Origin of the sequence: Nocardia sp. NPDC056100 (assembly GCF_042266325.1) — a bacterium.
Lineage (GTDB): Bacteria > Actinomycetota > Actinomycetes > Mycobacteriales > Mycobacteriaceae > Nocardia.
Window position 1 is genome coordinate 794,201 of the sequence record NZ_JBHJVY010000004.1, and the last position, 114,824, is coordinate 909,024.

At 67.2% G+C, this 114,824-nt stretch carries 105 protein-coding genes, 1 tRNA gene and 1 riboswitch (2 of these 107 running past the window's edge); of the genes, 66 read left to right on the forward strand and 40 right to left on the reverse strand.

What is annotated here, in order from left to right; genetic code table 11:
- Both ACFC0O_RS34075 and ACFC0O_RS34080 read left to right on the forward strand, forming a co-directional pair.
- On the forward strand, positions 1–663 hold the 3' portion of the coding sequence (locus ACFC0O_RS34075) for an MlaD family protein (RefSeq protein WP_375965345.1). 309 nt of this gene lie to the left of the window's left edge; only the last 663 of its 972 coding nucleotides appear in the window; its start codon lies off the left edge, out of view; it ends in the stop codon at positions 661–663.
- Between the two features lie 25 nt (positions 664–688).
- Entirely contained in the window at positions 689–1,291 is a 603-nt protein-coding gene (locus ACFC0O_RS34080) for a hypothetical protein (RefSeq protein ID WP_375965348.1), read from the forward strand.
- A gap of 6 nt (positions 1,292–1,297) precedes the next feature.
- On the opposite strand, the gene ACFC0O_RS34085 is transcribed toward ACFC0O_RS34080, so the two are convergent.
- The gene (locus ACFC0O_RS34085; RefSeq protein WP_375965350.1) at positions 1,298–2,047 is read right to left on the reverse strand and encodes an enoyl-CoA hydratase-related protein; all 750 of its coding nucleotides are present in this window, start codon (positions 2,045–2,047) and stop codon (positions 1,298–1,300) included.
- A 112-nt stretch (positions 2,048–2,159) separates the two neighbouring features.
- Between ACFC0O_RS34085 and ACFC0O_RS34090 the strand changes: the two genes are divergently transcribed.
- Together ACFC0O_RS34090 and ACFC0O_RS34095 are read left to right on the forward strand one after the other, a co-directional pair.
- On the forward strand, positions 2,160–3,707 hold the full coding sequence (locus tag ACFC0O_RS34090; protein ID WP_375965353.1) for a flavin-containing monooxygenase: 1,548 nt from the start codon (positions 2,160–2,162) through the stop codon (positions 3,705–3,707).
- A 13-nt stretch (positions 3,708–3,720) separates the two neighbouring features.
- Complete coding sequence (locus ACFC0O_RS34095; protein ID WP_375965355.1) at positions 3,721–4,740, forward strand: nitroreductase family deazaflavin-dependent oxidoreductase; 1,020 nt, start codon at positions 3,721–3,723, stop codon at positions 4,738–4,740.
- Between the two features lie 17 nt (positions 4,741–4,757).
- Here ACFC0O_RS34095 and ACFC0O_RS34100 read toward each other — a convergent pair whose 3' ends face one another.
- The gene (locus ACFC0O_RS34100) at positions 4,758–6,143 is read right to left on the reverse strand and encodes a family 1 glycosylhydrolase (RefSeq protein ID WP_375965358.1); all 1,386 of its coding nucleotides are present in this window, start codon (positions 6,141–6,143) and stop codon (positions 4,758–4,760) included.
- Between the two features lie 190 nt (positions 6,144–6,333).
- Here ACFC0O_RS34100 and ACFC0O_RS34105 point away from each other — a divergent pair, with 190 nt between their 5' ends.
- Positions 6,334–7,512 (forward strand): tRNA-dihydrouridine synthase, encoded by a 1,179-nt coding sequence (locus ACFC0O_RS34105; protein ID WP_375965361.1) that lies wholly within the window; start codon positions 6,334–6,336, stop codon positions 7,510–7,512.
- Here the strand turns inward: ACFC0O_RS34105 and ACFC0O_RS34110 are convergent.
- Positions 7,452–7,910, reverse strand: a complete 459-nt coding sequence (locus tag ACFC0O_RS34110) for a winged helix-turn-helix transcriptional regulator (protein ID WP_375965364.1) — start codon at positions 7,908–7,910, stop codon at positions 7,452–7,454. The genes ACFC0O_RS34105 and ACFC0O_RS34110 overlap by 61 nt on opposite strands.
- Positions 7,911–7,997: 87 nt before the next feature.
- Between ACFC0O_RS34110 and ACFC0O_RS34115 the strand changes: the two genes are divergently transcribed.
- Both ACFC0O_RS34115 and ACFC0O_RS34120 read left to right on the forward strand, forming a co-directional pair.
- Positions 7,998–9,419 (forward strand): MFS transporter, encoded by a 1,422-nt coding sequence (locus ACFC0O_RS34115; RefSeq protein ID WP_375965366.1) that lies wholly within the window; start codon positions 7,998–8,000, stop codon positions 9,417–9,419.
- A gap of 21 nt (positions 9,420–9,440) precedes the next feature.
- Complete coding sequence (locus ACFC0O_RS34120; protein WP_375965369.1) at positions 9,441–9,935, forward strand: pyridoxamine 5'-phosphate oxidase family protein; 495 nt, start codon at positions 9,441–9,443, stop codon at positions 9,933–9,935.
- Here the strand turns inward: ACFC0O_RS34120 and ACFC0O_RS34125 are convergent.
- Positions 9,928–11,127, reverse strand: a complete 1,200-nt coding sequence (locus ACFC0O_RS34125; protein WP_375965372.1) for an MFS transporter — start codon at positions 11,125–11,127, stop codon at positions 9,928–9,930. The genes ACFC0O_RS34120 and ACFC0O_RS34125 overlap by 8 nt on opposite strands.
- Before the next feature lie 91 nt (positions 11,128–11,218).
- Here ACFC0O_RS34125 and ACFC0O_RS34130 point away from each other — a divergent pair, with 91 nt between their 5' ends.
- Positions 11,219–11,857, forward strand: coding sequence for a helix-turn-helix domain-containing protein (locus tag ACFC0O_RS34130; protein WP_375965374.1), 639 nt, complete (start codon positions 11,219–11,221; stop codon positions 11,855–11,857).
- Between the two features lies 1 nt (position 11,858).
- On the opposite strand, the gene ACFC0O_RS34135 is transcribed toward ACFC0O_RS34130, so the two are convergent.
- Together ACFC0O_RS34135 and ACFC0O_RS34140 are read right to left on the reverse strand one after the other, a co-directional pair.
- Positions 11,859–12,707: an acyl-CoA thioesterase gene (locus ACFC0O_RS34135; protein WP_375965377.1), complete on the reverse strand. Its 849-nt coding sequence runs from the start codon at positions 12,705–12,707 to the stop codon at positions 11,859–11,861.
- 71 nt (positions 12,708–12,778) lie between these two features.
- The gene (locus ACFC0O_RS34140) at positions 12,779–13,087 is read right to left on the reverse strand and encodes a hypothetical protein (RefSeq protein WP_375965378.1); all 309 of its coding nucleotides are present in this window, start codon (positions 13,085–13,087) and stop codon (positions 12,779–12,781) included.
- A gap of 60 nt (positions 13,088–13,147) precedes the next feature.
- Between ACFC0O_RS34140 and ACFC0O_RS34145 the strand changes: the two genes are divergently transcribed.
- The 3 genes from ACFC0O_RS34145 (at position 13,148) to ACFC0O_RS34155 (ending at position 16,478) form a co-directional block, all read left to right on the forward strand.
- Positions 13,148–13,609, forward strand: coding sequence for a phage tail protein (locus ACFC0O_RS34145; protein ID WP_375965380.1), 462 nt, complete (start codon positions 13,148–13,150; stop codon positions 13,607–13,609).
- A gap of 147 nt (positions 13,610–13,756) precedes the next feature.
- Positions 13,757–14,941, forward strand: a complete 1,185-nt coding sequence (locus ACFC0O_RS34150) for a family 2 encapsulin nanocompartment cargo protein terpene cyclase (protein WP_364640283.1) — start codon at positions 13,757–13,759, stop codon at positions 14,939–14,941.
- A gap of 76 nt (positions 14,942–15,017) precedes the next feature.
- Positions 15,018–16,478, forward strand: a complete 1,461-nt coding sequence (locus ACFC0O_RS34155) for a hypothetical protein (RefSeq protein ID WP_375965383.1) — start codon at positions 15,018–15,020, stop codon at positions 16,476–16,478.
- A gap of 23 nt (positions 16,479–16,501) precedes the next feature.
- On the opposite strand, the gene ACFC0O_RS34160 is transcribed toward ACFC0O_RS34155, so the two are convergent.
- Complete coding sequence (locus tag ACFC0O_RS34160) at positions 16,502–16,930, reverse strand: ester cyclase (RefSeq protein WP_375965385.1); 429 nt, start codon at positions 16,928–16,930, stop codon at positions 16,502–16,504.
- An 86-nt stretch (positions 16,931–17,016) separates the two neighbouring features.
- Here ACFC0O_RS34160 and ACFC0O_RS34165 point away from each other — a divergent pair, with 86 nt between their 5' ends.
- From ACFC0O_RS34165 to ACFC0O_RS34190, 6 genes are all read left to right on the forward strand, one after another.
- Entirely contained in the window at positions 17,017–18,096 is a 1,080-nt protein-coding gene (locus ACFC0O_RS34165) for a LuxR C-terminal-related transcriptional regulator (RefSeq protein WP_375965387.1), read from the forward strand.
- Between the two features lie 72 nt (positions 18,097–18,168).
- Positions 18,169–19,260, forward strand: a complete 1,092-nt coding sequence (locus tag ACFC0O_RS34170; protein ID WP_375965390.1) for a hypothetical protein — start codon at positions 18,169–18,171, stop codon at positions 19,258–19,260.
- A 145-nt stretch (positions 19,261–19,405) separates the two neighbouring features.
- The gene (locus ACFC0O_RS34175) at positions 19,406–20,218 is read left to right on the forward strand and encodes an SAM-dependent methyltransferase (RefSeq protein ID WP_375965393.1); all 813 of its coding nucleotides are present in this window, start codon (positions 19,406–19,408) and stop codon (positions 20,216–20,218) included.
- 33 nt (positions 20,219–20,251) lie between these two features.
- Positions 20,252–20,737, forward strand: coding sequence for a hypothetical protein (locus ACFC0O_RS34180; RefSeq protein WP_375965395.1), 486 nt, complete (start codon positions 20,252–20,254; stop codon positions 20,735–20,737).
- A 15-nt stretch (positions 20,738–20,752) separates the two neighbouring features.
- Entirely contained in the window at positions 20,753–21,490 is a 738-nt protein-coding gene (locus ACFC0O_RS34185; protein ID WP_375965397.1) for an ABC transporter ATP-binding protein, read from the forward strand.
- Positions 21,487–22,323, forward strand: coding sequence for an ABC transporter permease (locus ACFC0O_RS34190; protein ID WP_375965400.1), 837 nt, complete (start codon positions 21,487–21,489; stop codon positions 22,321–22,323). The genes ACFC0O_RS34185 and ACFC0O_RS34190 overlap by 4 nt, the downstream gene beginning before the upstream one ends.
- Here ACFC0O_RS34190 and ACFC0O_RS34195 read toward each other — a convergent pair.
- A complete protein-coding gene (locus tag ACFC0O_RS34195; RefSeq protein ID WP_375965403.1) occupies positions 22,313–23,698 on the reverse strand; it encodes a cytochrome P450 in 1,386 nt (461 codons plus the stop codon). The genes ACFC0O_RS34190 and ACFC0O_RS34195 overlap by 11 nt on opposite strands.
- Positions 23,699–23,936: 238 nt before the next feature.
- On the opposite strand from ACFC0O_RS34195, the gene ACFC0O_RS34200 reads away from it, so the two are divergent.
- Complete coding sequence (locus tag ACFC0O_RS34200; RefSeq protein WP_375965405.1) at positions 23,937–26,033, forward strand: thioredoxin domain-containing protein; 2,097 nt, start codon at positions 23,937–23,939, stop codon at positions 26,031–26,033.
- 129 nt (positions 26,034–26,162) lie between these two features.
- On the opposite strand, the gene ACFC0O_RS34205 is transcribed toward ACFC0O_RS34200, so the two are convergent.
- From ACFC0O_RS34205 to ACFC0O_RS34215, 3 genes are all read right to left on the reverse strand, one after another.
- Positions 26,163–26,630 (reverse strand): hypothetical protein, encoded by a 468-nt coding sequence (locus tag ACFC0O_RS34205; protein ID WP_375965407.1) that lies wholly within the window; start codon positions 26,628–26,630, stop codon positions 26,163–26,165.
- 426 nt (positions 26,631–27,056) lie between these two features.
- Entirely contained in the window at positions 27,057–28,646 is a 1,590-nt protein-coding gene (locus tag ACFC0O_RS34210; protein WP_364640252.1) for an adenylate/guanylate cyclase domain-containing protein, read from the reverse strand.
- A gap of 169 nt (positions 28,647–28,815) precedes the next feature.
- A complete protein-coding gene (locus ACFC0O_RS34215; protein WP_375966410.1) occupies positions 28,816–29,496 on the reverse strand; it encodes a hemolysin III family protein in 681 nt (226 codons plus the stop codon).
- A gap of 227 nt (positions 29,497–29,723) precedes the next feature.
- Between ACFC0O_RS34215 and ACFC0O_RS34220 the strand changes: the two genes are divergently transcribed.
- On the forward strand, positions 29,724–30,503 hold the full coding sequence (locus ACFC0O_RS34220; protein WP_364640250.1) for an isoprenyl transferase: 780 nt from the start codon (positions 29,724–29,726) through the stop codon (positions 30,501–30,503).
- A 117-nt stretch (positions 30,504–30,620) separates the two neighbouring features.
- Entirely contained in the window at positions 30,621–31,214 is a 594-nt protein-coding gene (locus ACFC0O_RS34225; protein WP_375965410.1) for a hypothetical protein, read from the forward strand.
- Positions 31,215–31,217: 3 nt separating this feature from the next.
- Here ACFC0O_RS34225 and coaA read toward each other — a convergent pair whose 3' ends face one another.
- A complete protein-coding gene (coaA, locus tag ACFC0O_RS34230) occupies positions 31,218–32,150 on the reverse strand; it encodes a type I pantothenate kinase (RefSeq protein WP_364640244.1) in 933 nt (310 codons plus the stop codon).
- Between the two features lie 223 nt (positions 32,151–32,373).
- Between coaA and ACFC0O_RS34235 the strand changes: the two genes are divergently transcribed.
- Entirely contained in the window at positions 32,374–33,570 is a 1,197-nt protein-coding gene (locus ACFC0O_RS34235) for a DUF885 domain-containing protein (RefSeq protein ID WP_375965413.1), read from the forward strand.
- A 46-nt stretch (positions 33,571–33,616) separates the two neighbouring features.
- Positions 33,617–33,702, forward strand: a riboswitch (ZMP/ZTP riboswitch).
- 117 nt (positions 33,703–33,819) lie between these two features.
- The gene (gene glyA / locus ACFC0O_RS34240) at positions 33,820–35,115 is read left to right on the forward strand and encodes a serine hydroxymethyltransferase (RefSeq protein ID WP_375965415.1); all 1,296 of its coding nucleotides are present in this window, start codon (positions 33,820–33,822) and stop codon (positions 35,113–35,115) included.
- 69 nt (positions 35,116–35,184) lie between these two features.
- On the opposite strand, the gene ACFC0O_RS34245 is transcribed toward glyA, so the two are convergent.
- Both ACFC0O_RS34245 and ACFC0O_RS34250 read right to left on the reverse strand, forming a co-directional pair.
- Positions 35,185–35,535 carry a glutaredoxin family protein gene (locus tag ACFC0O_RS34245; protein WP_375965417.1) on the reverse strand — a complete coding sequence of 117 codons (351 nt, stop codon included), beginning with the start codon at positions 35,533–35,535 and terminating at the stop codon, positions 35,185–35,187.
- A 79-nt stretch (positions 35,536–35,614) separates the two neighbouring features.
- Positions 35,615–35,887, reverse strand: a complete 273-nt coding sequence (locus ACFC0O_RS34250; protein WP_364640232.1) for a hypothetical protein — start codon at positions 35,885–35,887, stop codon at positions 35,615–35,617.
- Between the two features lie 21 nt (positions 35,888–35,908).
- On the opposite strand from ACFC0O_RS34250, the gene ACFC0O_RS34255 reads away from it, so the two are divergent.
- The 4 genes from ACFC0O_RS34255 to ACFC0O_RS34270 all read left to right on the forward strand — a co-directional run bounded on the left by ACFC0O_RS34255 (position 35,909) and on the right by ACFC0O_RS34270 (position 39,674).
- Positions 35,909–36,295: a DUF488 domain-containing protein gene (locus ACFC0O_RS34255; protein ID WP_375965420.1), complete on the forward strand. Its 387-nt coding sequence runs from the start codon at positions 35,909–35,911 to the stop codon at positions 36,293–36,295.
- Between the two features lie 337 nt (positions 36,296–36,632).
- Positions 36,633–37,925, forward strand: coding sequence for a PhoH family protein (locus ACFC0O_RS34260; protein ID WP_364640524.1), 1,293 nt, complete (start codon positions 36,633–36,635; stop codon positions 37,923–37,925).
- Between the two features lie 208 nt (positions 37,926–38,133).
- The gene (locus ACFC0O_RS34265; protein WP_375965423.1) at positions 38,134–38,655 is read left to right on the forward strand and encodes an LGFP repeat-containing protein; all 522 of its coding nucleotides are present in this window, start codon (positions 38,134–38,136) and stop codon (positions 38,653–38,655) included.
- Positions 38,656–38,816: 161 nt separating this feature from the next.
- A complete protein-coding gene (locus ACFC0O_RS34270) occupies positions 38,817–39,674 on the forward strand; it encodes an acyl-ACP desaturase (RefSeq protein WP_375965425.1) in 858 nt (285 codons plus the stop codon).
- 70 nt (positions 39,675–39,744) lie between these two features.
- On the opposite strand, the gene ACFC0O_RS34275 is transcribed toward ACFC0O_RS34270, so the two are convergent.
- Entirely contained in the window at positions 39,745–40,167 is a 423-nt protein-coding gene (locus tag ACFC0O_RS34275; protein WP_364640220.1) for a limonene-1,2-epoxide hydrolase family protein, read from the reverse strand.
- 116 nt (positions 40,168–40,283) lie between these two features.
- Positions 40,284–41,015, reverse strand: coding sequence for a TetR/AcrR family transcriptional regulator (locus ACFC0O_RS34280; RefSeq protein ID WP_375965428.1), 732 nt, complete (start codon positions 41,013–41,015; stop codon positions 40,284–40,286).
- A gap of 103 nt (positions 41,016–41,118) precedes the next feature.
- Here ACFC0O_RS34280 and ACFC0O_RS34285 point away from each other — a divergent pair, with 103 nt between their 5' ends.
- Entirely contained in the window at positions 41,119–42,303 is a 1,185-nt protein-coding gene (locus ACFC0O_RS34285; RefSeq protein ID WP_375965430.1) for an FAD-dependent monooxygenase, read from the forward strand.
- A gap of 78 nt (positions 42,304–42,381) precedes the next feature.
- On the opposite strand, the gene ACFC0O_RS34290 is transcribed toward ACFC0O_RS34285, so the two are convergent.
- Together ACFC0O_RS34290 and glpX are read right to left on the reverse strand one after the other, a co-directional pair.
- Positions 42,382–43,788 carry a class II fumarate hydratase gene (locus ACFC0O_RS34290; RefSeq protein ID WP_375965431.1) on the reverse strand — a complete coding sequence of 469 codons (1,407 nt, stop codon included), beginning with the start codon at positions 43,786–43,788 and terminating at the stop codon, positions 42,382–42,384.
- Between the two features lie 189 nt (positions 43,789–43,977).
- On the reverse strand, positions 43,978–45,021 hold the full coding sequence (gene glpX / locus ACFC0O_RS34295) for a class II fructose-bisphosphatase (protein ID WP_364640208.1): 1,044 nt from the start codon (positions 45,019–45,021) through the stop codon (positions 43,978–43,980).
- A gap of 195 nt (positions 45,022–45,216) precedes the next feature.
- Between glpX and ACFC0O_RS34300 the strand changes: the two genes are divergently transcribed.
- Complete coding sequence (locus ACFC0O_RS34300; protein WP_364640206.1) at positions 45,217–45,765, forward strand: DUF4245 domain-containing protein; 549 nt, start codon at positions 45,217–45,219, stop codon at positions 45,763–45,765.
- A 5-nt stretch (positions 45,766–45,770) separates the two neighbouring features.
- Here ACFC0O_RS34300 and ACFC0O_RS34305 read toward each other — a convergent pair whose 3' ends face one another.
- From ACFC0O_RS34305 to ACFC0O_RS34315, 3 genes are all read right to left on the reverse strand, one after another.
- Positions 45,771–45,995 carry an exodeoxyribonuclease VII small subunit gene (locus tag ACFC0O_RS34305; protein WP_364640203.1) on the reverse strand — a complete coding sequence of 75 codons (225 nt, stop codon included), beginning with the start codon at positions 45,993–45,995 and terminating at the stop codon, positions 45,771–45,773.
- A complete protein-coding gene (gene xseA, locus ACFC0O_RS34310) occupies positions 45,992–47,218 on the reverse strand; it encodes an exodeoxyribonuclease VII large subunit (protein ID WP_375966414.1) in 1,227 nt (408 codons plus the stop codon). Before xseA ends, ACFC0O_RS34305 begins: the two co-directional genes overlap by 4 nt.
- Before the next feature lie 248 nt (positions 47,219–47,466).
- Complete coding sequence (locus ACFC0O_RS34315; RefSeq protein ID WP_375965434.1) at positions 47,467–48,201, reverse strand: lipid droplet-associated protein; 735 nt, start codon at positions 48,199–48,201, stop codon at positions 47,467–47,469.
- A 173-nt stretch (positions 48,202–48,374) separates the two neighbouring features.
- Between ACFC0O_RS34315 and ACFC0O_RS34320 the strand changes: the two genes are divergently transcribed.
- The gene (locus ACFC0O_RS34320) at positions 48,375–49,376 is read left to right on the forward strand and encodes a 4-hydroxy-3-methylbut-2-enyl diphosphate reductase (RefSeq protein ID WP_375965437.1); all 1,002 of its coding nucleotides are present in this window, start codon (positions 48,375–48,377) and stop codon (positions 49,374–49,376) included.
- Between the two features lie 80 nt (positions 49,377–49,456).
- On the opposite strand, the gene ACFC0O_RS34325 is transcribed toward ACFC0O_RS34320, so the two are convergent.
- Together ACFC0O_RS34325 and ACFC0O_RS34330 are read right to left on the reverse strand one after the other, a co-directional pair.
- On the reverse strand, positions 49,457–50,434 hold the full coding sequence (locus ACFC0O_RS34325; RefSeq protein WP_375965439.1) for a DUF6542 domain-containing protein: 978 nt from the start codon (positions 50,432–50,434) through the stop codon (positions 49,457–49,459).
- A 77-nt stretch (positions 50,435–50,511) separates the two neighbouring features.
- Complete coding sequence (locus ACFC0O_RS34330; protein ID WP_375965442.1) at positions 50,512–51,660, reverse strand: DNA recombination protein RmuC; 1,149 nt, start codon at positions 51,658–51,660, stop codon at positions 50,512–50,514.
- Between the two features lie 234 nt (positions 51,661–51,894).
- On the opposite strand from ACFC0O_RS34330, the gene ACFC0O_RS34335 reads away from it, so the two are divergent.
- Together ACFC0O_RS34335 and ACFC0O_RS34340 are read left to right on the forward strand one after the other, a co-directional pair.
- Positions 51,895–53,193, forward strand: a complete 1,299-nt coding sequence (locus ACFC0O_RS34335) for an exonuclease SbcCD subunit D (RefSeq protein WP_375965445.1) — start codon at positions 51,895–51,897, stop codon at positions 53,191–53,193.
- A gap of 91 nt (positions 53,194–53,284) precedes the next feature.
- Complete coding sequence (locus ACFC0O_RS34340) at positions 53,285–56,611, forward strand: AAA family ATPase (protein ID WP_375965447.1); 3,327 nt, start codon at positions 53,285–53,287, stop codon at positions 56,609–56,611.
- A 27-nt stretch (positions 56,612–56,638) separates the two neighbouring features.
- Here ACFC0O_RS34340 and ACFC0O_RS34345 read toward each other — a convergent pair whose 3' ends face one another.
- From ACFC0O_RS34345 to ACFC0O_RS34360, 4 genes are all read right to left on the reverse strand, one after another.
- A complete protein-coding gene (locus ACFC0O_RS34345) occupies positions 56,639–57,157 on the reverse strand; it encodes a methylated-DNA--[protein]-cysteine S-methyltransferase (RefSeq protein ID WP_375965450.1) in 519 nt (172 codons plus the stop codon).
- Positions 57,154–58,680, reverse strand: coding sequence for an AlkA N-terminal domain-containing protein (locus tag ACFC0O_RS34350; protein ID WP_375965452.1), 1,527 nt, complete (start codon positions 58,678–58,680; stop codon positions 57,154–57,156). The genes ACFC0O_RS34345 and ACFC0O_RS34350 overlap by 4 nt, the downstream gene beginning before the upstream one ends.
- A gap of 78 nt (positions 58,681–58,758) precedes the next feature.
- Positions 58,759–58,962, reverse strand: a complete 204-nt coding sequence (locus ACFC0O_RS34355; RefSeq protein WP_375966416.1) for a YbdD/YjiX family protein — start codon at positions 58,960–58,962, stop codon at positions 58,759–58,761.
- A 52-nt stretch (positions 58,963–59,014) separates the two neighbouring features.
- Positions 59,015–61,339 (reverse strand): carbon starvation CstA family protein, encoded by a 2,325-nt coding sequence (locus ACFC0O_RS34360; RefSeq protein ID WP_375965455.1) that lies wholly within the window; start codon positions 61,337–61,339, stop codon positions 59,015–59,017.
- A 448-nt stretch (positions 61,340–61,787) separates the two neighbouring features.
- Between ACFC0O_RS34360 and ACFC0O_RS34365 the strand changes: the two genes are divergently transcribed.
- The 3 genes from ACFC0O_RS34365 to ACFC0O_RS34375 are packed head-to-tail and all read left to right on the forward strand — an operon-like array spanning position 61,788 to position 64,845.
- Positions 61,788–63,122, forward strand: coding sequence for an ABC transporter substrate-binding protein (locus ACFC0O_RS34365; protein WP_375965457.1), 1,335 nt, complete (start codon positions 61,788–61,790; stop codon positions 63,120–63,122).
- Entirely contained in the window at positions 63,119–64,012 is an 894-nt protein-coding gene (locus ACFC0O_RS34370) for a carbohydrate ABC transporter permease (protein WP_375965459.1), read from the forward strand. The genes ACFC0O_RS34365 and ACFC0O_RS34370 overlap by 4 nt, the downstream gene beginning before the upstream one ends.
- Positions 64,009–64,845 carry a carbohydrate ABC transporter permease gene (locus ACFC0O_RS34375; RefSeq protein ID WP_375965462.1) on the forward strand — a complete coding sequence of 279 codons (837 nt, stop codon included), beginning with the start codon at positions 64,009–64,011 and terminating at the stop codon, positions 64,843–64,845. The genes ACFC0O_RS34370 and ACFC0O_RS34375 overlap by 4 nt, the downstream gene beginning before the upstream one ends.
- Before the next feature lie 6 nt (positions 64,846–64,851).
- Here the strand turns inward: ACFC0O_RS34375 and ACFC0O_RS34380 are convergent, their stop codons facing one another.
- On the reverse strand, positions 64,852–65,808 hold the full coding sequence (locus ACFC0O_RS34380; protein WP_375965465.1) for a helix-turn-helix transcriptional regulator: 957 nt from the start codon (positions 65,806–65,808) through the stop codon (positions 64,852–64,854).
- A 101-nt stretch (positions 65,809–65,909) separates the two neighbouring features.
- Here ACFC0O_RS34380 and ACFC0O_RS34385 point away from each other — a divergent pair, with 101 nt between their 5' ends.
- The 3 genes from ACFC0O_RS34385 (at position 65,910) to ychF (ending at position 69,018) form a co-directional block, all read left to right on the forward strand.
- Positions 65,910–66,539 carry a TIGR03086 family metal-binding protein gene (locus ACFC0O_RS34385; protein ID WP_364640161.1) on the forward strand — a complete coding sequence of 210 codons (630 nt, stop codon included), beginning with the start codon at positions 65,910–65,912 and terminating at the stop codon, positions 66,537–66,539.
- Positions 66,540–66,607: 68 nt separating this feature from the next.
- A complete protein-coding gene (locus ACFC0O_RS34390; protein ID WP_375965467.1) occupies positions 66,608–67,873 on the forward strand; it encodes a GDSL-type esterase/lipase family protein in 1,266 nt (421 codons plus the stop codon).
- Positions 67,874–67,938: 65 nt separating this feature from the next.
- Positions 67,939–69,018, forward strand: coding sequence for a redox-regulated ATPase YchF (gene ychF, locus ACFC0O_RS34395; RefSeq protein ID WP_375965469.1), 1,080 nt, complete (start codon positions 67,939–67,941; stop codon positions 69,016–69,018).
- A 45-nt stretch (positions 69,019–69,063) separates the two neighbouring features.
- On the opposite strand, the gene ACFC0O_RS34400 is transcribed toward ychF, so the two are convergent.
- The gene (locus tag ACFC0O_RS34400) at positions 69,064–69,648 is read right to left on the reverse strand and encodes a TetR/AcrR family transcriptional regulator (protein ID WP_375965471.1); all 585 of its coding nucleotides are present in this window, start codon (positions 69,646–69,648) and stop codon (positions 69,064–69,066) included.
- A 72-nt stretch (positions 69,649–69,720) separates the two neighbouring features.
- On the opposite strand from ACFC0O_RS34400, the gene ACFC0O_RS34405 reads away from it, so the two are divergent.
- The 5 genes from ACFC0O_RS34405 (at position 69,721) to ACFC0O_RS34425 (ending at position 74,770) form a co-directional block, all read left to right on the forward strand.
- Positions 69,721–69,852 (forward strand): hypothetical protein, encoded by a 132-nt coding sequence (locus tag ACFC0O_RS34405; protein WP_375965473.1) that lies wholly within the window; start codon positions 69,721–69,723, stop codon positions 69,850–69,852.
- Between the two features lie 101 nt (positions 69,853–69,953).
- The gene (locus ACFC0O_RS34410; protein ID WP_375965475.1) at positions 69,954–71,486 is read left to right on the forward strand and encodes an FAD-dependent monooxygenase; all 1,533 of its coding nucleotides are present in this window, start codon (positions 69,954–69,956) and stop codon (positions 71,484–71,486) included.
- Between the two features lie 109 nt (positions 71,487–71,595).
- On the forward strand, positions 71,596–73,065 hold the full coding sequence (locus ACFC0O_RS34415) for a flavin-containing monooxygenase (protein WP_375965477.1): 1,470 nt from the start codon (positions 71,596–71,598) through the stop codon (positions 73,063–73,065).
- A gap of 354 nt (positions 73,066–73,419) precedes the next feature.
- On the forward strand, positions 73,420–74,094 hold the full coding sequence (locus ACFC0O_RS34420) for a GNAT family protein (protein WP_364640142.1): 675 nt from the start codon (positions 73,420–73,422) through the stop codon (positions 74,092–74,094).
- Positions 74,095–74,248: 154 nt separating this feature from the next.
- Entirely contained in the window at positions 74,249–74,770 is a 522-nt protein-coding gene (locus ACFC0O_RS34425) for a hypothetical protein (RefSeq protein ID WP_375965480.1), read from the forward strand.
- 28 nt (positions 74,771–74,798) lie between these two features.
- Here ACFC0O_RS34425 and ACFC0O_RS34430 read toward each other — a convergent pair whose 3' ends face one another.
- Positions 74,799–75,278, reverse strand: coding sequence for a hypothetical protein (locus tag ACFC0O_RS34430; protein WP_375965483.1), 480 nt, complete (start codon positions 75,276–75,278; stop codon positions 74,799–74,801).
- A gap of 148 nt (positions 75,279–75,426) precedes the next feature.
- Between ACFC0O_RS34430 and ACFC0O_RS34435 the strand changes: the two genes are divergently transcribed.
- The 4 genes from ACFC0O_RS34435 (at position 75,427) to ACFC0O_RS34450 (ending at position 82,123) form a co-directional block, all read left to right on the forward strand.
- Entirely contained in the window at positions 75,427–78,945 is a 3,519-nt protein-coding gene (locus ACFC0O_RS34435) for a BTAD domain-containing putative transcriptional regulator (protein WP_375965485.1), read from the forward strand.
- A gap of 175 nt (positions 78,946–79,120) precedes the next feature.
- Complete coding sequence (locus ACFC0O_RS34440; protein ID WP_364640131.1) at positions 79,121–79,732, forward strand: CHAP domain-containing protein; 612 nt, start codon at positions 79,121–79,123, stop codon at positions 79,730–79,732.
- 165 nt (positions 79,733–79,897) lie between these two features.
- Positions 79,898–81,109 carry a hypothetical protein gene (locus tag ACFC0O_RS34445; RefSeq protein WP_375965488.1) on the forward strand — a complete coding sequence of 404 codons (1,212 nt, stop codon included), beginning with the start codon at positions 79,898–79,900 and terminating at the stop codon, positions 81,107–81,109.
- A 261-nt stretch (positions 81,110–81,370) separates the two neighbouring features.
- Complete coding sequence (locus ACFC0O_RS34450; protein ID WP_375965490.1) at positions 81,371–82,123, forward strand: DUF1906 domain-containing protein; 753 nt, start codon at positions 81,371–81,373, stop codon at positions 82,121–82,123.
- Positions 82,124–82,130: 7 nt separating this feature from the next.
- Here the strand turns inward: ACFC0O_RS34450 and ACFC0O_RS34455 are convergent, their stop codons facing one another.
- Both ACFC0O_RS34455 and ACFC0O_RS34460 read right to left on the reverse strand, forming a co-directional pair.
- Positions 82,131–82,496, reverse strand: a complete 366-nt coding sequence (locus ACFC0O_RS34455) for a hypothetical protein (RefSeq protein ID WP_375965493.1) — start codon at positions 82,494–82,496, stop codon at positions 82,131–82,133.
- Positions 82,497–82,609: 113 nt separating this feature from the next.
- Positions 82,610–83,398 (reverse strand): hypothetical protein, encoded by a 789-nt coding sequence (locus ACFC0O_RS34460; RefSeq protein ID WP_364640118.1) that lies wholly within the window; start codon positions 83,396–83,398, stop codon positions 82,610–82,612.
- A gap of 317 nt (positions 83,399–83,715) precedes the next feature.
- On the opposite strand from ACFC0O_RS34460, the gene ACFC0O_RS34465 reads away from it, so the two are divergent.
- Positions 83,716–84,936: a mannosyltransferase gene (locus tag ACFC0O_RS34465; protein WP_375965495.1), complete on the forward strand. Its 1,221-nt coding sequence runs from the start codon at positions 83,716–83,718 to the stop codon at positions 84,934–84,936.
- Here ACFC0O_RS34465 and ACFC0O_RS34470 read toward each other — a convergent pair.
- Together ACFC0O_RS34470 and ACFC0O_RS34475 are read right to left on the reverse strand one after the other, a co-directional pair.
- Entirely contained in the window at positions 84,878–85,171 is a 294-nt protein-coding gene (locus ACFC0O_RS34470) for a 4a-hydroxytetrahydrobiopterin dehydratase (RefSeq protein WP_375965499.1), read from the reverse strand. The genes ACFC0O_RS34465 and ACFC0O_RS34470 overlap by 59 nt on opposite strands.
- 20 nt (positions 85,172–85,191) lie before the next feature.
- Entirely contained in the window at positions 85,192–85,371 is a 180-nt protein-coding gene (locus ACFC0O_RS34475; protein ID WP_084522846.1) for a hypothetical protein, read from the reverse strand.
- A gap of 151 nt (positions 85,372–85,522) precedes the next feature.
- Between ACFC0O_RS34475 and typA the strand changes: the two genes are divergently transcribed.
- The 9 genes from typA (at position 85,523) to ACFC0O_RS34520 (ending at position 95,820) form a co-directional block, all read left to right on the forward strand.
- Positions 85,523–87,418 carry a translational GTPase TypA gene (gene typA / locus ACFC0O_RS34480; RefSeq protein ID WP_375965502.1) on the forward strand — a complete coding sequence of 632 codons (1,896 nt, stop codon included), beginning with the start codon at positions 85,523–85,525 and terminating at the stop codon, positions 87,416–87,418.
- A 153-nt stretch (positions 87,419–87,571) separates the two neighbouring features.
- Entirely contained in the window at positions 87,572–89,326 is a 1,755-nt protein-coding gene (locus ACFC0O_RS34485; protein ID WP_375966419.1) for an ABC transporter family substrate-binding protein, read from the forward strand.
- Positions 89,323–90,252 carry an N-acetyl-1-D-myo-inositol-2-amino-2-deoxy-alpha-D-glucopyranoside deacetylase gene (gene mshB / locus ACFC0O_RS34490; RefSeq protein WP_375965504.1) on the forward strand — a complete coding sequence of 310 codons (930 nt, stop codon included), beginning with the start codon at positions 89,323–89,325 and terminating at the stop codon, positions 90,250–90,252. The genes ACFC0O_RS34485 and mshB overlap by 4 nt, the downstream gene beginning before the upstream one ends.
- Positions 90,253–90,255: 3 nt before the next feature.
- The gene (locus tag ACFC0O_RS34495) at positions 90,256–90,414 is read left to right on the forward strand and encodes a hypothetical protein (RefSeq protein ID WP_194852736.1); all 159 of its coding nucleotides are present in this window, start codon (positions 90,256–90,258) and stop codon (positions 90,412–90,414) included.
- Entirely contained in the window at positions 90,411–90,923 is a 513-nt protein-coding gene (locus ACFC0O_RS34500) for a hypothetical protein (protein ID WP_375965507.1), read from the forward strand. The genes ACFC0O_RS34495 and ACFC0O_RS34500 overlap by 4 nt, the downstream gene beginning before the upstream one ends.
- 82 nt (positions 90,924–91,005) lie before the next feature.
- A complete protein-coding gene (locus ACFC0O_RS34505) occupies positions 91,006–92,328 on the forward strand; it encodes an FAD-binding oxidoreductase (RefSeq protein WP_375965509.1) in 1,323 nt (440 codons plus the stop codon).
- Positions 92,329–92,498: 170 nt separating this feature from the next.
- The gene (locus tag ACFC0O_RS34510) at positions 92,499–95,018 is read left to right on the forward strand and encodes a nitrate- and nitrite sensing domain-containing protein (protein ID WP_375965512.1); all 2,520 of its coding nucleotides are present in this window, start codon (positions 92,499–92,501) and stop codon (positions 95,016–95,018) included.
- Complete coding sequence (locus tag ACFC0O_RS34515) at positions 95,015–95,449, forward strand: roadblock/LC7 domain-containing protein (RefSeq protein WP_375965514.1); 435 nt, start codon at positions 95,015–95,017, stop codon at positions 95,447–95,449. The genes ACFC0O_RS34510 and ACFC0O_RS34515 overlap by 4 nt, the downstream gene beginning before the upstream one ends.
- A complete protein-coding gene (locus ACFC0O_RS34520) occupies positions 95,446–95,820 on the forward strand; it encodes a DUF742 domain-containing protein (protein WP_375965516.1) in 375 nt (124 codons plus the stop codon). Before ACFC0O_RS34515 ends, ACFC0O_RS34520 begins: the two co-directional genes overlap by 4 nt.
- A gap of 19 nt (positions 95,821–95,839) precedes the next feature.
- Here the strand turns inward: ACFC0O_RS34520 and ACFC0O_RS34525 are convergent, their stop codons facing one another.
- Positions 95,840–97,795 carry a GMC family oxidoreductase N-terminal domain-containing protein gene (locus ACFC0O_RS34525; RefSeq protein ID WP_375965518.1) on the reverse strand — a complete coding sequence of 652 codons (1,956 nt, stop codon included), beginning with the start codon at positions 97,793–97,795 and terminating at the stop codon, positions 95,840–95,842.
- Positions 97,796–97,992: 197 nt separating this feature from the next.
- Between ACFC0O_RS34525 and ACFC0O_RS34530 the strand changes: the two genes are divergently transcribed.
- Positions 97,993–98,460 (forward strand): carboxymuconolactone decarboxylase family protein, encoded by a 468-nt coding sequence (locus ACFC0O_RS34530; RefSeq protein ID WP_364640080.1) that lies wholly within the window; start codon positions 97,993–97,995, stop codon positions 98,458–98,460.
- Positions 98,461–98,490: 30 nt separating this feature from the next.
- On the opposite strand, the gene ACFC0O_RS34535 is transcribed toward ACFC0O_RS34530, so the two are convergent.
- The 3 genes from ACFC0O_RS34535 to ACFC0O_RS34545 all read right to left on the reverse strand — a co-directional run bounded on the left by ACFC0O_RS34535 (position 98,491) and on the right by ACFC0O_RS34545 (position 102,263).
- A complete protein-coding gene (locus tag ACFC0O_RS34535; protein WP_375966421.1) occupies positions 98,491–100,074 on the reverse strand; it encodes a PH domain-containing protein in 1,584 nt (527 codons plus the stop codon).
- Positions 100,075–100,172: 98 nt separating this feature from the next.
- Positions 100,173–100,709 (reverse strand): PH domain-containing protein, encoded by a 537-nt coding sequence (locus ACFC0O_RS34540; protein ID WP_375965520.1) that lies wholly within the window; start codon positions 100,707–100,709, stop codon positions 100,173–100,175.
- Between the two features lie 60 nt (positions 100,710–100,769).
- Positions 100,770–102,263, reverse strand: coding sequence for a hypothetical protein (locus ACFC0O_RS34545; protein WP_375965522.1), 1,494 nt, complete (start codon positions 102,261–102,263; stop codon positions 100,770–100,772).
- A gap of 243 nt (positions 102,264–102,506) precedes the next feature.
- Between ACFC0O_RS34545 and ACFC0O_RS34550 the strand changes: the two genes are divergently transcribed.
- The 7 genes from ACFC0O_RS34550 (at position 102,507) to ACFC0O_RS34580 (ending at position 111,310) form a co-directional block, all read left to right on the forward strand.
- Positions 102,507–105,113, forward strand: coding sequence for a bifunctional FO biosynthesis protein CofGH (locus ACFC0O_RS34550; protein ID WP_375965525.1), 2,607 nt, complete (start codon positions 102,507–102,509; stop codon positions 105,111–105,113).
- 159 nt (positions 105,114–105,272) lie between these two features.
- On the forward strand, positions 105,273–105,596 hold the full coding sequence (fdxA, locus tag ACFC0O_RS34555) for a ferredoxin (RefSeq protein WP_067572375.1): 324 nt from the start codon (positions 105,273–105,275) through the stop codon (positions 105,594–105,596).
- Positions 105,597–105,617: 21 nt separating this feature from the next.
- Entirely contained in the window at positions 105,618–106,706 is a 1,089-nt protein-coding gene (dapC, locus tag ACFC0O_RS34560) for a succinyldiaminopimelate transaminase (RefSeq protein ID WP_375966424.1), read from the forward strand.
- Positions 106,707–106,776: 70 nt separating this feature from the next.
- Positions 106,777–106,850, forward strand: a tRNA-Asp gene (locus ACFC0O_RS34565).
- A 165-nt stretch (positions 106,851–107,015) separates the two neighbouring features.
- Positions 107,016–108,665, forward strand: a complete 1,650-nt coding sequence (locus ACFC0O_RS34570) for a GMC oxidoreductase (RefSeq protein ID WP_375965527.1) — start codon at positions 107,016–107,018, stop codon at positions 108,663–108,665.
- Positions 108,666–108,725: 60 nt separating this feature from the next.
- Complete coding sequence (pruA, locus tag ACFC0O_RS34575; protein ID WP_375965529.1) at positions 108,726–110,360, forward strand: L-glutamate gamma-semialdehyde dehydrogenase; 1,635 nt, start codon at positions 108,726–108,728, stop codon at positions 110,358–110,360.
- Complete coding sequence (locus ACFC0O_RS34580; protein ID WP_375965531.1) at positions 110,360–111,310, forward strand: proline dehydrogenase family protein; 951 nt, start codon at positions 110,360–110,362, stop codon at positions 111,308–111,310. Before pruA ends, ACFC0O_RS34580 begins: the two co-directional genes overlap by 1 nt.
- Before the next feature lie 22 nt (positions 111,311–111,332).
- Here ACFC0O_RS34580 and ACFC0O_RS34585 read toward each other — a convergent pair whose 3' ends face one another.
- Positions 111,333–112,217, reverse strand: a complete 885-nt coding sequence (locus ACFC0O_RS34585; protein ID WP_375965534.1) for an oxygenase MpaB family protein — start codon at positions 112,215–112,217, stop codon at positions 111,333–111,335.
- A gap of 146 nt (positions 112,218–112,363) precedes the next feature.
- Between ACFC0O_RS34585 and ACFC0O_RS34590 the strand changes: the two genes are divergently transcribed.
- A complete protein-coding gene (locus ACFC0O_RS34590) occupies positions 112,364–112,996 on the forward strand; it encodes a TetR/AcrR family transcriptional regulator (RefSeq protein WP_375965536.1) in 633 nt (210 codons plus the stop codon).
- Between the two features lie 13 nt (positions 112,997–113,009).
- On the opposite strand, the gene ACFC0O_RS34595 is transcribed toward ACFC0O_RS34590, so the two are convergent.
- Positions 113,010–113,867 carry an oxygenase MpaB family protein gene (locus ACFC0O_RS34595; protein WP_375965539.1) on the reverse strand — a complete coding sequence of 286 codons (858 nt, stop codon included), beginning with the start codon at positions 113,865–113,867 and terminating at the stop codon, positions 113,010–113,012.
- Positions 113,868–114,016: 149 nt separating this feature from the next.
- Between ACFC0O_RS34595 and ACFC0O_RS34600 the strand changes: the two genes are divergently transcribed.
- Positions 114,017–114,824: the 5' portion of an acyl-CoA synthetase gene (locus ACFC0O_RS34600; protein WP_375965542.1), read on the forward strand. It continues 620 nt past the right edge of the window; 808 of the gene's 1,428 nt are visible here — the first part of the coding sequence; its start codon is at positions 114,017–114,019; its stop codon lies beyond the right edge, outside the window.

Here is a 114,824-nt window from a genome sequence, read left to right on the forward strand (position 1 = left end):
TCGTATATCGAGATCGAACCGGGTTCGGGCGCGGGTCCCTTCCTGCGGAACGGGCAGACCCTGCGCGGCAGCGGAATCGCCACGCCCGTCACCATTCCCGAGGTCGCCGCGACCACCACCCGGCTCATGCGGCAGCTGGATCCGGCCGCGCTCGGCTCCATCGTGGACACGTTCAGCCAAGCCATGGCCGGTACCGAGGCGGTGATCCCGGATCTGGCGCGCGCCACCGATCTGCTGGCCGCCACCCTGGTGAGCCGGACCGATCTGATCCGGCGCATGCTGGTGGCCCTGCAATCGCGGGCCACCGATATGGACTGGGCGGAACCGGCACTGGTGAGCGCGTCCGGGCCGTGGGCCGATTTCGGGCCGCGGGTATCGGAGGTCGCGGCCGCCATCGCGGCCGTGATTCGCGCGGGCGATCTGCCGGATTCATTTCTGAGCGAGGACCGGAACGCGCCGGGCCTGGTGCCGTTCCTGCGCGAACTGTCCGATCGATTGCGGCAGCTCGGACCCGATATCGCACCGCTGGCACCGCTCGTCGCGCCGTTGTACGCCAGCGCCACACCGCTGCTCCAGCAATTGGATCTCGGCAGCCTGATCGGCCAGGCCCTGCACGCCACCAGCCCCGACGGCACGCTGCGGTTGCAGCTGCGCGTCAAGTGATCACACCCCTGTATCGGAGTTCGCCATGACCACAGACCTCGACACCGACATCGACGTAAAAGATGAGCAGGCAAAGGTTTCCGTGCTCCGCGCGGTCGATGCGCCACGGGCGGTGGCCGTTCCGGTGCGCACGCTGCTCTGGTCGGCGCTGGTGGCGGTACCCGTCATCATCGCCATCGTGCTGGCCGTACTGCTGGTCTCCGCGCGCGGCGACCTCGCCGACCGGGACGCCCGGGCCGCCGATGACGCCCGCGCCGAACAGGTGGCCAGCGATTACGCGGTCGGCGCGGCCACGGTCAACTTCGCCGACTTCGACTCCTGGGTCGCGCGGCTGAAGAAGAACACCGCACCCGCGCTCGCCACCAAATTCGATGCCACCGCGCCGAAATTGCAGGATCTGCTCACCCCGCTGAAATGGACCTCCACCGCCGCCCCGATCTCGGCGAAGGTGGTGAGCGCGGCGGCCGGGGTCTACAAGGTGAACGTCTTCGTCAATGTCTCGTCCACCAACGCACAGAATCCCGACGGCGCGCAGACCACCGTCACCTACAACGTCACGGTGGACCGCAACGCCGAGTGGAAGATCAGCGATGTGGGCGGGATGGACGGGGCGCTCCCGCTCAAATAGCGCGAATCACTCTCCGCTCCAACGTGGTTCGCGGCGTTCGAGGAAGGCCGCGACACCCTCGGCGGTATCGCGGGAGGACAGTGTCGCGGCCATGGCGGCCTCGGTGACCTGCCATGCCCGTTCGTCATCGGCGGAGTTCAGTCGCTCCAGCGCGGTCAGGCTCTCGCGGACCGAGACCGGGGCATTGCGGCAGATGCGGGCCGCGAGTTCGCGGGCGGACTGTTCGGCCTGCCCGGCCTCGGCCACCGCATTGACGAAGCCGAGTTGGTACGCGCGCTCCGCGCTCAGCGAATCACCGGTCAGCAATAGCTCTTTCGCCACGTTCAAAGGCAGGGCGCGCCGGGTCCGGAACAATCCGCCGCAGGTGGCGATGACGCCCCGGCGCGACTCCGGCAGCCCGAACGCCGCGGTGCGACCGGCCACCACCAGATCGCAGGCCAGCACCAATTCCATACCGCCGCCGAGGGCATTGCCCTCGACGGCCGCGATGAGCGGTTTGCCCATGCGGCGGCGGATGACGCCGTATTCACCGCCGCGCTCGGTGCGCCCGCCCGATCCCGCGCTCAGATCGGTGCCCGCCGAGAACATGGTTTCGGTGCCGGTCAGCACCGCCACCCACAGGCCGGGATCGTCCTCGAAATCGTTCAATGCCGCGTCCAGGCCCGCGGTCATCTCCGCATCGATGGCATTGCGCTTGTGCGGGCGGTGCATCCGGATGATCAGGGTCCGGTCGTCGCGTTCTCGTTCCACGGTCATGCGCCGATTCTCACCGAGCGCCCGCCGCGCGCGCCGCCGGGTGGCCGGGAGGGTCAATCTGTTGGCGCGCGCGGAAAGGCGGTCCGGCGGTGCGGGGTCATAGGTTCGGGAGATGACGCCGCTTCATCCGAATCAGTCCCCGCCCGAACCCGATCTCGAGGTCGCCGTCATCGGCGCGGGATTCGGCGGTCTGGGGGCGGCGGTCGAACTGCGGCGCGCCGGGATCGATCGGTTCCTGATCTTCGACAAGAATCCGGATATCGGCGGCACCTGGTATGCCAACACCTATCCCGGTGTGGCCGTTGATATTCCGTCGGTGTACTACAGCTTCTCCTATGCGGCCCCGAAGGTGTGGTCGCGACTGTTCGCGCCGGGGGCGGAGGTCAAGGCGTACGCCGATCAGATCGCCGACGACTATCGGCTGCGGGACAAGTTGCGGCTCGAGACCCGGGTGCGGGCCGCGACCTGGGATGAAGGCAATCATCGGTGGCGGATCGATACCGAGCGGGAATCGTTCACGGCTCGATTTCTCATCGCGGCCGTGGGCGGTCTGGAAGTGCCGCGCATGCCCGATATTCCGGGCGTGGAGGAATTCGCGGGCAAGGTGGTGCACACCGCGCGGTGGGATCACGACTTCGACTATCGCGGTAAGCGGATCGCGGTCATCGGTACGGGAGCCACTGCGCTGCAATTGATTCCGGAGCTGGCGGACGAAGCCGGGCAGCTCACCGTATTCCAGCGCACGCCCATCTGGGTGATGCCCAAGCCGGACTTCCGGATCGGCGCGGGCGTGAAATGGGCGCTCGACACCGTGCCCGGGTTGCGCAGGCTGGTGCGGCTGGGGGTGATGTCGACCTTCGACGCGGGGGTTTCCACCGCCGGTGTGTTCTACCGGGCGACCAGCCCGATCATCGGGTTCACCGGCCGAAGTATCAAGCGCTGGTACGGAACTCAGATCGACGATGCCGCATTGCGGGAGCGGCTGACCCCCGATTACGCCCTCGGCTGCAAACGCCCCTCGGTATCCAACCGGTATCTGAGCGCCTTCACCCGCGATCACGTCGAGCTGGTCACCGATCCAATCGAGAAGATCACCGCCGGTGCCGTCGTCACCGCTGAGGGCGTCGAGCACGAGATCGATGTGCTGGTCTGCGCCACCGGATTCAAGGTCATGGAGGCCGGCGCGACACCGCCGTTCCCCATTCACGGCCGCACCTCCGAGCTCGGAGAGTTCTGGCAGCACAATCGTTTTCAGGCGTACCAGGGGGTGTCCATCCCGGACTTCCCGAATCTGTTCATGATCACCGGGCCGTACGGCTTCGCCGCCGCCTCCTATATCGCCATGATCGAATGCACCGCCGCGCACGCCCGCCGGGCCATCGTGGCGGCCCGCGATCGCGCCGCGACCGCCGTCGAGATCCGCCGCGAACCGCATGACCGCTACTGGCGCAAATCGCTGCAGCGGCATCGGAACGCGCTGTGGCTCAACAACGATTGCGAATCCTCCAACACCTACTACATCAACGCCCAGCACGATGTGGCGGCCATCCGGCCCAGTACGCATGCCGGAATGTGGTGGGCCAACAAGCGTTTCCCGCTGGACGACTACGCCTATTCGACGCTCGCGACGCGGCCCGGCGGCGTCGAGCGCGCGTCCTAGACCGGAGGACATCATGGAACTCAAACCCGATGTGGCCGCGCCGACGGATGCGGCCCCGCACTGGCGCGCGGCCTCACCCGATCGTGTGCCTGAACTGGGCAGGTTGCGGCATACCGAACCCGCGACCTGGCTGCTGGCCCGAGTCGGCGGCCTGCTCGGGGGTGGCGGCCGCATCAAACTGCTCGAGATCATGGGCCGCTCCGGCGGACTGTTCTGGCGCTACGCCCCACTGGCCCTGCGCCTGGTGCCGGGCAGCAAACTCACCCGGGTCGACTGTGAGCTGGCGACCCTGCGCACGGCCTGGCTGGTCGGCGCGCGCTACGAATGGCATCACCACGTCTACGCGGCCCGCTTCAGCGGTCTGTCCATGGAAACGGTCGAGCGCGTGGCGGCCGGTCCGGAGGACCCCGGCTGGACCGAGCAACAGCGCCTACTCCTGCGCGCTGTCGACGAATTGCATTCCGGCCGAATGATTCTCGACGACACCTGGACCGGTCTCTCGACCCACCTCACCCCCGCCCAGCGCGTGGACCTGTGCATGCTCGTCGGCCACTACGACATGCTCGCCATGCTCCTGAAAACCCACGGCATCGAGCCCGAACCCGATATGTGGCGGCGCGGCCCCCTGCGCTGGGTCCGCGACAGCGCCAGCGGCGACGGCCTCACCCCCGGCGGCCTCCCGCGCTTCAACAAGGCCGTCACCAACCGCCTGGTAGGCCCCTCAGCCGGAAAAATCCCGCCCTACAGCGTGATTCACCATTCCGGCCGCAAATCCGGCCGCCCCTTCCGCACCCCGGTCCTGGCCGCCTACCGGGGCAACCTGCTCATCGTCCCCCTTCTCTACGGCGACCGCTCCGACTGGGTCCGTAATGTTCTCGCCGCGAACGGCGGCGAAGTCACCCACCGCCGCCGCACCCGCAAATTCACCTCCCCCCGCGTCCTGGACGCCGCAGGCGCCACCACCCTCCCGTTTCCCGCCCCCCTCTTCACCCGGCTGCTGAAAATCCTTGTCGCCGAACTGAACCCGGCCTGACGATGCTCTGAATCCGGTTACGGGACCGAGACCGGGCGTAGGCAGCTTTCCAGGGGTGTGACTATCGAGCAGAGGGCTGGGGTGCGGGTGGGGCGGTAGTCGGCGGGGACGCCGGTGTGGGTGGTGATGTCGCGGTAGGCGGCTACGGCGGTGGTGGGGCGGCGGGTGAGGGACGGGTCGGATTTGACGTCGACGGTGTAGAGGCCGAAACGTGGTGCGTAGCTGCCCCATTCGTAGTTGTCGGTGATGCTCCAGTAGTTGTAGCCGATCACGTTGATGCCGTCGGCTTTGGCGCGCTGGATCCAGTAGACGGTGTCGCGCAGGTGGTCCGCGCGGTCGTAGCCGTCCCAGCGGGGGAGGCCGCTGTCGGTGGGCATACCGTTCTCCACCACGTAGAGGGGGAGTCCGGGGAATTTCTCGGCGTAGGTGCGCAGGTCGTAGTAGATGCCCTCGGGTTCGATGGCGTTCTTCCACAGTTCGTCGCCGAGCAGGGCGGTGCCGGGCGGATTCGACAGGGACGCACCGTAATAGAAGTCGATGCCGACGTAATCGAGTTTGCCGTGCACGCGATCGGCGAAGAGCAGATCGGTCAGATTCTGCACGATCGGGTACTGCGCGATATTGCTGGTCACCTGTGCGCCCGGCTGGCGCTGGTGGATGTAGTCGTAGATCGTGCTGTGCGCCTGGACCAGCCGATCGAACATCGGCAGCGCGTCCAGCACACCGATATCGCCGATCTTGATCGATTGCGCCACATAGCCCATCGGCTCATTGATGGTCACCCACAGCGGGTTGTACCCCGCGTAGCGGTCCACCACCCGCCGCATATTGGCCAGCCAGTCCGGCACCATGTTCTTGCTCTTCCAGCCGCCCCGATCGGCTTCCCATCCGGGAATCACCCAGTGATCGAGGGTCAGCATGGGCCGCATACCCGCGGCCCGAATCTTGGCCAGCACCTCGTCGTAGAACCGGAAGTCGTTCTCGTCCCACACATCCGGGCGTGGCTGCACCCGCGCCCATTCGATGCTGAGCCGATAGACCTTCACCCCCAACCCGGCCGCCAGATCGATGTCCTCGGCATACCGGTCGAAGAAGTCCACCGAATCCCCGTACGTGTCCCGGGCCTTACCGGACTTCGCGTATCGGCTCCAATTGCTGTCGGGCGCATGCCCTTCGGATTGGAAACCCGCCATGGACACACCCCACATGAACCCGGACCCGAGGGCGGGCACGGTGGTCGGCGCTCCGGAACTCCCCGTCCCGGACCCGCTGGAACTGCCCGACCCCGACCCGCTTCCGGACCCGGACCCGCTCCCGGTCGGCACGGCTCCGGCGATGCCGGACGCCGCCAAAGTGATTGCCACGGCGGCCGATACGGCACAGATCAGTCGAGAGCGTCTCATCCCAGTACATCCTCCAGCGCGACCCAGCGCGTCCCCGACGGCCGCGCACGGTGCCCCAGACCCTACTGGTCAAACGTCCAGCACGGGCGATATTGCGACGAGCGGAAGGTAGGTCCCCGAAACCCTGGTTCCGGCAACAGCGGTAAAACGGGTGCTGGTTGCGATGCGCGCGGGCGGTGAGGCTGTTGTCGTGAAAACATCCATAACCAGCGGGGGTGCGCAGCACCCCGCGCTGGAACCATTCAGAATCGGCTCGCTGCCACTGCGCAATCGGCTCGCCGTCGCCCCCATGACCCGAATATCGGCGACCGCACAGGGGGTGCCGACGGCGCAGATGGCCGAGTACTACCGCGAATACGCCCTGGGCGGATTCGGATTGATCGTGACCGAGGGCGTCTATGTGGACGCCGCACACAGTCAGAGCTATTTCGGTCAGCCGGGACTGGTCACCGTCGAGCAGGTCGCCGAGTGGCGGGCGGTGACCGGTGCCGTGCACGCGGCCGGGGGCACGATCGTCGCGCAGCTGATGCACGCGGGCGCGATATCGCAGGGCAATGCGTTCGGAGCCGGGACCATCGGACCGTCGGCGGTACCGCCGCGCGGGCAGATGATGGTGGATTACGGCGGGGTCGGCGGCGCGTGGGACGCGCCGCGGCAGATGACCGTGCACGATATCGACGAGGTGCTGGACGGTTTCGCGCTCGCGGCGGTCAATGCCCGCGAAGCCGGATTCGACGGGGTCGAGATCCACGGGGCCAATGGCTATCTGCTGGACCAGTTCCTCACCGACTACACCAATCTGCGCACCGACGAGTACGGCGGGCCGGTGCGGAATCGGATTCGGCTGACCGCGCAGGTGCTGGAGGCGGTCCGAGAAGCCGTGGGGGACTTCCCGGTCGGCGTGCGGCTCTCACAGACCAAGGTGAACGATTTCGGCTACCGCTGGCCCGGTGGCGAGACCGACGCGTGGGTGATCTTCGCGGCGCTGCGCGAGGCCACCTACCTGCACATCGCCAGTGAGGGCAGGAATTTCATCGAGACCGCGCGCTTCCCGAACGGGGTGACCATCACCGAACTCGCGCGCGAGGTGTCGGGGCTGCCGGTCATCGCGAACGGCGGTATGCACGATCTGCGCCAGGCCGCCGATGTGCTGACCTGCGGCCATGCCGACGTGCTCTCGCTCGGACGCGGAGCGCTGGCGAATCCGGATCTGCCGCAGCGTATTTCGGCGGGTATCGAACTCGACGACTTCGACTACGAGATGCTGCACCCGCTGGCCGATCTGGCCAGCGCGGCCGCGTGGCGGGCTCAGCGCGAGACGGCGACCGGCAGGATTCCGGCCTCCGCCTCGGCCTCGCGAACGTCGTAAGCCGTTCGGGCGGCGGCGATTTCGTTCTGATGCGCCTCCGTCCAGATGACCAGCGATTTGATGGTCGTATGCAGGCTCGCGCCCAGCGGCGTCAGCGCGTAATCCACCCGCGGTGGGACGGTCGGATAGACCGTGCGGTCGACCAGGCCGTCCCGTTCCAACTGCCGCAGTGTGCGACTGAGCATGCGCTGGCTGACGCCGTCGATCTTGTACTTGAGTTCGCTGAAGCGCAGCGTGCGCTCTTCCAGATACGCGATCACCAGCAGCGACCACTTATCGGCGACCCGATCCAGGATCTGGCGTACCTCGCAGTCATTGCGGGAGTCCCAGTGCACGGCGTACTCGCCGGGGTCGGTATCCGCGCAGTAACCGAGTGATTCGAATGTGCCGTCTTCCACAAGTTCGAAGTCTGCCCGAAGATCGTCTCGGTAACAAGAAGTAACCGACCACACCGTCGGGAACCGTAACTTTCAAGAGAGTCTGCAATGTTGAAATCCTCACCCCCGACGGTCTTCACCGAATTGTCCGGCCGCGCCTGGGCGGTGCTCGCGGTGCTGTGCGGCGCGATCTTCCTGGAGGGCATCGACGTCGCGATGCTGAATGTGGCGTTGCCGTCCATTCGCGCCGACCTCGGCCTGTCCACCGGAACGCTGTCCGGCGTCGTCTCGGCCTACGTACTGGGCTACGGCGGCTTCATGCTGCTCGGCGGCCGCGCGGCCGATCTCTTCGGACGCCGCCGGGTATTCCTGTTCTGGCTCGCGGTATTCGTGCTGTTCTCCGGCCTCGGCGGCTTGGCGACCAGCGGCTGGATGCTGTTGACCGCGCGCTTCGTCACCGGTGTGGCGGCGGCGTTCATGGCCCCGGCCGGACTCTCGCTGATCACCACCAATTTCGCCGAGGGACCGGTGCGCAACAAGGCCCTGCTGGTGTACGCCGGTGTGGCCGCGGGCGGCTTCTCGCTCGGCATGGTGGTCGGCGGACTGCTGACCGCGCTCGGCTGGCGCTGGGTGTTCTTCGCACCGGTGGTGCTGTCCGCGCTCATCCTGATCGCGGCGATTCCACTGCTGCGCGATGGTCAAGCGCCGCAGTCGGTCCGGGGCCGTATCGATGTGCTCGGCGCGCTCTCGGTGACCGGTGCGATGATGCTGCTGGTCTACGGTGTGGTGCGGCTGGAACACGCGGGCGACGGCCCCGGGGTGACCGCACTGGTATTCCTGGCGGGGGCCGTACTGCTCGCACTGTTCGTGCTCCAGGAACGCCGCACCGCCGAACCCCTGGTCCGGCTCGGCATTCTGCGCTCGGCGAACCTGGTGCGCACCAATCTGATCGCGCTGCTGTTCGTGGGATCCTTCGCCGGATTCCAGTTCCTGGCCACGCTGTACTTCCAGGAACTGCGCGGCTGGAGCACCGTGCAAACCGGTCTGGCCATGGCCGTCATCGGTATCGACGCCATCCTCGCGCCGGTGCTGACCCCGCGCCTGGTGGATCGATTCGGTAATGCCCGGGTCATTTTCGGCGGTGTCGCACTGGCCGCGCTCGCCTACCTGCTGATGCTGCCGACCGGCCTGGATCGCGCGTACATCACCATGCTGCCCGCGCTGCTGCTGCTCGGCGTCGCGTTCTCGCTGGTCTACGGTCCGCTGACCATCGCGGCCACCGATGACATCGAGGAAGAGGAGCACGGGCTCGCGGGCGGACTGCTGTACACCGCCTTCCAATTCGGTTTCGCGCTGGGCATTTCCGGGGTCACCGCCGTGCACGTGGCGGTGCTCGGATCCGGTGCGAGCGGTATCGACGCGGTGCGCACCGCACTGCTGGTGCCGGTGATCGCCGCCGTACTGGCCGGGGCCATCGGACTGTTCGGCCTGCGCCGCACCGCCCCGGTCGCCGAACCCGCCCTCGTCTGAGTCGCTGGAAAGGAAACTGTCATGGCCACAACGGAATTCGATGTCATCCGGCCCGAATTCGATGCCTATATCGGCGATATCGTCTACGCCACCATGGTCACGGTCGACGGTAAGCACCGGCCGCGCGCCCGGGTGCTGATCCCGGTGTGGGAGGTGGTGGACGGCCATCCGGTCGGATGGCTCGCCACCTACCGCACGCCGGTCAAGGAGGCGCATCTCGCGGGCAATCCGAACACCACGTTCTCCTACTGGAATCGCAAGCAGAACTCGGTGCACATCGATGCCACCGCGGACTGGATTCCATTGGAGGACTTGGATACCCGGCAGTACGTCTGGGATATGTACCAGCGCACCAGTCCGCAGGGCGCGGGATATCCGCTGGGACAGTTCTGGCACGGGATCCAGGATCCGAAACTGCACATCCTGAAACTGGAACCCTGGCGCATCCAGGTCATCCGGGGCCGGGACCTGCGCAGCATCCTGTGGCGGGCCCCGGCCGTGGAAACGGTCAGCTAGCAGGCGGCCGCTGTCGCGCCCGGTCCAGCAGGATCAGCGCGACAGCGGCCACCGCGAGCCCGGCCCCGATCACGCAGACCGAGGTCAGAGCCGCGCCGCGGTTCAGCGCGACCGCCGCCAGCACGGGGGTCGCGCTGATGCCCAGCTGGAACGCCGACACCGTGGTCGCCCCGGCCAGGGTGGGAGCCGCGCCGGCGATGGCGAACACCCGGCCGTACAGGGCGGGATTGAGCACGAAAGCGGCTATACCGAGCAGGAATACGGCCGGAACCACGATCCACGCGTGAGACATGGTGAGCGCCAACAGGATCGACAGGATCGCGATGCCGATCGTTCCGGTCAGCAGGGCCAGATGCGGGCGGCGGTCCGAGATACGGCCGCCGATGGACAGGCCCGCGAAAGCGCCGATGCCGAACAGCGCCAGCACCGCCGGAATCCACACCTCGGAGACGCCCGCGATATCGGACAGCATGGCCGCCAGATAGTTGAAGCTGATCATGTAGGCCCCGGTGGTCAGCACCGTGATACCGAAGATGTTCCACAGCAGGGGCTTTCGCAGCACCGCCAGCTCGCGCGCGACGCTCGGGGCCGGTCCCCGGCCGCCGGTGGCGGGCAATCCGAACAGCACGCCCGCGATCCCCGCCAGCGTCAATGCCACCACCACCCAGAACCCGCCCCGCCAGCCGGTGAAATGGCTGATCAGCGTTCCCATCGGACCACCGGCCACCATGGCGACGCTGAGTCCGCTGACCACCACGCCCGATGCCCGGGCGTTCCGGTCCGGGGTCACCAGCCCGATCGCCGTCACCGCCGCCACCGCGAAGAATCCGGCGTAGGCCAGCCCGGATACGAACCGGCTGACCAGCAGCACCGGATAGTTCCCCAGCAGTCCGGCCGCCACCCCGGCCGCGAACACCGCCTGGGTGGCGACCAGCGCGGTGCGGCGCGGCCAGCCCAGGCTCAGCACCGCGAACGGCGGGCCGCCCACCACCACGCCCAGGGCGAAAGCCGTGATCAGCATTCCGGCCGAGGACAGCGTGACATCCAGATCGGCCGCCACCGCGGGTAATACGCCCGCCAGCAGAAATTCGGCGCTGCCCATGGCGAACAGGCTGAAACCCAGCAGGTAGACCCCGGCGGGCATGCTCCGCGACACCGGAGCGTTGTCGACATGCGTTGTCGTTGTATCCATTCGGATCACCTCCGCTACGAGCATCCGAGCCACCTGCCGTTTTCGGCGCACACCATTGCCGAATCCGGGACACGCCGACCGAGAGGAACCGATGCACACCGATCCGACCGTGGCCGCCGCCATCGCGCAGATCGCGCCCCGCCTGCGCGCCGCGCGCGACCGCACCGGTATCAGCCTCGCCGCGCTGTCCCGCGCCACCGGCATCTCCACCAGCACCCTGTCCCGGCTCGAATCCGGTTTGCGCAAGCCGAGTTTGGAGCTGCTGCTACCCGTCGTGGCGGCCCTGGACATCCCCCTCGACGCCATCGTCGCCGCCCCGCGCATCTCCGAACCGCGCATACCCGAGGGCGGTGAAATGGCCGACGGTGGAACAGCTTCCGAGGTGATCGATCCCCGCGTTCCGCAGCGGCCCGATGCCAGACAGGGACGAGTCCTCATCCCGCTGTCCCGCCATCCGGCCGAACCCCGCGCCTACAAACTCACCATCCCCGCGCACGACACCACTCCGTATCCGCGCAGCCACCCCGGCCACGAATGGCTCTATGTGCTGCGCGGGCAGCTCCGGGTCCGGCTCGGCGAACACGACTTCGTCATGGCCGCGGGTGAGGCGGCCGAATTCGATTGCCGCATACCGCATTGGTTCGGGGCCACCGGCAGGGACGGCGTCGAGGTGCTGAGCCTGTTCGGCAAACACGGCGCGCGCATCCACACCCGCACGCGCAGTCGCTAGGTCACGGCCGTTCGCCGCCGCGCATCAGGCCGTGCGCGTCCACCGATGCCACCAATTCGCCCGCGCGCGTGAATATCTGGATCCGGGTGAACATGCGCCCGGCCCCGGCGAACGGGCTCTCGCAGCGCAGCAGCAGCCAATCGCGCAGCGTGAACGGGCGATGGAAGGTAATGGTCTGCGCGAGCATGGCCGCGGCCGAACGTCCACCGCGCCTGGCGATCTCGGCCTGAGGGTACGGGCGCATGGCGACCGGTCCGAGGAAACCCTCGCTGCCGTGCGCCAGCAGCGCCCGGTTCACGCCGGGCAGATCGGGAGCCTTATCGCAGCGCATCCACACGTCCAGCGACGGTGGTCCCGCGAGGTCGAGCGCCACCGCCTCGGCCCCGCCGACCGTGCGGACCTCCCACGGCAGCAGCGCGCACGGCAGCTCATCGCAGTCCTCGGGTCCGGGCAGTCCGGCGGGCAATTCCGCACCGTGCGAAAGGAAGTCGGGTTCGTCGACGCTCAGCATGGCCAGCACTCGCGCATGCTCGCGCTCCTGCTGCCGGAACGTCACCTGCACGGTCGCGAGCGCCCGTCCCGACTGCACGATCTCGACGTCCACCTCGACATCCCGATCGGCGAACCCGCCCCGCGGGAACACCCCGTGCAGTGATTGCACCGCCATATGCGGCACCGTGCGCTCGGCGGCGACCACGGCCTGGGCGAGCGTCTGGCTGCCGAGTGTGGTCGGCAGGGTGGAACTCACATTCCGGGCCCGGAATCGCCCGGGGCCGAGATCGCCGAGATCGAGTACGTCGAGCAGATCGGTCAGATCGACGACCGGCCATAAATGTGTTCCACCAGCCATGGCGAAATGCTCGCACACCCTTCCCATCGGGGGGAACGCGAGGAGCGCTGAGCGGGACGCGCCCGCTCGCCTCAGCTCGCGGAACCGTACTGTTCCAACACCTCCGGCGGCATGCTCAGCGCCGCCTCGATCATTCCGGCCGCATGCCAGAGCCCGATCCGATCCAGCGCCTCGACCGATCGCACACAGATATCCCGATCCAATTCGGCCATGCGGTTTCCGCAGCGATCGCGCTCGGCGATCTCCTCCGCATCGGTGGCCTCGCGCAGCCGTTCCACCACCTCCGCCAGCCGGGCGCGTTCCCGGGTGGGCTCGTACAGCGGGCGCAGCGCGGCAAGGATCTGCCGATCACTGACCTCGGGTACCTCATTCCAGCTCATATCTCTCCTATGCTGACGGTTCCGGATATGCACGGATATACACACGCTGAGGAGTTCTTCATGTCGTATGTCGTGAATTTCGACTCCGTGTCGACCGTCGGCCTGGAGTCCTCACCGGTCGCGGACGCACTCGCCGGTCTGCGCGCGAACGAGGCCCGGTACTTCAAGAACAAGTACAACCACGTCTTCACCGTGGAACCGGCGAGCCAGGCGCGGCCGACCGTCGACTGGGTGAGCGGGATCCTCGAGCAGGAACGCGGGATCGTCATCGCCGCACCGCCGTTGGAGGCTACGGAGTTCGAGGTGGAGGGCATTCGCATGGCGTACGTGTTCTACCAGGACGGCCTGTCGATCAATGTCATGTACACCCTCGCCGACGCCGGAAAACGGGCGGTCGGGTTCAAGCTCTCGGACGGTATGGAGATCCCCGCCGAACTCGACGCGTTCAAGTTCGCGCGCCAGAAGTCCAAGCTGGCGGGCACCATCCGCGGCTCCTACTTCGTCATCAAGAACGAGTACTGAGCCCGGCGTGTCGCCGGGACCGGAATCGGTCAAACGGCTGCGCGGGCGGGTGCTCAGGTCCGATAGTCGATGCGGTCACTCTGTGTGTTGCCTGGACCTGACTGTGCGTTGCCTGGACCTGATGATTCCGCGTGGCAGGAGAGCATGATGACAAGTCTCGACAGCGGCCCGAGCGGGCTCGGCACCCAGCTCGCCAAGCGTTTCGCGGCGGTATCGGAATCCGCCTCGATTCCGGAGTCGAAACCCGTTGTCCCCGAGCTCGATACGGCGGACCACTGTGTACCCGGCGTACCCCGCCTCGGCGAGAGCGCGTTCCGGATTCCGTTGCGGCGGTTGACCGCCGACATCGAGCCCTATCAGCTGCTGGACTGGGGTGACGGGTCCGCGCCGCCGCTGTACTGTCCGCCCGCCGCCCGCATCGACGATCGCCTCGCCGACGAGGTGGACGATCGGCTGGCCCACTGGGCGGAATCGATCGGCTTCACCCCCGAGGAGATCGGGAAACTCCGCAAGACCGGCTACGGCCGCCTGGTCATGTTGGCGCACAGCGATTCCGACGATCCCGACCGTCTGCTGGTCGCCGCGCAGATGAACACCGCCTGGTGGATGGCCGACGACTACTACGCCGACGATTCGGCCCTCGGCGCGGATCCGGTCCGCCTGCCCCAGCGCCTCACCCTCGCCATGGCCGCCCTCGACCCGCTGCCCGACGCGGGTGAGTTCAGCGAACCGCTGAACGAGGAACTGCATACCGACCGGGTGCTGCGCGCCTTCCGCTCGGCGATAGCGCACCTGCGCCGGCACGCCACCCCCGATCAGGTGCAACGCGCCTGCTACGCAACGTTTTCCATGTTCGTGTCCTGGACCGCCTACGCCGCCTGGCGGCACACCGGTGAGCCGCCTGCCGCCTGGGAGTACCTCGCCGCCCGCCAGCACGACACCTTCTACACCTCCATGACCCTGATCGATCCGGTGGTCGGCTACGAGGTCCCGTCCAACCTGTTCTACGACGATCGCGTCCGCCGCGCCGCCTTCCAGGCGGGCACGGCCTGCGTCCTGGTGAACGACCTCTTCTCGGTGAAAAAAGACGCCGCCGACGAGAACCCCGTCTCCAACATGGTGCTGCAGATCGCCGCCGACCGCGGCTGCTCGATCGCCGCCGCCACCGAAACGGTCGTGGACCTGCACAACACCATGGTCCGCGATTTCGAGGCCGGACACCGTGCCCTGCAATCGATCCCGTCCCCCGAACTGCAGAGCTTCCTGCACGGCGTCCGCAACTGGATGGGCGGCTCGTTCGAATGGCATAACACCAACCCGCGCTATCGGTAGCGGTCCCTGACCTCGGCCGGCGTTAGGACGACCGACGTTTCAGCCGATAGGCTCCGGGCTCGTGAGAGTTTTCTTCGTGGCTTGGATCGCATATGCCACGGCACTGCTGACCAGCAGTCGTGACCTTTTTACCCAGTCCGTGCACGAGGAGGGGGACGCGGGGACCGTCTCCATCCTGGTGCTCTCGGCAAAACATTTCGATCTGCTGGTGGGCAACTACTCCAGGGTCGGTTTTCATCATCCCGGTCCCTCATTCGTATACGTACAAGCCTTCGGCGAATGGCTTTTCTACGATCTGCTGCATTGGGTGCCGACACCCTGGAATGGGCAGGCCATCGCCATTCTGCTGCTCAATGCCGCACTGGTGGCGCTGGCATTGAGCGTTATCCACAGCTGGTATCCGTCCTGGCCGCTCATCGCCGGGATCGGCGGTGCCAGTCTGCTGTTCGTCACGGTGTACCGCGATCTGCTCAGCGGACTCTGGATGCCGTACGTGTATTTCGCGCCGTTCCTGCTGTTGCTGGTGGCGGTCACCTCGGTGGTGGCCGGGCGCACCGACCACCTGTGGGTGCTGGCGCTCGCGGGCGGATTGCTCATTCACGGGCACGCGGAGTTCCTGTTCTTCGTGCCCCTGCTCGGTGGCGCGGCGCTCTATCTCATCTGGCGGCGCAAAGTCGAGGTCGCCAAGAAGGATTGGTGGTTGTTCGGCATAATCGCCGCGGCATTCGCCTCGACCATCGTGCTGGACGGAATCGTGCATTTCCCGGGCGAACTCGCGAAATACGCCATCTACGGCGGCGGGCACGGAATACACGCGCCGTGGACGGCGGCCTGGTACACGGTGCAGTTCTGGGGGCCGAACCGCATCCTCGGCATCGTCATCCTGCTCGTGCTCTTCGCGCTCGTGGCGAAGTTCGCTCGCGGTGAGGAATTCCTGCGGAGCGGTCTCCGGGTCAGCGCGGCGGCACTGCTGCTGATGGCCATCTACGCGATGATCGGCATCGATCAGATCAATGAGCCGTACATCGGCTACTTCTCCTACGCCATACCGCTTTTCATGTTCGCGCTACTGCTGATCGAGCTCACCCGCCGGATCGCGGAACTCGAATTCACCGGCGCTGCCGCACTGCGCTACGCCGGTGTCGCCCTGCTGGTCATCGGGCTCGTGGTGAGCGGCCTGACCCACTCCCTGGCCAATCGCCGCCCCGGCACGGTCGGCCTCGATACCACGTTGGACGCGATGACCGAGGTCGCCGGAACCCGGCCGATCGTGCTGGAGCGCAAGCCCCACGAGGCGTGGGGCGACGTCGTCTTCCTCGTGCTCGCCGGGGCCCGCAGCGGCACCCGGGTCTGCGCCGACGACGCCAAACGCATGGAACTGCTCGTCACCGCCGAATATGTCTGCACCCCAACCGAATTGGCCACCGGTGCGCATTTCGTGGTGACGCGAGAGGAATCGGGCCCACCCGCCGGCCGGGTCGTCGGCATACTCGGCCGCACGGACACCAGCCTGAGCTGGGTATCCACGTTGGGCTGACGGGTGCGCGTGGTCCCGGCGGATCAGCCGGGAATGAGGCCCAGCTGGCGCAGCAGGGCGATATCGTCGAGGCGGCCCCAGCGTTCGGCGATTCTGTCGCCCGCCACTCGGAATATTTGAATTCCGGTGAGCACCAGGGTGTTTCCGGTGGGGGCGACGCCCATCAGTTCACCCTGATGGGTGCCCTGGGCGGTGAAGCGTTCGACCACCAGATCGCCCTCGGCGATGAGCTGGTCGATATCGCTGTGCCAGTCGGGCAGGGCGGCGCGGAACATCGCGGCGGCGATGCGCAGGCCCTCGGCTCCCGCGGGAGCGCCGGGGAAGGGGTCGTCGTGATTGACGAAGTCGGGGGTGAGGTAGCGGTCGACGGCATCGAGGTTGCCCTTGGTGAACAGTTCCTGGATGAACGTGTCGACGAGTTGCTTGTTCCGGGTGGTGTCGTTGTTTGTCATGGATCGATCGTCGAACCGATCGGGGCGGGCCACCATCCCAGGTAGTTGGGGGTTCCGAAGTCGAACCGGCCGAGGATACTGGGTATGTGCCGAGGACAGCCGATACGGCGCGGGCCGTGCGGGATCTGATCCGTCATTGTCATGACGGATCGGATGTGCCCGGCGTGCACGCGCAGTTCCTGCGCTCGGTGCGCAAGCTCATGCCGGTGGACGCGGCGTTCTTCGCCACCGCCGATCCCGAGACCCTGCTGTTCACCGGGGCGTTCGCCGACGAACCGCTGGGCGCGGTGACACCGCTGTTCATGGACAATGAATTCGGCGGTTCGGATGTGAATAGGTTTGCGGCACTTGCTGTTTCGCCCGATCACGTGGCTTCCCTGGATACGGCGACGCATTCGGACCGGTTCGCCAGCGGACGGTATCGCGAGATCATGCGACCGCTGGGCCTCGGCGACGAACTGCGCGCGGCACTGGTGGTCGGCGCACAGTGCTGGGGCTACCTGTGCCTGCATCGCGAAGACCATCCGCTCGGCTTCACCGACACCGAGGCCGCGCTGATCGCGAGTATCGCCCCGCACCTCGCGCACGCCCTGCGCCAGGCCGTACTGCTGCACGGCTCCCCGTCCACCGGCGGCATCGGCGAACCCGGCGTCGTACTGCTCGCCGAAGACCTCGGCGTCGTGGCCGTCACCCCCGAAGCCGCACATCTGCTCTCCCTGGTCGACGAGACCCGCTCGATCCACCTCCCGCTCCCATTGGCCGTCTACACCGTGGCCATGGCGGTGCGCGCGATCGAACAGGGCACCGCGCCATCGCGAACCCTGCCCACCAGCCGAGTCCGCACCGTCGACGGGCACTGGCTCACCCTGCACGCCTCCCGCCTGCAGGGCCCGCCCAGCGAACAACGCATCAGCGTCGTGGTCAAAACCGCCGAGCCCACCGCCACCATCCCGCTCATGCTCTCGGCTCACGGCCTCAGCCCGCGCGAAGCCGAAGTCGCTCGCCTGGTGCTGCGCGGCACCTCCACCCAACTCATCTCCGACACCCTGCACATCTCCCCGCACACCGTGCAGGACCACCTCAAATCCGTCTTCGACAAGGTCGGCGTCCGCAGTCGTCGCGACCTCATCGGCCGCCTGATGCAACCGCCCGGTACGGCCGGGTGACGGCGGCGGGAGGCTCGAATCTTCTTTGCCGACACCCATGTTCGGAGACGGCCGATATGCGAGACTGGCGCTGTGCAGCGCGAGCGTCGGGTTCACTTCGTGGGCAGTCTGCCCGCACAGTTGGATAGTCCGGAGCAGGCGATGGCGTTCGCCGTCGACACCGCCGGTGACTTTCTCGACGGCATGGTTCCCGGCTGTGAAGCGGATCCGTATCGCGCCCAGTGGTACGTCAGGCCCATCATCGACCGGTTCGGCGAGATCCCCGCGCTGGCTCCGGTGCGCAGCGGTGATTGGTCGACGCTGCGCTCGCGCGACACCTTCCGGCTGCGGACGGGCCGATCGATGGCCGAGGCCGATATCGACGCCGCGCTCGGCTATGCGCGGGAAGCCGGACGGGCCGCGGACGCACTGGCAGAGCTGCGCCGAACCGATCCCGGACTCCGCTTGCAGGTGGGCATCCCGACCCCGTTCGTCATCGGTTTCATCGCCTTCGAGGCGCGAATGCTGCTGTTGCGCAAGGGGTTGCCCTATTACCGCCCGATTCTCGACGCCACGGTCAGGGAGATCGTCCGCGTCCAGGAGGCCATGGCGGGCAATGTCGTGTTCCAGCTCGAGCTGGCGGCCGAGACGCTGCTGTGCGCGGGGACGCCCGCACCGCTCCGGCAGGGCCTGGCCACCGCGGCCGGTCGCGCGATCGCGCGCCTGGTCGCACGGGCCCCGTACGATGCCCATTTCGGAGTGCACCTGTGTTACGGCAGCCTCGACGACAAACCGGCCGTGCGACCGAGGTCGGCGGCGGCGGTCGTGACACTGGCCAACGCCATAGCGCGGCACTGGCCCGCGGGCAGACATCTCGATTTCGTCCACCTGCCCATCGGCGACGGTAAACAGGCGCCGGTCCGGCCGCGGTATTACGCCCCATTGGCGCGCCTCGAATTACCTTCCACCACAACGGTTATCGCCGGACTCGCACATGCGGGGCAACCGCTCGCGCAGGCCCGGCAGGCATTGGCGACGGCGGAGTCGGCCTACGGCGGCCGGTTGGATGTCGCGGCCCCTTGCGGTCTGGGCCGTTACGCGACCGTCGACCGCGCGCGGTCCGCGGTCGCGCATGCGGTCGCATTGGCGCAAACGGATCCGGCCCCGGTTCGCGCCGACGGTTGAGGTACGTACCGGTCGATCTGTTGGACGGCCGGATCGTGTTGTGCCGGAGCGTGGTACGCCGACGGCTCGTTCGGTGCGCATCCCGGCGTCGGCAGATCTCCGGAGTGGCCTACACCCGGGGTGGTGGTCGGCTACGGTTACATCTGTGGCCGAAGGTACCGAGAGGCCTGCGTCGGAGCTCAGGCGGAAACCGGATTCGCTCGACCCCAATGAGCTGAGCTCCGCCCGGGTGTATGACTACTTGCTGGGCGGAAAGGACAACTACGAGACCGACCGCAAGTTGGCCGGTCGGATGCTCGCTGAAGTGCCCGAACTCGGGGCTTTGGTGTTGTTCACCCGAGGTTTCCTGATCAAAGCGGTCCAGCTGGCCGCCGAGGCGGGCATTCGTCAGTTCCTCGATCTCGGCTCGGGGATTCCGATCTCGCCCAGCGTGCACGAGGCGGCTCGGGAGATCCAGCCGACCGCGCAGGTGGTGTACGTCGACTACGACCCGGTCGTGGTCACCCACTGCGACGCACTGCTCGCCGGACCTCCCGGAACCACCGCGTTGCTCGGCGATATTCGTTGTCCCGGTGACATTCTCGATGAGATCACCGAGCGCGGTCTGCTCGACTTCGATGAGCCGGTGGCCCTGTTGTTCTCCGGTGTGCTGCATTACGTGATGGACGACGAGCGCCCCGCCGCGGTCGTCGCCGCCTTTCGTGATCGGGTGGCATCGGGTAGCTATCTGGCGATCAGTCACGGTTCCAGCGATTCGTCCCCGGAGATACTCCAGGTGCTCACCGGCACCGCCAACACCTCGGCCCAGGTCACCTTCCGGTCGACGGCCGAGACGGAGTCGTACCTGGCCGGCTTCGAATTGTTCGAACCCGGTGTGGTGCCGGTACAGCAGTGGCTCCGCCCCGACCTGCCGGAGACACGGATGGTCATACTCGGCGCCATCGGCCGCAAACCCTGAGGAAGCCACCAAGCCGATCAAAAGGATGAAGAGATGAAGTCCTTGAATATTGTCGCCGGTGCCGTGGCGTCGATCATGACGGTCGCCGCCGTCACGACCGGCGCCTCGATTGTCAGTGCCCCCGTCGCCTCCGCCGCACCCGGTGCGTTCCTGCTCACCAAAGACGTTCCCACCCTTGATGATCTCCACGATCAGGTCGTATTCCTGATCGAGACGCCCGGCGTCTCCGATGAGGCCAAGGCGGCCAATATGGAAGGCGGTATGGGCGCGGTCGCGGTCGCCGACGCCCTCTTCAACACCGGCATGTTCCGGGCTCCGTACGGATCCAATGAGATCAGCGGTCCGGAAACCCACGACGGCAATGTGCACACGGCGATGCTGCGCACCAGGTCGGTGGGACGCCCGGATATCACCGCGCGGGTGGTCTGGAAGCGTATCGACGGGGTGTGGAAGCTCTCCAACAGCTCCGTGTGCGAGGGCATCAAGGCCGTGGGCCTGTCGATGTCCTGCGACTTCTGACCGGCTCCGAGCACCGTGATCGATATTCGTGACCTCACCCTGGGCTATCCGGGCGTGACCGTCCTCGAAGTCCCCGAACTGAGCGTGGCGGACGGGGCGATCACCTACCTGATCGGTCTCAACGGCACCGGCAAGACCACACTGCTGCGGTCCATCTGCGGCCTCATCGCGCCCGCCGCCGGGACCATCCGCGTCGATGACACCGTGGTCCGAGCCCATCGGACCACGCCCGCGACGCTCGGAATGCACCTGGACTACCGGGCTTTCGACCCGCGCCACACCGCGCGCAGGCATCTGCGCTGGATCGCGCGTGCCCGCGGCATACCGGTCGGCCGGGTCGGCGAGGTGCTCGAGATCGTCGATCTGGTCGGCGTCGCCGACCGCCGGCTCGGGCACTATTCGCTCGGCATGCTGCAACGGGTCGGCATCGCCGCCGCATTGCTCGGTGCGCCCCGGACCCTGCTGCTCGACGAACCACTGAACGGCCTCGATATCGCGGGCATCCGCTGGATCCGTGAACTGCTGCGCGAACTCGCCGATGCCGGGACCTGCGTCCTGGTTGCCTCACACCTGCTCGACGAGGTCGAGCGCAATGCCGATCACATCGTCATCCTCGGCAATCGGGGTGTACTGGCCGACCGGCCTTTCGCCCACCTCATGAGCACACTGGAGCCCGGCGAGACCGGCCTCGAAGACGCCTACGTGCGCATCGCCGGGGTACCCGGCCGCCTCGCGTCGGGCGCGGCCTCATGAGCGGCCCCGGTGCGGCCACCCTCGTCTACCGCGGCGTCGCCGCCGAATGGACCCGCACCACCGGCCGCGGATTCCTGTGGACCGTCGCCGTCCCGCTCACCTTCGTGCTGCCGCTGGGCGTGACGTTCGGAATCGCCGCTGTCGCAGAACGACTCGCGACCCTGCCCGGACAGCGGTTCGTGGCTCCGGTCTCCACCGTCAACTCCGTGTACTGGGTGATGACCTTTTCCGTATCGGTCATGATGGTCACCGCCGCCTATGCCCACGGCACCCAAAGGCGCGGCAGGACAGGCGATCTCGGCACCTTCCTGTTCCCCCGGCTGTGGACGGTCGCATTGGCCCGGTGGATCTACTACGGCGCGATCGCGGCGATATCCACCCTTGTGCTGCTGGTTGTAGTGATGGTCACGCTGCCCCATCAGTTCCCCGAACTCTATGGGGCCGTTGACATTACCGATTCGGCCGGTATCCGGTTCCTCTGGACGGTCCCGGTCTACGCGTTCGCCGCGTGCGGGGTGGGCATCGCGGTGGGGTCGCTGATTCGCGTTCCGTCCGCGGCCGTCGCCGTGCTGCTGTTCTGGGTGTATGTGGCCGAGAGCGCGATGAATCTGCTGCCCCACGGATTCACCGTGCAGGCGTACGCCCCATTCCTCAATGCCGTCGCCGCGACCGGTCAGCAGGTCGCGTTCCAGCCCCGCTTCGGACGCAATGGATCGCTGCTCTACTTCATCCTCGTCGCGGTCACCCTCTTCATCGCGGCGGTCGTGCTGCCCATCCTGATTCGCCGCGTATCCGGCCTTCGCAGGACGACGGTCTCCCGAATCAAGCAGTAGCCGAGGGGACCGGGCGAATCTCGAGCGGAAGTCTTCCCATGCCGGGGATCGGACCCATGGCGCGCGGCAGCTTCCCGGTTTCCACCGGCCCGAACTCCCACCGCGACAGCAGACTCTGCAGGGTCGTCTGCAAGACCACCCAGGCGAAATTTCTGCCGACACACATCTGATTGCCCATGCTGAACGGAACGAAGCTCCGGCATTTCGGCCCGGATCTCGACGGCGACCACCGGTCCGGATCGAAGGTGTGCGGTTCGGGGAAGATATGCGGATCGCGGTGAATGGCGGCGATGCTGTAGCCGATATCGGTCCCGGCGGGAAACTCGAAACCATCGAGCTCGACCATGGTGACACTGCGCCTGGTCTGCAGCAGTGGCGAATGGATTCGGGTGACTTCGTTCAGGAAGCAGTTCAGGTATTCGAGCTGATCGAGTTTTCGAGGGTCGAGGTCGCCCGCGTCGAGGATCTCGTTCCGCAATCTCGACGCCACCTCGGGGCGCCGGGACAATTCGTACAGCGACCAGGTCAGCGTGGCGGTCAAGGCGTCGATACCGCCGAAGAGCACCGTCACGGCCTGCTCCGCCAGGAGTTTGTCACTGCGGTGCGCGCCATCGGGCGCATACAGCAGGATGTCGAGCAGGTCATTGCGGCGCTCACCGCCGGTCCGGCGCGCGACGAGCAGGTCCCGGCAGTAGTCCCGCAGCCGTGTTCCGGCCGACAGGAATTTGCGGTTCACCGGCAGCGGCAGGCTCGCCAGTCGCTTCGGCAGCACACTGCCCACGATCGCGCCCGCGCCTATGTCCCCGATCAGACCCGAGATGAATCGCAGCTCCCCGGGCTCCGGTTCATGCGAGAACATGGAACCGAGCAGATCGGTGATCACCAAATCCAGTAGTGCGGAACGGATTTCGACGATCTGTCCCGACTGCCAGGAACTCGCCAGTGCGTCCGCGTTGCGCTGCACGGTCGGCGTGTGGCCCTCCAGCTCCGGTCGATGGAACGCCGGTTGCACCAGACGGCGAAGATCTTTGTGCTGCTGACCATCCGCGACAATCAGTGATTCCTCGAAGATGAGGCGGATGCGTTCGAAGAGGAGCCCGCGTTCATAGGCGTCGGAGTTCTCCACCAGCACCCGGTGCAGCAGTTCGAAATCGGTGATGACATAGACGACCCGGCTGCCGATATCGACCCGCGCTATTTTCCCGGCCGCGGCCAGATCCACCATGAACTGGACCGGATCCCGCCACAGTCGCCAACCGTGCCCGAGCACCGGCACCCGTCCGGGTCCGCGCGGGACGTCACGAAGATCCGTCGCGCGTCGTAGGTTCCGGCGGGGTCGGCTCGTGCCGAATAGCGCGTTCTTCGCCGTCTGCACAGGGACTCCTGCGGGAGTAGGTGACAACAACCGAGCTCGATCACCGAGGCATGTCGTCCAGCTACCTCCTACGGTAGTCGCGATCACGAACCGACCGCCGCCTTTTGCCGAAACGCCAACCACCCGAGCGCCATTCATTCCGGGGGCCACAGCCGATGTCTCGGCCGCTGCGGGCGCACTACGCTTCATATCGACCGAGCGTGTTGTCTGCGAGTTCGACCGAGGAAGGTTGACGGGTGTGAATCGATTGGCTGGAGCGACCTCGCCCTACCTGCGCCAACACGCCGGCAATCCGGTGGACTGGCGGGAATGGGACGCCGATGCGCTCGCGGAGGCCGCCGCCCGTGATGTGCCCATCCTGCTCTCCATCGGCTACGCCAGCTGCCATTGGTGTCATGTCATGGCGCACGAGTCGTTCGAGGACGCGGAGACCGCGGCGCTGATGAACGCGAATTTCGTGTGTATCAAGGTGGATCGGGAGGAGCGGCCCGATCTGGACGCGGTGTACATGAATGCCACCGTTGCCATGACCGGGCAGGGTGGGTGGCCGATGACGTGCTTCCTGGCGCCGGAGGGCGAGCCGTTCTACTGCGGGACGTATTACCCGAAGACGCCGCGGCACGGGATGCCCTCGTTCACGCAGGTGCTGACCGCGCTCACCGAAACCTGGGTGAATCGGCGGGATGAGGTGGATCAGGCGGCGGCGCAGGTGGGGGAGGCGTTGCGGCAGCAGGCCGCCGGATTGCCGGACAGCACGGTGCAGATCGGCCCGGAACTGCTCGATCACGCGGTCACGACCGTGTTGAAGGATGTGGATAACCAGCACGGGGGGTTCGGCGGCGCACCGAAGTTCCCGCCGTCGGCGCTGTTGGAGGGGCTGCTGCGGGACTATGAGCGGACCGGCAACGATGCTGTGCGGCAGGTGGTTTCGTTCACCGCCGAGGCCATGGCCCGGGGCGGGATCTATGACCAGTTGCGCGGGGGATTCGCGCGGTATTCGGTGGACGCGGCCTGGGTGGTGCCGCATTTCGAGAAGATGCTGTACGACAACGCGCAGCTGTTGCGGGTCTACTCGCATCTCGCGCGGCGGGCACAGGACGGGCAGGACGCGCCCTGGCGGGATCCGCTGGCGGAGCCGGACGCGTCGGAACCGTTGGCGCTCAGGGTGACTCGCGAGACGGTGAACTTCCTGCTGGAGGATCTCGGTACCGAGCAGGGCGGGTTCGCTTCCGCACTGGACGCGGATACGCACCTGGAGGAAGGGCGGCCGGGGGTCGAGGGAGCCACTTATGTGTGGACTCCGGCGGAGCTGAACGGGGTACTCGGCGCGATCGACGGGGCCTGGGTCGCAGAGCTTTTCGGTGTCACCACGGCCGGGACATTCGAGCACGGGACTTCGGTGCTCACCCGGTACACCGATCCCGACGCCTCGGATTACGAACGCTTCGAACGCATTCGGGGCATATTGAGCGATGCCCGCGGTCGCCGCCCGCAGCCCGAACGCGATGACAAGGTGGTCACCGCCTGGAACGGCATGGCGATCACCGCGCTCGCGGAAGCCGGTGCGGCACATTTGAATCCGGTGTGGATCGCCGCCGCCGAACGGTGCGCGCGCTTCCTGCTCGATACGCACGTGCGGGACGGGCGACCCTGCCGGGCCTCGCTCGGCGGTGTCGCCGGGGTCGCGCCCGGCGTGCTGGAGGATTACGCCTGGCTCGCACTGGGATTGCTCACACTGCACCAGACCAGCAGCGGTGATTGGCTGGAACAGGCGCATCGCGTACTCGATTCGGCTATCACGCACTTCGCCGATCCGGAAACGCCCGGCAGCTGGTTCGACACCGCCGATGACGCCGAAACCCTGGTGACCCGGCCGCGCGATCCGATCGACGGCGCAACCCCTTCCGGCACTTCGGTTCTCGCGGACGCACTGCTCACCGCCGCCGCACTCAGCGCACCGGAGCAGGCGATCCGCTACCGCGAACTCGCCGACCAGACCCTGGCGCGCGGTGCGGTGCTGCTCGCCAAAGCCCCACGCTCGGCGGGACATTGGCTCGCGGTCGCCGAAGCCGCGCTGCGCGGCCCCATCCAGGTGGCCGTCTCGGCGGGTGACGCGGACCTGGACGGCTGGGCCGCCTGCCTGCTCACCGCCGCCCGCGTAGCGGCCCCCGGCGGCTCGGTCATCATTTCCGGAGAACAGGATTCGCAACCGCTGCTCGCCGATCGCCCGCCGGTCAACGACCTGTCCGCCGCCTACGTCTGCCGCGGCTCGGTCTGCGATCTCCCGGTCACCACGGTGGCGGAGGTGCGCGCCGCGCTCACACCCCGGGACTGACGGCGGCGAACGCACTGCTCGCCGGTCATGGCGCACCGCACGACGAGTCTGTCCGGGAATCTTCGTGCGGCAGCCGACTACGCGTGGCGCATGTCGGATCTGGATCGGGAACCGTTGTGCGCTGGGCGATTACGCGTGGCGGCGGAGTTGGGTGCCCGCGCGCACCATGGCGGGCACCGCGACCAGCACCGCGACGATGTGCACGGCGCGGAGCACTCCGATCGCGATGTTTCCGGCGGTCCACTCGATCGCCACGTGCCCGGTGACTACCGCGCCGATCGGCTCGGCGACCAGTGACGCCAGCCCGACCGTGCCCAGTCCGATGATGAGAGCCATTCGCGCCCAAGGGACTCCGGCGACCATGCGGACGGCGGCGGTCAGCACGGCCAGGTAGATGGCGCTGCGAATGAGCAGCCCATAGACCAGTCCGCCCGCGTTGGTATCCGGATCCGCGAGCGCGATGCCCGCGCGCAGCACCGTCTCACCGACCCCGGCCAGCAGCGCGATGACAATGGCCCGGAAGGCCAGCGAGAGCAGTGGGGCACGTACGGGTTCCGGAGCGGTGGGGAAGCGATGCGAAGCACTGACTTCGGTCATGCTCCCAGCGTGATCCTCCGCACCCCACCCGCGAATCCCCCACAGGTACCGATCCGAGTAGTCCCCGAGTAGTACGAAACCCTGGTCAGCTCATCCGCCACGCCCCTCGCGCATGGTGGTCTGCCGACCCATCCCGTCCACGGGTCGAGCTGGTCGGCCGGGGCCCATATTGTCCGCGGGTGACCATGGCCTCGGTGCGGTGCGGTGCGGTGCGGTGCGGTGCGGTGCGGTGCGGTGCGGTGCGGTGCGGTGGTGCGACCTAGGCCTTGCGGTGCGTGGGACCAGGTCTCGCCGATGTGCGACCTGTGGGGACGATCCGTAACCCCATATTCCATTGCCCCGCCACCTGCGCGGACCTACAGTTCCGGGCGTGTTTATCTCGAGATTCTCGCAGCGCTCCGACTATGCCGCGAATGCCGTGCATGACTAGTGATCGTTTGCCAGGTCGGCGGTCGCGACCGGGGGTGCGACCTGCTCCGGCTCGACCCGCGGGACGGTGCCGTTGCGGTGGCCTGACGTGCGGACCGGAACGTCGGTCCACCCTGGAGTGGGCTCCTTGCGGCCGCGGAGGTGGAGGGTGTCGTGCAGCACCCACTTGCTGCGCTCGAACTCGGCGGCGGCGTCGATGACGGCCTGACTGGCGAGGATGCGGCGGGGGGTTTGTTTGGCTTCGGTGGTGAGGCGGGCCGCCTCGTTGACGGCATCGCCGATCACGGTGAATTCCAGGCGGGTGTCCGCGCCGACATCGCCGGCGAAGACCATGCCGCGGGCGACGCCGATGCCGATATCGAGTTCGCCGGCGGCGGTGACCTCATCGCGGATGCGGCGGGCCGCTCGCAGGGCTGGGGTGGCGTTGTCGTCGAGGGCGATGGGTGCGCCGAAAATGCACAGGGCCGCATCGCCTTCGAACTTGTTGACCAGGCCGTGGTTTTCCTCGGTGGCGGCGACCACGATGGACAGCAGCCGGTTCAGCTTGGTGACGAAATCGTGCGGGGCGAGTTCGGTTGCCAGGGCCACGGATCCGGTGACATCGACGAAAAGCGCTGTCACCACGCGGGTGTCGCCGTTCAGGTCGGTGACACCGGTGGTGTCGCCGGTGCCGGAGAGCGCCCGTTCGGCGACCTCGGTGCCGACGTGGCGGCCGAAAACCGTCAACATGCGTTCGCGCTCAGCGAGATTCGCGGCGAGCTCGTTCACCGAATGTTCGAGCCGCCCGATCTCGCTGGTGCTGCCGATCGGCACCCGCACGTCGAGTTCGCCGCGCGCGATGCGATCCAGGGCGTCCCGCAGCGTGTGCATGGGGGTGGCGACCGCGCGCGACAGCGCCGCCGTCGCCACCGATCCGGCCGAAAGCCCAACCACCGCAAGGTATATGGCGGTGCGAATGCGGTCGGTGTACTCCGGCGTCGGATCGGCCAGCACGGTGATCATCATGAGCAGCGGCACCGCGCCCACCACCGCGAAGGTGACCAGCACCCGCATCAGGACGGTGGAACTCCAGTGCGCGGTATCGTCCAGCACCTCCGCGACCACCGGGATGGTGGGGCGGATGAGCCGGTCCACGATCAGATAGGTGATTGCCGCCGATTCCAGTGCGCCGAGCGTGAACATGGACAGCACGACCGCGAAATTCCGCGGTGCGGTGGCGTGCGCGAACAGCGCCGCCGCGATGATCACGCCCGGAATCCAGATGGCCAGCGCCCGCACCGTAATGCCCATGGGCAGTTGCAGCAGCCGCCGCGCCTCGGATTCGGTCGGCGCGCGCCGCTGATCCAGCCAGCCGAAATAGTGCGTCCGGTCGCGCACCGCGAGCACGATGCCGATGGCCGCGCCGATGGTCGGATAGATGGACACCTGCACGAAAGTGCTCAGCCAATCCGAGCCGAGCCGCCCGAAGAAGCCGCTGAGCCAGAGTTCGATGGTGATCACCGCGAGGCCGCTGAGGTTGCACGCCATGACCACGGCCGACAATCCCCATCGCGCGCGCAGCGCCCACAGGATGACCCTGCTGATCACGTCGCCAGAGGCGTCGCCGAGGCGACGGCCGTGTCGGGTGTGCGGGTGGGTGTCATCGCGGTGGCATGCCTAGGGTGTCGTCCGGCTATTGCTCAGGACTTTAGAGATCTTTCGCCCTGGATGGCACCTTTGTGAGTAATTGCTCCGCGAGTAACCGCTCGTGTCCCGCTCAGCGAAGCAGCACCAGCCAGACCGCGATGTAGTGGCAGAGCGCGGCGACCACCGTTGCGGCATGGAAGAACTCGTGATGGCCGAACACCTCCGGCCACGGGTCCGGCCAGCGCGCGGCGTAGAGGATGCCGCCGACGCTGTACGCGATCCCGCCCGCGAGCAGCAGCAGGACCGGAGCCCAGCCCACATTCGAGATGAGCGTCCCCGCGACCGGCACGATGGCCCAGCCCAGCAGCAGATACAGCGGCACCCCGACCCAGCGGGGAGCGGTGGGCCACAACATCTTCAGGGCCACGCCCGCCAGCGCGCCGATCCAGACGACGGTCAGCAGAATGGTTCCGGCCCTGCCGCGCACCCCGAGCAGTGCGAACGGGGTGTACGAGCCCGCGATGAAAAGGAAGATCATCGAATGGTCGGCCCGCTTCATCCACATGCGGGCGCGCGCGGTGCGCCAGTTCACCCGGTGATAGGTGGCGCTGATGCCGAAGACGCCGCACACGGTCAGCCCGTAGACGGCCGTCGACCACACCGCGGTCGCGGAAACGGTCGTGGCCACACTCACCAGCACGATCACCGCGATGGCGGCAATACCGACCGCCCACGCGTGAATCCACCCCCGCATGCGCGGCTTGATCAGCGCGAGCTCTTCCCGGACGGTGTCGAGCGTCTTGTCCACCAGCCCGGCCTCATGGTCGGTACCGCCGGAAGCCTCCGCCACCGGGGCGGATGGTTGCACAGTGTCGGACACGAAGTTACCTCCTGAGTAACCTACGGTACCGTAGGTTAGCCGTCCCGGATCACGGAAGTGGCGCACGACTCCGCAATGTCCGATCCGGCTATGTGCGCGTTTCACACCACTGTCCCGGTCGCTTCGGCCGTTGCCGAGAAGGCGTAGTGTTCCTCGGCGTGAAGCTTGCGAGTCAGGTGCGTGGACTCCCTTATCGCATTTACGAAGCCAGGTTGTCCAAGCAACTGGCCGGTCGGCAGCATCCCAGGCATGTGGCGGTGATGTGCGACGGCAATAGACGCTGGGCACGCGAGAACGGCTTCACCGATGTGAGTCACGGGCATCGGGTGGGGGCGCTCAAGATCGCCGAATTGGTCGGCTGGTGCGGTGAGTCGGGGATCGAGATGGTCACCGTCTATCTGCTCTCGACCGAGAATCTGCGCCGCGATCGCGAAGAGCTGGAGACGCTCTTCGAGGTGATCACCGATGTGGTCGACGAATTGTCCGCGCCGGAACAGAATTCGAGCGTCCGCATCGTCGGCGCGCTCGATCAGTTGCCCGAGGATGTGGCCGGGCGATTGCGGGAGGCCGCCAAACGCACCGAGGGCCGCGACGGCGTGCACGTGAATGTGGCCATCGGCTACGGCGGCCGGCAGGAGATCACCGATGCGGTGCGCTCCCTGGTCCGCCAGGAGATCGACGCGGGGGAGCACGGCGAGGATCTGGTGCAGTCCATCACCGTGGACGCCATCGGCCAGCACCTCTACACCTCCGGCCAGCCGGATCCGGATCTGGTCATTCGCACCTCCGGTGAGCAGCGGCTCTCCGGATTCCTGCTGTGGCAGAGCGCCTATTCGGAGATCTGGTTCACCGAGGCGTACTGGCCCGAGTTCCGGCGGGTGGACTTCCTGCGCGCCCTGCGCGATTTCGCCGCCCGGCACCGCCGCTTCGGCGTCTAGGCTGCTCCGTCTCAGGTGTGACAACGGGTGTACTTGCGACACGACCAGTCAACGGTTGTGTTGCAGTGCAATGGCTTCCGTGGTTCGCGGGGCTGTCGCTCCGTACCGTCGGAGTGCATGAGTGAGCTGAACCAAGGGCAGAGTGGCCCGGCGGATGTGGAGTCCTACCTCAGTTATGAGGAGTTCGGCCGCCGGTTCCTGGAATACGCGGCGTCACCGGAACGCATTTCGGGGGCATTCGAGAAACTCACCGGCGAGGCTTTCGAATTCGGCCCGATCGGGGTGGGACCGGGCCGCATCGCGAAACTCTCCGCCGCCGTGCGCCTGGGGCAGCCGCGTTTGAATCGTGAACCGCAGGAATACATTTCGTACGATCTGGTGATCCCGCTGGATGTCGATCTGCTCATCGACCTGGCGGTGGACCGCTATCCGTTCCACGTGGACGGCACCATTCACCTGCATCTCACCGTGCGCACCGCCGAACCGCTGCGGGTGCTCATCGAAATCGCCGAACCGCAGCCGAGCAATGTGCGCATCAATGTGGCCAGCGCGTCCCGCCGCGGTGAGCTGCTGCGCATTCTGGCCAGCGTCGATCATGAGATCCGCCGCTTCGTGGCGCGCTATATCGCCGAGGAGATCTGCAAGCCGAATATCCAGGCCGCCACCGATATCGATGTGGCGGCGCGCCTGGACGCGGCCTGGCGACTATGAGGTTCAGAGCTTACGAAGCCGCAGCCGGTTGATGGTGTGATCGGAATCCTTGCGCAGCACCAGCGTCGCGCGCGGCCGGGTCGGCAGGATGTTCTCCACCAGGTTCGGCCGATTGGTGTTGTGCCAGATCTCTTTCGCCTGGTTGGTGGCTTCCTGATCATTGAAATTCGCGTAGTGGTGGAACGCGGAGTTCGGATCGGTGAAGGCGGTCTTGCGCAGGGACAGGAAGCGCTGCACGTACCACTTCTCGATGTCCTCGATGCGGGCGTCGACGTAGACGGAGAAGTCGAACAGGTCCGACACCATCAGTCGCGGACCGGTTTGCAGCACATTGAGACCCTCGACGATGAGGATGTCGGGCTGGCGCACGCAGTGGTACTCACCGGGCACGATGTCGTAGGCGATATGCGAGTACACCGGCGCGCACACCTCGGGCGCACCGGATTTCACCTCGGTGACGAAGCGCAGCAGTTTGCGCCGGTCATAGGACTCCGGGAAACCCTTGCGGTGCATGATGCCGCGCCGGGTGAGTTCGGCTGTCGGATAGAGGAATCCGTCGGTGGTGACCAGATCCACCCGGGGATGGTGATCCCAGCGGGCCAGTAGCGCCTGCAGCACACGGGCGGTGGTCGATTTGCCGACCGCGACCGATCCGGCCACGCCGATCACGTACGGCACCTGGCGGTCCGGATGGCTTTCGCCGAGGAAGGTCGCGGTGGCGGCGAACAATCGCTGCTTGGCGGCGACCTGTAGATGGATGAGCCGCGCCAGCGGCAGGTAGACCTCGGCCACTTCCTCGAGGTCGATCTGCTCGCCCAGGCCGCGCAGGCCGGTCAGTTCTTCCTCGGTGAGCACCAGGGGAGTCGACTTGCGCAGTGTGCGCCACTGCTTCCGGTCGAATTCCACGTAGGGACTCGGCTCGCTCATCCGTGCCATTTATCCACGTCCCAGGGTCGGGCGACAACAGTCTCGCGGAGTTCGTCCCGCCGCCGAGTCCGGCGAACCGGTAACCACTCCACGCATAGCCGAATTGTGCTCGGGTCCAACAGGGCGGTGAACACCAGGTGTTGCTACTCACCAGTAACCGGCGTGACATATGCCATAGCCGCGTCGGCGTCCACGTCACCGGAAGCCGTGCGATCCAATACAGTCGCCTGTTATGGCAGCGCATCCACTGGTCACCGAATACCTGCGTCTCGGTCTGGCTTTCGACCGGTTGGAGGAGGGTTTCGTCGATGCCTACACCGGTGATCCGGCACTGCGCCGGGCGAGTGAGAACGCGCCGAAGCCGGAGCCGCGCGCGCTCGCGCACAAAGCCGCCGCGCTGCTGAAAGACCTGCCGGACGCGGGCCTCGCGCCCGAGCGCACCGAATTCCTGGACGCGCACCTGCGCGCGCTGGAATGCTCCGCGCGGAAATTCGCGGGCGATGACATCTCCTTCATCGATGAGGTGCGCGCGTATTTCGACGTCGATATCGCACCCGGTGACGAGGACGACTATCGCGAAGCGCATCGGCAACTCGACGAGGTGCTGCCGGGTGAGGGATCGCTGTTCGACCGCATCACCGCGCATCGCCGCGGCGATGAGATTCCGCCCGAACGGCTGCGCGAATGCGTGGACGCGTTCTCCAGCGCGCTGCGCGAGCTGGTGCGCGAACGCTATCCGCTGCCCGATCACGAACGCGTGGAATACGAAGTGGTGGGCGATAAGCCGTGGTCCGGCTTCAATTACTACCTGGGCAACTATCAGTCCCGCGTGGCCATCAACTCCGACCTGAAACAGCATCTGTCGCAGCTGCCGCATCTGATCGCGCACGAGTCGTATCCGGGTCATCACACCGAGCACTGCCGTAAGGAAGCCGGACTGGTGGGCGCGGGTCAGGATGAGCAGACCCTGTTCGTGGTCAACACCCCGCAGTGCCTGATGGCCGAGGGGCTGGCCGATCTGGCGCTGAAGTCGATCGTCGGCCCGGGCTGGGGCCGCTGGGCGCAGGAGATCTACGCCGATCTCGGGCTGCGCTTCGATGGTGAACGCGCGGAACGCATTTCGACCGCCTCGGCGAAACTGCTGGGCGTGCGCCAGGATGCCGCGCTACTGCTGCACGACCGGCATCGCGGTGAGGACGAGGTCGCGGAATTCCTGCAGCGCTGGAGCCTGGTCACCCCCGAGCGCGCCCGCCAATCCCTGCGCTTCCTGTCCTCACCCCTGTGGCGCGCCTACATCTCCACCTATGTGGAGGGCTACCGCCTGCTCGGCGGCTGGCTCGATCAGGCCCCCGATGCAGCCGATCGCTCCGAGCGTTTCCGCCGCCTCCTCGACGAACCCCTCACCCCGGGCGCGATCCGCCGAATGTGAGCGTCGCGAAGTGCGAGTCCGAAGCATGGCCGGCTGCAAGATAAGCTGACACCACCGCGACTGGCGCACTCTGAGGTGGATGTAACCACCGGGAAGCACCGAAGTCCCGCACCGCGCGCCTGGGTGCTGGGCGTGAGGACTTTCGGCACCCCCGAGAATCCTCCGAGCACGGAGGTTGCGATGAATCAGCATCAAGACACACAGAACCCCCTGGCCGACACTCCGGGCGTGGCCAATACACTCGGCCCCGTGACGCAGACGACCTCCTCTGTCAATTCCCAGTCCCTCGCTGAGCTCGATCCCGAGGTCGCTGCCGCGATGGGCGGCGAGCTCGCCCGCCAGCGCGACACCCTCGAGATGATCGCCTCGGAGAACTTCGTGCCGCGCGCGGTGCTGCAGGCGCAGGGCAGCGTGCTCACCAACAAGTACGCCGAGGGCTACCCGGGCCGCCGCTACTACGGCGGCTGCGAGAACGTCGACATCGTCGAGGATCTCGCGCGCGCCCGCGTGACCGAGCTGTTCGGCGCGGATTACGCCAACGTGCAACCGCATTCGGGTGCGCAGGCCAATGCCGCGGTGCTGATGGCGCTGATGAACCCGGGCGAGAAGCTGCTCGGCCTGGATCTCGCGCACGGCGGTCACCTCACGCACGGTATGCGCCTGAACTTCTCGGGCAAGCTGTACGAGGTGCACGCCTACGGCGTCAGCAAGGAAGACCACCGCGTCGATATGGACGAGGTGCGCAAGATCGCCCGCGACACCCGCCCCAAGGTGATCGTCGCCGGTTGGTCCGCGTACCCGCGGCACCTGGATTTCGCGGCCTTCCGCGAGATCGCCGATGAGGTCGGCGCGTACCTGTGGGTCGATATGGCGCACTTCGCCGGTCTGGTCGCGGCCGGGCTGCACCCGTCGCCGGTGCCGCACGCCGATGTGGTGTCCTCCACCGTGCACAAGACCCTGGGCGGTCCCCGCTCCGGTCTGATCCTGGCCAAGCAGGAATTCGCCAAGAAGCTGAACTCGGCGGTGTTCCCGGGTCAGCAGGGCGGGCCGCTCATGCACGCCATCGCCGCCAAGGCCGTGTCGTTCAAGATCGCCGGCACACCCGAGTTCAAGGAGCGCCAGGAGCGCACCCTGTCCGGTGCGAAGATCCTGGCCGAGCGCCTGACCGCCGCCGACTGCACCGCCAAGGGCATCAACGTGCTCACCGGCGGCACCGATGTGCACCTGGTCCTGGTGGACCTGCGCAACTCGCAGCTGGACGGTCAGCAGGGCGAGGATCTGCTGCACGAAATCGGAATCACCGTGAACCGCAACGCCGTTCCGTTCGACCCGCGCCCGCCGATGGTCACCTCGGGTCTGCGCATCGGCACCCCGGCGCTGGCCACCCGCGGCTTCGGCGATACCGAGTTCACCGAGGTCGCCGAGATCATCGCGGCCGCCCTCACCGGCTCCGCCGATCTGGATTCGCTGCGTCAGCGCGTTTCCACGCTGGCCCAGCAGTTCCCCCTCTACGAGGGCCTGGAGGACTGGCGTCTGCTCGGCTGAGTCCAGCCATAGGCAACAGCAGGCCCGCAGCGATCGAAATCGCTGCGGGCCTGCTACTTTGCGGAGGGGTCAGTTGGCCTGCGGCGGGCGCGGGCGGGGGAGGTCGTCGCGGCGGATCGGCCAGTAGCTCTTCGGCCCGCCGGTCAACGCGGGGGCGTCGGTGTTGATCACCGTGAGCAGCCACTGCGGTCGCGGATTGACCCAATAGCGCTCCTGCGCACCGATTGTCAGCTTCACCGTCGGCACCGTCTCATTGCCGTCGGCGACCTTGCGGACGAACGCCGCGGCCTCCGGATCGTCCCAGATATCGATCTCGCTGTAGACGATCCCGTTGCGATTGAGCACCCGGCGCAGGCGAGCGCAGAAGGGGCAGCCCGGGCGTCGATAGACGACCAGCTCCGGGGTGGTCTCAGCGGTCATGTCCGGATTCTAGAGCCGAAAGGGATTGCCCGCGAACACCATCGCGGTACCGGTTCCGGCGGTACCGCACAGCTATCGACTAGGAGCGTTTGGTCAGGTAGTCGATGTACATCGGGCGCAGCACCTCGCCGATCTCGCCTTCGCCCGCGTGTACGTAGTCGTCCAGCATGGGCAGCACGTACTTGATGTCGGCCTCGCTCTCGCCCAGATCGCCCGCGGCGGCCTCGGCGGCGGGGATGGACTTGAGCAGCTCCCAGAGGAACTTCACATCACCGTGGCGAACCGCCAGCTTCACGGCCCGGTCGTGCAAATCCTTGGTGGAGAGCGCCTCGAGTTCCTGTGTATCGGCCATGACCTCGACTGTAATGGACCGATGGCACAGCAACCGAGGTACCGGGTCAAGCGTGTGTACGACGCGCCCGCGGCCGATGACGGCCGCCGGGTGCTGGTGGATCGACTGTGGCCGCGCGGGGTCAGCAAACAGGCGGCGGCGATCGACGAATGGGTGAAGGAGGTGACGCCCTCGAACGAACTCCGGAAGTGGTATCACGACGATCCGGACACGCGACGCGCCGAATTCGAGACACGGTATCGAGTTGAACTCGCCGCGGACCCGGCGCAGGCCGCTTTGGCGCGTTTGCGCCGCGAGGCCGCCGCGGAACCGTTGACGCTGGTGACGGCGGTGAAAGTGCCTGAGCACAGTCACGTCCCGATCCTGCTCGATGAATTGGACGAAACGCCCAGAGGGGGAGCGCGTTAACGAGTTCTTCACCAATGTGCCTGCCAGTCGGGAAGCCGGATCGCGATTTCGAATGTAGCGTCGGTTGTGCGGGCCGCGTAGGTGTGGTTCGTACGGGAGGTCCTGATCGTGACTGAGCAACTCAGTGCGAGGGGGCCGGCACCCGGCCCTCGGGTCGTACGACCCTAGAGCCCGACCGGCCCAGCGAGAACGCTTGCGCGGTGCCGCGCGAGTGGCAAAGGAGCCCACCGTGACTGATGCACGCTCCGTCAACGCTCCCACACCGAGCGCCGCCTCCAACCGGGGCACGCGCACCACAGGTCCGGGAGTTCGCGCCTCGCAGTCGTCCGAATCAGGACTGAAAACCTTCGTCGTGGATACGTCGGTACTGCTCTCCGACCCTTGGGCACTGACACGCTTCGGCGAGCATCACGTGGTGCTGCCGCTCGTGGTCATCAGTGAACTCGAGGCAAAACGTCACCACCACGAACTGGGCTGGTTTGCCCGCGAGGCACTTCGGATGCTGGACGATCTTCGTCTGGCCCACGGTCGGCTTGATCAGCGGATACCGGTCGGAACCGGTGGCGGGACACTCCAGGTGGAGTTGAACCACACCGATCCGAATGTGCTGCCCGTCGGATTCCGCACCGACAGCAACGATTCCAGGATTCTCGCCTGCGCGCTCAACTTCGCGGCCGAGGGTCAGCGAGTCGTACTGGTATCCAAGGACATTCCGATGCGCGTCAAGGCGAGCGCGGTCGGCCTGCGGGCCGAGGAATATCACGCACAGGATGTCGTCACCTCCGGCTGGACCGGCATGGTGGAGATGGAGGTGGGCTCCGAAATCGTCGACAAGCTCTACAGCGATTCGGTGATCGATCTGGATGAGGCCCGGGATATGCCGTGCCACACCGGTATTCGGCTACTGAGCGCCCGGGGCAGCGCACTGGCCCGCGTCTCGCCGGATAAGCGGGTGCAGCTGGTGCGCGGTGACCGGGAGGCGTTCGGCCTGCACGGCCGTTCCGCCGAACAGCGCATCGCCCTGGATCTGCTGCTGGACGAGAGCATCGGCATCGTGTCGATGGGCGGCCGCGCCGGAACCGGCAAGTCCGCGCTCGCGCTGACCGCGGGCCTGGAAGCGGTGCTGGAGCGCCGCACCCATCGCAAGGTGGTGGTCTTCCGTCCGCTGTACGCGGTCGGCGGCCAGGATCTGGGCTATCTGCCCGGCTCCGAGAGCGAGAAGATGGGGCCGTGGGCGCAGGCCGTCTTCGACACCCTGGACGGGCTCGCCAGCCCGGAGGTGATGGAGGAGGTGCAGGCGCGCGGCATGCTGGAGGTGTTGCCGCTCACCCACATTCGCGGGCGGTCGCTGCACGATTCCTTCGTGATCGTGGACGAGGCGCAGTCCCTCGAACGCAATGTGCTGCTCACGGTGCTGAGCCGTTTGGGCAGTGGATCGCGGGTGGTGCTCACGCACGATGTGGCCCAGCGCGACAATCTGCGAGTCGGGCGACACGACGGTGTCGCCGCGGTGATCGAGAAGCTCAAGGGGCATCCGCTCTTCGCGCACATCACCCTGACCCGCAGTGAGCGTTCGCCGATCGCGGCGCTGGTCACCGAGATGCTGGAGGAGTTCGGCCCCAACGCGTAAGCGTTGCCGGTCCGCTCGAAACCCGTGAAAACCCTTGCCCGGCCGAGTCGATTCGTCGACTCGGTCGGGCAAATTCATGGCGTGTGTTTCATCTCATAATCCGCAGGGTATATTCCGGTCAAATACCTGCTCGTCGGTCGATTCGGTGAGAAGTGTGTATTCGCCGAAAGATTGCCGAGTGGCTGGCCCGGGTTATCGAGAGGATGCAATGCACACCTTCGCTCGACGTTCGGCCGGTTTCATCGCGGCCCTCGCAGTCATCACCGCCTTCACCGCGGGCTGCGATAAGGACAACAAGGATTCGAAATCCGATACGGCGACCACCAGCACCACGGTCATGGCCGAGACCACCACCGAGCACGCCACCGAAACCAAGATCGCCACCCGCGATGGCGCGGAGGTCACCGTCGCCGGTGACTTCCTGGCCAAGTACAACGAAATGGGCGGCGTGACAGGCCCGCTCGGCCTGCCCACCGGCGCACAGCAGGAGGGCCCCGGCGGCGGCAAGATGCAGGAATTCGCGGGCGGCGCGATCGTCTCCAGCCCGGCCACCGGAATCCACGTGGTGTGGGGCGAGATTCGCAAGGCGTGGGAGGAGAACGGCGGTCCGAGCGGCAAACTCGGCTACCCCACCTCCGACGAGACCGATATCACCGGCGGTAAGCAGAGCGAGTTCACCGGCGGCACCATCACCTGGGTCGACAACAAGACCACCGTCACCGAGAAGTGAGCGTTCCCAGCCGATAGTGGACGGCGCGGTCCGGAGCCTTCCCCGCCCCGGACCGCGCTGACCCGTCGTTTTCCTGTGCGGATACCAACGGGGCGGCGATAGCGATTGTGAATGCGAGGCGAAGATCCCCACGTTTGCTCCGCAGCCGCTAGGTTGTCTCCGTGCAGAAGCAATTGGCCGACCGGGAACTGTTGGACTGGCTCGCGGCAGAGGTGGAGGCGAACCTCACCCGCCATATCGCGGCGGCCGCCGAATGGCAGCCCCATGACTACGTGCCGTGGGATGACGGCCGCAATTTCGAGTTCCTCGGCGGAACCGATTGGGAGCCCGGGCAATCCGAGCTCAGCGAGGTCTCCAAGCTCGCCCTCACGGTGAGCGTGCTGGTTGCCGACAATCTGCCCTCCTATCACCGGGAGATCGGCATGTACCTGCGGACCGGCGCCTGGTGGCGCTGGGTCGGCCGCTGGACCGCCGAGGAGAACCGGCACGAGATCCTGATCCGCAACTACCTCATGGTGACCCGCGCGGTCGATCCGATCGGCCTCGAGCGCCTGCGCATGGCGCATATGACCGAGAGCTTCCGCCGCCCCGCCATGCACCTGATCGATGTGCTGGCCACCTGCGCGTTCGAAGAGTTGGCAGCGGCCGTGCGGCATCGCAATACCGCCGCCACCGCGGACAATCCGATCGTCGCGTCCATCGCCGAGCGCCTGGCCGCCGATGACGAACTGCAGGCGGTGTTCTTCGCGAACATCGTCGCGGCCGCGCTCGACGTGGTTCCGGATCAGGCCGTGCGCGCCATCGCGGACCGCGTCGCCGACTTCCACGTGCCCGTGGTCAAGCTCGCCGACGGCAAGACCAGTGACGAGGTGCTCGCCGAGGCGGGCATCTATGACAGCGCGAACGAGCCCGCGCTGGTCTTCGGCCCGCTGCTCGAGCAGTGGAAGATCTTCACCCGCACCGACTTCAGCGAAGCCGGTGAGAAGGCCCGCGCCGAACTGGATCACCTGCGACCCTGATTCCACACCGTCGTGGATACGCCGGCTGTCCCGATTCGGGGCAGCCGGTTTTGCGTTTCGGTGCGGAACCTCAGCGGGAGAGCGCGGCCCGGAACAGTCCGGCCACAGTGCCGCGCAGGAAGTTCTCCCAGCTGAAGTGGTCGTGCCACAGCGTGATTCGGCCATCGCTCAGTTCGAAGGTGCCGCACACCCAGAACGCGATCTCCACCGGCCCGAAGCGCAGATAGTCGGTGCGCTCGGTGAGCACCACGCCATCCTCGTCCGCGGCGATGTGGTGCATATCCACGCGGAATCCGTAGCGCGGGTTGGCGAGCTTGTCCAGCACCCACCGCACCCGATCGATCCCGCGCACATCCGGTAGCGAGGTGTTCTTCCAGACGATGCCGGGATCGGCCAGTTCGAGGGCCTCGGTGACGGCCTTCATCTCCATCGCGGCGAAGAACTCCCGCACCGTGGTGACCGCATCCTGCTGCAACTCAGGTATCTCCGACATGGATTGAGCCTAAGCCGAAGTCCCGCGCGGCCATAGGCCTTCGGCCCACCGCCCCCAACTTCGCACCCCTTCGTCATCCCGGCATGCTTGTGGCCGGGATCCACGCCCCGCTATCGCTACTTCCTGCTGTCGATCAGCACGCCGAGCCCGTCGAGAATCCGGTCGATGCCGAAACTCAGGGCGTTGTTCCGGCCGGTGTCCTCGTCCGGCCGGGTGGCCTGTTCGGCCAGCGCCGCGGCGACCTGTGGGAAGCGCTCGCCGTGCTCGGCCAGCACCGCACCCATCTCCTCGATCAGTTGCGCTTCCATATCCGCGTCACCGTTGCCGCCGCCGACCTGCTGGATCAGGGCGCGGGCGTGGCCGATCAACAGCACCGTGGCGTCGAAGCGTTCGGCGGCGTCGAGACCGCTGCCGTCGAGTGCGGTGAGACTGCTTTCGAGCCAGCCCATTTCGTTCGGTCCCATGGGCCGGATGCCGGGCGTCAATTCCAGCGCCCACGGGTGCGTGTCGTAGCGCTCGGCGATGGATTCGGTCCACAGCCGCAGGTAGTCGCGCCACGGTTCGGCCGAATTCGCCGGGGCCGCAATCGGTTCCGGGGGTGCGCCGAGGGCGGCGTCGATCATGAGCGCGATGAGTTCGGTTTTGCCCGGCACGTAGCGGTAGAGCGCCATTTTCGCGCAGCCGATGCGCTCGGCCAGGCGCTGCATGGACAGGTTCGCGAGTCCCTCGGTATCGGCGAGCGCGATGGCCTCGGTGACGATCCGCTCCAGCGTGAGCGAGGGTTTCGGTCCGCGTTTGGGTTTCGCGGGTGCGCCCCAGAGCAGTTCGAACGAGGTCGGTGCCGGCATCGTCGCCATCCTTCCGAAAACTGTCGCTTGACGTTCTTCTGCGTCCAGCATACGCTAATTAACAACAGCGGCCGACGGACGCAATTAACGAAGGATAGACATCATGCGTAAGACCACGGTTCTCATCTCGGGCGCTTCCATCGCGGGCCCGGCCCTGGCCTACTGGCTCGATCGCTACGGCTTCACGGTCACCGTCGTGGAGAAGGCCCCCGCCCTGCGGCAGGGCGGCCAGGCCGTCGACTTCACCGGTCACACCCATATGACCGTGCTCGAGCGCATGGGCATCCTGGAGGACGTCAAGGCTCGCCAGACCGGTAAGACCGATATGGTCATCGTCGACGAGGCGGGCAACCAAAAGGCGCTCATCTCAGGCGATTTCACCGGCGGCGATATCGAGATCCTGCGCGGCGATCTGTCCGAGGTCATGTATGAGCGCACCGCAGGCCAGTGCGAATACCTCTTCGACGACACCATTACCGCCCTATCCGACACCGCCGACGGTGTCCACGTCGAATTCGCCAATGCCCCCGCCCGCACCTTCGACCTGGTCATCGGCGCGGACGGCATCCACTCCCGGGTGCGCAAACTGGCCTTCGGCCCGGAGGAGAAGTTCGTCAAGCATCAGGGCCACTACTACTCCATCGCGGGAGCCTCGAACTGGGAAGCGCATCCGGACGCGCCCCGTGAGCGGGCCGTCTCCTACGCCCTGAACACCCCCGGCCGACTCGCGTCGCTGGGCAGTTCCAAGGCCGGGCAGATGTACCTGTTCGCTTCGCCCAAGCTGGATTTCGACCGCGACGATCTCGATGCCCAGCGCCGCATCCTCGCCGAGAAGTTCGCCGGGCTCGGCTGGGAGGTGCCCAAGATGCTCGCCGAACTGCCGGGTCTGAAGGGCTTCTTCCTGGACTCCATCGCCAAGGTGACCATGAAGGATTTCGTCAAGGGCCGCGTCGCACTGCTCGGCGACGCCGGTTACGGCAACACCATGGCCGGATTCGGCACCGGGCTCGCGGTGGTCGGCGCATACGTGCTGGCCGGTGAATTGGCGGCCGCCGACGGCGATCACACCGTCGCCTTCCCGCGCTATCAGGAGATGATGAAGCGCTACAGCAAGCTGGCGGGCGGCGCGAACGCCGGACCGTTCCTGGCCCCCAAGACCGCGCTCGGCCTGCGCGTGCGCAATTGGTTCCTGACCTCGTGGGCCTTCGACATGATGATGAAGTCCACCGAGAAGTCCAAGAACGATATCGAGCTGAAGAACTACCCGGAAATCCTTGCGGGGCGGTGAGTTACGGCCCGGGTGACAAATGAACGGACCCGGTGGCGCGATCGCCACCGGGTCCGTTTTCGTTGCCGCGGAAGGGCGTCAGTCCTTCGTGTCCTCGACCTTGGCCATGGACAGCACATCGAGACGGCGATCGAGTTCCGCCTCGGACAGGTTGTCGCCGATCAGCCCGCGATCGATGACGGTCTGGCGAATCGTCTTGTGCGCCTTGACCGCTTCCTTCGCGACGGCGGCGGCCTCTTCGTAGCCGATGGCCGAATTCAGCGGCGTCACGATGGAGGGGGAGGACTCCGCGAGGCGGCGCAGCCGCTCCTCGTTCGCGACCAGGCCGACGATGCACTTATCGGCGAACAGGCGAGAAACGTTGGCCAGCAGTCGAATCGACTCCAGCACATTGCGCGCCATCACCGGGATGTACACGTTCAGCTCGAACGCGCCATTGCCGCCGCCCCAGGCGATGGCCGCGTCATTGCCGATGACCTGCGCGGCGACCTGGGTAACCGCTTCCGGGAGAACCGGATTCACCTTGCCGGGCATGATCGACGAACCGGGCTGCAAATCCGGCAGCTGAATCTCGGCGAGGCCGGTGAGCGGGCCGGAACCCATCCAGCGCACATCATTGGCGATCTTGGTGAGGCTGATGGCGACGGTGCGCAGCGCACCGGACAGTTCCACCAGACCGTCGCGCGCGGCCTGCGCCTCGAAGTGATTGCGGGCCTCGGACAGCGCGTCCAGATCCGTCGACTTCTTCAGTTCCACAACGACTTTCGCACCGAAGCCATCGGGCGCGTTCAACCCGGTGCCGACCGCGGTGCCGCCGATGGCCAACTCGCCCAGCCGGGGCAGCGTGGTCAGCAGGCGCTCGATCCCCGCGCTCACCTGCCGGGTGTATCCGCTGAACTCCTGACCGAGGGTGATCGGCACCGCGTCCATGAGATGCGTGCGACCGGACTTCACCACATCGCGCCACTCCACCGACTTGTCCAGCAGTGCCAGCCGCAGATGATCCAGCGCCGGAACGAGATCCTTCACCACGGCCTCGGTCGCCGCGACATGCGTTGCGGTGGGGAAGGTGTCGTTCGACGACTGCGACATGTTCACGTCGTCGTTGGGGTGCACGGTGACGCCCTCGCGCGCGGCGATGCTCGCGATCACCTCGTTGGCGTTCATATTCGAGCTGGTGCCCGAACCGGTCTGGAAGACGTCGATGGGGAACTGATCGTCATGTTTGCCGTCGGCGATCTCGGTGGCGGCGGCCACGATCGCGTCGGCCTTGATCGGATCGAGCAGGCCCAGGTCCCGGTTCACGGTGGCGCAGGCGGCTTTCAGCAGGCCGAGCGCGCGGATCTGCGCACGCTCCAGGCCGCGGCCGCTGATGGGGAAGTTCTCCACCGCACGCTGGGTTTGCGCGCGCCACAACGCCTGTACTGGGACGCGGACTTCGCCCATCGTGTCATGTTCGATGCGGTACTGGGTGTCGTCGGTCATGGATTCGACCCTAGGCCGGGACGGGGGTGCGTGGGGGTGCCACGCCTGAGGCAATCAGCACACGCGGACCCGGAATACGGCGGGATCCGCCGCCGGATACGGCGACGGCCGCCGCGCATCCATCGCACGGCGGCCGTCATGATCCGGCTCCGGTCACCGAAGGCGTTGCCCCGGTGCCGGATTCGATGTTCAGAACATCGGGGGAGTGGCATCCTCGTCGCCGACGAAATCGACCGAGGCGTATTCGCGCAGCTTGGTCAGGCGGTGGTAGGCGTCCACCATGCGCACGGTGCCGGACTTGGCGCGCATGACGATGGACTGGGTGTACGCCCCGCCGCCGTAGTAGCGCACGCCGCGCAGCAGATCACCGTCGGTGACGCCGGTGGCGCTGAAGAAGATGTCCTCACCGGAGACCAGGTCCTCGGTGGTGAGCACGCGATCGAGATCGTGGCCCGCGTCGATGGCCTTCTGCCGCTCGGCGTCATCGGTCGGAGCCAGCTTGGCCTGCAGCGCACCGCCCATACAGCGCATGGCCGCCGCGGCGATAATGCCCTCGGGGGTGCCGCCGATGCCGATCAGCAGGTCGACGCCGGATTCGGGACGGGCACAGGCGATCGCGCCCGCGACGTCACCGTCGGAGATGAGGCGGATGCGCGCACCGGCCTCACGAACCTCGCTCATATGCTTGGCGTGCCGGGGGCGATCCAGGATGCAGACCGTGAGGTCCGAGACCGAGGAGTTCTTGGCCTTGGCCACGCGACGCAGGTTCTCCGCGATGGGGGCCGATAGGTCGATGACATCGGCGGCGTCGGGGCCGACGGCGATCTTCTCCATGTAGAACACGGCCGACGGATCGAACATCGCGCCGCGCTCGGCGACCGCGAGTACCGAGATCGCGCCGGGCGAGCCCTTGGACATCAGCGTGGTGCCGTCGATCGGGTCGACCGCGAAGTCGAGTTCCGCGCCCTCACCGTTGCCGACGAGTTCGCCGTTGTAGAGCATGGGCGCTTCGTCCTTCTCGCCCTCGCCGATGACCACGATGCCGCGCATCGAAACGGTCGACACCAGCTGGCGCATGGCGTCGACGGCCGCGCCGTCGCCGCCCTCCTTGTCACCGCGTCCGACCCAGCGTCCCGCGGCCATTGCGCCGGCCTCGGTGACCCGGACCAACTCCAATGCGAGATTGCGGTCCGGGGCCTCGCGGCGGCTGGGTGCGGGCGTGGGTGCCGTCATTACGGTGCCTCCTTGGTTGTCAACTGCTGGGTAAATTGTCGCATTGCGCTTTCGCGGCCCAACCAAGTACTGACGTTTCACTTCCGCACCGGTCCTGGACCTTTACGGATGCGCCGCTTGACGGCGCGCGGGTGCAAGGTCGCCGCAGCGGCCCTGTGAGGTGGGTCGCATTCCCCTCCCGTGGATACTGGGGGCGTGCCGAACACCAAGCCGCGGATCCTGAACGACTGGAAAGACCTGTTCTGGTCCCTCTTTCCCCTGGTCCTGATCTGCCTGGCCATCGCGGGCATCGCCAGTCAGTGCAGTTTCACCGCGGGCGGCCCGAAGGCGGGGAACATCCCGAACTTCGACGCGCACAGCGCATTCACCGATGACGCGAAGCAGCTCCCGTTCGGCATTCGCGAACCCGTGCTGCCCGCGGACTGGAAGGCCAACTCCGGCAACCGGGAACCCGGCGTCTCCAGCACGGTCGGCTACATCACCCCGCAGGGCAGCTATATGCAGGTGACGCAGTCCAATGCCACCGAGGAAGCCTTGGCGCGCAAGGTCGCGGGCACCCGATACGCCACCGGCGTACAGCAGATCGGCGATCGCAAATGGGTCGTCTACGCCGAACCCGGCACCGAACCCGCCTGGATAGCCGACTACGGCGACACCCGCGTACTGATCAAGGGCGCGGGCAACAACGGTGCCTTCACCACCTTGGCCACTGCGGTCACCAGCGCGCAGCCGCTGCCGAAGTAGGCGGCTCAGCTCTCCTGGGACCGGTGCGCCAGTGCGTCTTCCACGCGCTTGCGCGCGCCGGCGAGGTGTTCCTCGCAGCGATTGGCGAGGGCCTCGCCGCGCTCCCACAGCGTGAGCGAATCATCCAGATCCAGGCCGCCCTGTTCGAGCATCTTCACCACGTTGACGAGTTCGTCACGGGCGCGTTCATAGCCGAAACCGGCGATCTCGGTGAGGTCGGTGTCCGTCATTTTTCGGTGGATTCCTTTCGCGGGCCGAGGGATTGGGAGCCGAGGGCGGCGGCGGTCAGCGCACCGTCCGCCACTCGGATGCGGAGCTGACTGCCCGCGGGCGCGTCCTCGATGGAGCGCACCACTTCGCGTTCCTTGCCGAGCACCTTCTGCACCACCGCGTAACCGCGCGCGAGCGTGGCGGCGGGTCCGAGCGCCGAGAGCTTCTCGCGTAGATGCCGGGTGGCGGTGGATTCGGTGCTCAGGCTCTGATTGATGGCGCGGCGGGTGGCGGTGCGGAACCGCTCCACCTCATCGTGCCGCTGATCGAGTAGTCGCAGCGGTTCGGCGAGCACCGGGCGCGAGCGAAGCTGTTGCAGCGCACGGGATTCGCGATCCACCCAGCCGCGCAGCGCGGCGGCGGCGCGGGCCTGGAGTTCACGCAGCAGCGCGGCCTCGGCGGCGGCGTCGGGCACGATGCGCTTGGCGGCATCGGTGGGGGTCGCCGCACGCAAATCCGCGACATAGTCGCTGAGCGGGTTGTCCGGCTCGTGGCCGATCGCGCTGACGATCGGCGTGGTCGCGGAAACTATTGCGCGGCACAGCGTTTCATCCGAGAACGGCAGCAGATCCTCGACACTGCCGCCGCCGCGCGCCAGCACGATCACATCGATCTCCGGATCGGCGTCCAGCGCGGCGAGCGCCTCCAGCATCTGCGGGACGGCGGTCGCGCCCTGTACGGCGGTATTGCGAATATCGAAGCGCACGGCGGGCCAGCGCTGCGTCGCCACCGTCACCACATCGTGTTCGGCGGCGCTGGCGCGACCGGTGATGAGCCCGATCTTATTGGGCAGGAACGGAATCGGCCGCTTCAGCCGGGGATCGAAGAGTCCCTCGGCCGCCAGCAGCGCCTTGAGCCGTTCGATGCGGGCGAGCAGTTCGCCGATGCCGACGGGGCGAATCTCGGTGACGCGCAAGGACACCGTGCCGCGTGCGGTGAAGAACGACAGCTTGCCGTAGACCACCACCCGGCTGCCCTCCTGCAGCGGCACCGGGGATTTGCGCAGCAGATCCGGATCGCAGGTGACCGAGAGCGACATATCGGCGGCGGTATCGCGCAGCACCAGGAACGCCGTGCGGGTGCCGGGCCGCAGATTGATCTGGGTGATCTGGCCCTCGACCCAGACCGCGCCCAGCCGGTCGATCCACTGCGCCACCTTGACGGCGATGGTGCGCACCGGCATCGGATTGTCGGCGGTACTGGACGGCTTCGGCGGAGGGGCCGGTGCTGCCGGTTGCGCCGCCTGGGCAGGTTGGTCGGGGGTCACCGCACCGATTCTGGCAGTAGGCACCGACGTACGGTGCTCACACCCGCCGAAAGTCCGTTCGTGCGATGGAATCCGTGCGGCGAAGCGAGGCTTGCGCCGGAAATGACAGAGCGCCGACCGTCCGGGCGTACCCGGCCCGGGCAGTCGGCGCTAAGGGAACCGTGTCACTTGGCCTGAACGGTCGCGATCCGATTCGTCAGCATGGTGACGAACGGGGCGCGGTCGCGGGTGTGCTGTTCGTAATCGAGCAGCGCGGCCAGATCCTCGACGGTGAGCATGCGCAGCCGGGCACGCAGCTGAGCCAGGGTCATATTGGTGTAGTCGTAGCGGGTGGCCACCTCGGGCTCGGTCACCGCGGCACTGCCGTTGTGGCCATTGGTGGACGCCTTGGAAGCCGTTGCGGGAGCGGCGGTTTCGACGGTCTCCGGCTCGGCTGCGACCGGCTCGGCCACCACCGCGGCGGTATCGGCGATTTCCGGTTCGGGCTGGGCCGCAACCGGTTCCGGCGCGATCTCGACCGGCTCGACGATGGAGAGAATCGGTTCGGGGGCCGCCGCGACCGGCTCCTCCTCGACCGAATCCACCGGCTCGAACAGATCGAAACTGCTCTTGCGTGCCGATTCCGGCGCGGCGCTGGGGGTTTGCTCGAATGCCTCGTCCTCATCGAACGTGGCCCACGCCGGCTGTTCTTCCGGCTGGTTGACCAAACGGTCGAATACGGCGTCACCCTTGAGAGCGAGGCTGGTCACGAACTGCTGCAGATGCATGGTCGTCTGCAACATCTGACTGATCGCGGTGATCGGGAAATTGATTGCACTGGTCGGTAGCCGGCGAGTTTCCTCTAAGGCGTAGACAGCAGCCCCGGCGGCGACCCGGGCTAGGAACGGAGGTCGGAACATGGTCCTAGCCTGCCCGAAACGCCGTGTGATGCAAAGGTGAGATGACACGGAATGTGATTGTGAGCCAATTCTGCTTCGCTTCATCACGCCGGGGGTGCGGCGACGGGGAGGCGAATGTGTTGCCGGTAATAGCCGGGGAGCGGCGGCCATAGGCGCCCAGTAGGCTGGGACGCATGTCCTCGGCTATCCCTTTGAATGTCGGAATCGTGCGGTCCGCCGGTGTGGATGCCGACGCGCCGAAACGGGTGCTGCTCGCCGAACCTCGTGGTTACTGCGCGGGTGTCGACCGCGCGGTGGTCACGGTGGAGAAGGCGCTCGAAAAGCATGGTGCGCCTATCTATGTGCGCAAGGAGATCGTGCACAACCGGCATGTGGTGGAGACGCTGCGGGACCGGGGTGTGATCTTCGTCGACGAGACCGATGAGGTGCCCGAGGGCGCGCTGGTGGTGTTCTCGGCGCACGGGGTGTCCCCGGCGGTGCACGAATCCGCCGCCGAGCGGAATCTGCACACCATCGACGCCACCTGCCCGCTGGTCACCAAGGTGCACCAGGAGGCCAAGCGGTTCGCGCGGGACGACTTCGACATTCTGCTCATCGGGCACGAAGGGCATGAAGAGGTCGAGGGCACCGCGGGTGAAGCGCCCGATCACGTGCAGTTGGTGGACGGCCCGGACGCGGTCGACAAGATCACCGTGCGCGATGAGAACAAGGTGATCTGGCTCTCGCAGACCACGCTCTCGGTCGACGAGACCATGGAGACCGTGCACCGGCTGCGGGCCAAGTTCCCGAATCTGCAGGATCCGCCGAGCGATGACATCTGCTACGCCACCTCGAACCGCCAGACCGCGGTGAAGGCCATGGCCCCGGCCTGCGATCTGGTGATCGTGGTCGGTTCGCGCAACTCCTCCAATTCGGTGCGGCTGGTCGAGGTCGCGCTGACCGCGGGCGCGCGCGCCTCGTATCTGGTCGACTACGCCCGCGAGATCGATCCGTCCTGGTTCGAGGGCGTGCGCACGGTCGGCCTCACCTCGGGCGCGTCGGTGCCGGAGATCCTGGTCGAGGGTGTGCTGGACATGCTCGCCACCTACGGCTACGGCGAAGTGCAGCCGGTCACCACCGCCAATGAGACCCTGGTCTTCTCGCTGCCGCGCGAATTGCGTACCGCGCGCAGCTGATTCGCCACGAAAAGCAAATCCCCGCCCGCGCGATCACTCGCGGCGTGCGGGGATTTTTCGTATTCGTGAATTCGATCGGCTCAGCGTTCGATGCGGCCCGAATCGCGTTCGCGGTAGCGCACATTGGGGCGCGGGTGCGGCGGCATCTCCGGGGTCTGGGCGCGGCGGCGGCGGCCTTCGGTTCCGGCCGGGTTGGCACGGTCGGCGGGGTTCGCGCGTTCGGCGCGGTCGGCCGGATTGGCGCGGCGCTCGCCCGGGGGCTTGCGGTCGCCGGTGGGTTTGCGGTCCGGGTTCGGTTTGCGATCGGCGGGCGGGGTGCGCTTGCGATCGTTGCCGGATTGGCGCGCGGTCGACTGCCGACCGGCGGCCTGACCGGAGGCGGGCTGGCGATCCGCGCCGACTCGCGGCGGGCGGGACGCCACCCGTCCGGCGGGGCGGCGCGTGGCCGCGGTCGACTCGGCGGCGTCGCCGTCCTGCTCGTCCGCGCCGGATCGGAAGCGTCGTCTGGCGGGTTCCTTGGTGTCGGTCGCTCCGGCGCGCTGGGCGCGGGCGGCTCCGGCCGGGCGGGCGGTGCGGGCGCGCGGCTTGAATGACGCGCCACCCGAATCGCCCTGCTGCTCGCGACGGTGCATGGCCACCCGGATCGCACCGATGATCAGCACCAGCACGGTGGCCAGCGCCATGGTGGGGAACCGATTCACCAGTGGGATGGCCAGATTCAGCAGGATTTCCTTGACCTTGAATCCGCCCGCCGAGTTGCCGAGCATCTGCTGATACGCCAGCGGGACGGCTAGGAAGAGCAGTAGCGGCGGCACCACCATCGTGGTGAAGAGTCCGCGGTATCGCACGATGAGCGCGGCCAGTACGCAGCCGATCACATACAGCGAGGCGAAGGTGCCCGTCAGCTCATCGCCACCCATGGTGTCGATCAGGAATCCGATGAAGGTGCAGGTCACGGCAGTGAGCACCGCGGCGCCGGCGGGGACGCCGGGGACCGTCGGCAGGATCGAACGGTGCGACGGGGGCACCTCTGCTCGCTCGCGCTGGGTAACTGCCACGTCAAGCACACTAAAGCATGTGACGGTTCCGCGAGGTAGGCGACATCATGCGGAGATACTCGAGCGCGTCAAGCGTATTAGTCCTTTTCGGCGAAACCCACCGCCCTCGGCCAGGTTTCCACCCGCTGAATTTCCTCCACCGGGGTGTCCGAAATCTCCAGATCATGAAGTTTGCGAGCAGTCACCATCACGCGTGTCTCCATGGACGCCACGGTGAAATTGAACGAATCCACCGCCTTGCCCAATTGCGCCCCGAGCCGATCCAGATGACGGCCGGTGGTGCCGAGCCGGGCATACAGTTCCCGGCCCAACTGCTGGATCACCGCCATGTCCTGGGACATGGCCTCCTGCCGCCAGCCCAGAGCCACCGTGCGCAGCAGCGCCATGAGCGTGGTGGGCGTGGACAGCACGACATTGCGGCCGAAGGCGTATTCGAGCAGACCGGGATCAGCGCCCAGCGCGGCATCGAGGAACGGATCGCCCGGTACGAAGAGGATCACGAATTCGGGGGAGGGGTCGAAGGCCGCCCAGTACTCCTTGGCCGCCAGCTGATCGACGTGATTGCGTAGATGTTTGGCATGCCGGGCCAGTTGGTTGTCGCGCTCGCGCGGATCCTCGGTGGCGGCGGCTTCGAGATAGGCGGTGCACGGGACCTTGGCGTCCACCACGATGTGCCGGCCACCCGCGAGCCGCACCACCATGTCCGGCCGCACCACGCCCTCGGTGCTGCCCGTGCTGCCCGCGCGCCGGGTGACCTGGGTGTCGAAATCGCAATGCCGGGTCATGCCCGCGAGTTCGACCACCCGCTCCAGCTGGATCTCACCCCACCGCCCGCGCACCTGCGGCGCGCGCAGTGCCGCCACCAATTGCGAGGTCTGCGTGGAGAGTTGATGCGAGGTGCGCTGCATTCCCGCGACCTGTTCGCGCAGACCGGAATACGCGTTGATGCGATTGTGCTCGACTTCCTGGATATGCCGATTGAGCGTCCCCACCGCTTCCCGCAGCGGTTCCATCATCGCCCCCACCGCATGCGAATGCCGCCGCGCCGCATCCTCACTCGCGGCCCCCAGTGACTGATGCAACAACCGCTCGTTATCGCGCATGGCACCCAGCCGCGCCTCCGCCACGGCCGCCCGCTGCCCCGCCCGCGCGGAATGCCCGAGCCAGCCGACGGCAAGCCCCGCGATGAACACCAACAACAACGCGAACAGCATCGATGCGGTCATGGCACGCGAGTTTGCCCCATCCCACCGACAAAGTCGCGAAGGCCGGCAACCTCCGAGCGGCACCGCATCCGGAATTCGCAGCTACAAGCCGCGACAACGGATTTCGCGAGTCCGGAGAACTCGCCGGATATGTCCGAAGCGCATATCGCCCGGCGCGCGATAACACCGGCGAGTTCCGGGCGGCTCGCGAGGGTATCGGTGATTCTGTCGGGGTGATCGCCTACCGTCGGCGGCATGCGAATCCTGCACACCTCCGACTGGCATATCGGCCGCACCTTTCACGGTGTCGATCTGCTGGGCGATCAGGAGTGCGCGCTGCGCGCCATTGCCGAGTTGGTGACGGCGGAGCGGGTGGATGTGGTGGTGTTGCCGGGGGATGTGTACGACCGGTCCATTCCGAGCGCGGACGCCATCGCGGTGTGCAATCGGGGGTTCGAGGCGATTCGCGCGGCGGGCGCGGTCATTGTGGCTACGTCGGGCAATCACGATTCACCGACGCGGCTGGGGGCGCTCGGGACTTTCGCTGCGGCGGGCGGATTGCATCTGCGTTGCGGCATAGCCGAAGTGGCGCGGCCGGTAATGGTGTCCGATTTGCACGGAGAGGTGGCTTTCTACGGAATCCCATACCTGGAGCCGGAAATCACGCGCGCGGAACTGGGCGTGCCGCAGGCGCGTTCGCACGCCGAGATTCTGGATGCCGCCATGGGATTGATCCGGGGCGATCTCGCCGAGCGCACCGGAGTCCGCTCGGTGGTGCTCGCGCACGCCTTCGTGGTGGGCGGTGAGGCGACCGGTTCCGAGCGCTCCATTTCGGTGGGCGGGGTGGAGACGGTGCCGCTCGGGGCGTTCGAGGGCATCGACTATGTGGCGCTCGGCCATTTGCATTCCCCGCAGATCCTGTCCGAGTCGGTGCGGTATTCCGGTTCCCCGCTGCCGTACTCGTTCGGTGAGCGCTCGCATCGCAAGGCGGTGTGGGTGATCGACCTCGATGCCGACGGGCTGTCGGCGGTGACGCGGCACGAACTGCCCGTGGTGCGCGGGCTCAGTCAGATCAGCGGCACGCTGGAAGAGTTGCTCGAAGCGCCGGAACACGCGGCCGCCGAGGCGGATTACGTCTCCGCGACCCTCACCGACCACGCGCGCCCGGTCGACGCGTTGCGCCGCCTGCGTGAGCGTTTCCCGCACGCGGTGCACGTGGAATGGGTGCGCCCGGAAGGCAATCCGGAACTGCACTACCGCGAGCGGGTGCACGGCCGCCGCGATACCGAGATCGCCCAGAGCTTCCTCACCGATGTGCGCGGCGCACCGACCTCGGGCGAGATGACCTGGCTCGAACGCGCCCTCGCCGCCGCCGTGCGGGAGCAGGACGGGCCGACCCGTGCGCCCGCGCGGCAATCGGTTGCCGAGGGTAAGCCGATCGCCGACGATGGTGGGACCCGGCTATCCGGGGAAGGCGAATTGGACGGCGATCCCGAACTGTTCGGGCTGACTCCGCCCGAATCCGACGGTGGCGCAGGCGAGTTGACCGCATGAGCGGTAATTTCCGAGCCGCGACGGCGTGTCCCGGGGACGGTCGCGGGCGTCGGGTTGTTGGATGGTGCGTGGAGGCGGAAGGGGACGGCGCGTGCGGCTGCATCGTTTGGAGCTGACGGCATTCGGTCCGTTCGCGGAGACCGCCGTCGTGGATTTCGATGAGCTCGGCGCGGACGGCCTGTTCCTGCTGCACGGGCAGACCGGCGCGGGCAAGACCACCGTCCTGGACGCGGTCGCCTTCGCGCTCTACGGCAGCGTGCCCGGCGCGCGCGGTGAGAAGCGCCTGCACTCCGATCACGCCGATGAACAGACCCCGCCGCGTGTGCAATTGGAGGCCACCCTCGGCGGCCGCCGCCTGCGCCTGACCCGTTCGCCGGAATTTCAGCGCCCCAGCTCGCGCGCGAAAAGCGGCTGGGTCAAGGAGAACGCGTCGGCCACCCTGGAATGGCTCGACGGCCGCGGCCAGCATCTGTCTCGCATCCCGGATATCGGTGAGGAGATCCTGCGGCTGCTCGGCATGAGTGCCGACCAGTTCTTCCAGGTGGTGCTGCTGCCCCAGGGGGATTTCGCCCGGTTCCTGCGCGCCGATAACGAGGACCGCGAGAAGCTGCTCGAAAAGCTCTTCGACACAGAACGTTTCGGCACCGCCGAACAGTGGCTCAACGATAAGCGCCGCGCGGGCAGCACCGACCTGGACACCCGCAAGGCCACCATCGACCGCCTCATCGGCCAGGTCGTCACCGCGGCCGGTCTGCCCGCCACCGAAACCGCGGGCCTGCTCGAATCCGGTGAATGGTCCCGCGCCCTGCTCGAATCCGCGCGCACCGACCTCACCGCCACCACCGTCGAACGCGAACAGCGCCAGCAGATCTCGAACCGGGCCCGCGTCGCCGCCGAAGAGCAGCGCCGCCTGCACGGCCTGCGTGCCCGGCACGCCGAGGCCACCACCCGGCTCGCCACCCACGCCGCGTCCGCACCTCACCGCGACGCCCTGCAATCCGAACTCGATCGCGCCCGCCGCGCGGAACCGGCACACGCCGCCGTCGCGGAAGCCCGCGCCGCCGCGGTGACCCTGAACCGCCGCGACAAGGATGCCGTCCGCGCCGCCGAGCACCTCGCCACCCGCCTGCTGGAACCCCCATCCGCCGAACTCGACGGAACACACTGGGCCGCAACCGATCTCGCGGCAACCGAACTCTCCGGCAGCGACTTCGCACTGGATCTCGAGTCGATCGGGCCGCTCGGGGTCGCCGTGTCCGATCGAGACGGTGACTCATGGCATACGCCCGATCATCGTGGTGGTGCGGATGCGGAACCTGACCCTGACTTCGATGTCCTTCCTGCCGCCGGGGTGGGCGGTGGTCACGACGAGAACGACCGGCAGCCGAACGAATCGGCGAATGGCCCGGGCGCGCCGGATTCCGCGCGCGATCAGAGCACGTCGGCGCGGGCCGTGGGCCGTGGGCTGGAGGCTGCCGCGCAGCGGTGGAGTGCGCAGATGGGCGCGCTGGACGAGGTGCGCTCGGACGCGGATTCGGCCAAGCGACTGATGGGGGAGCTGTCGCGGCTGCGGCGGGAGCAGCAGGAGCTTGCCGGGCAGCTGTCGAAGGTGACGGAGCGGCGGTCGAAATTGCCGGAAGCCATTGCGGGGGTGGAAGTTCGGCTGCGCGATGCCACCGATGCGGCGGCGGGCCTGCCGGTGCTGGAGGCGGAGCGGGAACGGTTGCGCACCGCCGCGAAGGCCGCGCTGGAACTGGAGCGGCGGCGCGGGGAACTGGTCAGTGCGGCAGCGGTTTTCGAGTCGGCGCGCACGAAGCATCTGGACGCACGGGAGCATACGCTCGCCCTGCGCGAGCATCGGCTGGCCGGGATGGCGGCGGAATTGGCCGGGGCACTGGTCGATTCGGAGCCGTGCGCGGTGTGCGGGTCGGCGGAGCATCCGGCCCCGGCGCAACCGGCCGCGCAGGCGGTTTCCAAGGAGGCCGAGGAAGCCGCGCTACAGGCCGAGCGGGCCGCCGAAGCCGCCCGTGATCGCGCCGGACAGCAGGTCGCCGAATTGGAGCGCGCGATCGAAGTACTGGTCGAACGGGGTGGTGACGCCGATAAGGCGGAACTGGCCACCGGATTGGCGGCCGCCGAGACGCGGTGGAACGAAGCCCGGGGTCGCGCCGAGCTGGCGAACGGTCTCACCGTGGAACTGCAACGCCTGCGGACCGAGGAATCCGGACTGCAGGAAGAGTTGCGCGACTGTGAAAGTCGCGGCAGCGCGGCGATGGAACGCATTATCGCCACCGATCGCAGGCTCGCCGAACTCACCGAGCGCCTGACCACCGCCGCCGGAGCGGACGGCACCGTGGAGCGCCGCCGCGCCCGCTTGGACGCGCTGGTGGCCGGTGCCACCGCGCTGCGGGAGGCGCGCGCCGCGGCGGCCCTGGCCCGCGAACAGGTGGCGTCCCTCGCGCTGCGCGTCGAAAAGCTCTCCTACGAAGCGGGTTTGGTCGACACCGCGCCGCCGGTCATGGGTGAGACCGGTCCGGACTATGCCGTCCTGGGCGAATACGCCCGCGCGGTCGAGGCGGCGTCGCGGACCGCGCAACGCCAGGCCGATATCGAGGCCGAGCTGACGAACGCCGACCGCGCCCGCGCACACGCCGAGGCGGTGCTCGCCGAGCCCGAGATCTGCGCTGCGGCCGATATCGTCCCCGGCGATCTCGAAGCCCTGGAATCCGCTGTCGCGGAAGCACAATCGGCCCTGGAACGCGCCATCTCCGCACATACGGTGGCTGCCCGCCGGGTGGAGCAACTCGAAGAACTGTGTTCCCAGCTCTGGGCCGCGGTCGACCGCATCGCCCCGCTCCAGCGCGCCCACGAAGAACTCGCCCGCCTGGCCGAAGTCGTATCGGGCCGTGGCGAGAACAATCGCCGAATGTCGTTGCGCTCCTACGTCCTCGCCGCCCGCCTGGAAGAAGTGGCGGTGGCGGGTTCGGTCCGCCTGCGCCGCATGTCCGGTGGCCGTTACGAATTCGTCCACACCGATGTGGCAGGCCCGCGCGGCCGTCGCGGCGGCCTCGGCCTGGATATCCGCGACGACTACACCGGCGCGATCCGCCCCGCCAAAACCCTCTCCGGCGGCGAAACCTTCATGGCCTCACTGGCTCTCGCCCTCGGCCTGGCCGATGTGGTAGCGGCGGAGTCCGGCGGCCTGGTCCTGGACACCCTCTTCATCGACGAGGGCTTCGGCAGCCTCGACGCCGACACCCTCGACGCGGTCATGGGCGTCCTGGACGAACTCCGCTCCGGCGGCCGCGTCGTAGGCGTAGTCAGCCACGTAGACGAAATGCGCCAGCGCATCCCCAGCCGCCTCCACGTAATCCGCGGCCGCACCGGCTCCCACCTCGAAACCTCCCTCACCGCCTAGAGTGCGGGGTTTGGTGTCGTTCGCGATTCAGTGGGCTTCGTGGTCGAGGAGCCACTGCTTGATCGGCAGGCCCCAGCGGAAGCCGCCGAGGGTGCCGTCGGTGCGGAATATGCGGTGGCAGGGGATGAATAGGGCGGCGGCGTTGCGGGCGCAGGCGTTGGCCGCGGCGCGGGTGGCGGCGGGGCGGCCGGAGGCGGCGGCGAAGTCGGTGTAGGTGATCGGTTCGCCGGCGGGGACTTTGCGCAGCACTTCCCAGGCGTGCACGAGGAAGGGGCCGGAGACCTGGCGGACCGCGATCGAGTCGATGACGGTCAGGTCGCCCGCGTGGTACCGCTCGATGGCGGTGGTGACCCGGCCGAGCTCGGTGCGCTCGCGCAGGGCTCCGGGGCGCAGCGTGGTGTGGATGAGCCCGCGCAGGTTCTCCGCATCGGCCGTCCAGCCGGAGGCCAGTACCGCGCCCTCCGCGTCGACGAGCGCGGTGAACGGTCCCGCCGCGGTGGTGACGGTGGCGAAATCCGCTGTGCCGGAGTTGATTCGGGTGTTCACGGGGCTGTACTCGCTTTCCGGGCGCCGGATGCGCCGTCGGTGGTGGATGCGGGGGTGGTCAGCGCGTGCTTCCAGAGGTGCATGGTCAGGTAGGAGCGCCAGGGGGACAGGCGTGCGGTGTCGGCGAGATCGATATCGAGCAGTGCCGCGCCGCGCCGCACGATCAGATCGGAGGCGAGCAGTACGTCCGGGTCGGCGAGTAGTCGCATGGTGACGTAATCGGCGGTCCAGGGGCCGACGCCGTCCAGGGCCAGCAGATCGCGTCGCAGGTCGGAGGCCGTGCGCCCGGCATGCAGTACCAGTTCGCCGTCCGCGATCGCGCGCGCCGCCGCCACGATCGCCTCGATTCGCCGGGTCGGCCCGGTGAGCACTTCGGCCCCGTGCTCGGCGATGGCCGCGGGGGTGGGGAACAGGTACGGAATCGGACCCGGAATGGATTCGCCGAGCGTCTGCACCAGCCGCGCGGTATGCGTATTCGCCGCCGCCACCGAGATCTGCTGCCCGATCATGGTGCGCAACAACAGTTCCGGACCATCCAGGCAGCCGGGAACGCGGATGCCGGGTGACAGCACGCTCTCCGGCCGATCGCCGGGCGCGATCGAAAGCGGTAGTGCGCCGGTCATTCCCGTCGCCAGCGCCTCGTCGATGCCGACCGGGTCGGCGTCCAGATCGAGGAAGTGGCGCAGCCGGGCGACGGTGGGCGCGAGGTCCCGCATATCCTGTAGCGCCAGTGAGGCGCGGACGTGTCCGGGCTGGACGGACATGCGAACCGTGGTGTGCCCGTGCGGAGTTCGCAGGCTGCGACTGTAGTGCCCATCCTCCCAGAGTTCCAGCCCGGGCACGGCGTGTGCGGACAGGAACCATTCCAGCCACTGCTTGTCCAGCGGTTCCCGATACGGAAGCCGCAGTGTCAGCAGGCCATTGGTGGCGGGCAGGGTATCGCCGTTGCGGCGGCGGGACTCTTCGCGCAGGGTGGTCGGGCTGACCGCGAACACCTCGCGCACGGTGTCGTTGAACTGCCGGATGCTCGCGAAACCCGCCGCGAACGCGATATCCGACATGGACAGCCGGGTGGTCTGGATGAGCAGCCGGGCGGTGTGCGCGCGGTGTGCGCGCGCCAGTGCCAGCGGCCCGGCCCCGAGCTCACTGGTGAGCACCCGGGTCAACTGCCGCTGCGAATAGCCGAGGGTGTCGGCCAGCGCGGGCACGCCACCGCGTTCGATCACCCCGTCGGCGATCAATCGCATGGCGCGAGCGGCCAGGTCGGCCCGGGTATTCCACAGCGGCGACCCGGGGGCCGCGTCCGGCAGGCAGCGGCGGCAGGCCCGGAAGCCCGACTGCTGCGCGGCCGCCGCCGTCGGCAGGAAGCTGACATTGGCGGGTTTCGGGGTGATCGCGGGACATGAAGGGCGGCAATAGATTCCGGTGGTGCGCACCGCGGTCACGAACTGCCCGTCGAAGCGGGCGTCGCGGGTGGCCACGGCGCGGTAGCACCGTTCGAAGTCCAGATCATTCGCACTCACAACAACCACAATCGCAGCCGCCGCCACCGAGCGCTAGCGGAAATCAGACGCGAGCGTCAGCGGGAATGAGACACGCCCTCAGCAGCAGCGGTTGGCGGGGTTGCGCGCCGCGGCGTCGTGGCGGTCGCGCCAGTAATCGCGTTCGCTGGGGACCTCGGCGTCGGGGTGCTGGAGCCGCAGGTGCTGGACGTAGCGCTGGTAGTCGTTGCCGCCCAGGATCGAGTTGAACCACCAGATCACGCCGCGAAGGGCGCGTAAAACCGTGCGCCCCGCCGCCCGCAGGAGTCCTGCGGTCGACGGGGCGGCGGAGTCGTTCATCGGAACCAATTGTGACTCAGTGCGCGTGCGCGGTGGGTTTGACCTTGCCGGTGGCGGCCAGGTCGTCCCATTCCCGCTGGACTTCCTTCTCCGCCTTGGTGGCCAGGAAGGAGCTCGGCCCGAAGATCTTCGACGGCGTCTCCTCCGATTCGGTGGTCTCCACCTCACCCTTGCGAATGGCGCGCAGGCACACCCACACCCCGACGGCCGCCACGATCAGCACCAGCACCGCGAACACGATCGACAGCGTGCCCTGGATGAAGGTATTGCGAATCGTCTTGTCCAGGTTGTCGATCTGCGTCTGCAGGGCCGCGGCGTCCGCCACGCCCTTGGGCAGCTGCCCCGAATCCTGCGCGGCGAGATAGGCGTCGCGCTTGGTCACGGTGTTGTTGTGCAGCGTCCAGTAGCCGATCTTCGGATCACCCGAGAAGATCTTCTGGAACGAGGCGGTCATGGTGACGATCAGGTCCCAGACCAATGGCACCGCCGGAATCCAGGCCCATTTCACCAGGCCCTTTTTCACCACGATGGCCAGCACCACGGTGAGCGCCACCGCGGCCAGCAGCTGATTCGAGATGCCGAACAGCGGGTAGAGGGTATTGATGCCGCCCAGCGGATCGGTGACGCCCATGAGCAGCACCGAACCCCACGCCGCGACGACCAGCGCCGAGCACAGCCACGCGCCGGGCAGCCAGGACGGATCCTTGAACTTCTTGGCCGCGCCACCCAGATTGCCGAGCGAATCCGAGAGCATGAACCGCGCCACGCGGGTGCCCGCGTCGATGGTGGTGAGGATGAACAGCGCCTCGAACATGATCGCGAAGTGGTACCAGAACGCCTTGAGCCCGGACCCGCCGAAGAGCTTGTGCAGCACTTCGGACATGCCGATGGCCAGCGTCGGCGCGCCACCGGTGCGCGAGACGATCTTGCTCTCACCGATATCGGCGGCGGCCTGGTTCAGCTGTGCCGGGGTGATCGGATCACCGTGCAGCCCAAGGCTGTTCACATAGGCCGCGGCCTTGTCCGCACTGCCGCCGGTCACCGCCGGGCTGGCATTGATGGCGAAGTACAGGTGCTGATCGATGATGCTCGCGGTGATGATCGCCATGACCGCCACGAACGATTCCATCAGCATGCCGCCGTAGCCGATCATGCGCGCCTGCGACTGCTTGGCCAGCAGCTTGGGCGTGGTGCCCGAGGACACCAGGGCGTGGAATCCGGAGAGCGCACCACACGCGATGGTGATGAACAGGAACGGGAACAGGTTGCCCGCGAACGACGGACCATCGCTGTTGCCCGCGAACTGCGAGATGGCGGGGGCCTGCAGCACCGGCATGGTGACCAGCACGCCGACGGCCAGCAGGCCGATGGTGCCGATCTTCATGAAGGTGGACAGGTAATCGCGCGGGGCGAGCAGCAGCCACACCGGCAGCACCGAGGCGATGAAACCGTAGATGATCAGCATCCACGCGATGCTGGTGCCGGACAGCGTGAAGAAGTCACGGCCCCAACCGGATCCGGCCACCCAGTTGCCGGAGATGATGGCCAGCAGCAGCAGTGCGAAACCGACGAGCGAGATCTCGCCGACCTTGCCCGGTCGCACGAAGCGCAGGTACACGCCCATGAACAGTGCGATCGGAATGGTCATGGCGATGGAGAACACGCCCCACGGGCTGCCGCCCTCGAGTACGCCGGTCTTCGGATTCGGGGTCGCCGCAAGGGCATTCACTACCACGATGCCGAGCACGGCGAGCAGGATCATCATGATGACCAGTACGGCCACGATGGCGGCGACGCCGCCGACCACGCCGAGTTCATCGCGCGCCATCTGCCCGAGGCTGCGGCCGCGCCGCTTCACCGAGGCCCACAGCACCAGATAGTCCTGCACCGCACCGGCGAACACGACGCCGACGATGATCCAGATGGTGCCGGGCAGGTAGCCCATCTGCGCCGCCAGCACGGGGCCGACCAGCGGTCCGGCACCGGCGATGGCGGCGAAGTGATGGCCGAACAGGACGCGGCGGTCCATCGGCATGTAGTCGCGGCCGTTCTCCAGCTCCTCGGCGGGAGTGGCGACGTCATCGCGCGGTTTGGTGATCTTCCATTCGATCAGCCGCGAATAGAACTGGTACGCCAGCACATACGTGCAGACGGCCGCCACCACGATCCAGACCGCGTTGACATCTTCCCCGCGCATGAACGCGAGGATGGTCCAGGCGATGGCGCCGAGAACGGCGATGGCCAGGAAGATGCCCTTCTTGGCGGGTGTAAGAGGCGTCCGGTCCACGACACCGACCGGAGGCAGGTCGGGGTCCGTCCGGAGGTATTCGATGGTCGCCATGCGACAACTCTCCCGTGCGGTACAGCGAAGCTAACTGATTTCGAGCACAACGTAGCGGAACCGACACGCCTGGAATGCGGCTTTCGCCAGCCGTTCAACAGGTGTCGTACCGATGGGTATGGGTGACCCGGCGGCCGCTCGGTGCCGGGGGACGGGGTGGCGCAATCCGGCGTTGGCTCCCGCGAGTCCGCGTGTTCTCCGCGTGTCGCAGGTTGCTCTCCGTATGCTGCCATGCTGATCTGAGACCTGGGCCACAGGGTCCGCAACCGGAGGAGACCCTCGTGACCCGGAGGTCGTTCTACTCATGCCCGTACTTTCGGCCTTGGATGTGCGCTTACGACCGATTTGCGACGAACGGTGGATCCACTGCGCCGAACGGTAGGAAATCCGCGGCGAACGGCGGGCCGGATGTGGCGCACACGACAATCCCCGCCGGGGTGAAGGGCTGATGCCCGGCGGCAGTTCGGTTCGCGGCGGTGCACTCTCGCGCCGGGCACTGCTCGGCGGCGCGGCGGCCGCGGCCCTCGCGGCGGCGACCGGTGGCTGCGGCGGGGGCGATGACGATGCGGTGACCTTCTTCTTCCAGGCGCGCCCGGAGGAGGCGCGGTCCCGGCTGGCGATCATCGAGGAATTCCAGCGGCGGCGGCCCGATATCAAGATTCGCACCATCGTGTCCGGGCCGGATCCGCTGCAGCAGATGCTCACCTACTGCGCGGGCGGGAAATGCCCGGATGTGCTGATGTCGTGGGAACTGCTCTACGCGGGCTTGGCCGATCGCGGGGTGCTGGTCGATCTGCGGGAGTTCCTCGACCGCGATCCGGCCTATGCCGCCGAGCTGGAAGCGGATGGGTATGCGCCGCTTCGCGATACGTTCGTCTGGAAGGGTGGGCAGTACGCGCTGCCGGAGCAATGGTCGGGGGTGTTCCTCTACTACAACCGGAAGCTGTTCGAACAGGCCGGGATTCGGCCGCCCGGCCGCTGGTCGGATGCCTGGTCGTTTGCTGAATTCCTCTCCGCCGCAGAGACTCTCACCCATCGTGATGCGGACGGGCGGGCCAGCCAGTGGGGTTTCGTCGACGCGTGGGTGCCGTACTTCTCGGCGGCCTGCTTCGGGATGAACAACGGCGCGGAATGGTTCTCGCCGCCGGTGCGGCCCGAACGCACCAACATCGGGGATCCCCGCTTCGCCGAAGGACTCCAGTTCTATGCGGATCTGGCCGTGAAGCACCGAGTCGCGCCGAGTGTCGGTGACCGGCAATCGGTTTCGGCGCAGGACCTGTTCCGCAGCGGACGCGCCGCCATGCTCATGGGCGGGCACTGGCTGTACTCGGAATTCACCGGGCGCGATGACCTCGACTTCGATGTGACCGTGCTGCCGGTCGGCCCGCACGGTGGACCCGGCGCGATCACCGATGTCGGCAGTACCGGTCTGGCCATCGCCGCCGCCAGCCCACGCCGCGAACAGGCGTGGGAATTCGTGAAATTCGCGACCGGGCCGGAGGGGCAGGCGCTCATCGCTGCCTCCGGGCTCTTCGTGCCGGTGCTCAAATCCGCCATGCGCGCACCGGGTTTCGCGGCCGCGCATCGCGGCATCCGCAATCTCGAGGTCTTCACCGACGGCCCGGCGAACTCCCGCCAAATGGCGGTCACGCCGCTGTGGGGGAAGGTCGAATCGCTGCTCGAACGCGGCTGCAATCGGGTGCTGCGCGGTGCGGCCACCGCCGATTCACTGGGCGGGCGGACCGCGGCCGATATCGACGCGGTCCTGCGGGCGGCGATATGACCGGGTCGAAGTTGGCGCGGCGGCGAGCGCGGGCCGGAGCGTGGTTCGTCGCGCCCAATCTGGCCGCGATCGCGGTGTTTCTGCTTTTCCCGCTGGGGTTTTCGCTGTACTTGAGTTTCCATTCGTGGGATCTGTTCAGCCCGCCGCGATTCGTGGGTGTGGAGAACTATCGCAGGTTGTTCGCCGATGATCCGCTGTTCTTCATCGCGCTGCGCAATACCGCCGTGTTCACGCTGCTGACCTTGATACCCACCGTGCTGGTGAGCCTGGCCGTTGCGGGGCTGCTGAATCGAAAACTGCGGGGGATAGGCATCTTTCGCACCATCGCGTTCCTGCCGCTGGTGGCCTCGACCGTGGCCATGGCCGTTGTCTTCCGGTTCGTCTTCGCCAGCGATGACGGCCTCGCCAATCTGTTCCTGGGCTGGTTCGGAATCTCGCCGGTGCCGTGGCTGACCGATCCGGATTGGGCGCTGGTCTCGCTCAGCCTGGTGACGGTGTGGAAGAGCGTGCCGTTCGCCACCGTCATCCTGCTGGCCGCCATGCAGGGTGTGCCCGAAAACCTGTATGAGGCAGCGGAAATCGACGGTGCTGGACCATTGCGGCGGTTCGTATCGATCACCATTCCGCTGATTCGCGGCGCACTGTCCTTCGTCTTCGTCATCACGGTCATCAATTCGGTGCAGGCGTTCGATCAGGCGTACGCGCTCACCGGCGGCAATGGCGGTCCCGAAACCGGCACCTACGTCTTGGGGATCATGCTGTTCCAGAACGCCTTCCGCTTCTACGAGGTCGGCTACGCCTCCGCGCTGGCCTGGGTGATCTTCGCGATCCTGCTGGCACTCACGCTGATTCAGCTGCGACTGTCCCGGCGCGCGGAGGCGGAACTGTGAGGGGAACGCCCGCTCGCCGAATCCTGCGGCTACTGCTCATCTACACGGCTCTGATCGCCGTCGCCTGGTGTGCCCTCGCCCCCATCCTGTGGGCGGTCTCGGCGTCCCTGAAGTCCGAGGGCGAACTCATCGACCCCTCGGCCCTCCCGGCGCATCCCCAATGGTCCAACTACACCGATGTTTTCGACGCCATCCCGCTCGGCCGCATGCTGCTCAACACCACCGTCTACGCCGCCTGCGTCACCGCCGGTCAGGTCTTCTTCTGCTCGCTCGCCGGATATGCCTTCGCCCGCTTGCGTTTTCGCGGCCGCGAGGCGCTCTTCCTCGCCTACCTCGCCACCCTCATGGTCCCGCTCACGGTGACCGTGATCCCGCAGTTCCTGCTCATGCGCGCCTTCGGCTGGATGGACACCCCCTGGGCCATGATCGTCCCCGGGCTGTTCGGCAGCGCCTTCGGCACGTATCTGATGCGTCAGTTCTTCGCCACTCTCCCAACCGAATTGGAGGAGGCGGCGACCCTCGACGGCTGCACCCCGTGGCAGATCTACTGGCGTGTCCTGCTTCCGCACGCCCGTCCGGCGGTCATGGTGCTGGCGGTCCTGACCTGGATCACCGTCTGGAACGACTTCCTCTGGCCGCTGATCATGATTCAGCGCGATGAATACGCGACCGTCACCCTCGGCCTGATCCGACTCCAGGGCCAATACACCACCAATTGGCCCCTTCTCATGGCCGCGGCCACGCTGATCCTGCTCCCGCTGCTGCTCATCTACGCCGTGGCCCAGCGCGCTTTCATTCGCGGTATAGCCATGTCCGGCCTTGGCGGTCGCTGACCCGCTTCACAATTGCGGTGGGGTGGCGGCGGCGTAGCGGCGGGCGAGCGTGCGCAGGTGGGCCACCAGTTCGGGCGGGCCGTCGACGCGGAAATCCATCATGAGCATGCTCAGGTAGATGGCTATCGTCTCCAATTTGTCCGCACCCGTGAGGAGCAGGCAGGAGGCGTCATCGATGGGTTCGACCACGCCGACCGTCGGGTTGATCCGGGCGATCACGGTGTCGGCGGATTCGAGAACGGTCACGCGGGCGTGCACCTTCCAACCGGTCGAGGCGACCTCGCGCAGTACGAACGCCACCAGATTCTCCTCGGGCAGGGCGCGAGCGGCGAAGGCGCGGCCGGTGCGTTCCACCGCGGGCAGATCGGCCACGGGAAGTGCGCGCCAGGTGTGGTTTTCCAGGCTGTAGGCGACCAGGAACCAGCGGCGCTGCCAGCTGATCAGGCGGTAGGGCTCGAATTCGTGACCGTCCGCGCGCAGGGTGGTGGCGCCGCGGATCGCGGTGGCGATGGTGGTGAGGGTTTCGGCGGGGACGGGCGCGTCGGGTTCACGGCCGCCGGTGACCGCGGGCCCGACCTCGGTGGTGCTGCGCAGCGCATTCACCTTGTGCTGCAGGCGTTTCGGCATGATGCGCTGCAACTTGGCCAGGGCGCGGGTGACGGTGGCGTCGATATCGGCGACGCCGGTGCTGCCGTTCTCGGTGAGTCCCATGGATACCGCGACCGCCACGGCCTCCTCGTCATCGAGCAGCAGCGGCGGCATATTCGCGCCCTGACCCAGGCGATAGCCACCGATCGGACCGCGTTCGGCGTGCACCGGATAGCCGAGTTCGCGCAGCCTGGCAATGTCCTGGCGCAGCGTGCGATCGGTGACGGCGAGGCGTTCGGCCAGCTCACGGCCGGTGTGGGTGTGGTCTTGCAGCAGGGAGAGCAGGCGCAGCAATCGGGTTGTGGTGGAGGTCACACTGCCGCCTTTCGATCACTTCTCAGTATTAGGAAGAAATCTAGCCTAATCGGCTCATACCTTTATCTCAACGGATCGAAACGACCTGAGAGGCAAGAACAATGAGCAACGACTCGCAGACCGCCAACACCCCCGCCGCCATCCTCGCCCCCGTCTGGCGCGATGTGCTCGCCACCTCCTACACCGCGCTCACCAGCGCCGTCGCCGGTGTCGGCGCCGATCAGTGGCAGCTCGCCACCCCCTGCAAGGAATGGACCGTCACCCAGGTCGTGCAGCACGCCGCCGGTGATCAGCTGGCCTACGCCAAGTTCCTGGGCATCGGCGACGGCCCGGCCTACGACCCCTTCGATCCGTCCGGCACCGTCGACGGCACCCCGGCCGCACTGGTCGCCGCCGCGGTCGAGGAGACCGCCGCCGCCTGGGCCACCGTCGCGGACGATGCCGAAACCGTCCCCACCCCGCTGCCGCACGGCGAACTCCCCACCCCGGTCGCGGCCGTCATGTGCGCCCTCGACGCCGCCGTGCACGCCTGGGATATCGCCATCGCCACCGGTCAGCCCTCGCCGCTGACCGAGGAGCTGTCCGGGCATCTGCTCACCGCCTCGCGCGGACTGGTGGAGCCGCTGCGGCAGTGGGGCGCGTACGCGGCGGTCATCGAATCCGATTCCGCGAGCGCCACTCCCGTCACCGATGAGCTGCTCGGTTACCTGGGCCGCGACCCGCGCGCCTGATATGCCACGAGATTTCGGCGATTCGGTGCGAGGCTGGTGGGCATGGACGACCTACCGGCCGGAGGCCGATGAACCGGATCACCGCTACGCGGGTCATCGCGGCGCTCTGCACCGCACTGCTTCTGCTCGCCGCCGTCACCGCCGCCACACCGGCCCCCGCGCCGGTGTGGCAGCCGGTGTGGGTGACCGCGCTCCAGCGGCCGGGTGACAGTTTCGCGCCCAATTGGTCCGGGGTGGGATTCGGGAATCAGACTGTGCGGCAGATGATTCGGACCAGCACCGGGGGATCGGTGCTGCGGCTGCGGTTGTCGAACAGCTTCGGCACGCGGGCGCTGGCGGTGACCGGCGCGACCATCGCGCGCAGCGCGGGCGGTGCGGCGATACACCCGGACAGCCTGCGGCACTTGACGATCGGTGGTTCTCCGGGATTTCGAATCGAGCCGGGCGCGGACGCGGTCACCGATTCGATCGATATGCCGGTGCGGGCGCTGGAAACGCTCACGGTGACCCTGTACTTCGCCGATGCCACCGGTCCGGCGACCTTTCACGCTCAGGCCCAGAACAATTCGTACCTCGCCTGGGACGACCACCGGGCGGACGCCTCCGGCAATGCCTTCACCGTGAATTCCTCGTCCTGGTATTACCTGTCCGCCCTGGAGATCGAGCAGGCGTGGCCGAGCCGATCGGGCATTGCTTTGTTCGGCGATTCGTTCACCGAAGGCGTCGGCTCCACCTACGACGCGCACCGCAGTTATCCGGATCAGTTGGCCGAAGGTTTTGCCGCACAGGGTGAATCGCGTCCGGTATTGAATCTCGGCATCGGCGGTAACTGCCTGACGGCCGATTCGCGCTGGCTGGGGGACAGCGGGCTGTCCCGCTTCCGCCGCGATGTGCTCGACCGGCCCGGCATCGGCACCGTGGTGATTCTCGAGGGCATCAACGACATCTGGCTCGACGGCGCGAGCATGGCGCTGGGCGCACCGGTGCAGGGGGCCACCGCCGAACAATTGATCGCCGCGCACCGCACGCTCATCGAGCAGGCGCGGGACGCGGGCCTGCGGGTGATCGGCGCGACCATCCTGCCCGCGGGCGGTTCCGCGTTCGGCGGCGGTGATCGTGCTCGCTACGCCGACCACGACCGCGTCCGGAAAGCGGTCAATACCTGGATCCTCACCTCGGGCGAATACGACGCCGTCGCGGATTCGGCCATCGCACTGGCCGATCCGGCCGATCATGATCGACTCGCGCCCGCGTTCGACAGCGGTGACCATCTGCACCCCAATGACGCCGGATACACCGCCCTGGCGGCGGTCGTCGCCGCGGCGCTGCGCTGACCGCGCGGCCTCCGCGCCCGCCCGGGTCCGTTCGGTCGGAACTGCGCAGGTAAACTCTCGTTCTCGTGAGTCTCACCCTCGGAATCGTCGGCCTGCCCAACGTCGGAAAGTCGACGCTCTTCAATGCGCTGACCCGCAACGACGTCCTGGCAGCGAACTACCCGTTCGCCACCATCGAGCCGAACACCGGTGTCGTGCCGTTGCCGGACCCGAGGCTGGCCAAGCTCGCCGAAATCTTCGGCTCCGAGCGCCAACTCCCCGCCGTGGTGACCTTCGTCGATATCGCGGGCATCGTGAAGGGCGCCTCCGAGGGCGAGGGCCTGGGCAATAAGTTCCTCGCCAATATCCGTGAGGCCGACGCCATCTGCCAGGTCGTGCGCGTCTTCGCCGACAGCGATGTGGTGCACGTCGACGGCAAGGTCGATCCGCTCGCCGATATCGAGGTCATCGAGACCGAGCTCATCCTCGCGGATATGCAGACCCTGGAGAAGGCGGTCGTGCGCCTCGACAAGGAAGCGCGCATCAAGAAGGACCGCAAGCCGGTCGCCGATGCCGCCAAGCAGGCGCAGGAGATCCTGAACGCGGGCCGCACCCTGTTCGCCGCCCAGAAGGAACTCGATGTCGAGCTGCTGAAGGAACTCTCGCTGCTCACCATCAAGCCGTTCCTCTACGTCTTCAACGCCGACGAGGCCGTCCTCACCGATGAGGCCAAGAAGGCCGAACTCAAGGCCGCCGTCGCCCCCGCCGACGCCGTCTTCCTGGACGCCAAGATCGAATCCGAACTCATCGAACTCGACGACGAATCGGCCCTGGAACTCCTCGAATCCATCGGCCAGTCCGAGCCCGGCCTGCACGCCCTGGCCCGCGCCGGCTTCCACACCCTCGGCCTGCAGACCTACCTCACCGCAGGCCCCAAGGAATCCCGCGCCTGGACCATCCACCAGGGCGACACCGCCCCCAAGGCGGCCGGCGTCATCCACACCGACTTCGAACGCGGCTTCATCAAGGCCGAAATCGTCGCCTACACCGACCTCGTCGCCGCGGGCTCCATGGCCGCCGCCAAGGCCGCGGGCAAGGTCCGCATGGAAGGCAAGGAATACGTCATGGCCGACGGCGACGTCGTCGAGTTCCGATTCAACGTATAGGTTTTCGCGAACCGGCCGCTGGGCCCCATCCGAATCGGGTGGGGCTCAGTTGGTTTCGGGGGTGAGGATGGCTCGTTCGACGAGGGTGTGGACGAGGTCGGCGGCTTGTTTTTCGTCGAAGATGCCGGGGAGGGTGAGGCGTTCGAGGATGAGCCAGTTGAGGGCGAGGTAGAGGATTACGGGGGTTTTCTCGTCGCCGGGCATGCCGTAGTCGAGGTGGTTGCGGATATTGAAGTCGAGGTCGGCTCGGACGCGTTCGGTGAGCAGGGTTTGCAGTTCGGGGCGGCGGGTGGCTTCCAGGCGGAGTTCGAGGATGGCCAGGTAGCCGGTGCGGAACTGGTAGACGCGGTTGACGACCTCGGTCATGAGTTCGGTGACGGTTTCGCGGGAGCGCAGGCCGTGCAGTTTGGCCATGGTGTCCTCGGACGGGACCAGGCGCTCGTAGTAGCGGTGGCCGACCTGGACGAAGAGTTCATCGCGGTTGGGGAAATAGTTCGAGGCGGTGCCCGCGGGCACCCCGGCCTCCTTGTCGACCGCGCGGAAGGTCAGGCCGCGGGCCCCTTCTCGGGCCAGGACCTCGATCGATGCGTCCAGCAGGGCCTGCCGGCGTTCCGGGTTTGTACGAACCACTTGACACCACTCCATCCGTAGTACTACGTTTCAAATCACTTCGAACACAGTACTACACCCGAGGCGGTTTGAATGCGCAAGCAACACGGCACCTACCCCACCCGGAACAACCAGTCGCGTTTCGTGACTCGCCCGCTGCCGCCGCGCACGGTCGCCAACCCCAAGGGCGGCTATCCGCGGCACGGCCGGTCCGGCGCGCGATAGCGCCCGACCAGCGGTCCGACCGCCCCGGGTTGCGGCGAACCCGGGGCATACCGAAAAGTCTTTCGCCGAAGCAGGTATCGGCTCGAATGGGAGATTGAGTAATGAGCGACGTGATCATCGTGGGTGCGGGTCCGACCGGACTCATGCTGGCCGCCGAACTTCGCCTGGCCGGAATCCGGCCGCTGGTGCTGGAGCGGCAGCCCCGGCCCCGGGACACCCCCAAGGCGGGCGGGATCGGCGGGCAGATCCTGGAACTGCTGCGCTACCGCGGTGTGCTGGAGCGCTTCCAGGCCGCCTGCACCGATCCGATTCCGGCCCCGCGCTTTCCGTTCGGCGGGGTGCACGTGGACCTCACCCAACTCGAGGGCAACCCCATGCACGCGCTGCCGCTGCCTCAGCAGCAGCTGGAGCGGGTACTGAACGAATGGGTCGATGAACTCGGTGTCGACATCCGGCGCGGACATCGGGTGCTGGGGGTGGAGCAGGACGCCGAGGGCGTGCGCGTCGATGTCGAAGGCCCGGACGGGACCTACCGGCTGGACGCCCGCTACCTGATCGGCTGCGACGGGGCGCGCAGCCGAGTGCGGGAACTGGCGGGAATCCCGTTCTCCGGCACGGTCTATCCGGAGGTGAACCGCCTGGCGCAGATCACCGTGCCGGAGTCGGTGACCCGGCTCGACAACGGTGATCTGGAGGTTCCCGGATTCGGCACCGTCCGTTCGGGTTTCACGCGCACCGAGCGCGGGCTGTTCGGTATGGCGGCGGCTCCCAATTCGGATTCGCTGTCCGTCTACACGATCGAGGACGAGGACGCGGAATACGACGATGACGTTCCGCTGACCGTCGCGGAACTCCAGGAGAGCATCCAGCGCGTACTGGGTGCGAATCTGCCTGTGGCGCAGACATATCGGCTGTCGCGGTTCACGTTCAAGGCGCGTCAGGCCGAACGCTACCGGGAGGGGCGGGTGTTGCTCGCGGGCGATGCCGCGCACCTTTTCCCCGCCACCGGCGTCGCGCTCAACGCGGGCATGCTCGACGCGGTCAACCTGGCGTGGAAACTCGCCGCCGTCGTCGACGGGCGCGCGTCCGAGCAGCTGCTCGACACCTATCACGAGGAGCGGCATTTCGCGGGTGCGCGGACCATGCTGCACACCCAGGCGCAGGTGGCGCTGCGTCGCGGCCACGATCCGGCGGCGGAGGCGTTGCGCGCGGTGTTCCAGGAACTGCTCACCGATGAGCAGCCGCTGCGCCGAATGGGCGCGTTCATCGCGGGCAGCGATATTCGGTACCCCCTGCCGAATCCGAACAACCATCCGCTGACCGGTGCTTTCGCACCCGATCTGGAGCTGCACGCCGATGACGGCATCCACACCGTCGCTGACCTGCTGTCCGCGGCCCGGCCGATGCTGCTGATCCTCTCCGATCGCGCGGATCTGGCCGAGATCGCCCGGGAATGGCTGCCGCACCTCGAGATTCGCACCGCGAAGCTCGATGATCGGCCCGCCGACGCGCTACTCATTCGGCCCGATGCCCATATCGCCTGGGCGGCGGCCATCGATGAGCCGATCGCGGCCGCCGAGCCCGCCCTGCGCGCGGCATTGGAAACCTGGATCGGAACGCCCGGGCAGCGCTGACCGGGGCGTATTCACGGTGCGTACGCGCTGACATTGACATACCACCAGGCTCGCAATACCGTAGGTATTCGAATACTGGTGGTATCCAACGAGGAGGTTGGGTTAAGTCGTGCGTGCGTCCCGTGAGCCGCGCATTGTGATCATCGGCGCCGGGGTTTCCGGAATCGCCAGTGCCATCACCTTGCAGCGCAATGGATTCCATGACTTCGTGATCCTGGAGAAGGGATCCGACGTGGGTGGGGTGTGGCATTGGAACCACTATCCGGGGCTCACCTGTGATGTGCCGTCGCAGCTGTACCAATTCGGGTTCGCGCCCAAGGCCGACTGGTCGCGAATCTTCGCGCCCGGCCCGGAGATTCAGCGATATCTCGCCGATGTCTTCGAGGAATACGGGCTGCGCCCGCATCTGCGGGTGAACGCGGAGGTCACGGCGGCGACCTTCACCGGATCGGGCTGGCGGGTCGAAACCGGTGACGGGACCGTCCACGAGGCCGATTTCGTCATCGCCGCCACCGGTGTGCTGCATCATCCGGCTATGCCCGAGCTACCCGGTCTGGATGAGTTCACCGGCGAGATACTGCATACTGCCCGCTGGGACGACTCCGTGGCCACCGATGGCCGCCGTATCGCGGTCATCGGCACGGGATCGACCGGCGTGCAGGTGGTTTCGGCCCTGCAGCCGAAGGCCGAGCACATCACCCATTTCGTGCGCAGCCCGCAGTGGGTGATCTGGGCGCCGATGCGCCTGCCGCAACCGCCGCTGCTCGGCGCGGTGCTGGACCGGTTGCCGCAGGTCAACAAGGCCCTCTATCAGGTCGGCATGACCGGCGCGCGAGTGTTCACCGATGTCGTCACCCGCCCGAGCTGGCGCCGCCGCACGGTCCAGGAATACGCCCGCCTGAGCCTGCGCGCCCAGGTGCGCGACCCCGAACTCCGCGAACAACTGACCCCCGACTACCAGCCGCTGTGCAAGCGACAGGTGTTGTCCGGCAGCTACTATCGCGCCCTGCGCGCCCGCAACGCCGAACTGATCACCGACGGCATCGAGGCCGTGACACCCACCGGAATCCGCACCGCCGACGGCCGCCACCACGAAGTCGACATGATCGTCTTCGCCACCGGCTTCAAAGCCCACAACTACATGCGCCCCATGAATCTGGTTGGCCGCGAAGGCATCTCGATCGACGACGCCTGGGCGAAAGGCCCCCGCGCCTATCGCATGACCGCCATCCCCGGCTTCCCCAACCTCTTCACGGTCCTGGGCCCCAATTCACCCACCGGCTCCATCCCCCTGCACCACGCCGCCGAGGTGACGGCTCGCTACATCACCGCGTGGATCCACCGTTGGCGCACAGGCGAATTCGACACCGTCGAGGTGACCGAGGCCGCCACCACCCGCTTCGAACAAGAAGTAACCGAAGCTCTGACCCCGACAGTCTGGAACACCGGCTGCAATTCCTGGTATTTCACCGAGGGCGGCAGCATCGACCTGCTCCCCTTCGATCGCGCCACCATGGAGCAGATGCTGGCCGTCCCCGACGACAACGATTTCCACCTGCGCGACGCCACCGCGAACTGAGGCTCCGCTCTCCCGCCGCCTCCCGAGTCCCCGGCTCGGGAGGCCCGTCGTTCCCAGCATTGGGACGCGCCGAGGCCGCGGATATCCGAACCCGGACCCCGCCCGAAAGCGCGGCTGTGACCGGGCGATCTGGGGGTTTCGGGGGGTTCGGAAACACGTCGGGCGCGACACGCTTATCGGGGAAGTAAATTTGCGCGCTGCCTTCCTTGTTGTGAGCCCTTGTTCCGCTATCGTTCATCGCACTGTTCGATGCTGCTACTGGCGCGCCAAGGCTGATTCGTCGATTCCGGAGCACTCGGCCGGTTGGGCACTGTCCGAAGCGAGCCCCGACCGTATCCGAAAGATCGAGGGAACGTGCCTGTACCCCTTACTCTTACTGGCCGTCTGGTACGGCTGGAACCCCTTGCGCCGCAGCATGCTTCGGGTGTAGCGGAGGCAGCTCAGGGGAATCGAGACGCATATGGGTTCACACCTGTCCCACACGGTGTGGACGAAGCGCTGGATTATGTGGCGCAGGCATTGGCCGGGCATGCCGCCGGGACCTCGCTGGCGTTCGCGATCATCGCGGTCGCCAGTGGACGGGTGCTGGGGTCGACCCGGTTCACCAGATTCGACTACTGGCAGGGGCCGATGGTGTGGCCGCTGGTGCACGGGCTACCGCCCGGCGACCCCTTGATGGCGGTGCCCGACGCCGCCGAGATCGGCAATACCTGGCTCGCCCCGGACGCTCGCGGGGCGGGTATCAACCTGGAATCCAAGCTGCTGCTGTTGCAGCACGCCTTCGAGACCTGGCGGGTGCGCCGCATCAGCATGCGGGCCGATGTACGGAATACCCGCTCCCGCTTGGCGATCGAGCGACTCGGGGCCACCAGCGACGGGGTCCGGCGCGCGCATTCGCGCGGGCTGGACGGGGAGGTGCGCAGCACCGCCTTCTACTCGATCCTGGACGAGGAGTGGCCGACTGTCCGGGCCACCATAGAAAGACAGCTCAGCGCCCAGCCTGCCCGTAACAGGCTGATCGACGCTTAGTTCCGCGACTATAATTCCGAGTGTCGCACTGGTCGGTCGCCGAGGAGATCAGTCCGAGTCGGGTGACTCGGCGGCCGGCAGGATCTCGGATGAATAGTCAGCAACCGGGCGCGGGGTCGCGTTATGCGGCCCCTCTTTCTCGAAGGAGAAGCGCATGCCCGACCCCATGGCCACCAAGGTGTATCTCGCCGACAAGGTGTCCGGCGCTCCCGCGCTCACGCTCTTCCTGGTTCCCGAACCACGCGTCCCCGGCGCGGCCATGCTGCACCTGCTGGAGCAGACGCCGCTGACCGGCCGCATACCCCGCCCCAATGCCACGCTGGTGGACTGGCTGCAGGTGCATTGCACCCCGGCGGTCCGCACCCGATTCCTGGCCTTCCGGCCCGGGATTCACGATCCGGCCAGGGTGCGCGCGGTCCTGCACGATCACTTCATCGCCGATCCGGCGCCGATCGGACTGGACCTCGACGATCCGGCCGAACTCACCCGCCTCGCGCTGCTGCCCGAACACGCCCTGGGCGCGCGCCGCGTCGACGACTTCCACGATCAGGCGGTGCGCACCGCCATGCTCGCGGTGTACCGGCATTTCGGCGTGGATCGCCGCATACCGCTCATGTACCACGGCTTCGCCGAGCCCGAGGACGGCTGGTTCGAGGAGCCCGCGGCGCAGGCGTGAGGGCGTGAGCCCGGCGCGGGCGTGAGCCCTATTCGGCGGGCACCACCGTCAGCAACGACCAGGGTCGCCGCGGCGCCTGGAACTGGAAAGTCTGCACGTACATGCGCCGCTCCTCGCGGGTGGCGGATTCGCGCATGAGCATGGTCCGCTCGATCTGCGGGTCCGGGTCGGCCTCGTTGTGCCACAGGCGATCCCATTCGGGCGCGCGCCGGCACAGGTTCAGGATCTCGTCCCGGCGTTCGGGTGCGACCAGTTCGGGTCCGCTGCCGCGGAAGGCCGAGATCATGATCTGCGCCTCGGCTTCCCAGTCGCCGAGTCGGTACCGTGCCATAGGCTCCAGCATGATGGCGGTCAAAAGATTGGCGCCGGGGCCGGTACCCGGAAACAGTTGGCGGAAGGCGCTGTTCGCGGCCACTACGTCGAAGGCGCCGTCGTGCAGGCACGCCGGATGCGTAAGTGCGTGCAGCACTGCGAGATCGGCGGGCGGGGGCCGGGAGGGGTCTAACACTCTGAGCAGTGTGCGGTACACCTCTTGCGGTTCACTTCGTATTGGGTTAAGAGGGATAACAAGACTGGGTACTGTCGCAGAATTTCTGCCATATTGATGATCCTGTTTGGTTTGTTAGTGAAGTGGGTATCGGGGGTGTTTCGGCGCGATGGCGGTCACGCGGATCGGTGTGCTGGGTCCGCTGCACATCAGTATCGAAGGTCAGCGGGTACCGCCCGGAGCGCCGATGCAGTGCGCGGTGCTGGGGCGGCTGGTGGCCGCGGGCGGCCGGGTGGTCCCGACCGACCGGCTCATCGACGACCTCTGGAGCGGTGACCCGCCCGCCAAAGCCGTTGCCGCGCTGCAGGTCTACATTCACAACCTGCGCCGGGTCTTCGAACCCGACCGGCCGCGCCGGGCGCAGTCCCGCGTCATCGTCTCCGAATCACACGGGTACGCGCTGAATCTCGAACCCGAACAGGTCGACTCCTGGTATTTCGAGCAGCTGCTGCACGGGCACGAATCGGCCATGCGCGATCCGGCGCTGCGCCCCGATCCGCTGGAACAGGTGCGGGTGCTGGACGCCGCACTGGCCTGCTGGCACGGCAGCGCCTTCGAATCGTTCGCCGGAATGTCCTGGGCGGTACAGGAAACCGCCCGGCTCGGCGCGCTGCGGCTCACCGCGGCCGAACTGCGTGCCCAGGCCGCGCTGGAGATGAATCGGCCCGCCGAGGTGGTGCTGGCGCTGCGACCGGTTTTCGCCGAACATCCCGGACGCGAGGAATGCGCGCGGCTGCTGGCACTGGCGCAGTACCGACTGGGACAGTCCCTGGACGCGCTCGCCACCGTGCGGCAGTGCCGTGAATTCCTCACCCTGGAATTCGGCGTGGATCCCGGACCCGGACTGCGGGACCTGGAAACCGCCATCCTCACGCATTCGGTGGACAGCGAACCCATCACACCGCCGGTGATCATCCGCCCGCCCGAACCGGAACCGGCGCACCCGCCGGATCCCTTGCTGGACAGCGGTTACCGCGAACAGCGCACCGGCCTGCTGGACGCCGCCGCCACCGCCGCCACCGGACAGGTGCGCCTGGTCTGGCTCTCCGGCGAGGCCGGTGCGGGCAAGACCACCCTCGCCGCCACCCTCGTCGCGCGGCTGGCCGAACAGTCCTGGACCACCGTATTCGGGCGCTGCCCGGAGGTGGAGGGCGCGCCGCCCGCCTGGGCCTGGGCCGAAGTACTCACCGGACTCGACGCCGCCGATCCGGAAACCTACACCGCCGCAGACGCTTTCACCCTCGCCCGGCGGGTGGTGCGATCCTGCCGGGAACGCTCGGCGGGCGGACCCGTCGCCATCGTGCTGGAAGATGTGCACGGTGCGGACGCCGCCACCCTGCAGGTGCTGCGGCAGGTGGTGAACTGGCTGCGCGATCGCCCCATCCTGATCGTCGCCACCCTGCGCGGCACCGAAGCCGGACCGGGGGTGCGCGATACCGCCGCCGCCCTGGCGCTTTTCACCGCCGAGCGCATCGAACTCGACGGCCTGGATCTGGCGGGCACCCGCAGCGCCGCGGCCGCCGCCGGACTCACCACCCTCGACGATCGCACCGTGGAACTGCTGCGCCGCCGCACCGGCGGCAATCCGCTCTTCGTCCGCGAACTCGCCAAACTCGTTGCCGGACAGGGCAGCACCGACGCCCTACCGGACAGCGTGCGGGATCTGCTCGGCCGCCGCATCGCGCAGCTGCCCGATCAGGTCTCCGAACTGCTCCGGCATATGTCGGTCTGGGGTGAGCACAACGACGTCACCACCCTCGCCGCCTCCGCGGCGCACACCCCGGACACCCTCATCGATCTGATCGCCACCGCCGAGGCCGCTCGCCTGCTGCGCACCGAGCGCAGCGGCCGCATCGCCTTCGATCACGCATTGGTCCGGGAAACCGTCTACTACGACATCCCGGTGCTGCGCCGCTCCCGAATGCACTGGGCCGCATTCGAATTGCTGTGCACCAGACTGCCGGGCGGCGCCGCGACGGGGACTCCCGCGCCCATGGACGCGCTCGCGCACTCCGCCGCGGTATCGCTGGGCGCGATAGCGCCGCTGCCCGAGTTCACCGCCCGCACCCCGGCGACGGCGGGGGACACCGCGCTGCCCGGCACCGATATCGACGCCCTCGCCCATCACGCCGCCCTCGGCGCCAACGCCGAAACCGCTGTTCGGGCACTCGAATTCGTGCGCGCGGCGGCGCGGCGCTGCGTGGAGCGGCGCATGCGCGCCGATGCGGTGAGCCGCTGGCGATCGGTGCTGGCACTGCATGAATTGGCCGGGCACGCGCTACCGGAGGCGACCCGGGAGTACCGTGTCGCCGTGCTGGAGGCCCGCTGCGAACTGGTCACCGCGCTGGCATACGACGGTCAGCACGTGGAGGCCCGCGCCGCGCGCGAGCAGGCGCTCGAACTCGCCGAAACCCTCGGCGGCGCAGAGCTGTTGGCGCGCGCCGCCACCTGCTGGCCGACCCCACTGATCTGGTCCGTCGACGATTGGCACACCCCGGATCCGCGCATTCGCGAACCGCTGCGACTGGCGCTCGAGGATGCGGAACTTCCGGTCACCACGCGTATTCGAGTGCACATCACCACGGTTTTCGATCGTGCGCTCGATGATCGGGACGCCGCGGCCGCCGCCGCCCGCGCGGCCAGCGCCCTGGCCGCACCGCTGCCCGATCCGGATCTGCTCTGCGCGGTATTGAACGCACAGGCCTTCGCCGCCTTCGCCAATGGCGGCTTCCTGCGCGCCGACGAGCTGAAACGTCATGCGGGACGGATGCTTCGGATCGCCACCGACGCCCGGCTCACCGAATTCAGCGCGCTGGCACACTATCTGCTGTTCCGCGTCGCACTGGCCGACGCCGATCTGGTGGCCGCCGCCGAACACGCGCGCAGCGCGGGCGAATACGCGACCGACGGCCAGCTGCGGCATCTGCTCGACGCCATCGCACCCTTCGATATGGTGCTGGAACTGTTGCGCGGCAATACCGACGCGGTGGAATTGATGCTCGCCATGGAACCCCGCTCCGCCGACGACATCCTGACCGAGCCGGGCGTCGCCGAACCCGCCCGTGAACCCAACGCCCTGCACATCGGCATCGCCATCTCACTGGCCTGGCAGCGCAATGACATGTCCGGCTTCGTCGACGAGATGCGCGAACGCGCCGCGATCAAGCCCGAACTGTTCGTATACGGCTACGCGCTGGCCCTGGTCGACTCCGGACAGGAGGAACTCGCCCGCCAGGTATTGCGGGACGCCGGTCCACTGGCCCCGCAGTTCTGGACCACCTTCAGCTCGGTGCGCGCCCGCCTGGCCCTCGCCCTGCGCGATGACGTCTGGGCACGCGAACTGTACGACCAGCTGCTGCCCTACGCGGGCACCATCGCCGGATTGGAAACCGGCGCGACCGTCCTTGGTCCCATGGACGACAACCTTGCCGACCTCGCCGAATTCCTGGGCGCACCGGAAATCGCCGCCGCGCACCGGGATTCGGCCGAACGTCTGCGAGCGCGGCTCGAGGTGGACCTGGCCCTGCTCGCCGAACGCGGTGGCCAGCACCGCGTTCCGCCGCGCAGCGACCCGGTGCGCGGTGGCACCCGAGGACAGATGTGCCGCGTCCCCGGCCACTCGGACTGACAACCGCACGGGCCTCGGGCTGGTCGCGGCAACCCGAGAGGCGCTCGGCCCGGGCAATGCGTGCCGGGTTCGGGCGGGAGTTGTGGAGGTGTTGTGTGCATGGGAACCCGGGGCCGACGCGGGGCGTCAGACTGGGTAGCGGCTGATCTTCGGCCGGATTCTGGGGAGGGATCGTATGACCGTGCAATTGGAACGGCCGGTGCGCAGGCGCAAGCGGCGCTGGCCCGCGGTGGTGGCGGCCGTGCTGGTGCTGCTGGCCGTGGGCGGGGCGGCGGGAGTGCGCTGGTGGCAGGACCATTCATCGGATTACGCCATCGCGGGGGACCGGTTGCGGAGTTTCCCGGCCGTGGATCGCACCGGGCTCGATGAGACGCAGCTGCGCATTCTGGATGTCACGAAGCGGGAATTCGGGCGGCAGCCGGGCGGGGAGACCTATGCCGAGGGTGTGCGAGAGGCGTGGTGCGCGGATTTCGTCAGCTGGGTGATGCGCGAATCCGGCCGGCCGCTGGACAATCCGAATTCGGGGTCCTGGCGTATTCCGGGCGTCTCCACCCTGGAGGCGTACTACCGGCAGCAGCAGCGCTTCGAGGAGCCGGGATATCGCGCGCATATCGGCGATGTGGTGATGTACGCGGCGGGCAGTGTGTTCAGCCAGCACACCAATATCGTCATCGACGCCGATGCCGACTCGATCACCACGATCGGCGGCAATGAATTCGGCAAGATCAGCATTCATCGCATCCGTCCCGCCGAGGTTTCCGGGGTCGTCGGATACGGCCGATTGTGAACAGTCCAGTTCCACATTTTGGAAAAGCAGGCGCGCGAGGGTGGGACTCCGAGACTCTTCCGCCTACGATGGTCTCGGCGGCGCCCGGCAGCGTCGCCGATTGGTCCCTGTCCTGCTGCCCCCTCATCGGCAGGACAGGGATCCCCGCCCGACGAAAGTAGCTGGATGACTCCGTCCGACGAGCCGACCTGGATCGATTACGCCGAATTCGGCGAACGTTTCGTGGCGGCGGCGGTCACGGAATCCCGCATCGAGGCGGCGGTCTCCGGAATGGCCGGGCGCGGTATGACCATCGGACCATTCAGCATCGGCCCGGCGGGCCTGGCTCGATTCGTCGCCAAGGGCAGCGTCGGCAAACCCACCATCATCCGGCGCGGCCCGCATGTGCACTTCGATGTGGCGCTGCCGGTGAACTTCCGGGTCGACGTCACCCTCGGCGGTCAGCGATTACGCCTGGAGGCGGTCGTCGACATCGATCTGAAATTGCACGCCCGCACCGCGGATCCGCTGCTCATCGTCATCGATATTCCGCCCGTGACCGGCCGCGACGTCAGTTTCGTCATGCGTGCGCAGGCCATCGGCGCGGCCTTCGATCTGCTCGTCGACCCGATCGCCAAACTGGTGCAGAACGAGGTCGCCAATCGCATCAACGGCATCCTCGCCGATCCGGACGCCCAGCGCGGGCGCACCTTCGACGTGGAGGCCATTCTCAATGGCAGCCGCTCGCCCTATCGCGGCTCGCCCGCGCACGCGTGGATCGGCTACGGCGAATTCGGGCACCGCTTCTTCGAGCGCATCGTCACCGTCGACCGGGTGCGCGAGGTGGTGGAAGCCATGGCGGGCAAGCCCATCGAGGTCGGCCCGATTCGCACCGGACCGGGTAACAAGGCGCAGGTCGCGGTGCACGGCACGGTGCGACTGCCGCGCATCGTGGAGTCCACGCATCTGCCCGCACCGTCGCCGCCGGAGCCGGTGATCGCGGAATTGCCGAAGGTGGAACATCATCCGATGCCCGAGGCGGACACCCCCGATAAATCGGATCTGGTGACCTTCGATCTGACGATTCCGGTGAGCCTGGACATCACCGTCGATGTGCTGCAATCGAATCGGTACAGCGCCGAGGTGCAGGTACCGGTGGCGCTGACCGCCCGCGCCGCCGATCCGCTGCTGATCATCATCGATGCCGCGCCGCCCGCGGCCGAGGACATCGAACTCGAGCTCAAGGCGCAGGGCCTGCGCGCCGCCACGCTCGGCAAATTGGCGGGTATCCGCAAACAGGTTGTCGCGCAGGTGGCGTCGGTGGTTCGCGCCGAGGTTGCCGATGCGTCCCGCCGCACCATCGATGTGGGCGCGCGGCTCGACGGCACGCGGGTCTGACCCGGATTTCTTCCATTTCCGATGTGCCCGATTGCGCACGTATGGGACTAATGATGCTCATGTGCCGTGTGTGTCTGGCGATTCCAATGTGAATATGGTGAAATGAGGGCACGTCAAAGGCTCCCGGCGCACGGATGACCCTCGGGTCATCGGGGAAGGTGCGCCGGGCACGCCGCAAGAGTTCTACCGGTCACGGGCAAGCTCTCTCGGTGCGCACGCGATCGGCATGTTCGGTCAGCGAGTGTGCGAAGGAGTCCCGCGATGCGTCTGTCCCGTGCCCGCAATGCTCTCTCCGACCGCGCGGTGGGCCGTCGCGGATTCCTGCTCGGCAGTGCGGCCGTGGCCGCCGGTGTCACCGCCGGATTCACCCTGCCCGCCCCGATCGCCTCGGCGCGGCAACAACTCGGCACCCTGCTCGATTACGCGGGTGGCGTCCCCGATGTCGACGCGATCAGCGATGACGGGCATATGGGCGTCATCCGCTATGTCTCGGACCGCCGTCCCGGCGCGGAATGGATGGCCGGAAAACCGCTGCTGGCAAGGGAAGTCGATGCGCTCCGCAGTGCCGGACTATCGGTGGTGTCCTGCTACCAGTTCGGCAAGGGACCGACCGCCGACTGGCGTGGCGGCTTCGAAGCCGGAGTCCAGCACGCCACCCGGGGCCTGGTGCTGCACAAGGCCGCGGGCGGACCCGATAACGCGCCCATCTACGCCTCGATCGACGACAATCCCAGCGACGCCGACTTCGAGTCCATGATCGATCCGTACCTGCGCGGCTGGGAAACCGTCCTGGGCCGCCCGCGCGTCGGGGTCTACGCCAATTCGCCGACCATCGACAACATTCGCGACGCGGGCCTGGGTTCCTACTTCTGGCAACACAATTGGGGCACCCCGAAGGGGTACGTGCACCCGGACGCCCACCTGCACCAGTTCGAGATCGACAAGCGCTCGGTGGGCGGCATCAGCGTCGACGTGAATTCCGTCCTCGCCCCGGCCTACGGGCAGTGGTGGTAACTCCGGGCTAGGTCTGGCAGTGGCGGGTCGGGTCTTCGAGCAGATCCGGTTCGTCCGGGACCACGCGCAGGGTGTGGTGATGGTCGACGTTGTCGGCGTCCGGGCCCTGTGAAAAGGCTTGGCGGTCACCGTTCCACGAGAAGATCGACCAGCGGGACAGGCCGGAGAAGGCCGATCCGATACTGCCGAACGACGCGGACGAGAGCAGTGAGCCGAAGGATCCGGCGGAGCCGATCGACAGCACCGATCCGACGCTGCCGATGGACAGGATCGAATAGGCGGAGCCGATCGACAGGATCGATCCCTCGGAACGAATCGACAGGATCGATCGGCGCGACTTGATGCCCCGAGGGGTGGAGTTCGCAGCGGCCATATCCCCGGTCTACCACAGTGGCTCGGGCCGCAGAAAGAATTCGGCCCCTGTCCCTCCCGGCTTGTCGCGCGGGTGGAACAGGGGCGAAATTCTCGGCTGACCGTGGAATCCGGTCAGACCGTGAAGAATCCGATGGTCGGCAGGAACGAGCAGGTGATCGGCTGCGATTCGGCATCGGCCTGGGTGGTCAGCGAACCGGAGACCACGGCGACCACGCGACCGCCACCGGTGTTGACGATGGCCGACAGCGTGGCCGGACCGTCCGGGTTGATCTTGGCCTCATCGGTCAGGTTGGCCACACCGGACTGGCGGGTGTCCAGGTTCAGCCACTGCACCGTCATCGGCGGGGTCTGAATTTCGGTGGGGCGCTTGGTGCCCAGCGCGGTGAACACGAATCCGGTCTGGCTCGCGGCCGGTCCGGGCGGGGGCAGCTGGGCCGGGCCGGCGACGGCGAGCGCGGTGCCCACCGAGTCCGCGCCGGAGCCGATGCAGCCCTTACCGATGGTCGGCCACAGGAACTGGGCGATGACCGGGCCGTCCTTGGGGATGTCCGGACCGCCGCCGCCACTGCCGTCCAGGAAGGTGATGATCTTGTTCAGCGTGTCCTTGATGGACTGCGGCAGGTTCAGCGTCGCCAGGATCTGCTTGGCCTGATCGAGGATGGCCGTCTGCGGGCCGGGAGCCGCGATATCGGCGGGCCCGGCGGCCGCACCGATGATGGCCGGGATCAGCGAAGCGAGCGCATCGACCGAAACGCCTTCGGGGACCATCGGAATGGTCGCGGTCACCTGCTGCGGTGCCGGTGCCGGTTTGGCGAACGCGGTGGTGGGCACGGCCACGGTGGCACAGGCGGCCAGGGCCACTGCGGTGGTTGCGAACCGCGATCCTCGGGTGCGAAGCACTGGTGTAGCCGTCCTTACCTTCGGGTGCAACTAGCGGCGATGGAGCATCGCTCCGCGCCACTCTAGGGACCGGGCTGCCCGGTTGTACAGCCACGGAGTGATCTTGGCGTCCTATATCAGGTAAAGCTATCGAACGGCCGACCCGAAGTGCTGTTACTGATGGGGTCAGTGATGCGAATGTTACAGCAGGGGGAGCGCGACGCAGGGCGCCACGCGCGGTGCGACTACTCTTGTCGAGGCCCGCAAGCCCGCCGGTATTCGGCCTGTTCGAGGTGTATCCCGGCGTCATCCGCTGCCCGAGCTGAAAGTCCCGAGCCGTGAATCGACATTTCCGCCTGGCTGCCGTGGCCCTCGGCCTCTCCGTACTGGCGCGCCTGGCCTGGGTGCTGCTGCTGCCGAACGGCATGAATTTCGTCGACCTACACGTCTATGTGGACGGTTCGGCGAATCTGGGCAGTGGAAATCTTTATGAATACACGGACGCCAGCAAAACACCCGATTTTCCGCTGCCGTTCACCTATCCACCGTTCGCGGCGCTGGTGTTCTATCCGCTGCATTTCCTGCCGTTCTCGGTGGTCGCCATCGGCTGGCTGCTCGCCACGGTCGCGGCGCTGTTCGGCGTGGTGTGGATCGCGCTGGAATTGATGCTCGGCAAAGACGCACTGCGGCAACAGTATTGGCGCACGACGGCGGTCGCGTGGACGGCCGTCGGCATGTGGCTCGAACCCGTGCGCACCACCTTCGACTACGGCCAGGTCAATGTGTTCCTGGTGCTTATCGCCATGCTCGCGGTGCGCAGCACGAAGTGGTGGGTGTCCGGCACGCTGGTCGGCGCGGCCGCCGGGGTGAAGCTGACACCCGCCGTGACCGGCCTGTATTTCGTGGCACGACGGCGCTGGCTGGACGCGGCGTGGTCGGCGATTGTGTTCTTCGGCACCATCGGCCTGACCTTCGCCATCACCCCCGATGAGACGCGCAAGTACTTCACCGAACTGCTGGGCGACGCGTCCCGGATCGGCCCGGTGGCCTCGTCCACGAATCAGTCGCTGCGCGGCGCGCTCAGCCGTTTCCTCGGCCATGACGTGGTGTCCGGGCCGGTGTGGCTGGTGGCGGTGCTGATCACGGCGGTGCTCGCGGTGCTGGCGTGGCGTGCGCTGGTCAAGGACGATCTGCTGGGCACGCTCGTCATCGTGCAGCTGTTCGGTCTGATGGTGTCGCCGATTTCCTGGTCGCACCACTGGATCTGGTTGATTCCGGTCATTCTGTGGCTGGTGTACGGACCCATGCGGGAGGTCGCGGGCGCTCGGTGGGTGGCCGGATACTGGCTGGTCACCACGGCGATCGGGGTGCCCTGGGTGCTCGGGTTCTTCCAGTCGTCGATCTGGACGGTTTCGCGGCCGGGCATTCTGTCCTGGCTGGGCGCGGTGGATGTGATCGGCGTGCTGGTGTTCTACGCCTGGGTGGCGTGGGCGGGCCGGTCTAGCTCTGTCCGTCCAGTCGATCGATCTCATGAGCCAGCGCGACATCCAGTGCCGTGAGCCCATCGGCGTCATGTGTGGAGAGTGTGAAAGTGACTCTGCGCCAACGGATATCGATATCCGGGTGATGGTTGGCGGCTTCGGCGGCGACCGCGACGCGGCGCACCAGTTCGATGCCCGCGAGGAATGAGGCGGCTTCGACGGTGCGGGAGATGCTGTCCCCGGTGCGGGTCCAGCCGGGGAGTTCGTGCAGGGCCTTGGCGAGGTCTTCTTCGGAGAGCTGGGCTGGGGTCATGCTTACGGTGTACCCCGCATTCACGCCGCGCGTGCGGCCTTGAGGCCCTTCTTCAGCTCTTTCTTGCCGCAGCAGCCCGAGGCTTCCAGCTTCTTCATGCGCATGATGACGACAGGGCATTTCAGACACCGCGTTTTCTTGCGGCAGCACTTTTTCTTCGGCTTCAGACTCGAAACGTCCTTCGCCTTGACCTTGCCCATGTTGGTTAGCTTAACCTAACTCGGGAGCGCTAAACGTGTGAGTTCCAACCAACGGTAGTGTGTAGCTCGCCGCATGCCCGGTGGAATCTCTACTTTCCCCATGCATGACCCGCCGGGTCGGGCCAACCCTTTGCACCAGGAGGAATTTACTGTGTCGTCTGTCGAGTTCCGTAACGTCGCCATCGTGGCGCACGTCGACCACGGCAAGACAACACTGGTCGACGCGATGCTGCGGCAGTCCGGCGCATTCGCCGAACGTGCCGAGCTGGTCGACCGGGTGATGGACTCCGGGGATCTGGAGCGCGAGAAGGGCATCACCATTCTCGCGAAGAACACCGCGGTGCACCGGCACAACGCCGACGGCTCGCTGACCGTGATCAACGTGATCGACACCCCCGGCCACGCCGACTTCGGTGGTGAGGTCGAGCGCGGCCTGTCCATGGTCGACGGTGTCGTGCTGCTGGTCGACGCGTCCGAGGGCCCGCTGCCGCAGACCCGCTTCGTGCTGCGCAAGGCGCTCGCCGCCTCGCTGCCGGTCATCCTGGTGGTCAACAAGACCGACCGCCCGGACGCCCGCATCGAAGAGGTCGTCGAGGAGAGCCACGATCTGCTGCTGGACCTCGCCTCCGATCTGGACGACGAAGCCTCCGAGGCCGCCGAGCTGGCCCTGGACCTGCCCGTGCTGTACGCCTCGGGCCGTGAGGGCAAGGCGTCCACCAACCGTCCCGAGAACGGCAGCGCGCCGGACGCGGAGAACCTCGACGAGCTGTTCGAGGTCCTGATGAAGTACGTGCCCGCCCCCAAGGGCGATAAGACCGCCCCGCTGCAGGCGCACGTCACCAACCTCGACGCCTCGCCGTTCCTCGGCCGTATCGGCCTGGTCCGCATCCACAACGGCACCCTGCGCAAGGGTCAGAACGTGGCGTGGATGACCCCCGAGGGCAATAAGACCGTCCGCATCACCGAACTGCTGCAGACCGTCGGCGTGGAGCGCAAGCCGGGCGAGGAGGCCATCGCCGGTGACATCGTCGCCGTCGCGGGCATTCCGGAGATCATGATCGGCGACACCCTCGCCGATGTGGACAACCCGGTCGCGCTGCCGCGTATCACCGTCGATCAGCCCGCCATCTCGGTGACCATCGGCACCAACACCTCGCCGCTGGTGGGTCGCGTGTCCGGGCACAAGCTGACCGCCCGCATGGTCAAGGATCGCCTGGACAAGGAGCTCATCGGCAATGTGTCGCTGAAGGTCCTGGACATCGGCCGTCCGGACGCCTGGGAGGTGCAGGGTCGTGGTGAGCTCGCGCTCGCCATCCTGGTCGAGCAGATGCGCCGCGAGGGCTTCGAGCTGACCGTCGGCAAGCCGCAGGTGGTCACCCAGACCGTCGACGGCAAGATCCACGAGCCCTTCGAAGAGCTGACCGTGGACTGCCCGGACGAGTACCTGGGTGCGGTCACCCAGCTGCTGGCCGCCCGCAAGGGCAAGATGGTCCAGATGAGCAACCACTCCGCCGGGTGGGTGCGCATGGAGTTCATCGTCCCCTCGCGCGGTCTGATCGGTTTCCGCACCGATTTCCTCACCGAGACCCGCGGCACCGGTATCGCCAACGCCATCTTCGACGGTTACGCGCCGTGGGCCGGCGAGATCCGCGCCCGCCACACCGGTTCGCTGGTGTCGGACCGTGCCGGTTCGGTCACCCCGTTCGCCATGATCCAGCTGTCCGATCGCGGTCAGTTCTTCGTGGAGCCGGGCGCGGACACCTACGAGGGTCACGTCGTGGGCATCAACCCGCGCGCGGAGGATCTCGATATCAACGTCACCCGTGAGAAGAAGCTGACCAATATGCGGTCCGCCACGGCCGACGTCTTCGAGACCCTGGCCAAGCCGCTGCACCTGGATCTGGAAGCGGCCATGGAGTTCTGCACCGACGACGAATGCGTCGAGGTCACCCCCGAGGTCGTGCGCGTGCGCAAGCTGATCCTCGGTGCCACCGAGCGTGGCCGTGAGCTCTCCCGCAAGAAGGCCCGCGACCGCGCGGCCAACTGATTTTCACAGCTCTGCCGTAACTCCGGCGGTTCATGGTTGTTCGCGACCGTGGGCCGCCGGAGTTGTCGAATGCGGTCGCGAACTGAGCGCGACGCCGGTGACCGGGTGCGGAAGGGGCGTTGAAGTAGAGTGCCGAACGTGAGAAGGGCTCGGATGCGCGCGAAGTGGCGTGCGGTGCTGATCGCGGTGGCGACGGTCGTGACGGTCGCGACCGGATGCACCGCGAATCCGCCACCGCCGATCGAGTCCACCGACAGTCCGAAGACGCAGCCCGCCAAGCCCGGTAAGAATTCCGTGGTGGTGGCGGTGGACGATATCGGCATCGGGTTCAATCCGCATCTGCGGTCGCAGCTTTCGCCCGCGACGTCCGCGGTGTCGTCGATGGTGCTGCCGAGTCCGTTCCGGTCGGTGCCCAATACCGTGGTGCCGGGTGGTTCGGATTGGGTGCTGGATCCGGCGCTGATGGTGTCGGCGGATGTGACGGCGCAGGAGCCGTTCACCATCACCTATCAGATCAAGAACGAGGCGTCCTGGTCCGATGGCGCTCCGATCGCGGCCGAGGATTTCAAATACCTGTGGCAGCAGATGATCACGCAGCCCGGTGTGGTGGATCCCGCCGGGTACCGGCTCATTTCGGATGTCAGTTCGTCGGCGGGCGGTAAGACCGTCACCGTCACATTGCGCGAGGAGTATCCGGCCTGGCGGCAATTGTTCACCGATCTGCTGCCGCAGCATCTGGTGAAGGATTCCGGGTTCGAACAGGGCCTGGTGGACACCATTCGGATTTCCGGCGGGCAGTTCCGGATCAAGCAGGCCGATCGCGGCCGCGAGGAGATTCTGCTCGAGCGCAATGACCGTTACTGGGGTAAGCCCGCGGTGCCGGATCAGATTCTGCTGCGGCGCGGTGGAACTCCGGCGCAGGTGGCCGAATCGCTGCGGGTCGGTGACGCGCAGATGGCGCTGGTGCACGGCGGTGTCGCGTTGCAGGCGCAGTTGGCGGCGATTCCGTCGGTCCGCACCGCGATTCAGGCGCAGTCCCGGGAGATGCAGCTGGTGCTCAATGGCCGCACCGGTGATCTGGCCGATGTGCGGGTGCGCAAAGCCGTTCTGGGACTGCTGGATCCGGTATTGCTGGCCACGGTCGGCGCGCAGACGGGCAGCTGGGTGGAGCCGGTGCGCGCACAGGTGCTCGCGCCCTCGGACCCGGGTTATGTTGCGACGCAACCGCCGCGGCTCAGCTCCGAGGAGGTGTTCGGTCTGCTCAATGAGGCCGGATACGGCCGGGCGGCCGAGCCCGCGGTGACGCAGTCGCCGACTTCGCCCGCGCCGCAACCCCGTCCGATCGCCAAGAACGGTAAGACGCTGACGGTCCGGATCGGCGCGGTCGAGGGCGATGACGCCACGCTGGCCGTCGCCAATACCGCCGCCGACCAATTGCGCAGTGCCGGAATCGATGTGATGGTGCGCAGCATCGCCGCCGCACAGCTGTACGGCAAGGACACCACCGATTCCGGGGTGGACGCGATCGTGGGCTGGGAGCATGCGGGCGCGGATCCGGCGACCGCGCTGGCCTCGCGGTTCGGCTGCCCGCCGCTGCCGATTCCGGACGCCTCGGGCACGGGCACCGACAGCACCGTCTCCGATGCCGCGAAGAAGGCCCCGTCGAATCTGTCCGGGGTGTGCGATCCGGTGTTGCAGCCGGGTATCGATGTGGCGCTGCGCGGGATCGATGTCGGCAAGGTGATCGGCGATTCCGAGCCCGCGCTGTGGAATCTGGCGACGGTGCTGCCGATCGTGCAGGACACGCAGGTGGCGGCGGCCGGACCCCGGGTGGACGGCGTCTCGCTCAGCGGTGCGATCCAGACCGGCATCTTCGCCGATGCCGCGAACTGGCGGCGGCTGCCATGACCGACTTCGGGCCCGGACAGGGCGGGCTGCTGCTGGTGCACGCGCATCCCGATGACGAGTCCATCACCACCGGCGGCACCATCGCGCACTATCGGCGGCGCGGTATTCCGGTGACGGTGGTGACCTGCACCCTCGGTGAGGAGGGTGAGGTCATCGGGGAGCGGTGGGCGCGGCTGGTGGCGGCTCAGGCCGATCAGCTGGGCGGCTACCGGATTCTCGAATTGTCCAGGGCCCTGGCCGAATTGGATGCGGGTCCGCCGCTTTTCCTGGGCGGTGCGGGCCGCTGGCGCGATTCCGGTATGGCCGGGACTCCGGCGGCGCGCAATCCGCGGGCCTTCGTGAAATCCGGTCAGGAAGCGGTCGACGCGCTGGTGCAGATCATCCTCGAACTGCGTCCGCAGGTGGTCGTCGGCTATGACCCGCGCGGCGGGTACGGCCATCCGGACCATATTCGGGCGCACGAGATCACCATGGCCGCAGTCGATTCCGCCGCCGAATGGGGCTGGGAGACGCCGAAGGCGTACTGGACCGTCACCGACAGCGCCACCCTGGCCATGTATACCGAGGCGCTCAAGCGGCGCACGGTCGATCAGCTGCCGGGTGCGATTCCGCCCGGCTGGCGACTGCCGCACACCGGCGAATTGGCCTGTGTGCCACACGAATCCGTCACCACCACGGTGGATGTGGCGGATGCGCTGGCCGCCAAGCGGGCGGCACTGCGCGCGCACGCCACCCAGGTGACGGTCGCGCCGTCCGGCCGCGAATTCGCGCTGTCGAACAATATCGCCCAGCCGGTGCTGCCGGAGGAGCATTACATTCTGGTGCGCGGGCAGCGCGGTCCGGTCGGAGCGGACGGGCGTGAGCACGATCTGTTCGCCGGATTGCCCGGCGCACAGGTTTCACCGTCGATCGAGATGAGACACTGAGCCATGTACAACTGGGATCTGCAGAATGCGATCGCGGCGTTCGTCGAAAGTCAGCGCCCCAATTTCCAGGCGCAGCACGAGCTGTATTTGTCGGTGCTGTACGGATTCGTCGATATGCAGAGTCACCTGCTGACCCTGCTCGGCTTCCCGCCGGTGCCGTGACGTCCGCCGTCGCCAAGCACGGTGAGCGCGTCGGCCTGGGCAGTGTGCCGGGGCGGCCCTGGGTGGGTGCTGCCATCGGGCTGTTCCTCACCGTCGACGCGCTGATCACGCTGGTGCTCGAGGTGCTGTACCTGCCTATCTACGTCGGCCACGCGAACGCGCCGATGAGTGAACCGGTGCTGGCCGCCGCCGCGCCGCTGGCCTCGACCAGCACCACCGCCGGTGCTATTCCGCTGCCGATCACCGCACTGCTCGCCGGGGTGGTGAATGTGCTGCTGGTCATGGGCATGTCGGTGGTGAGCCGGCGGATTCCGGTGATGATCATTCCGCTGACGGTGTGGACGCTGGGTTTCCTGGTGTGCGCGAGCAGCGGGCCGGGTGGCGACGCCCTGCTCATCAGTGATTGGCCGACCATGGCGCTGCTGCTGTGCGGACTGGTGCCGCCGGGGCTGTACCTGTATTGGAAGGCGACCTCCCGCTACGCCCATGAGATCGAGGCCGTGCGCTAGTCCGGTCGATTCGGGGCTCGGGTCACACTTTGCCCGGCCGTCTCGTCTTCTTGGTGACCATCGAGAAAATGAGGAGCGCGCAATGGCTTTCGAGGCTTTCGAGACTTTCGAAGAACTCCGCGGCACGATTCGCGGCCGGGTGCTCACCCCCGGTGACGCCGATTTCGAGCAGGCGGCCGCGCCGTGGAATACCGCGGTGACACAGCGTCCGGCCGTCGTCGTCGAGGCCGCCGACGCGCAGGACGTCGCCGCCGTGGTGCGGTTCGCCCGGGCCGCCGGGCGGTTCGTGATCACCCAGCCGACCGGGCACGGTGCGACCGATGCCATCGAGGACGCGATCCTGTTGCGCACCGGGCTGTTGAACTCGGTGTCGATCGACCCCGAGGCGCGAATGGCGCGCGTGGGCGCGGGCGCGAACTGGGGACAGGTGCAGACGGCCGCCGCCGCGCACGGACTGGCCGGGCTCTCCGGCAGTAATCCGGTGGTCGGCGTCACCGGCTACACGCTCGGCGGCGGCGTCGGCTGGTTCGGCCGCAAATACGGCTGGGCCTCGAATGCGGTGCGCGCCTTCGAGATCGTGAATGCCGAGGGTGAGCAGGTGCGGGTGACCGCGGACAATGATCCGGAGTTGCTCTGGGCGCTGTGCGGTGGCGGCGGTGATTTCGGTGTGGTGACGGCGCTCGAGTTCGAGTTGTTCCCGGTGCCGCGGGTGTACGGCGGCCGGGTGACCTGGCCCGGTGCGCGGTTGTACGAGGTGTGGGATCTCTTCCGGCAGTTGACCTCTCACGCGCCGGACGAGTTGTCCGTCTGGTTCCAGCGGTTCCAGTTCCCGCAGGCGCCGGAGATGGTGGCCATCGATATCGCCTACCTCGGTGATCCGGAGCGGGGGCGCGCACTGGTCGCGGCGATCGATGCGCTCGGCGGTGCGGTGGCCGATACCCGCGCGGTGCTGTCGGTGGCGAATCTCGGCGATATCACCGCCGAGCCGACCGCGCCGAGCCCGTCGGTGTCGCGGGCGGAATTGCTCACCGATCTCGATGACGCGACCGTGAAAGTGCTGCTGGGCGAATCGGTCGCGCCGCTGTTGAATATTCAGGTCCGGCATCTGGGTGGTGCGCTGGGGTTGCCGGGTGCGGGTGCGCGCGGTCCGCTGCCCGAGCAGTACGTGGTGTATCTGCTCGGCCTGGGTTTGCCGCAGCTGCGAGATGCGGTCTCCGCCAAGCAGAATGCGCTGGTCGAGGCATTGGGTGCGCATATCAGCGGTGCGAAGCCGTACACCTTCCTGGCGCCCGGCGAATCCGTGGCGGCGGCCTTCGACGCGCGCACGCTGGAGCGGTTGCGGGTGCTCAAGCGGGATCGGGACGCGGACAATGTGATTCGAGCCAATTTCGGTGTGCTGGGTTGATGAGAACGCATAATCGCAAAATCCTTAGCATTCGAAATGAATTGCATCTGTAGTCGATTCGGGAACTTTCCGTTACTCTCTCGATCGAGAGAAAGCGTGACGAACAGCTCATTTTGGGCGGCTCGGCATGATCGGGGGCGCGGCAGCGTTCGGGAGCGGGAAGATTTTCGGTGGGCAGCTGGCAGAACCTGCGCAAATCGATTGGCAGGCAGACCGATTCGATAGAGCGCGGGGTTCAGGGCTGGGTGAGCATCCGGGTCCGGCTGCTCGCGATCGTGCTCATCTCCAGCATCACGCTGCTGGCCATCGGTGCGGGCGCGGCCAGTTACCTGGTCAAATCCGCGCAGGATGACGAGGACTGGGCCCAGCTCAGCGGCGACACCACGACCCCCGCGATCCTGATGGTCTCCTCCTTCCAGGAGGAGCGGCGGCTGTCGATGCTGCGGCTGGCCGGTGACGCCGACGCGATCGCCCAATTGACGCCCGCGCGTACGCGTTCGGATCAGGCGCTGGCCGTGGTCAAGACGAAGGGCGACGCCGCGCGCAAACTCAATCCCGATGGCGCGGCGGCCGATATCGACGGCTACAACAAGCTTTTCGGCATGGTGCCCACGCTGCGCAACGGCGTGGATTCGCTGCAGGCCACCCCCGAGCAGGTTTTCGGATTCTTCACCGAGGTGATCCGCACCATTATCTCGGCGTCGATGCTGGCGGCCCGGGTCGCGCCGAACGCCAAACTCGGTGTCGAACTCGGGCACGGTGTCGAGCCGCTGCGTGCCGCCGAAGCGCTGTCGCAGGCCGACACCATCGGCGCGGTGGCGGTGACCACCGGCATCTTCTCCGGTGCGCAACTGCTCGAATTCAGCCGCCGCGCGGGCGAATTCCGCGCCCAGGTGGCGTACGCGGGCACGGTGCTCAAGGGCAAACGGCTCGCCGAATTGAACGCGATCACCGATGGCTCGGCATGGCAGCAGGTCACCGCCATGCAGGATGCGCTGCTACTGCGCGGTCCGGTCGGTGACACCGATGCGACGGCGACCGGGAATGCGACCGAGACCGGGAAGACCGCGACCGGGAAGCCGCGCGACACCGCCAAGGCGACCGCCGCGTTGCCGGTGAGCCTGGACGACTGGCAGCGAGCTTCCGCCCAGGTCAATATGGCTCTGCAGAAGCTCTGGGAGAATCAGAGTCGCGATCAGCATGTGATCGCGAGCAGACAGGGCGCCGCGACCACTCGCGATTCGCTCATCGGCGGCGCGGTGGTCGGGCTGATCGCGCTGCTGGCCTTCGGCGCGGCGTTCGTGCTGGCCAATCGCTTCATCGGCCGAATGAAGCGATTGCGCAGTGACACACTGGAATTGGCCGATCAGCGGATGCCTGGCCTGATTCAGCGGCTGGGCGCCGGCGAGGATGTCGATGTCTCGGCCGAGGTGTCGCGCCTGGACTTCGGCACCGATGAGCTGGGTCAGGTGGCCGATGCCTTCAACCGCGCCCACGTGGCGGCGGTATCGGCGGCGATCGCCGAGGCGCGCACCCGCGCCGGTATCAACGCGGTCTTCCTGAATATCGCGCATCGCAGTCAGGTGGTGGTGCACCGGCAGCTCGGCCTGCTCGATCGCGCCGAGCGCGAGGAGAAGAACTCCGATCAGCTCGAATTGCTGTTCCAGCTCGATCATCTCGCCACCCGCGCCCGGCGCAATGCCGAGAATCTGATCATTCTCGGTGGTGAGCAGCCGGGGCGGCGCTGGCGTAACCCGGTGGCGCTCATCGATCTGGTGCGCGGTGCGGTGGCGGAAAGCCTGGACTACACCAGGATTCGGACCGGCCGCCTGCCCGAGGTGTGGGTGGCCAGTCGCGCGGTGGCCGATATCATCCACCTGCTGGCCGAGCTGACCGACAATGCCACGGCCTGTTCACCGCCGGAATCCGATGTCACGGTGTCGGCGGTGGTGGTGGGCCGGGGCGTCGCGGTCGAGGTCATCGATCACGGTCTCGGCATGACCGAGGCGCAGTTGGCCGAACGCAATGCGCTGCTGGCGAATCCGCCCGACTTCAGTGTGGCGACACTGTCCGGCAATACCCGGCTGGGCCTGTTCGTGGTCGCGAAATTGGCTGCCCGGCATGCTGTTTCGGTGAAGCTGCTGGAATCCGAGTACGGCGGCGTGCGCGCCGTGGTGCTGATTCCGTCGGCGGTGCTGGAGACTTCCGGGCCACCGCGGCATGAGCAGCCGTTTCCGCATCGCGGTCTGCCCGCCGCGCAGACCTCCCGGTTCGCCGTGCCTTCGCCGCCGCCCGCCGCGCCGCCCGCCGGTGGTCCGGATTCCTTCGAATCATTGGCCCCGGTGTGGTCGAATGCCGTTCGCGCCGAACGGAATCCGGAATTCCCACGGCCCAGCCTGCCCGCCCGGGAACCGGGGCCGAACGCGCTCACCGCCGTCTTCACCGAACACCCGGACGCGAACGCGGATCGCCCGGGAACCTATACCGATCTCCCGCGGTCCGATTCCGCTCGCCCGGATCTGCCTCGTCGCAGTCGCCGGACCGGTGCGGATACGGCCGCCGAACCGGTGGTGTCCGCACCGCCGCGGCAGCGCACGGCCGATGAGGCCCGCAATCTCATGAGCGCGATCTCCAAAGGCACCCGCCAGGGCCGCAAGCACCCTCCGGAATCCGAGAGAGGACCACAATGACCACCTTCCAGCGAATCGATCTGGGCTGGCTGCTCGACGAAATGGTCAGCGGGCTGACCGACGCGCGGGTGGCGGTGCTGCTCTCCACCGACGGCCTGCTGCTCGGTTATTCGAAGGGGCAACAGCATTCGGAGGCGGAGCGTTTCGGCGCGATGGCCTCGGCGCTGCACAGTCTGGCGCGGTCGGCCGGGCACCACTTCAGGGCGGGCGGGGTCTGCCAGACGGTGGTCGAACTCGATGAGGCGGTGCTGTTCATCACCGCGGCCGGGGAGAACGCCTGCCTGGCCCTGCTGGCCTCCGAGACCGCCGATATGGGTCTGGTGGCCTATGAGATGAATCAGACCGTGCAGCGCGTCGGCACCCATCTGTCGGTCGATCCGGTTCGCCGTCCACCACACGCCGATCCCGCGGGCGGCGCGCAACGGCCATGAACGAGCCGCGCGAACACTGGTACGAGGAGGATTCCGGTCCGCTGGTCCGCCTCTTCGCGGTGACCGGCGGCCGCGGCGGCATCGAGCGGCCGGAGCTGTCCATGACGACGCAGCTGGTCGATGTGCAGCGCGGTGCGTCCGTGCGGCGCACCGAACCGGAGTACGCGGCCATCGTGCGGATGTGCCGCACCCCGATCTCGGTGGCCGAGGTGGCGGCGCATCTGCATCTGCCGCTCGCGGTGGTCAAGGTGCTGATCGGGGATCTGATCGATGAGGGCAGGCTGGTGTATCGCACGCCGCCGCCCCCCACGGGCAGCACCGCCGATATGGGGCTGCTGACCGCGGTACTGGAGGGCATCCGGTCGCTCTGAGCTGACCCGTCGATGTGAGCTAAGTCAGTTGTGCGGCAAGGCGTTTGGCGTTCATATAGGCGATGGCCTCGATGGAGACCATCGGGTTGACGCCCGGCGCGGTGGGGAAACTGGAACCGTCCGCGACGACGATATTGGCCACATCCCAGGTGGCCCCGTCCGGATTGGTGGCCGAGAGCTCGGGGGAGCCGCCCATGCGCGCCGAACCCATGATGTGCAGCGCGCCCAGCGCGCACTGTCCGGGACCGTAGCCCGCGCGCTCGCAGGCCGCCTCGAATTCGGCGTGCGAGCCGCGCACGCCGGGTTCGTAGGACACCCCGGCCTGATGCCCGGAGAAGATGCGGCGTGCCCCGGCGGCCTCCAGAATCTGTGCGGCACCGGCGATTCCGGTGTGCAGATGTCCGGCGTCGTAATCCGAGAGCTTGTATTTGACGATCGCCTCGCCGGTCTTGTCGATTTCCACGGTGCCCGAATCACGGTCGCGGGTAATGACGCCGACGGCGTTCGAGCGGGCGAAGTCCAGCATGGTGGCGCGGTGCTCGGCGGCCCCGCGCCAGTTCATGAATCCGGTGGCCAGACCCGGGTGCAGGGGTCCGGTCTCGTAGATGACGCCGTAACCCTTACCGTCCAGATCGGCGTGGTGGCGGCTGATACGAGTCTGCAAACCGCCCTCCCAGCCGCGGATCTCGTCATCGAAGACGCCGAAGACCGCCGCGGCGGGATGCAGGCGCAGATGGCGGCCGATGTTCTTGTTCTTCAATCCGGACCGCTGCAGCAGTGCGGGGGTCTGGATGGCCCCGGCCGCCACGACCACGGCCCTCGCCGACACCTTTATCTCCGCACCATTCGAGGTGATCGCCGAAACCGCCTCGGCCCGACCGTTTTTCACCTCGATGCGTCGTACATCCGCATCGACCACCAGGCGAGCGCCGTGCCCGGCCGCGTCGGCGAGCCAGGTCTTGGTGACCGACTGCTTCGCGCCCACGCGGCAGCCGTAACCGCAACGGCCGCATTCGATTCCGGCATCGCAGGCGTCGGAGACATTGCGCGGCAGGGCATCGATATCCCAGCCGAGCGCCTGTGCGCCGCGTTCGAGAACGCTGTCCCGCAGTGACAGTTGCGATTTGGCCGTCGTGACGCCGATGCGGCCGGACACCGCCGCGAGCGCGTCACCGTATTCGGCCTCGGCGAATTGCGGTGCGCCGAGTTCGGCCCACTCCTGCCGCACGGTATCGGGGGTGGGCAGCGAGGTGCTCCAGTTGACGACGGTGCCGCCGCCCAGGCAGGTTCCGGCGACCAGGGTGATCTGGCCTTCGGCCGATCCGGCGGGGCCGGGCGCGTACAGGCTGGTCAGCGCCTCCAGTTCGCCCGCGCCGAAATCCCGGTCGTCGTAATAGTTTCCGCGTTCCAGCACCACCACATCGAGTCCGGCCTCGGCGAGGACCGCGGCCGCCGCGCCACCGCCCGCACCGGAGCCGATGATCACGACATCGCAGGTGAGCGTGGTGGATTCGGTGAACCGCTGCGGCTGCAACGCCGGTTTCGGAGCGTTCTGCAACGGTCCCGCCGGAGCCGGATAGCCGATCTCCTTCCACAGCGGGTTCGTGCCGGTCGGTCCCGGGGTCACATTGTAGGCCAGCAGCGAGGCCTGCTTGAGTGCCTGGAAGATGGCCCGCACCGGTGCCAGTCCGGAATCGCCGAGCTTCAGCAGCGCCTTCTCGCGCTGCTCCTGCGACAGTGTGGAGAACTTGCGCGGCCCATTGCCGGTGAGCAGTCCGGTGAGCCGGGAATCCCACAGCCCGAGCAGCGTCGCCAGTTGCTTCTGCTCCGCCTCGCGCGGATTGCGGCCCAGAATCCGGAAGATGGTGTCGACCGTTCCCAGCTCCGTCGCGGCGGGCAGGGTGAGCCCGTCGCCGGGCAGGAACGTATCGCAGATCTGGCCCAGCGCGGCCCGCTGTGCGGCCGTTGGTTCCATGACAACTCCCCTCGTAAAACCTGGGTGTTTTCTACCATATCGGGCGAATGTCGGCTCACTTTTCAGCGTCTCGATCTGCGGAAATCTACGGTTCTCGAGGTGAATGAAAAATTACATCCGGAATCGATGTCACACCCGTGCGGGCCGCGTCGTCATCTCTGTGTAGTCAACAAGAACCCAGTGGAAAGAGCAGCACAATGACCCGCTTCGCCCTGTACCAGAATGAAGTCGCCGCCAAGTTCAACAAGCGCCTGGTGACCGCGGCCCGCGTCGTCGACGAGTCCACCCTGCCCAAGGCCACCCAGGAACTGGTCAAGATCCGCGCCTCGCAGATCAACAGCTGTGGCATGTGCCTGGATATGCACACCAAGGACGCGGCGCACGCGGGTGAGACCCCGGTCCGCCTGGCCATGGTCGCCGCTTGGCGCGAATCCACCGTCTTCGACGAGGCCGAGCGCGCCGCGCTGGCGCTGACCGAGGAGGGCACCCGCCTGGCCGACGCCCATCAGGGCATCAGCGAGGACACCTGGGCGCAGGTCCGCAAGAACTACGACGATGACCAGATCGGCGCGCTGATCTCGCTGATCGCCACCATCAATGCCTGGAACCGCCTGAACGTCATCGCGGGCATGACCGGCGGCGAGTACCAGCCCGGCCAGTGGTGACCCGCTCGGTCCGCTGAGTCGCGGTGCGGCTCAGCGGGTTCCGAGCTGACCCGGGGTGACGGCCTCGATCAGCGGCCACACCTGGTCCAGCGGAATGTCTATGACGTGATAGCGCTTCTTGCCCGCCGCGGTGGCGGCGGTGATGGTGGCCAGGCCGACCCGGCGCTGGAACCAGGATTGCCGCACCGTCCAGCCGATGATGCCGGGGCCCTCCAGACAATCCCGATCGCGATCGAGCGAGCCGCTGCGCGTGATGAGCCAGGTGGGATTGTCGCCGGTCGCGGGAATCACCGTATGGCCCAGACCCCGTGCGCGATCCCACGCCAGTGCGGTGGCAACGGCGGCCGCCAGCACCAGAAGCGCCCAGATCCACGCCGGAATCGACCCGCCCGCAAGGGATATCGCGATCAGGACGACCGCGGCCACACCGGGCAGGCTCAGGGCCCGGGTGTAGCGGCGGCGGGTGGCGGCCGGGCCGTGCGAGCGCAACTCCGCGGTGACGATGGGCGGAATCGGGAGTTCGGCTTCGCCCCGGACCGCACCGTTCGCCCCGGCGACCGCACCCGCGCCGGGCGCGACAGCGTCGAGAACGGCCGTGCTGTCGAGCAGATGCGCCAGGGTGTGATCCACGGCCGCGCGGGGAGCCTGGGGAACGATTTTCTGCCGGGACTTGGTGCCCGTCATGATGGTTTCGAGTTCGGCCGCGCCCGCCATGCGCAGCAGCAGCGGTTCGTTCACGGTCGCACCGCGCAGCCGGGCCAGATCCAGGGTGGTCTGGCGGGTGGTGAACAATCCGTGCCGGATATGCAGTGTGCTGCCGTCGTCGATGACCTTCAGTCCGTAGTAGGTGGTCAAGTAGCGGGCGCAGGCCGCCAGGCTGACGAATGCCACCAGGAACAGGAACAGCGCGGTCACCGCCAGCGCGATGGCCTGTGCGCCACCGTCTTCCACGCCCTGTACGGCGCTGGAGTCGAAGATGATGCGGGCGAAGCCGTATTGGAAGAGCAGACCCACGATCGGCGCGATGATGGCGAACCCGGTCAGCGACAGCGGTGCGTAGCGCACCCAATTCGCCTGCCAGTGCGTGATTTCCACCGGTGCGTGCGCGGGCGGTGCGGGCAGGTCGACGACCGGCTTGTTCAGCATCACGCCGCTGGTCGCGTCCGTATCCCGCTGCGGCTCGGCGGATTCGGTGCCACCGTGCCCCTGCTCGCGGGTGTGTTCGAGCAGTGTCGTGCGCAGTGCGGGCACCAGCCCGGCGTCGAGCGAATCGAGTTTGAACCGGTCCCCGCGCTCGGCCTGCTGTCCGGTGCCGATGGACAGCACCGCCAGCCCGAGCGCCCGGTGCAGCAGATCGGCTTCCACGTCCACCGAGCGAACTCGATTGCGCGGCACCGAGAGTCGCTTGCGCTGAATCAATCCGGTGCGCAGTTCGACATTGTCCGGCGTGATCCGATAGGTGGTGGTGAACCAGCGCGTGATGGCCAGCACCACGATGATGCCCACCACCCCGAGGCTCCACATCGGGCTGTCACTGCGCGCCCCCGCGATGAGGGTGGCCAGCAGCACCGGGATGAAGCGGATCAGCTCGGTGATCGGATGCACCAGCAGCATGCGCCGATCCAGCCGCTGCCAGGAGGCGCTCGGCGGCGGGGGAGCGGGCGGTGCGGGAATCGATTGTGGCGCTGCGGGATCGGGGTTGAACGGGTCGGTCACGTGGCGTCTCCGCGATGCCGGGCGGCGATTTCGGTCAACTGCGTGACGGTGCGCCGGGCATCGTCGAGGGCGAGTGCGCTGATGTGCACGGCCCCGGCCGAGGATGCGGTGGTCACGGTCACCGTGGCCAAGCCGAGCAGTCGTTCCAGCGGTCCGCGATAGGTGTCGACGGTCTGGATGCGGCTGATCGGCGCGACCCGGCTCTCCTGGGTGAACCAGCCCGTCCGGGTGTAGACGGCCTCGGCGGTGATCTCCCACCGGTGCACCGCGTACCGCCACATCGGTACCACGCCGATGCTGAATACCGCTGCCAGCACGGCGATTACGAGTATCCACAGCTGCCAGGTGCGCCGGTGCGGATCCACGATCATCCAGATGATCAGGGCCAGGAAGGGGAACGCCCACGACAGTGCGGCGCCGATCGCCCACAGCAATTTCGCGCGCGGACTCGGATGCCAGGCGGGATCCACCATGATCCCGCCGGGGGCGGGCTGGAGGTCGCCGGAGGCGGGACGCTCGGACATGCCTGCCATGCTTGCACGAATTGCGCCCGATCTCCGGCCATCTCGGCGGGACCCTCCGTCATCCCGGGGTTAGTTCGGGGTGATGCGGAAGAGTCCGCTCAGGGTGCCCTGGTATTGCACGCGGCCGGGGGCGATGGTGCCGACCATTTGCAGGGTGTCGTGAATGGTGGTGGCGCCGATGGTCTGTGCGGTGTCGACATGGCCGGTGGCGGCGTCGATGACGGTGTATTTGTAGTTGTCGGTGACGCCGCCGCTGCCGCTGGGCAGGCCCGCGCTGCCCGAGCCCAGGCTGCCGGACGAACTGCCCGAACCGCCGCTGCCCGAGCCGAGCAGGGAGTGCCGGGCGATGGTGTAGATCTTGCCGTCGGCGACCGACAGGCGCGGAACCGCCGCCGACGGAACGGTATTGGTCCACACCACGGTGCAGCCGGAGCCGGTGACGTCGATGCGGGTCATCCCGCCGGTGAACGGTGCGCTCGCGGGCTGGCTGGGTCCGGCGTTGGCGGGCAGCTGCGGATAGGGGTAGCCGTAGGTGCTGGCCACGAACAGGCTGTTGCCCGCGCCGATGGGGGAGTTCTCGGTGCCGTCGATGGCGGGCACCGAGCACACCGTATTACCGGTGGCCGTATCGAAGACGAGCAGATTCTCCTTGGTCGCGGCATTGTCGGTGATGGCGATGTATTCGGTGCCGCTGCCCGCGCCGAAGAAGGTGGGGGTCGCGCCGGTGCCCCAGCTCAACTGTCCGGGTTTGCGCGCGGGTCCGCGATCGTAGGCGCGCCGCCACACCACATAGGGAGTGCCCGAGGAGTCCGCGCGCAGCAGGTACAGCGCGTGATCGGTGGCGACGGTGACGCCCTGCGGTGCGCTGGAAATGCTGTTGGCGACCATTTCCCCGGGTGCGAGTTCCACGGCCTTGGCGGTTCCGGTGGCGGGATCGGCGAATCCGGCGGCCCCGTTATCGGTGGCGAACCAGACCCGGCCGTCGAAGTCGGGCATGACCGCGGCGACGTGATCGCAGTCCCCGCCGCCGCAGTGCGCGGTAACCGCCTGTGCGATGGGTGTTCTCGAGGTGATGGACAGTTTCCAGCCGTTGCCGTCGCGTTCGTGTCCGATGCGCAGCAGTTCACCGCTGCCGTCGACGGTGACCATGCGGTCCTGTTCGTCGAGGTAGGCGTAGACGCCGCCGAGCAGGCTGCCCTTGGTGAGATTCAGTGTGGCGAGGGTGTTTCCGTTGGTGGGGTCGAGCAGCAGTACTTCGGGGGCGCGGTCGGTGATCTTGGTGCACAGGGCCTGCGGGAAGCCGTCGGCTCCCTGCAGGATGGTCGGGCAGGCGGCGGCCTCCTCGTGGAAGTCGGCGCGGACATTCCCGGTGCCGGGTCCGGGGAGCGGGGTGGCGTCGGAGGATTCGGCATCGCCGTGCATGGTCGCGGTGCCCACCGGTCCGAGATACGGATTCGCGGGCGGCAGGTTGTAGGCGGCGGAGGCCGGGCTGGTCGCGACGGTCAGCATGAGCGTCGCGCCCGCCGCTCCCAGGAGGGTGGCGCGGCTGAATCTCTCGAACACGGGTTCCCCATCTCAGCAAGGTGAATGCGAATATTCGAATCAGGCGATACGAGTAATCGTGGCGGATCACCTTAGGCACGCCATCCGGCCCCCGCAAGGTTTTGTCCCATCGGGCACGTCACATCGCGCGATCGCCGCTCCCATGCGCGAGAATATTCGCGCGTCGGCGATGGAATAGCCTGCCGCTGCGCCCGGTTGCCCGTTCTTATGGCACCCGAGTCGGACCAGTCGGATGGATGGCGCATGATCGAAGACGTGACGGATCTACCGAACCCGAATCTTCCCCCGGTTCCGCCCAGCCCCTCGGGCATGCGCCGGGCGTTGCGGCGGGCGCGCGACGGCGCGACGCTCAACCTCGACGAGGCGGTGGTGCTGCTCCAGGCGCGGGGCGGTGACCTGGAGGATCTCGCCAAATCCGCCGCGCGCGTGCGCGATGCCGGCCTGCGCGAAACCGGTTATGCCGGGGACACATTGCCCATCACCTATTCGCGCAAGGTGTTCATCCCGATCACGCACCTGTGCCGCGACAAATGCCACTACTGCACCTTCGTCACCGTGCCCGGCAAATTGCGCGCCGCGGGGAAGGGTATGTACCTCGAACCCGACGAGATTCTGGACATCGCCCGCAAGGGTGCTGAACTCGGTTGTAAGGAAGCCCTTTTCACGCTCGGCGACCGCCCCGAAGAGCGCTGGCCCGAGGCCCGCCAGTGGCTGGACGAGCGCGGCTACGACTCCACCCTGGATTACGTGCGCGCCATGTCGATCCGGGTATTGGAGGAGACCGGCCTGCTGCCGCACCTGAATCCGGGTGTGATGAGCTGGGCCGAGATGTCCCGGCTCAAGCCGGTGGCCCCGTCCATGGGCATGATGCTGGAGACCACCTCCACCCGGCTGTTCACCGAACCGGGTCAGGCGCACTACGGCAGCCCGGACAAGGATCCGGCGGTGCGGTTGCGCACGCTGACCGACGCGGGACGACTGTCTATACCGTTCACCACCGGCATTCTGGTCGGCATCGGTGAGAACCTCACCGAGCGCGCCGAATCCATTCTGGCGATCCGCAAGTCGCACAAGGCTTTCGGGCACGTGCAGGAGGTGATCGTGCAGAACTTCCTGGCCAAGCACGACACCGCCATGCGCAATACCCCCGACGCCGATCTGGAGGAGTTCCGCGCCACGATCGCGGTGGCGCGCCTGCTGCTCGGCCCGAAGATGCGGATTCAGGCCCCGCCCAATCTGGTATCGCTCGAGGAATGCCGCGCGCTCCTCGACGCGGGCATCGACGATTGGGGCGGCGTCTCCCCGCTCACCCCCGATCATGTGAATCCGGAACGGCCCTGGCCGAACCTGGACACGCTGGCGCAGGTCACCGCCGACGCCGGATTCGTGCTCACCGAACGGCTCACCGCGCATCCGAAATACGTGCTGGCGGGCCACCCCTGGATCGATCCGCGGGTATCGCGGCATATCGACGCGCTCTCCGATCCGCTGACCGGTCTGGCCCGCACCGTGAACCCCACCGGCCTGCCCTGGCAGGAACCGGACCACGATTGGGAATCGGTCGGCCGCATCGACCTCAATACCGCCATCGACTCCGAGGGCCGGAACACCGAGTCCCGCAGCGATTCCGCGCTCGCCAGTGACGGCCTGGGCGCGTTCGGCGACTGGGAGACCATTCGCGAACAGGTGAAGGAGCTCGCGGTCGCCGCACCCGAGCGCTTCGATTCCGAGGTGCTGGCCGCGCTGCACGCCGCCGAGCGCGATCCGGCGGGGCTCTCCGACGATCAGTATCTGGCCCTGGCCACCGCGGACGGCCCTGCGCTGGAAGCGATTACGGCGCTGGCGGATCAGTTGCGCCGCGATACGGTCGGCGATGACGTCACCTACATCGTCAACCGGAATATCAACTTCACCAATATCTGCTACACCGGCTGCCGCTTCTGCGCGTTCGCGCAGCGCAAGGGTGACGCGGACGCCTTCACGCTGAGTGCGTCCGAGGTCGCCGACCGCGCCTGGGAGGCGCATGTCGAGGGCGCGACCGAGATCTGCATGCAGGGCGGTATCGATCCGGAGCTGCCGGTCACCGGTTACGCCGATCTGGTGCGCGCCATCAAGGAACGCGTCCCGGGCATGCATGTGCACGCCTTCAGCCCGATGGAGATCGTCAATGGGGCTTCCCGTGGCGGTCAGAGCATTCACGACTGGCTCGCGGCGCTGAAAGAGGCTGGGCTGGACTCGATTCCGGGCACCGCCGCGGAGATCCTGGACGATGAGGTGCGCTGGGTCCTGACCAAGGGCAAACTGCCCACCTCGGCCTGGATCGATGTCATCACCACCGCGCACAAACTCGGCATCCGCTCCAGCTCGACCATGATGTACGGCCACGTCGACAACCCCAAGCACTGGGTCGGCCATCTGCGCGTACTGAGCGGAATCCAGGACGAGACAGGCGGTTTCACCGAATTCGTGCTGCTGCCGTTCGTGCACCAGAGCGCCCCGCTCTACCTGGCGGGCGCCTCCCGCCCGGGCCCGACGGTGCGCGACAACCGCGCCGCCCACGCCCTGGCCCGCATCATGCTGCACGGCCGCATCAAGAACATCCAGACCAGCTGGGTCAAACTCGGCATCAAGGGCACCCAGCTGATGCTGAACGGCGGCGCCAACGACCTCGGCGGCACCCTCATGGAGGAGACCATCTCCCGCATGGCGGGTTCGGAGCACGGATCGGCGAAAACGGTCGCGGAACTGACCGAGATCGCCACCGGGATCGGCCGTCCGGTCCGGCAGCGCACCACCACCTATGGTGTGCCACAGCACAGTTCGCTGGTGGCTCCGCTGGCACTAGGCTGAGTGGGAGCCGCTCCCATCGGCGTTCGCGGCCCCGACCCGGTCCGCGAACGCGGCCCAGGGCAAATTAGGCTTGCCTGACCAGGAGTATTGTGAACGCGCCGGGATACTGTTTCGCGGGGCGGACTATCCCGCATGTGAGGACAGACTAGGAGAGCGGCAGTGCCGTACATCATCGCTGAACCGTGCGTTGACGTGAAGGACAAGGCGTGCATCGAGGAATGCCCCGTGGATTGCATCTACGAGGGCGGCCGCATGCTGTACATCCAACCGGACGAGTGCGTGGACTGTGGTGCATGTGAACCGGTGTGTCCGGTGGAGGCCATCTTCTACGAGGACGACACCCCGGACCAGTGGAGCGGCTACGTGAACGCGAACGTCGAATTCTTCGACGATCTCGGTTCGCCCGGCGGCGCCACCAAGGTCGGCAAGGTCGATTACGACCCGCCGTTCATCGCCGCGCTACCGCCGATGGCCGCGGAGTAGGTCTTGACCGCGCGTGGCCGGGTGAGTGCACTACTACCCGATTTCCCTTGGGACACCATCACTTCCGTGAAGGCGAAAGCCGCTTCGCATCCGGGCGGGCTCGTGGATCTTTCCGTGGGCACCCCGGTCGATCCGGTGGACCCGCTGATCCAGGCGGCGCTCGCGTCGGTGGCGGCGGTACCGGGCTATCCGACCACGCACGGCACCCCCGAATTGCGCGAAAGCGTTGTGGCAGCGCTGAAACGGCGATTCGGGATCACCGGCATCGAGCCGGACGCGGTGCTGCCGGTGATCGGCACCAAGGAGCTGATCGCCGGATTGCCGCGCACGCTCGGGCTGGGCGCGGACGATCTCGTGGTGATACCCGAGGTGGCCTATCCGACCTATGAGGTCGGCGGGTTGCTGGCGGGTACCCGAATCCTGCGCGCGGACAGCCTGACCCAGCTGGGTCCGGAGAAGCCTGCGCTCATCTTCCTCAATTCGCCGTCGAATCCGACCGGTAGGGTGCTCGGCGTCGAACATCTGCGCAAGGTGGTCGAATTCGCCCGCGAGCGCGGCGCGATCATCGCCTCGGACGAGTGCTACCTGGGCCTGCCCTGGGAGGGCCGGGCCATCTCGGTGCTCGATCCCGAGGTGTGCGACGGTGATCACACCGGCTTGCTGGCCATTCACTCGCTGTCCAAGACGTCGAATCTGGCGAGTTACCGCGCCGGTTTCGTCACCGGTGATCCGACCCTGGTCGCGGAGTTGCTGGAAGTGCGCAAGCATTCCGGCATGATGCTGCCGTTCCCGATCCAGGCGGCCATGACCGCCGCCCTCGGTGATGACGCGCATGAGGCCGAGCAACGCGAGCGCTACCGTGCCCGTCGCGAGGTGCTGCGAAAGGCGTTGGCGGCGGCCGGGTTCCGCATCGACGATTCCGAGGCCGGGCTGTACCTGTGGTCGACCCGTGGCGAGCCGTGCCGCACCACGCTGGACTGGCTGGCCGAGCGCGGCATCCTGGCGGCTCCGGGCGAGTTCTACGGCCCGCGCGGCGCACAGCATGTGCGCATCGCGCTGACCGCGACGGATGAGCGCATCGCCGCCGCCGCTGATCGCCTGACCAGCTGATTTAGTCCCGGACCCCGGGTCGTGCTAACGTCTACCGCGTTGCAAGGCCCGCGGGCCGAGCGGCAGTTAAGGCCCTGTGGCGCAGTTGGTTAGCGCGCCGCCCTGTCACGGCGGAGGTCGCGGGTTCGAGTCCCGTCAGGGTCGCACTTCCAAGGAAGGGCGTGAGCAGCAGCTCACGCCCTTCCTTTTTGCGTTGGGCCCCTTGCCTTCTGGTTGCCGGACTTTTTCCTGATTTGCCGAAAACTGACACACAGCTACTTCACAATCTCTATAACAGGTTCTCATCGAGTCTCGATGAGGAGTCTTTCAGTGCGTGGATCCATTTATGAAACCCCCGGTAAGAGTATCTACGGGAGTAACGTCACCCGGCGCGGTTTCCTAGCTGCAACAGGTGTCATTTTCGGGGCGGCGGTGCTGGCCCGACAGGTCCCCGCTCGAGCGTTGCCGACCAAGCAGCTCGCCGACGGCGACAAGGTGCCGGTGCTCGTCATCGGCTCCGGATACGGCGGCGCGGTCGCGGCGCTGCGACTGGCGCAGGCCGGGGTCGACGTGGCCATCGTGGAGATGGGCATGTCGTGGTCGCAGCCGGGCTCCGACGGCAAGATCTTCTGCAACATGCTCAAGCCGGACGGGCGGTCCTTCTGGCTGCGGACCGAGACCGATCAACCGGTCAACCACTTCATGGGCGCGCCCTACAACAAGTCCATCAACAGGTACACCGGCGTACTGGATTCCGAGCACTTCAGCGGGATTCGCGTGTACCAGGGCCGCGGCGTCGGCGGCGGCTCGCTGGTCAACGGCGGTATGGCGGTGACGCCCAAGCAGGAGAACTTCGCGAGCATCCTGCCCTCGGTGGACGCGGGCGAGATGTACAGCACCTACTACCCGCGCGCCAATACCGGCCTCGGGGTGAACAATATCGACCAGTCCTGGTTCGACAGCGCGGACTGCTATCAGTTCGCCCGCGTCGGCCGCAAACAGGCTGAGCGGTCCGGGTTTTCGTGGACCTTCGTGCCCAACGTCTACGACTTCAACTACATGAAGCAGGAGCAGGCCAAGACCGTCACCCGCTCCGCGCTCGACGGCGAGGTCATCTACGGCAACAACTACGGCAAGAAGTCCCTCGACAAGACCTATCTCGCCGCGGCCGTCGGCACCGGCAAGGTCGGCATCACGCCCATGCACATCGTCACCGCGGTATCGCCGACCGACGGCGGCTACAAGGTCGAGATGAAGCAGATCGACACCGGCGGCAATACGGTGGCCACCAAAGCCGTTGTGGCGCAGAAGGTCTTCTTCGCGGCCGGCAGTGTGGGCACCAGCAAACTGCTGGTCAGCATGAAGGCCACCGGCAAACTGCCGAACCTGCCCGATTCGGTCGGCACCGGCTGGGGCACCAACGGCAATGTCATGGTGGCCCGGCAGAATCAGGCCTGGGACGCCACCGGCAGCCTGCAATCCTGTATTCCGACCCTCGGCATCGACAACTGGGCCGACAGCGGTGGCCCGGCGTTCGCCGAGGTGTCACCGTTCCCGGCGGGGCTGGAGACCTTCGCGAGCCTGTATCTCGCGATCACCAAGAACCCCAATCGCGGCAAGTTCACCTACAACTCCGGAACCGGCGGGGTGGACCTGAACTGGCAGACCGCCTGGAACCAGCCGAGTATCGATGCGGCCAAACGCATTTTCGACAAGATCAACAAGAAGGAGGTCACGATCTATCGCACCGACCTGTTCGGGGCGACCAAGACCTGGGGCGACGACCTCACCTACCATCCGCTGGGCGGTTGCGTGCTCAACCAGAGCACCGACAACTACGGTCGCCTGACCTCGTACAAGGGGCTCTACGTCATCGACGGATCGCTCATCCCCGGTATGACGACGGTGAACCCGTTCGTGACGATTACTGCTCTCGCGGAACGCAATATCGAGAACATCATCGCCAACGACCTGAGCTAACCGGAGAATTTTCGGAGCGTCTCGCCCACGGCGGTGGTCTTGTTCGCGTTAGCCTGGGATATGGACGCTGTCACGGTTGTCCCTGCTCCCGCGAACGAACCGGTGCACACCTACGCACCCGGCTCTCGTGAACGCGCACTGCTGACGGGCAGGCTCGCCGAAATCTCCGCAGGATCTATCGATGTGCCGCTGGTGATGGGCGGCAAACACCAACCCGGCACCGGTGAACGTGCCGACATCGTGATGCCGCACCGGCATCGGCAGGTGCTCGGCACATTCACCGATACCACCCACGCGGAGGCGAGCGCGGCCGTCGACGCCGCGCACGCCGCCGCACCCGCCTGGCGGGCACTGCCGTTCGAGGAACGCGCGGCCGTGCTACTGCGGGCGGCCGATCTGCTCGCCGGACCCTGGCGGGAAACCATCGCCGCCGCCACCATGCTGGGGCAGTCGAAAACGGTGCAGCAGGCCGAGATCGACGCACCCTGCGAACTCGTCGACTTCTGGCGCTTCAATGTGGCGTTCGCCCGGCAGATTCTGGCCGAACAGCCGCAATCCTCGGCGGGGGTGTGGAATCGGCTGGACTACCGGCCCCTGGAGGGGTTCGTATACGCCGTCACGCCCTTCAACTTCACCGCCATCGCCGGGAACCTGCCCACCGCACCGGCGCTGATGGGCAATACCGTGGTGTGGAAACCCTCACCGACGCAGACGCTTTCGGCGTACTACACGATGAAACTGCTGGAAGCCGCAGGCATGCCGCCCGGGGTGATCAATATGGTCACCGGCAATGGCGTGCGATTGTCCGAAGTGGCGCTCGCCGATCCGCGGCTCGCCGGAATCCACTTCACCGGCTCGACCGGAACCTTCCAGTACCTGTGGCAGCAGGTCGGCGCGAATATCGGCCGGTATCACGGGTATCCGCGCATCGTGGGCGAGACCGGCGGCAAGGATTTCATCGTCGCGCACTCCTCCGCCGATCCGGATGCGCTGCGCATCGCCATGATTCGCGGCGCGTACGAGTATCAGGGGCAGAAGTGCTCGGCGGCCTCGCGCGCCTACATCGCGAAATCGGTGTGGCGGGAGATGGGGGAGGAGTTCCTCGCACAGGTCGACGAGCTCACCTACGGCGATGTCGCGGATCTGTCGAATTTCGGTGGGGCCGTGATCGATCGGCGCTCCTACGACAAGAACGCCGCCGCCATCGCCCGCGCCCGGGACAAGGGGCTGGGCATCACCGGCGGCGGGTGCGACGACTCCGAGGGCTTCTTCATTCGCCCGACCGTACTGCTCAGCGATGACCCCGGTGACGAATCCTTCGCCACCGAGTACTTCGGGCCGATCCTGTCCGTGCACGTCTACGACGACAGCCGCCCGGACGCCTTCGCCGATATGCTCACCACCGTCGACGCCACCTCGCCCTACGGACTCACCGGCGCGATCTTCGCCCGCGACCGCCAGGCCGTCGAACAGGCAACCACCGCACTGCGATTCGCGGCCGGGAACTTCTACATCAATGACAAGCCGACGGGCGCGGTGGTCGGGCAGCAGCCCTTCGGCGGGGCGCGCGCCTCGGGCACCGACGATAAGGCCGGGTCCTATCTCAACCTGCTGCGCTGGGTCGCGCCGCGCACCCTGAAGGAAACCTTCGTCGCCCCAACGGATTACCGCTACCCGCATATGGAGGAGGCGTAATGAACCCGCTCCGACCGGCAATCCTGGCCGCGGCCGATTCACCGCGACTGAAGAAGGCGGTGACCCGCACCCCGATCACCGCCGCGGTGGTGCGGCGCTTCGTGGCGGGGGAGACCCGCGCCGAACTCGCACCCGTGGTGCGCGCGCTGCTGGACAGCGGGCGCATGGTCAGCGTCGACTTCCTCGGCGAGTACACCACCGATCCGGCCATGGCCAATGCCGCCGTGACCGAATACTTCTCGCTCATCGACGATCTCGCCGAACTGGATCGCGCGCCCGATACCGAGGTTCCACCGGTGGAGGTGTCGGTGAAGCTCTCCGCGCTCGGGCAATCGCTGGGCGCGGACGGTCCGGCCATCGCCGCCGAGAACCTGCACAAATTGTGCGCCAAGGCCGTGGAATCGCGGGTGTGGGTGACCGTGGACGCCGAGGATCACACCACCACGTTCGATACGCTCGCCGCGGTCGAGCAGGCGCGCGCCGAATTCCCCTGGCTCGCGGTGGCCATGCAGACCTATCTGCGCACCGCCGAGGACAATTGCCGGGACGCGGCGGCCTCGGGAACGCGAGTTCGCCTGTGCAAGGGCGCATATCAGGAACCCGAGACCGTGGCGTACCGGAAGCGCGGTGAGGTCGACGCCTCCTATCTGCGCTGCCTCGACGTACTCATGCGGGACGCCTGGCATCCCATGATCGCCACGCACGATCCGGCCATGGTCGAGGCGGCGCTGCGGCTGTCGGCCGAACATCGGCGCAGCCCGGGGGATTTCGAATTCCAGATGCTCTACGGCATTCGCGACACCGAACAGCGCCGCCTGGTGGACGAGGGCCACGCCCTGCGCGTGTACATCCCGTACGGCACCCAGTGGTACGGCTACCTCATGCGCCGCCTCGCCGAACGCCCCGCCAACCTCGGCTTCTTCCTCCGCGCCCTCACCGAACGACGCTGAGTTCGATATGTCTGTGCCGCCGTCAGACCAGTGGGCGGCCGAAGCGGCGGCGCAGGCGCATATCGGCGAGGTAGAAGTTGTAGGGGAACAGGCGGAGCACCGTGGGCATGCGGGTCCAGACCGCGGAGATCAGGCGCAGGAAACCGCCGAAGAAGCGTTCGTCGCGGGCCGACCAGGTCATGCCCATCTCATCCCGAAGATGTTGCGGGAGTAGGGCGGTGACGATGAAGCGGTGCAGGCCGCCGAGCAGGAATTGCAGCGGGTAGGGGAGCATCTTCAGGTCGGTGAGCGCGTTGAAGTAGGCGCGGGTCGGCTCGTCGATGTGCTTGGTGGCCAGGTTCTCCTCCCAGTACGCGTAGAAGGCGTCCCGGGTCGGCGGCCACATCTCCGCGCGCATCTGCAGGGTGGTGCCCAGGCGCGCGCTGTACCGGTAGAACGCCTCGGCCACTTCGGGACTCATCGGCCCGCGCATGCGGTGGTAGAGATCGTCCATGCCCCAGTACAGGCAGGCCGCCACCCACAGTTGGAGTTTGGGATCGAAGGCGTTGTACTTCACCGGACTGGTGGGCTTGGTATGCACGGTGCGATGGGACTTGTTCACCGCTTCGCGATACGCGGCGCGATCATCGTCCTCGCCGAGCAGGGCGACGGCGATATAGGTGAGGGTGGTGCGCAGTCGTTTGATGGGCCGCACCATGACGCTGCCGCTGCGCACATCGCTCTCCATCACCCCGTACCCGACGGGTTTGAGCGAGAGTTGCATGATCACATTGGCGGCCCCGCCGAGGAAGGCGGCCAGCCCGTCGATGTGCTCGCGAACGGTGTCGGGAGTGAGTGGTTCGGTGCCGGGTGCGAATCCGTAGCCATCGGCCGGGTCGGGGAAGGGCTGGCGCAGCGGGGCGGTCATCGTTGACTCGACTCCTCGTCGTCGTTCCTCGTCGCTGAGGAGAGTGTGAGAAACTCTTGTCCTCACCTTCTCATCGAGGTGGGTCACTGTCAATGTGCGATGATTGGTGCCTCATCGTATCTTCGCGACTCGAAAGGGGCCGGACCATGGCCAAGCTGGCCAAACTCCTGCCGCTCGTGCGCGGATCCGCTCCCGAGGACAGTAATCAGGCCAAGGTGCTCGACGCCGCACTGGTTGCCTTCCTCGACTTCGGGATCAAACGCACCAGCATGGTCGAGGTCGCCCGGCGCGGCGGGCTGTCGCTGGCCACACTCTATCGGCGTTTCGCCGGCAAATCCGATCTGATCGAGGCGGTCGGGCTGCGCCTGGCCCGGCAGTTCATCGCCGACGCCGATGCGGCCGTGCACGCGGAGATCGAACGCGATGCCAGCGCGCAGGATCAGATCGTCGCGCTGTTCATCGCGTTCATCGAGGGATTGCGCGGCAATCAGCTGCTGGGCCGGCTGCTCAAGACCGAACCCGAGGTGGTGCTGCCGTTCCTCACGGTGCAGGGTGCGCCCGTCATCGAATTGGGCCGGGACTATCTGGCCGAGTTCATCACCCGGCTGCAATCCGAAGGCAAACTCCCGGAATACGATCCGCTACCGCTGGCGGAGATGGTCGCCCGCAACGCGCTGTCGCTGGCGCTGACCCCGCAGACGGTGATCCCGCTCGACGATGAGGCCGCACTCCGGCAGTTCGCCATCGATCACGTCCTGCCGGGCTTCCGGATTCAGTGAGCCGCAGCGGTTTTCACACCAGCGGCAGACCGAGCCTGCGGCGCAGTCGCATATCCAGCAGATAGACGTTGATCGGGAAGATCCGCACCGGCGTGGGCAGTAATTCCTCCGCCGTGCCGACCGTGCGCATGATCCGGGCCAGCAAGCGATCCTGCCGCGGCGACCAGGTCATCCCCATTTCGTCCCGAAGATGTTGCGGCAGTAGGCCGGTCACGAAGAATCGATGAATTCCTCCGAATGCCGATCGCACCGGCAGCGGCATCATCTTCAAATCGATGAGATCCTCGAAATAGGCGCGAATTCTCGGATCGATGGTGGTCGCCGCCAGGTTCTCATTCCAATACCGTTCGAACTCATCGCGATTCGCGGGCCACAGCTCCTCGCGCATTTGCAGCGTGGTGCCCAGCCGCGCCGAATACCGGTAGAACGCGTCGGCGTCGGCTGCGCTCATCGGGCCGTGCATTCGCTCGTACAGATCGCGTGCGCCCCAATAGAGGCAGGCCGCCACCCACAGCTGCAATTTCGGATCGAAGGCGTTGTACTTCACCGGATTTCCGGGCCGGGATCGCACCTGCCGATGCGAGGTGTCGACCGCCGCGCGATAGGCCGCCCGATCCGCGTCGGTCCCCAAGAGTGCGACCGCCAGATAGGTGATGGTGGTCCGCAGCCGCTTGATGGGATGCACCATCACATTGCCGCTCTCCACCGGGGATTCCACCACCCCGTACCCCACCGGTGGATGCGCGAGTTGCATGATCACGTTCGCGGCCCCGCCGAGCAGCCCGGCCGCCCCGTCGATGAATTGCCGGATATCGATATCGGGTTCGCCCGCCCGCCCGTAGTACGGCTGCGCGGCCATGGGTCTGGTCATCGTCGACCACATCCTCGGAAGTGAGAAGGTTGTACACAAACTGTCTTACCCACTCGCCCCACCTGTCAACCGACTTGCCACCATCGCGGCCGATTCGTGCCCGGCCCGGCGGTATCGGCCCGCACCCGGGACTTCGGTAGCGTGAGCGGGTGTCTTATGGGTCGCCACTCCTGCTGAGGTCCTTGCATCCCGCCGCCGTCGCGGCCGGGGACGATATCCCCGATGCCGTCACCATCGCCGGGGTGAGCCTGTCGCGCAGTGATCTGCTCGGCGCGGCCACCTCCGTGGCCGAACGCATCGCACAGGCCGAACGGGTCGCGGTGCTCGCACGCCCCACCGTGAGCACGGTGCTGGCGGTGATCGGCTGCCTCATCGCGGGCGTCACCGTGGTGCCGGTGCCGCCGGACGCGGGCAGCGCCGAATTGGCGCACATCCTGGATGATTCGGGAGCGCAGGCGTGGCTCGGGGAAGCGCCCGAAGGCAGTGCGCTGCCGGTGGTTCCGGTGCGGGCGCACGCGCGGTCCTGGCATACGTATCCCGAACCCGCGCCCGGAGCGATCGCCTTCATTCTCTACACCTCCGGAACCACCGGTGCGCCCAAAGGCGTGATGCTGAGCCGTCGTGCCATCGCCGCCGGGCTGGATGCGCTCGCGCAGGCTTGGCAGTGGAAGTCGAATGACGTTCTCGTGCACGGGCTTCCGCTGTTCCACGTGCACGGGTTGATTCTCGGGCTCCTCGGGCCGTTGCGGGTCGGCAGCCCCGTGATCCACACCGGTAAGCCGACGCCCGAGGCGTATGCCGCCGCGCCGGGCACCATGTATTTCGGGGTGCCGACGGTGTGGTCGCGGATCGCCGAAGATGCCGTCGCCGCAAAGGAATTGGCGAAGGCCAGGATTCTGATCTCGGGGAGTGCGCCGCTGCCGGTGCCGGTGTTCGAGCGGTTGCGGGAATTGACCG

Excerpts from the sequence above, each read along its gene's own strand:
- ACFC0O_RS34080 (WP_375965348.1), top strand. The coding sequence starts at position 689 with ATGACCACAGACCTCGACACCGACATCGACGTAAAAGATGAGCAGGCA.
- ACFC0O_RS34085 (WP_375965350.1), bottom strand. The coding sequence starts at position 2,047 with ATGACCGTGGAACGAGAACGCGACGACCGGACCCTGATCATCCGGATG.
- ACFC0O_RS34090 (WP_375965353.1), top strand. The coding sequence starts at position 2,160 with ATGACGCCGCTTCATCCGAATCAGTCCCCGCCCGAACCCGATCTCGAG.
- ACFC0O_RS34095 (WP_375965355.1), top strand. The coding sequence starts at position 3,721 with ATGGAACTCAAACCCGATGTGGCCGCGCCGACGGATGCGGCCCCGCAC.
- ACFC0O_RS34100 (WP_375965358.1), bottom strand. The coding sequence starts at position 6,143 with ATGAGACGCTCTCGACTGATCTGTGCCGTATCGGCCGCCGTGGCAATC.
- ACFC0O_RS34115 (WP_375965366.1), top strand. The coding sequence starts at position 7,998 with ATGTTGAAATCCTCACCCCCGACGGTCTTCACCGAATTGTCCGGCCGC.
- ACFC0O_RS34120 (WP_375965369.1), top strand. The coding sequence starts at position 9,441 with ATGGCCACAACGGAATTCGATGTCATCCGGCCCGAATTCGATGCCTAT.
- ACFC0O_RS34125 (WP_375965372.1), bottom strand. The coding sequence starts at position 11,127 with ATGGATACAACGACAACGCATGTCGACAACGCTCCGGTGTCGCGGAGC.
- ACFC0O_RS34130 (WP_375965374.1), top strand. The coding sequence starts at position 11,219 with ATGCACACCGATCCGACCGTGGCCGCCGCCATCGCGCAGATCGCGCCC.
- ACFC0O_RS34135 (WP_375965377.1), bottom strand. The coding sequence starts at position 12,707 with ATGGCTGGTGGAACACATTTATGGCCGGTCGTCGATCTGACCGATCTG.
- ACFC0O_RS34140 (WP_375965378.1), bottom strand. The coding sequence starts at position 13,087 with ATGAGCTGGAATGAGGTACCCGAGGTCAGTGATCGGCAGATCCTTGCC.
- ACFC0O_RS34145 (WP_375965380.1), top strand. The coding sequence starts at position 13,148 with ATGTCGTATGTCGTGAATTTCGACTCCGTGTCGACCGTCGGCCTGGAG.
- ACFC0O_RS34150 (WP_364640283.1), top strand. The coding sequence starts at position 13,757 with ATGACAAGTCTCGACAGCGGCCCGAGCGGGCTCGGCACCCAGCTCGCC.
- ACFC0O_RS34160 (WP_375965385.1), bottom strand. The coding sequence starts at position 16,930 with ATGACAAACAACGACACCACCCGGAACAAGCAACTCGTCGACACGTTC.
- ACFC0O_RS34180 (WP_375965395.1), top strand. The coding sequence starts at position 20,252 with ATGAAGTCCTTGAATATTGTCGCCGGTGCCGTGGCGTCGATCATGACG.
- ACFC0O_RS34190 (WP_375965400.1), top strand. The coding sequence starts at position 21,487 with ATGAGCGGCCCCGGTGCGGCCACCCTCGTCTACCGCGGCGTCGCCGCC.
- ACFC0O_RS34205 (WP_375965407.1), bottom strand. The coding sequence starts at position 26,630 with ATGACCGAAGTCAGTGCTTCGCATCGCTTCCCCACCGCTCCGGAACCC.
- ACFC0O_RS34225 (WP_375965410.1), top strand. The coding sequence starts at position 30,621 with ATGAGTGAGCTGAACCAAGGGCAGAGTGGCCCGGCGGATGTGGAGTCC.
- coaA (WP_364640244.1), bottom strand. The coding sequence starts at position 32,150 with ATGGCACGGATGAGCGAGCCGAGTCCCTACGTGGAATTCGACCGGAAG.
- ACFC0O_RS34235 (WP_375965413.1), top strand. The coding sequence starts at position 32,374 with ATGGCAGCGCATCCACTGGTCACCGAATACCTGCGTCTCGGTCTGGCT.
- ACFC0O_RS34245 (WP_375965417.1), bottom strand. The coding sequence starts at position 35,535 with ATGACCGCTGAGACCACCCCGGAGCTGGTCGTCTATCGACGCCCGGGC.
- ACFC0O_RS34250 (WP_364640232.1), bottom strand. The coding sequence starts at position 35,887 with ATGGCCGATACACAGGAACTCGAGGCGCTCTCCACCAAGGATTTGCAC.
- ACFC0O_RS34255 (WP_375965420.1), top strand. The coding sequence starts at position 35,909 with ATGGCACAGCAACCGAGGTACCGGGTCAAGCGTGTGTACGACGCGCCC.
- ACFC0O_RS34265 (WP_375965423.1), top strand. The coding sequence starts at position 38,134 with ATGCACACCTTCGCTCGACGTTCGGCCGGTTTCATCGCGGCCCTCGCA.
- ACFC0O_RS34275 (WP_364640220.1), bottom strand. The coding sequence starts at position 40,167 with ATGTCGGAGATACCTGAGTTGCAGCAGGATGCGGTCACCACGGTGCGG.
- ACFC0O_RS34280 (WP_375965428.1), bottom strand. The coding sequence starts at position 41,015 with ATGCCGGCACCGACCTCGTTCGAACTGCTCTGGGGCGCACCCGCGAAA.
- ACFC0O_RS34285 (WP_375965430.1), top strand. The coding sequence starts at position 41,119 with ATGCGTAAGACCACGGTTCTCATCTCGGGCGCTTCCATCGCGGGCCCG.
- ACFC0O_RS34290 (WP_375965431.1), bottom strand. The coding sequence starts at position 43,788 with ATGACCGACGACACCCAGTACCGCATCGAACATGACACGATGGGCGAA.
- glpX (WP_364640208.1), bottom strand. The coding sequence starts at position 45,021 with ATGACGGCACCCACGCCCGCACCCAGCCGCCGCGAGGCCCCGGACCGC.
- ACFC0O_RS34305 (WP_364640203.1), bottom strand. The coding sequence starts at position 45,995 with ATGACGGACACCGACCTCACCGAGATCGCCGGTTTCGGCTATGAACGC.
- xseA (WP_375966414.1), bottom strand. The coding sequence starts at position 47,218 with ATGCCGGTGCGCACCATCGCCGTCAAGGTGGCGCAGTGGATCGACCGG.
- ACFC0O_RS34315 (WP_375965434.1), bottom strand. The coding sequence starts at position 48,201 with ATGTTCCGACCTCCGTTCCTAGCCCGGGTCGCCGCCGGGGCTGCTGTC.
- ACFC0O_RS34320 (WP_375965437.1), top strand. The coding sequence starts at position 48,375 with ATGTCCTCGGCTATCCCTTTGAATGTCGGAATCGTGCGGTCCGCCGGT.
- ACFC0O_RS34330 (WP_375965442.1), bottom strand. The coding sequence starts at position 51,660 with ATGACCGCATCGATGCTGTTCGCGTTGTTGTTGGTGTTCATCGCGGGG.
- ACFC0O_RS34335 (WP_375965445.1), top strand. The coding sequence starts at position 51,895 with ATGCGAATCCTGCACACCTCCGACTGGCATATCGGCCGCACCTTTCAC.
- ACFC0O_RS34360 (WP_375965455.1), bottom strand. The coding sequence starts at position 61,339 with ATGGCGACCATCGAATACCTCCGGACGGACCCCGACCTGCCTCCGGTC.
- ACFC0O_RS34365 (WP_375965457.1), top strand. The coding sequence starts at position 61,788 with ATGCCCGGCGGCAGTTCGGTTCGCGGCGGTGCACTCTCGCGCCGGGCA.
- ACFC0O_RS34370 (WP_375965459.1), top strand. The coding sequence starts at position 63,119 with ATGACCGGGTCGAAGTTGGCGCGGCGGCGAGCGCGGGCCGGAGCGTGG.
- ACFC0O_RS34385 (WP_364640161.1), top strand. The coding sequence starts at position 65,910 with ATGAGCAACGACTCGCAGACCGCCAACACCCCCGCCGCCATCCTCGCC.
- ACFC0O_RS34390 (WP_375965467.1), top strand. The coding sequence starts at position 66,608 with ATGAACCGGATCACCGCTACGCGGGTCATCGCGGCGCTCTGCACCGCA.
- ACFC0O_RS34405 (WP_375965473.1), top strand. The coding sequence starts at position 69,721 with ATGCGCAAGCAACACGGCACCTACCCCACCCGGAACAACCAGTCGCGT.
- ACFC0O_RS34410 (WP_375965475.1), top strand. The coding sequence starts at position 69,954 with ATGAGCGACGTGATCATCGTGGGTGCGGGTCCGACCGGACTCATGCTG.
- ACFC0O_RS34425 (WP_375965480.1), top strand. The coding sequence starts at position 74,249 with ATGCCCGACCCCATGGCCACCAAGGTGTATCTCGCCGACAAGGTGTCC.
- ACFC0O_RS34435 (WP_375965485.1), top strand. The coding sequence starts at position 75,427 with ATGGCGGTCACGCGGATCGGTGTGCTGGGTCCGCTGCACATCAGTATC.
- ACFC0O_RS34440 (WP_364640131.1), top strand. The coding sequence starts at position 79,121 with ATGACCGTGCAATTGGAACGGCCGGTGCGCAGGCGCAAGCGGCGCTGG.
- ACFC0O_RS34445 (WP_375965488.1), top strand. The coding sequence starts at position 79,898 with ATGACTCCGTCCGACGAGCCGACCTGGATCGATTACGCCGAATTCGGC.
- ACFC0O_RS34450 (WP_375965490.1), top strand. The coding sequence starts at position 81,371 with ATGCGTCTGTCCCGTGCCCGCAATGCTCTCTCCGACCGCGCGGTGGGC.
- ACFC0O_RS34455 (WP_375965493.1), bottom strand. The coding sequence starts at position 82,496 with ATGGCCGCTGCGAACTCCACCCCTCGGGGCATCAAGTCGCGCCGATCG.
- ACFC0O_RS34470 (WP_375965499.1), bottom strand. The coding sequence starts at position 85,171 with ATGACCCCAGCCCAGCTCTCCGAAGAAGACCTCGCCAAGGCCCTGCAC.
- ACFC0O_RS34475 (WP_084522846.1), bottom strand. The coding sequence starts at position 85,371 with ATGGGCAAGGTCAAGGCGAAGGACGTTTCGAGTCTGAAGCCGAAGAAA.
- ACFC0O_RS34485 (WP_375966419.1), top strand. The coding sequence starts at position 87,572 with ATGCGCGCGAAGTGGCGTGCGGTGCTGATCGCGGTGGCGACGGTCGTG.
- mshB (WP_375965504.1), top strand. The coding sequence starts at position 89,323 with ATGACCGACTTCGGGCCCGGACAGGGCGGGCTGCTGCTGGTGCACGCG.
- ACFC0O_RS34495 (WP_194852736.1), top strand. The coding sequence starts at position 90,256 with ATGTACAACTGGGATCTGCAGAATGCGATCGCGGCGTTCGTCGAAAGT.
- ACFC0O_RS34505 (WP_375965509.1), top strand. The coding sequence starts at position 91,006 with ATGGCTTTCGAGGCTTTCGAGACTTTCGAAGAACTCCGCGGCACGATT.
- ACFC0O_RS34515 (WP_375965514.1), top strand. The coding sequence starts at position 95,015 with ATGACCACCTTCCAGCGAATCGATCTGGGCTGGCTGCTCGACGAAATG.
- ACFC0O_RS34520 (WP_375965516.1), top strand. The coding sequence starts at position 95,446 with ATGAACGAGCCGCGCGAACACTGGTACGAGGAGGATTCCGGTCCGCTG.
- ACFC0O_RS34525 (WP_375965518.1), bottom strand. The coding sequence starts at position 97,795 with ATGGAACCAACGGCCGCACAGCGGGCCGCGCTGGGCCAGATCTGCGAT.
- ACFC0O_RS34530 (WP_364640080.1), top strand. The coding sequence starts at position 97,993 with ATGACCCGCTTCGCCCTGTACCAGAATGAAGTCGCCGCCAAGTTCAAC.
- ACFC0O_RS34535 (WP_375966421.1), bottom strand. The coding sequence starts at position 100,074 with ATGCTGCTGGTGCATCCGATCACCGAGCTGATCCGCTTCATCCCGGTG.
- ACFC0O_RS34540 (WP_375965520.1), bottom strand. The coding sequence starts at position 100,709 with ATGGCAGGCATGTCCGAGCGTCCCGCCTCCGGCGACCTCCAGCCCGCC.
- ACFC0O_RS34550 (WP_375965525.1), top strand. The coding sequence starts at position 102,507 with ATGATCGAAGACGTGACGGATCTACCGAACCCGAATCTTCCCCCGGTT.
- pruA (WP_375965529.1), top strand. The coding sequence starts at position 108,726 with ATGGACGCTGTCACGGTTGTCCCTGCTCCCGCGAACGAACCGGTGCAC.
- ACFC0O_RS34580 (WP_375965531.1), top strand. The coding sequence starts at position 110,360 with ATGAACCCGCTCCGACCGGCAATCCTGGCCGCGGCCGATTCACCGCGA.
- ACFC0O_RS34585 (WP_375965534.1), bottom strand. The coding sequence starts at position 112,217 with ATGACCGCCCCGCTGCGCCAGCCCTTCCCCGACCCGGCCGATGGCTAC.
- ACFC0O_RS34590 (WP_375965536.1), top strand. The coding sequence starts at position 112,364 with ATGGCCAAGCTGGCCAAACTCCTGCCGCTCGTGCGCGGATCCGCTCCC.
- ACFC0O_RS34595 (WP_375965539.1), bottom strand. The coding sequence starts at position 113,867 with ATGACCAGACCCATGGCCGCGCAGCCGTACTACGGGCGGGCGGGCGAA.